The following is a 110,845-nucleotide window of genomic DNA, read 5'->3' as shown; positions in this document are numbered from 1 at the left end:
TGCGGTTTCGTAGACGCGGGTCAGTGCAAAGTGACCTGCCCCTGCGCCAAGGATCTTGCGGCTGGGGCCGTCTTCGGAGACCAGATAGAGCACGCCCGGCGTGATGGTCTCGGGTTTCAGCAGCTCCAGCGCCTCGGGCGGCATCAGGTTTTCGGTCATGCGGGTGGCGGCGGTGGGCGCCAGCGTGTTGACGCGGATGTTGTCGCGCGCGCCTTCCAGATGCAGCACGTTCATCAACCCCATGACACCGGCCTTGGCCGCGCCATAGTTGGACTGGCCAAAGTTGCCGTAAAGCCCCGAGGCCGAGGTGGTGACCACGATGCGCCCGTATTGCGCGGCGCGCATGTGCGGCCAGACCGCATGGCAACAATTGGCGGTGCCGATCAGGTGAACGTCAACAACCTTGCGGAAATCGTCCATCGTCATCTTGCCGAAGGTCTTGTCGCGCAGGATGCCCGCGTTGTTGATCAGAATGTCGATGCGGCCCCATTTTTCCATGGTCTTGGCGACCATGTCGTTGACCTGCTCCTCATTCGACACATCTGCGCCGTGGGCAATCGCCTCGCCGCCCATCGCCTCGATCTCGGCCACGACCTTTTGGGCTGCGTCCGATCCGGTGCTCGCACCATCGGTGCTGGCGCCCAGATCGTTCACCACGACCTTGGCCCCGCGCTCGGCCAGACCCAGCGCGTGACAACGGCCCAGGCCGACGCCTGCGCCTGTCACAATGGCAACGCGGTCATCAAAACGGATCATATCTCAGCCCTCCAGAGCAGCACGGAAAAGATTGGGGCCGGACATCACCTGAATGCCGCCCGACACCGGCAGGATTGCACCGGTGATATAGCTGCCGCCACGGCCGCACAGGAACTGCATACAGCCTGCGATGTCCTCCTCGCGGCCCACGCGGCCCAGTGGCACGTCGTCACCGACCTTGGAGCGGGTGGTTTCGTCTGCGGTGGCAAAGGCGGTCATGCGGCTGACAAATGGCCCGGGAGCCAGCGCGTTCACAGTGACGTGGTGGCTGGCCAATTCCTTGGCCATGATACGGGTGATCTGGTGCACCGCAGCCTTCGACGCGGCATAGCTGTAGGCCCCGTCGCCCAGAGGCGCATCGCCCATGACCGAGCCCACGTTGACCACACGCGCCGGATCATCGGCGTTGGACGAGGCGATCAGCATCGGCAGCAGCGATTGTGTCAGGCTGAACATGCCTGCGTTGTTGACGTTCATCACCTTGGCCCAGGCATCAAAGGGGAACTGCCCCATCGGCGCGCCCCAGCTGACGCCCGCGTTGTTCATCAGGATGTGAAGCTTGTCGGTGCGTTCCTGTACGGCCTTGGTCAGTGCTGCGACCCCTTCCTCGGTGCCGACATCGCCTGCGAAACCCTCGACACTGCCGGGGGCGTCCATCTGGTTCAGCTCATCCGCAACGGCAATACAGGCGTCGGCCTTGCGTGAGGCGATCAGCACATGTGCGCCAGCCTGCATCAGCCCGGTGGTTGCCATACGGCCAATGCCGGTGGCACCCCCGGTCACCAGTGTGACCTTACCCTTCAATGAAAACAGATCATTCGGTGTCATAGTTCTTCCTTTACCTTAAAAACCGCGCGCAGCGGCGACCTTTGCGGCGTGATAGCCGTAGTCGCCCAGCCACTCGGTTGCGACGCGGGCGCGCTTCATGAAAAAGCCCATGTCGAAATCATCGGTCATGCCGATCCCGCCGTGCATCTGCACGCCTTCGATCACGGCCAGCTTTGCGGTCTGTGTCGCGCGGGCCTTGGCCAGCGATACGGCCAGCGTGGCGTTGTCGGGATCCTCGTCCAGTTTGCGGCCAGCATGGCGCACAGCTGAAAGCGTGATTTCCGTTTCAGACCAAAGATGTGCAGCGCGATGTTGAAGTGCTTGAAAGCGGCCAATCTCAACGCCGAACTGTTTGCGCTCTTTCAGATAGCCGACCGTCATGGCAAAGGCTCCGGCACTAAGGCCCAGCATTTCGGCCGACAGCGCCGCCTGACCGGCTTCCAACGCCGGTTTCAGCACGGTCATGGCGTCATCGACCGATCCCAACACATCATCGCCCGTGGCTTGCACGTTATCAAAGGTCACCTGCGCCGCGTCGCGGGCATCGACCATGTTCTGGCCCGTGCGGGTGATCCCCTCGCGGTCGGCAGGCAGGTCGAACAGGGTCAGGCCGGCGTCTGTTTTTGCCAGAACCAGCAGACGGTCAGCATTGCTGCCGTCGACGACAAAGCCCTTGGTGCCGGACAGGCGAAACCCGTTGCCGTCGGCCTTGGCTTCAAGCTGCGTGGCATCGGGGTCATGTTTCGCCCCCTCGTCCACGGCCAACCCGTAAATCACGCTGCCATCCGCGATGGCAGCCAGGGCATCGCGTGCTCGATCCGTCGCCACCTGTCGCAGCGCCGTCGCGGCGATCACGGCGGTAGAGATAAAGGGAGAGGTTACCAAGGTCTTGCCCAGCTCGCCCGCCAGAACGGCCGCGGCGGCATGGCCCATGTCGGACCCGCCCGCATCCTCGGGGACCAGCACGCCGGTCCAACCCATCTGCGCCATCTCGGCCCACAGCTTTGCATCATGTGTCTGCCCCGCATCGCGCAGCTTGCGGAAATGCGACACGGGGGCCGCGCCGTCCAGAAAGCCGCGCGCGGCGTCTTGCAGCATGGTTTCGTCTTCGGTCAACAAAAGTGTGCTCATGCCGGCAGCCCCAATACACGACGGGAAATAATGGACAGCATCACCTCGGATGTGCCGCCTTCGATCGAGTTTGCCTTGGTGCGCAGCCAGTCGGCGGCAAGCCCGTCATGTTTGCCGTCCCAGATCAGCGCATCCGCACCGCCAGCGGACATCATCAGCTCGTGCCGCCGCTTGTTCAGTTCGGTGCCTGCGTATTTCAGCATGGCCGAGGCGTCGCCCACGCCGCCACCGCTTTCGGCCTGGTCCTTGTAGCGTTCCAGCGTCAGTGCCACGGCCAGCGCGTCAATCTCGCAGGCCATCGCTTCAGCGCGCAGCACGGGATCGGTCAGCCCGCCGTCTTGTTCGCTCAGCACCGCGCCCAGCGGCCTGCCACCCAACAGACCCTGCCCGCCACCCGAGATCATCTCGCGTTCGTGGGTCAACAGGTGTTTGGCCACGTCCCAGCCGCGGTTTTCGGTGCCGACCACATTGGCCTTGGGCACCCGCACGTCGTCAAAGAAGGTCTCGCAGAACGGCGACTTGCCCGAGATCAGGCGGATCGGCTTGGTGGTCACGCCGGGCGTTTCCATGTCGATCAGCAGGAACGTGATGCCCAGATGTTTCGGCGCGTCACGGTCGGTGCGCACCAGCGCAAAGATGCAATCGGCCTTGTCGGCGTAGGAGGTCCAGATTTTCTGGCCGTTGACGATATAGTGGTCACCGTCGCTCTCGGCCTTGGTCTGCACGCTTGCCAGATCCGATCCCGCTCCCGGTTCGGAATAGCCCTGACACCAGCGCACTTCGCCGCGCGCGATGGGCGGCAGGTATTGCAGTTTCTGTTCGTGCGAACCGAACGCGAGCAGCGCAGGCCCCAGCATCCAGATGCCAAAGCTTTGCAGCGGCACGCGTGCGCCCATCTTGCGCATTTCGTCCAGAAGGATCTTGTGGTGGGCGCGGTCCAAGCCTGCGCCGCCATATTCCACCGGCCAGGTTGGCACGGTCCAGCCCTTGGACGCCATCCGTTCCAGCCACAGCTTTTGCGCGTCGCTCTTGAATTTCCAGTTGCGTCCGCCCCAGACGATTGCATCCTCACCGGACGCGCCGTCGCGCATCTCTTGGGGGCAGTTCTCCTCCAGCCATGTCCGGACCTCCGCCCGGAATGCGTTCAGTGCGTCATCGCTCATGCTCATCCTCCCCGATGCAGCAGTGCCGTTACGTTCCGCAATGCAAAATTGCATTTCGCAATTGCGCTGACAAGGTGTGGCAGGCAGGATTGCGCATGACAAGATGCTGTGGCCAGTCGTGCCGTTGCGTCACAGATTATGGAGGGGAACCCGTTATGAAAGCAATGTTGAGCACCGCCGTGGGCGGACCGGAAACCTTGGAACTGACCGAAATGCCGGATCCAAAGCCCGCCAAGGGCGAGGTGCGGATTGCGGTCAAGGCGGCGGGTGTGAACTTTCCCGACACACTGATCATCCGCGACATGTATCAGATGAAGCCGGAACGCCCCTTTGCCCCCGGCGGTGAAGTGTCGGGCGTGGTCGAGGAACTGGGCGAAGGGGTTTCTGGCTTTGCGGTCGGCGACAAGGTGATCGCGATGACCGGTTTCGGTGGCTTTGCCACGCAGCTGTGCGCCCCTGCGGCGGCCTGTCTGAAAATGCCTGACGATATGCCGTTCGAAGATGCGGCCTGTCTGGTGCTGACCTATGGCACCTCGCACCACGCGCTGAAGGACCGCGCCAACATCCAGCCGGGCGAGACGCTGTTTATTCTGGGCGCTGCCGGCGGCGTTGGTGTTGCTGCGATCGAGCTTGGCAAGGCGGCAGGCGCGCGCGTGATTGCCGCTGTGTCTTCCGAGGAAAAGGCGCAGTTCTGCCGCGCGGTCGGCGCGGATGAAACGCTGGTCTACACCCGCGACATGGACAAGGACGCGCAGCGTGCGTTTTCCAAGGAAATCAAGGATCTGGTCGGCCCGAAAGGCATCGATGTGGCCTATGACGCCGTGGGCGGCAACTATGCCGAGCCGGTCATTCGCGCGATGGGCTGGGCCGGTCGCTTTCTCGTGGTGGGGTTCCCTGCCGGCATTCCCAAGATTCCGTTGAACCTGACCTTGCTGAAATCATGCCAGATCGTCGGCGTGTTCTGGGGCGCGTCGACCCGTCAGGACCCCAAGGGCCACATGGAAAACATGCAGGACCTGTTCACGCTCTACGCCGCGGGCAAGATCAAGCCGCGCATCGACGCCACGTTCCCGCTGCAAGAGGCGGGCAAGGCGCTGGAGTACATTCAGGACCGCAAGGTGCAGGGCAAGGTGGTGCTTAAGGTCGAATGACCTTTGAAATCAAAGGCCATCCAGATGCGATGTATCGTTGAACCCGCGAATGGTCATTCGGTCGCCTTGGATCACAAGGCGGCTGATCGACCCGTTCGCGGCCCCCAGAAAGGCAAAGGGTTCGGACCGCGTGGCCACGGCCAGCGCGGCCGCGATGACACCGCCGTGCACGAACACGGCAACCTGTTCGTCAATGTGATCGGCGGCAATGGCCATCAACCCGCGCGTCACCCGTTCAAAGAACGCATCGCGGGTTTCGGCATTTGGGATCAGGCCCCAGTCCTGCGCCTCCATCGCGCGACGGTAAACCGGATCGTTTGCAGCGGCCTTGACGCGGTACAGACCGCCGTCCCAGTCGCCCAGGTGCACCTCGTGCAGGTCGGGGTTTTGCTGCGGCGTCAGTCCCAGATGCTGCACCAGCGGTGCCGCCGTCTGTTGGGTGCGCGTCAGCTTGGTCACATAGATCGCGCTGATCGCGTTGTTCTTCAGCCGCGCACCCACACGCTCGGCCTGTTTGTGCCCTTGCGGATGCAGATGCGGATCGCCGTGCCCGTCGACCGTGTCGAAATGCACGCCCTCGCGTGCCGGCGCGCTTTCACCGTGACGGATCAACAGAAGGTCGGTGGACCCTTTGGGCGGCGCATAGACGGGCTGGCGGAATTCACGGGACATGACAAACCTTTCTCTTTTCACGTTTGATAAAAGGAACGCTGACAATGAACAACCGACAGATTGTCGTGCAAACGCTGCCCGACGGCACGTTGACCGAGGACAACTTTGCCCTGCAAGAGACGCCCATGCCCGCCGCAGGCGACGGCGAAGTGCTGTTGAAGACCATCCTGATGTCGATCGACGCTGCCAACCGCAGCTGGATGCAGGGCGCGACCTACCGCGATGCGGTCAAGGCGGGCGATGTGATGGCCACCTATTCGATCTGCGAAGTGGTCGAATCCAATTCTTCCCGCGTGGCGGTCGGAGACATTGTTGCCGCTGAATCGGTTTGGGCAGACTATGTTGTGCGCCCTGCCCACAAGGTGCAGAAGCTGCCAAAGGTCGACCAGCTAAGCCATCTGATCAGCGTGTTTGGCATAGCAGGCAAGACAGCCTTTCACGGGCTGGTCAGCGTCGGCAAACCGATGGCGGGCGAAACGATTGTCGTTTCTGCGGCGGCTGGATCGGTCGGCGGCTTTGTCGGTCAGATCGGCAAGGCCTTGGGTTGCCGCGTCGTGGGCATCGCCGGCGGGCCTGAGAAATGCAAATGGGTGGTGGACGAGTTGGGCTTTGACGCCTGCGTCGATTACCGCGAGGCAGGGCTGTTCAAGGCGCTGCGTGCGGAATGCCCTGTCGGCGTGGACGTCTATTTCGACAACGTCGGCGGCACCGTGCTGGAAACGGTATTGGCCTTGATGAACGACAAGGGCCGCATCGCTTGCTGTGGCGCCATCAGCCAGTATGACACCAAATCCCCCACCGGCCCGCGCAACCTGCCCGGTCTGGTCGTGGTCAAACGGCTGCGTATGGAAGGCTTTATCGTGATGGATTTTGCCGATGACGATGCCAAGGCCATCCGCGCCCTGCAAACATGGGTGCGCAGCGGTCAGGTCAAGGTGACAGAAGATGTGGTCGAAGGGCTGGAAAACGCACCCAAAGCGCTGATCGGCCTGCTGGCGGGCGACAACAAAGGCAAACGCATGGTGCGCGTCGCCGCCGACCCTGCGTGATTGCATAGATTTTTAGGGAGAAGAACATGACACCAATCGAAACAGAAGTAGCCCGTCTTGAGGGGCTGATCGGCCAGGAGGTCGGCACATCCAACTGGATCACCGTCGATCAGGCGATGATCGACAGTTTTGCCGAGACCACACAAGACCAGCAGTGGATCCACATTGATCCCGAACGTGCCGCCCGCGAAACACCCTTTGGCGGATCTATCGCCCACGGGTTTTTGACACTTAGCCTCGCCAGCCGCTTTGCCTATGACTGTTTTGCCATGGCCGATGGTCAGGTGATGGGCATCAACTATGGGTTCAACAAACTGCGGTTCCTGAACCCGGTCAAGGCTGGCGCGCGGGTGCGGGGGCGGTTTGTCATCAACTCGGTCAAGCAGCGCAACGCCACTGATTTGCTGCGTGAAACCGGCCTGACGATCGAGATCGAGGGCGAAGAAACCCCTGCCCTGATCGCCGAATGGCTGGGATTGGCAGTATTTGGCCCTGCAAACTGACAGACAAAGCGCCGCACTGCGCTGGACACCAAGGGCGCTGTGCGGCTAACTGTGCGTTGAATTTGCAAGAGAGATGGTATGACGTCGATTCTTGTCCTCAACGGACCAAACCTGAACCTGCTGGGCACGCGCCAGCCCGATGTTTACGGGCGCACGACGCTGAAAGATGTCGAGGAGATGTGCGTCGCGTGGGGTAAGGCCGTGGGGCTGGACGTGGTTTGCGCCCAGTCCAACCACGAGGGCGTGATGATCGACGCAATTCACGCCGCCAAAGGCACCCACGGGGGCATCGTGCTGAACGCCGGGGCCTATACCCACACCTCTGTTGCGCTGCGCGATGCGATTGCCTCGGTCGAAGTGCCGGTGGTCGAAGTACATCTGTCCAACATCCATGCCCGCGAGGCATTTCGCCATTACAGCCACATCGCCCCCGTGGCGCTCGGCCAGATTGCTGGATTTGGCGCGCAGGGCTATGATCTGGCGATACAGGTTCTGGCCAAACATCTGGAGTCTGCACGATGAGTGACGGTATGCGCGCCTATCTGCACGGGTTGTCCAATTGCCAGACCATGGAAGAACTGTGGGATGCCCATACCGACAAGATGGCCAGCTACGGGTTCGATCGTCTGATCTATGGGTTTACCCGCTATCGGTCCGGCAACAACCTGGGCGACCCCGAAGATTTCATCATTCTGACGAACCATGACAAATCCTATACCGACGTGTTCATGGGCGAGCAGCACTATGTCCATGCTCCCATGGTCAGTTGGGCGCTGAACAACGAAGGTGCGGGCAGCTGGCGCATTCTGGGCCAGATGGTCGAGACCCAAACCCTGACCCCTGCCGAAGCGCGGGTGATGGAATTTAACAAGAAGATGGGCGTCACCGTCGGCTACACCATCAGTTTCAAGTCGGTCTCGGCACGGTCCAAGGGCGCAATTGCCTTGACCGCACGCAAGGGCCTGACCCAGGACGAGATCGACGCGGTCTGGGCCGAACATGGCCGTGACATTCATTTGATGAACAATGTGGCCCACCTCAAGATTCTGACGCTGCCCTATGCCGGTCCCAATCGCGGCCTGACCAAGCGTCAGCGCGAGGCATTGGAATGGGTGGGTGACGGCAAGACCATGCAGGACATCGCCGTGCTGATGGGCCTGACCTCGGCCACCGTGGAAAAGCATCTGCGCCTGGCGCGCGAGGCGCTGGCGGTTGAAACCACTGCGCAGGCGGTGCTCAAGGCGGCCTTTGCCAACCAGATGTTCATTCTCGAAGCCTAGGGCCGAACAAGGCGCCGGCACCGTTGTGCTGCGCCCTTTCACAGAAATTTCGCGTAACATCTGCAAGAATCGTCACCCGTGACGCGACAGATTGTTCTTTCCCCTTCCCGAGCGGCGGCAATAATCTGACTATCGGGTAAGGATTACCTGACTTTCGTAAAGTAAGGTTAACCGTCAATATCAAGATGTTCCGTGAGTGGTGGCTTATGCCATTGGAGCAGCGGAAGGCATCCTCGCGATTTCGGGGCCCTGCCAACCGACCGGTCTTACCGGACCCCGGTCCCGGGACGTATAGTCAGTCTTCGGGATCGGAACCAAACCTCAGGGTCACGTCTCATCCCCGTGATCAAGACCCGGGGTCATTGGAACGGAGCCACTCCTGCCCGGGTGGCTCCGTTCGCTTTTAACTGTACCAGTTGCCCATTTTGACGATGGTCGCGTCGCCCACAGCGGCGGCAAAGGCCTCCGGGTCCTGTGTGCCACCGTCACGGCCACGGTAGTGGTAAGGATAGACATGGGTTGGCTTGAAGGCGGCCACGGCTTCGGCAGCCGCATCCGAATCCATTGTGAACGGCAGGTTCATGCAGACAAAGGCCAGATCAATATCGCTCAGCGCCTTCATCTCGCGCGTGCCTTCGGTGTCACCCGAGATATAGGTGCGAAAACCGTCGATTGTCAGCACATAGCCGTTGTCACGTCCTTCGGGGTGGAAGTTCTTGCGCTCTTCGGTGGTGTTATAGGCCGGAATGGCGTTGATAGACACATCGCCCGCCATCGCTTGCTCGCCATTGGCCAGCACGGTTGCCCGCCCGGCCAGATCTTCAGGCAGCAGGGCCGCAACCGCAGGATTGACCACCAGAACGGTGTTCTCGCCCATCAGGGCCGCCAGGGTTTCGGCATTGTAATGGTCACCGTGCTCATGGGTGACAAGGATCAGGTCGGCGGCAGGGAAATCTGCGTAATTTGCTGGATCTCCGATGGGATCATTATAGATCGTGCCCGCCGGTGTGGTCATCACGAACGACGCATGATCGACAGGGAAAACCGTGATGTCGCCAGTGTCGGTGGAAAATCTGTCCCCGGCATGGGCCGCAGCGCGTGCGGCATAGGGCAAAAAGGTGATGGCGGCAGCACTGCTGGCCAGAAAGGTTCTGCGCGGTATCATGGTCATTATCATCCCCGGTTGGTTGCTTTGCACTTAACCTAGTACGGTTGAACCATTCGCCCAGACCACAAATGCGTGAACGGCTCTTCATCTTGCCAGATAAACTCCGGGGGCGCGTCGCAGACGCGGGGGCAGCGCCCCAAAATGCAAACAGGGCACCCCAAGGGATGCCCTGCCTGTGTTCTCTGTCGTCGCTTACAAAAGCGCCGAAATCAGCTTTGGCCGACTTTGGCCACTTCGGCGGCAAAGTCTTCTTTGACCACTTCAATGCCTTCGCCCACTTCCAGACGCACGAAACCGGTGATTGTGGCACCCGCTTCTTTTGCGGCATCCGCAACGGTCAGGTCGGGGTTCACGACGAACTGCTGGTTCAGCAGGGTCACTTCCGACATGTATTTTTTCATACGGCCAACGATCATCTTTTCGATGACGGCGTCAGGCTTGCCGCTTTCGCGGGCGATGTCGATCTGAACCTGCTTTTCCTTCTCGACCACGGCGGGGTCAAGATCGGCTTCGCTCAACGAAGCAGGGTTCACAGCCGCGATGTGCATCGCAACCTGTTTGCCAAAGGCGTCGTCGCCACCGGTCATTGCGACCAGAACGCCGATTTTGCCCATGCCGGGTGCGGCTGCGTTGTGGACATAGGACACAACTGTGTCGCCAGTGATCGACTGCATGCGGCGCACCGACATGTTTTCACCGATTGTGGCGATCTTGTCGGTCACGATTTCGGCGACAGTCTTGCCACCCATCGGAGCCGCGTTCAGCGCGTCAACGGAATCGACGGTGATTGCCACGTCGGCAATGCCCGACACCATGCCCTGGAATTCGGCGTTCTTGCCGACAAAGTCGGTTTCCGAGTTCACTTCGACCGCGATACCCTTGTTGCCGTCAACCTTGACTGCAACCAGACCTTCGGCAGCGGTGCGGCCCGATTTCTTGGCCGCTTTGGCCAGACCTTTGGTGCGCAGCCAATCGACCGCTGCTTCCATGTCGCCATCGTTTTCGGTCAACGCCTTTTTGGCGTCCATCATGCCTGCGCCTGTGCTTTCGCGCAGTTCTTTGACCATAGATGCTGTAATTGCCATCTGTCGGGTCTCCTCAGATTTATTGCGGGTCGGCGGGGTTGCCCCCGCCGCTTTTTATCAAAACCATGTAACAGCCTTAGCTGTCGGCTTTGGCCTCTTCGGCTGCCGGTGCCGTTTCTTCTGCAACGGCTTCTTCAACGGGCGCTTCTTCCATCGCGCCGATGTCGACGCCGGCCGCACCCAGTTGGGCGCTCATGCCGTCGAGCGCTGCGCGGGCGGCCAGATCGCAATACAGCGTGATGGCGCGGGCCGCGTCGTCGTTGCCCGGAATGATATAATCAATGCCGTCAGGCGAGCAGTTGGTGTCAACCACGGCCACAACCGGGATGCCCAGCTTGTTGGCTTCGGCAATTGCCAGCGCTTCTTTTTTCACGTCGATGACGAAGATCAGGTCGGGACGGCCGCCCATTTCACGGATACCGCCCAGCGATGCTTCCAGTTTGAACTGGTCACGTTCCATGCCCAGACGTTCTTTTTTGGTGAAGCCTTCGAAACCCAGTTCCGACTGTTCGTCGATGGTTTTCAGACGCTGGATCGACTTGGACACGGTCTGCCAGTTGGTCAGCGTGCCGCCCAGCCAGCGGTGGTTCATGTAATACTGTGCGCATTTTTCTGCGGCATCTGCGATGGGCTGTGCGGCCTGACGCTTGGTGCCGACGAAGAGAATGCTGCCGCCTTTGGCGACGGTGTCACGGATGACTTGCAGCGCCTGGTCCAGCATTGGAACAGTTTGCGTCAGGTCCATGATGTGGATGCCGTTGCGTGCGCCGTAGATGAACGGGCCCATGCGGGGGTTCCAGCGCTGTGTCTGGTGACCAAAGTGTACGCCTGCTTCCAGCAGCTGGCGCATGGAGAACTCGGGAAGAGCCATGTCTTATTCCTTTTCCGGTTTTCGCCTTGGCGGGGTATCAGTGCGACTGCACCAACCGGCGGACATCCGGGGATTTCTCCCCCGGAAAGCCCAATCCCCACCTGCGGATTGAAGTGTCGCGCGTATAGGCCGGTTTTGCGCGGGGTGCAAGAGCGGTTTGCCCTTATTTTGCAGCCCCCGACGCGCACGCGATCTCCGCCAGCACATGCGCGTCGCGCACCGTGGCCTCGGCAGCAGCAGCCAACGATTTGCGATCGGCAAAATCGGCCACCTTCAACGGCGCGTGATATACCACGTCAACGCGTCCCTGACGGGCGGCGGCCAGTGTGGACAGCAGATGTGTGGCAAAATCCATATCCCCCCACCAGCCGTAAAACCGTGCATCCGCGCCTGCCGGTGCGTGGTAGATCACCGTGACGGGCTGCACTTGCAAGGTGTCCCGCAGTTCGGGCGCGAAAAACGCCTGAAACAGCGTCGGTTTGAACGGCAGCACCCGCAGGCCGTCGGTGCTGGTGCCTTCGGGGAAGAACAGCAGCCTGTGGCCGGCCAGCAGGCGGTCTTGGAACATCTGCGTCTGTTCGGCGGCGCGGCGCGGGTCACGCACGACAAAGACGGTGCCGGTGGCCCGCGCAAGCCAGCCGATCCCGGGCCAGTTCGCGACCTCGGATTTCGACACGAAATATATGCGTTTTGAGGCGTTCAGGACGAAAATATCCAGCCAAGAGGAATGGTTGGCCACCACCGCCCCCTGCCCGCGCATCGGCGTTCCGGTCACCTGCAACGGCAACCCCATCAGCCGCAGCGCCCCCTTGCACACGCCCACGGTGATGAAGGGCGTGACCGGGCGGCGCAGCCCGAACAATGGCCGCTCGATCAGCCGCACCATCAGCAGCACCGCGAGCCCGCCAAACACCAGCGCACCCACTGTCAGGCCGCGCACCACTACGCGCATCCAGTCACCAAACCCGAAGCGGCGTGGCGGTGGCACATTGCCGTCGTCCCAGATCATGCTCATGCCTTGTCCCGTGCGGTGTACAGGCGGCTTTGGCGGGTGTTCAGCTGTGCCGTGTCCATGACCAGACAGACATCGGTGGTGTTGAACGTGCGATCAATCCACGCGCCCTCGCCCACCACGCCGCCCAGCCGCAAATAGGCCTTGATCAGCGCAGGCACCTGCAACATCGCCGCACGCCGGTCCAGCGCGTCCTCGGAAATCAGGTTCATCGACTGGAAGGAGGCCGCTCGCGCACGCACGCGCACCCCGGGAGGCGCAAGATGCCGGTGGTGCAGCAACGACAGGGGGGCGGCCAGAGCCTGCGCGTCGGTGCCATGAAAACTGGCGGCGCCAAACAGGATGTCTATCTTGTGCTCGGCAACATAAGACGCCAGCGCTGACCACAGATAGTGCATTGCCATCCCGCCGCGGTAATCGGGATGCAGGCACGAACGTCCCAACTCCAACAGGTTGCGCCCCGAGTTGCGCAATGGCGTCAGGTCGTATTCGTCCTCGGAATAAAACTGCCCCGCTGCACGCGCCTGATCGCCGCGCAACATACGATACACGCCCACCACCTGGCCCCGCGTTTCGTCGTGCAGCAACAGATGGTCAAAGAACGGGTCAAAGCGGTCTTTCTCAAGCCCCGCATCGTGATCCACCAGCGCGCCACCGCCACCCAACTCGCGCACAAAGACGTCATAGCGCAGCCGCTGGGCCGCTTTCAGGTCGTCGGCATCACGTGCCATCGAAACCCTGAAGTGTGGCGCAGTCTCTCGGGCGGGGCGGGTCATGGGCATTGGGATCAGTCTGTTTTGGGTCCCTTCGCGCGGAGCCGCGCGGGATGGGCAGAAATTAACTCAAATCGGTTCTCAGGGGTATCTGTTAACGTTTCCGCAAGGATCATAGGCCATCAAAGACTGGTACCAAAGCAATACGCGTGCTGTCGATGACAACTTTACCTTGCTCACGAAAGTTGACAGTGACCCGCTTGGCGATGTTGCTTTGTACCTGACCCACTCCCCAGTCCGGGCAATCGGGATGGCGCACCAACATACCAGGAGCCAGAATGGCATTTAGATCTTCCATCTGTCACCCTTTACAGGAGGCCGCCCATGGGCACCAGTAACGTCAATCTGGCGGCCTTGTCTCAGACTTTCCGTGGCTCTTCTGCGAAGGTGGAGCCGGTGCCAGCCACCTTTTGGATCGCAGGCACCGGCGACGGGTGGATCGTCTGCGGCCAGGTCTTCGAGGACCGTAATCAAGTGAGATCGCCCGTCGTCTTCGCATGAGGCCTGAACGGATACGCAGCAGCTCACAGGCTCTGCACGACAAGCAAAGGACATGACGAAGATGATCAACGATACCATCGGCATCGACATCTCGAAAGCGCATCTTGACGCGCACCGGCTCAGCACCGCAACCCACGCCCGGTTCGACAATACCGCGACAGGCCTGCGCGCCTTCGAGCGCTGGTTGGGGCAGACAACGCCGGAGCGCGTGGTCTTCGAGCCCACCGGCCCCTACCACCGACGCCTCGAGAGCCATTTCTCAGGCCGCCTGCCGCTCGTCAAGGTGAACCCGCTGCAGGCCCGCCGCTTCGCGCAGGCCCACGGCACACGCGCTAAGACCGACGCGGTCGATGCCCGCATGCTCGCGCTCATGGGGCGCGCGCTGGAGCTGGTTCCGGACCAGCCAACCGACCCCAAACAGCGTGAAATCAAGGAGTTGCATGTCGCCCGCACCGGGCTGGTGCGGGATCGTACCGCGCTGATGAACCGCCTTGGCACGCAACAGCTCGACGTGACCCGCCGCCTGACCCGGGCACGCCTGCGTCAGGTCAACCACCAGATCGACAGGCTTAACGCCGAAATCGAACGGCGAAACCGCGATTGCCCGGAACGCGCCAGGGCAACCGGCATTCTCACCTCGATCCCCGGGATCGGTGCCATCACCGCACGGGCGCTGCTCAGCGAATGCCCCGAGATCGGCACTCTGGGGTCAAAGCAGATCGCGGCGCTCGCAGGTCTCGCGCCGATCACGTGTCAGTCCGGTCAGTGGAGCGGAAAGGCCCACATCCAGGGCGGGCGCAGGCTCCTGCGCGAGAGCCTGTTCATGCCCGCCCTCGTCGCCATGAAGCGAAACCCCGATCTGAGCCAGAAATACGATGCCCTCAGAGCCGCCGGAAAACCCCACAAGGTCGCGCTCGCCGTCCTCATGCGAAAACTCCTGATCCTCGCAAACACTCTCATAAGCGAAAACAGAGAATGGACACCAAAACACCCTTGACCAAGACGGATACTTGATTGGCAGCCGCATCTGTCACGATCTCATATCCCCCATTGGCGCGATCAACAATGGGCTGGAGCTGTTAGAGATGACCGGCAGCAACGACGGGCCGGAGATCCAGCTGATTTCTGAATCGGTCGGCAATGCCACGGCGCGCATCCGGTTCTTTCGCATCGCTTACGGGGCGGCAGGTGATCAGGAAATGGGCCGCGCCGAGATTGTCAGCGTGCTGCGCGATCTGATGGGCACTGGCCGTTTGACCGTGGCCTGGGGGCCAATGGACGAACAGCCGCGCGATGCGGTGCGCATGGCGTTTCTGGCGATTCAATGTCTGGAAACGGCAATGCCCTATGGGGGCCGGATCGAGGTAACCTGCGAACGCGAACGCTGGACCGTGCACGGGCGCGGCGAGAAGCTGAACGTCGATTCCGCGCTGTGGGAAGGGTTGGAAAGTGCGATCGTGCCGCAGGAAATACAGCCCGCGCATGTGCAATTTGCCCTGCTGCCCGCTGTTGTTGCGGACGCAGGGCGCAAGCTGTCGGTTGTCGGTCAGGGCACCGATATGACCCTTCGTTTCTAGGGTCCGACCCTAGATCTCTGCCTTAGGTCCGCGTCGTACCGTCACCGCGCACCAGATATTTGAAACTGGTCAACTGCTCGGCCCCCACGGGGCCGCGCGCGTGCATCTTGCCCGTGGCAATACCAATCTCGGCGCCCATGCCAAACTCGCCCCCGTCGGCAAACTGGGTCGAGGCATTGTGCATGATGATCGCAGAATCAAGCCGGGCCATGAAGCGGGCGGCAGCGGCCTCATCCTCGGTCAGGATGCATTCGGTGTGTTGCGATCCATAGGTCCGGATATGGTCGATGGCCGCGTCGATGTCATCGACCACGCGGGCGGCCATGATCATGTCCAGATATTCCCGGCCCCAGTCGTCGTCCTGCGCCTCGACCGTGCCGTCGATGGCCTTGAGCGTATCATCCACGCGCATTTCGACGCCGGCATCCATCAGCGCCTTGACCAGCCCCTGACCGATGGTCGACAGCACGTCGCGGTGGATCAGAAGACATTCCGCCGAACCGCAAATACCCGTGCGCCGCGTCTTGGCGTTCAGCACCACGCGCAGGGCTTTTTCGGGGTCGGCGTCCTTGTCTACATATATATGCACGATGCCTTCGAGGTGGGCGAAAACGGGCACGCGGGCCTCACGCTGGACCAGTCCCACAAGCCCCTTGCCGCCGCGGGGCACGATCACGTCGATCGTCCCCGTCATGGTCAGCATCTCGGACACGGCGGCGCGGTCGCGTGTGGGCACCAGCTGGATCGCATCCTCGGGCAGGTTTGCATCGCGCAGCCCCTTCATCAGGCAGGCGTGAATGGCTTGCGAGGAATGAAAACTTTCGGACCCGCCGCGCAGGATCACCGCATTGCCCGCCTTCAGGCACAGCGCGCCGGCATCTGAGGTGACATTGGGGCGCGATTCATAGATCACACCAATCACACCCAGCGGCGTGCGCACGCGGGTGATGTGCAGACCGTTGGGACGGTCCCATTCGGCCATGACCGCGCCGACAGGGTCGGCCTGTTCAGCAACGCTGCGCAAGCCGTCGACGATGCCCTGAATGCGGTCCTCGTCCAGCTTCAGACGGTCCATCATCGCAGGCGACAGGCCCTTGTCGCGGCCAAAGTCCATATCTTTGGCATTGGCAATCAGAATCGTTTCACGTTGCGCCCAGACGGCGCTGGCAGCGCTGACCAGGGCGGCATGTTTGCGCTCAGCCGAAGCAACGGCCAGTTCGGCAGCAGCAGCTTTGGCGCGCGCGCCAATGTCGGCCATCAGCGCGGGAATGTCAGCGAAATCTTTCATCGGTCTGGTCCTTGTGGTCTGCCTTGGCAAAGATTCTATGCCTCCGGCGGGGATATTTATAGCCAAAAGAAAGGCTAAACAGCCATGTCGTCGCGGTGGATCAGGGCGGCGCGGCCCGGATAGCCCAGCAGGGTTTCGATCTGGGCGCTGTGATGGCCCTTGATCCTGCGGGCCTCTTCGGCGGTATAGCGCGTGAGGCCAAGGCCGAGAACGTGGCCCGACGGATCAGCGATGGCCACCGGATCACCGCGTTTGAAATCGCCTGCGACGGCAGTGATACCTGCGGGCAGCAGGCTGTTGCCGTTTTCCAGCGCGCGGGTGGCGCCTGCGTCCAGTGTCAGTGTGCCGCGCGGTTTCATCGCCGCAATCCAGCGTTTGCGGGCGGTCTGCGGGTCGAGCGTGGCCGAGAACCATGTGACCGGCGCCCCGTTGTGCAGCCGGTGCAGCGGGCGCGGTTCGAATCCGTGGCAGATGGCCATGGCACAGCCTGCGGCAGTGGCGGTCCTGGCGGCCATCAGCTTGGTTTTCATCCCGCCCTTGCTGAGGCCCGAGCCCGCGTCGCCCGCCTGAGCTTCGATCTCGGCGGTGATCTCGTCGATCACCTCATAGCGGATGGCGGCAGGGTCATCGGCGGGGTTCGCGGAATAGAACCCATCCACATCCGACAGCAAAACCAACTGATCCGCGCCGATGGTGGCGGCGATCTGGGCGGCCAGGCGGTCGTTGTCGCCAAAGCGGATTTCGTCGGTGGCGACGGTGTCATTTTCATTGACGATGGGCAGCGCACCCAGCCCCAGCAGGGTTTCCAGCGTCGCGCGCGAGTTCAGATAGCGGCGACGGTCGCGGCTGTCTTCCAGCGTCATCAGGACCTGCGCCGTGGTGATGCCATGCACCGCCATCACGTCCTCGTAAGCGCGGGCCAAACGGATCTGGCCGACGGCGGCAGCAGCCTGGGATTGTTCCAGCGGCAGTTCTGTTGCGGGCAAGCCCAGCACACCGCGCCCCAGCGCGATCGAGCCGGAGGACACCAGCACCACCTGCGTGCCCTGCCCCTTCAGCCATTGCACATCCAGCGCAAGCGCGCGCAACCAATCCTCGCGCAGCGCACCGGTTGCGCGGTCCACCAGCAGGGCCGAGCCGATCTTGACGACCAGCCGTTTGGCATCGGTCAGGGTCGCCACTGTTCTTCCTCTTGGGGTTCCTGCTTGCGCAGGCGGTCATCGTCGATCTGTTTGCGCAGGGCACGCAGCACTTCTGTCACGCCGTCGCGGGCCACGCCCGACATCAGCATGACGGTGCCGCCACAGGCCTTTTGCAACGCGGCCTTGGCTGCATTGCGTTCATCATCGTCCAGCGCGTCGATCTTGTTCAGCACAGTCACGCGCGGCTTGTCCGCCAGATCGCCGCCATAGGCTTCAAGCTCGGTGATGATCGTCTTGTAGTCCTGCGCTACGGTGTCCGAGGTGCCATCGACCAGATGCAACAGAACCGCACAGCGTTCGACGTGGCCCAGAAACAGATCGCCCAGGCCCCGCCCTTCGGAGGCACCTTCGATCAGGCCGGGGATGTCGGCCACGACGAATTCGACATTGTCCACGCCGACGACGCCCAGGTTGGGGTGCAGCGTGGTGAACGGATAATCGGCAATCTTGGGGCGCGCGTTCGACGTGGCGGCCAGAAAGGTCGACTTGCCGGCATTGGGCAAGCCAAGCAGGCCCACGTCCGCAATCAGTTTCAGGCGCAGCCACAGCGTGCGTTCAACGCCGTCCTGCCCCGGATTGGCACGGCGCGGCGCCTGGTTGGTGGCGGATTTGAAATGCAGGTTGCCGAAACCACCGTTGCCGCCGCGTGCCAGTTTCACGCGCTGGCCTACCTCGGTCAGGTCGGCAACGACGGTTTCTTCGTCTTCGTCCAGAATCTCGGTGCCCACGGGCACGCGCAGGACGATGTCGTCACCGTCTTTGCCGGTGCGCTGGCGGCCCATGCCGGGCTGGCCGTTCTTGGCGAAAAAGTGCTGCTGATAGCGAAAGTCGATCAGCGTGTTCAGCCCGTCCACAGCCTCGGCCCAGACGGTGCCGCCGGTGCCGCCGTCACCGCCATCGGGACCGCCGTATTCGATATATTTTTCACGCCGGAACGACACACAGCCGCCCCCGCCCGCACCGGACCGGATATAGACCTTGCAGAGATCAAGAAATTTCATAGCGCGGTCCTAGCCTGTGCGGGCCCCTCGGGGCCCCGTTAGAGTTTGCGCGAATACGTCCAGGTGGGGACGGTCGCGTTGCGGGCAACAGAAAAACTTTCTGCCTCACCCAGATACTGAAAACCGCAGTGCGTCAACACCTTGGCAGAGGCAGCATTGTCCTGAAACACCACTGCAAAAAGGGCCTGATTGCCCATCGGATTGGCATCAACCAGTGCCTGCACCGCTTCCGATGCCAGACCTGTGTTCCAGAACGCCGGGGCCACCCAGTAGCCCAGTTCGGCCTGATTGCGGTCGATCTGCTGCATCGAGATCAGCCCCATCAGTTCCGACCCGCCCTCTTTGGTGCCATCAATGGCCCAGACGTCTTCTTCGCGGGTTGCCGACATGGCGCGGGTCACAAATGCCTCGGTCGTGCCGGGGGGCAGAGGGTGCGGAATAGAGGTGGTCATCGTGGCAACACGTTTGTCGGCGGCATACATTTCGATCAGCCCAAGGTCGGACTTGCGCAGCGGGCGCAGGTCGAACCGCTCGGTTTCGATCACCGGTTGTGTGGCCACTTTGGTCATTTCCATCGTCATGCTCCTCCTCGAACAGTCCGAATTTCGCCAACTGCACGTTGCGCGCAAAAGGTGTAGATCAGATAAGGTGCGACCGCGCGTTTTGCGAGGTCTGCCGTTGGGGCTGCCACATAAAAACCGTGGCGTTGTCTGGGTGAAACCGGCCCCTAATCAATTTGTATCAAATGAAAAAGGGACCGGCGGTGTCGCCGATCCCTTCAAGATTTTCTAACCTGTCAGGTTCGGCTTATTCTGCAGCTTCCGCTTGTGGCAGAACCGAAATAAACGTGCGGTTTTTCAGCCCTTTGTGAAAGGTCACAGCGCCATCGACAGTTGCAAAGATCGTGTGATCCTTGCCCATGCCGACGCCTGCGCCGGGCCAGAATTTGGTCCCGCGCTGACGCACGATGATGTTGCCGGGGATGGCAGCCTGGCCACCATAGAGTTTCACACCAAGACGACGACCCGCTGAGTCGCGGCCGTTGCGGGATGAACCACCTGCTTTTTTATGTGCCATTTGGTCTCTCCTTAGCCTTTGGTCATGTCTTTGGCCTGTTCGATCCAGCCTTCACGCTCGATCCGGCCTTTGAACGACAGTTTCTCGTCAATATCAGCTACGTCTGCTTCCGTCCATGCCGCGATTTGGGCAAAGGTGGTCACACCGGCTTCATGCAGTTTCTTCTCAAGCGCGGGGCCAACGCCCGACAGCTTCTTGAGATCGTCGGCGCCTTCGGCTGCCTTGGCTTTGGGGGCCTTGGCAGGAGCAGCTTCACCTGCATCAGCCTTGCGGGACTTTTCAGCCTGCGCGGTTTTCAGCTTGGCGTTTTGACCGACTGCGAAATCGGCTGTGTAACCAGCACCACCCACGGCGGCCATCACGCCCGACTTGTCAGCGCCCGAGGCGAGAATGTCGGTGATGCGCACCAGTGTCAGTTGCTGACGGTGGCCTTTGGTCCGCTTGCTCGAGTGTTTACGGCGGCGTTTGACGAAGTTGATGGTCTTGACGCCTTTGATGTGGTCGATGACTTCGGCTTGAACGCCGGCATCTGCAACCAAAGGAGCGCCGACCGTGGGCGTTTCGCCACCGATCATCATCACTTCGTTGAATTGAATTTTGTCACCTGCTTTTGCGGCCAGTTTTTCAACGCGGAGCGTGTCGCCCGATTGAACTTTGTACTGTTTGCCGCCGGTTTTGAGAACCGCGAACATATCGTTCTTCCTTACTCTACCGCGTCGTTTGGCACCGGAAGTCCCGGATTTCGTGCGATCTTCGCGCCACGGACTGCGCATCCCTTCGGGGATGTATATACATATGAAAGGCCCAAAGACCCCGTTCGAAGCCGCGCAATGCACCACACGCGGTCCAAAGTCAAGCGCTGTGAGCCCAGTTTTGTTACAGCTCCGAGCTGCCGTCCCCCAGCGCCCTGATGTTCAGGGCGACAACGCGCCCAAGCGCATAGCTGAGATCGCTGTAGACCGTTCCGAAGCCGTCGAAAAGGGCGGCGTTCAGTGCGCCCGCTTCGGGTGTCTTCAAAAAGGCCAGATAGGTTGCACGGTCGTCCGCATCCAGCGGCTGCACCAGCAGCAAAAGATAACCCATCAACCAGCTTTCGGTGTCTGTGCGCAATGCCTCTTCCTGCGACCAAACCTCGGATATGATCTGATCTTCGGTCATTTTATAGGCGCCACCGTCGACCAAAGCACGATAGAACTGATAGCTGGCGTTCAGCGCGGTGCTGACATTGCGTTCGATCAGGTCGCCGGTTTCGATGATCTCGCGCGCGACTTTCAGGCGTGGATCGTCCGAGCCCTGAAGGCTTTCAAAGGCACTGCGCGCGGCCGCTTCGCTGTCCTTGTCCATCATCGCGGTGCGCGCGGCCAGTTCCAGGCTGGTGATTTTCTGACCCAGATCGCTGCCCAGAAACAGATTTAGACGCGCCAAGATCGCAGGGTCGATTGCTTCGATCGCAGGGCGCGCATCTTCGGTCATGCGTGCGGCGTCATAGATACCGTCGATCTGGCTGTCCCACAGCCTGCCGCCGTGCCCGTCCAGCATATCGCTGTTCAGCGTTTCGGCATGACTCAACCCTTCGGCACGGGCCACCTGCATCTGTGCTTCCAGATTAATCAGACGAATGGTTTGATCCGCTTCGGGGCCAGCCTGTGCAGCACAGGCCAGCGCCAGCCACAGGGCAACAGCGAAACGCAGCATCTTCAAAGCTCCTGAGAGGGTTGCAAGTCGCGCATACGGGCGGCCAGGGCTTCATAGCGGTTGGCCATGATCTCGTATTGCACGGCATTCATCAAATCATAGACCTTGCGCATGTCCGGATCTTCCAGCGCCTTGGCATAGTCCAGCACTTCGTCATCGGAAAATGCCTGATAGGTATAGGCCGCACCGCTTAACGCGTTTTGCGATATCGACAGGCGCAGGGCGTCTTCATCCGCCCGCAGCGCTTCGCGCAGGTCCGGTTCCTCCATCTTCAGTTCGATCACCCCTGCCCCGGCGGCGGCCATCAGAAACCGCACCTGCACCTCCTGAATCGCCCGCACCGCGGTGCCTGCGCTGTCACTGGCGGCATTCATCCGTTTCAGCGCCTCCAGCCGTGGCGACCCGATGCGCATCAGCCCGTCAACAATGGCCTGCCCCGCCTCGGACTTGGTGTCGCTGTCATCGTCCATGTGACTGTCGTTTTCAGCCACCACCAGACGTTGGCCCAGATCGGTGTTGTAAAAGGCGATTGCGTGATCCAGCAGATCGTCGTCCAGCGTCTCGCCCAGAATATCCAGCGCCATGTCGTGCATGATGCCCGTGTCAAAGACGCTGTCGGCCATCACCGTCCACTGCGCGCCGAAATCATCGGTCTGTAGCCCCAGCATCGCCGGCGCCGAGCTGGCCGACAGGCGGATGCTGTCCAGCGCCACGTCGAATCCGGTCACTTCCAGAAACGTCTCTAACTGCGCGCGGTCGGCGGCCTGTGTGGTTGTGGCGGCCAGTGCAAGGGTAAATGTAAGGCAAAGCGAACGTGCGAGAGCAAACATGATGGTCCTTTCGGGTTTGCCCCAACCATATGGATTTTGCGTTCACGGGCAATTAAATATCCCGTCATCGGCAATCATGGGCAAAACCCTCTTGCCACCCCCGCCAAACCTTACTATTGGGTCCGAACCAGACCCCCGCGGAGAGGTGCCGGAGTGGTCGAACGGGGCGGTCTCGAAAACCGTTGAGCCTTCACGGGTTCCCAGGGTTCGAATCCCTGTCTCTCCGCCACTTACCATTTTCATACAGTTTCACTTGGTAGCGTTCAGCCCCTTACGGGGCTGTTTTTGTTGGTTTATCTGCATTCATTGTTACATTTGGCTTCTCTTCGATTAGACTCGTTTCTATTCATTGCTTGGTAGAAATCGTGGTACTTTTTGATGAGTAATCTTGGCGGAAAGCTGACTGGAAATCTTGTGCGGACCCTTGGTGCGGGCCGTCACGGAGATGGAAATGGTCTCTCCTGGCGGTCGATCCATCCGGTGCGCGACGCTGGATCGTGCGGGTAGGCCTTGTGCCGAATGAAGTCGTTCCCTAATGGGGATAGTTCATCCTGCGAAGACGCGGCAATACCTGTGGCCGGGGCGTCTTCACTGACGGCCCGGCCCTGCCGTTCAGTGATTGGTCTATCACCACAACCCAGCATATGAATATGAACGTTGCCCGGACCCCTCGCTCTCTTTACGTTCTCACCTATGCGAGTCGATCTTCGAGATATCTTTCCGCTCCGGCCCGCCCGCGTCCATGAGGTCTGCGGGCCTGTTGCGATGGGATTTGCGGCGATGTCGGTGGGGGATGGGGCGCTCTGGATCCGTGAGGGCTGGCTCGGCGACACGATCACGCCTCAGGGACTCCTGCGCTATCTTGATCCGACGCGGCTTCTTCTGGCGCGCCCTAAGGAGCAGATCGACGCGCTCGCCGTGGCCGAGGAGGCGCTGAAAGACGGTGCGCTCCCCTTTGTCGTCATTGAGATCACGCGCCCGTTGAACCTGCGCGAGGGGCGGCGGTTGCAACTCGCGGCCAAGGCAGGCGGCACGACCGGGCTTTGCATCATTCCCGAAGGCATGGGGTCAAACGCGGCCGAGACCCGTTGGCATGCCGCGCCGATCTTTGACACACACAGCGAAGACTCGACTCTGATGCGATGGGAAATTAAAAAGAACAAATCGGGAACGGTTGGGGCCTGGAATGTTCGATGGGATCAAAAAACGCGTCGTGTGCATGTGGTTTCCCCGGTTGGCGAGCGACCGGGTTCTGCGACTGCGCCCACTTGATGGCCCCTTCGCGATCACGCTCAAGTCGAACAACACCGAACGGATTTATTGCCTCAACGAGACCGCCGAACGGCTCGGCCTGACGCGCGGCACGAGCTTTGCCGATGCCCGCGCCTTTTGCCCCGACCTGATCAGCCAGCCCGCGCGCCCCGATCTCGACGCCCGCTTTCTCGCCACCCTGCGCCGCTGGGCGACGCACTATTGCCCTTGGGTTGGGCGCGATGGCACGGACGGGTTGGTGCTGGATGTCACCGGCTCAACCCACCTTTGGGGCGGAGAAGCTGAGATGCTGGCGGATATTCAGAGCCGTGCGAGACGCGCCGGGCTGACGCTCCGCCTGGGCTGTGCAGCGACCCGTGGTGCGGCTTGGGCCTTTGCCCATTTCGGCACAGGGACAGAGGCGCTCACCGATCTTCCAGTGGCCGCGCTGCGCCTTGAAGAGGCCACCGTCACCGCACTTCAACGTCTCGGCCTGCGCAGCATTGGCGATCTGACGGGGGCCGCCCGCGCACCCCTGGCCCGTCGGTTCGGCCCCGATCTTCTGCTGCGTCTCGATCAAGCCATGGGCCATATCCCCGAACCCGTCATGCCCGAGGTCGAGCCACCGCGCTTTGCGACCCGCATGAGCCTGCCTGAGCCAATCGGTTTGAAGGAAGATGTGATGGGGCTCACCGCGCGGCTTCTGACCCCGCTGTGTGACAAGCTTAACCGCCATGAAATGGGCGCGCGCCACCTTACGCTGACCCTGCGCCGGGTCGATCAGGGAAGCCAGCAGGTCGATCTGCGCCTCGCCGCGCCCATGCGCGATCCGCACCGCATCCTGCCGCTCTTCGAACGCGGCGTGGGCGAGGTGGACGCGGGCTTTGGCATCGACCAAATCCGGCTGGAGGCCATACAGGTCGAACCGCTCCCCGTGCAACAGATCGGCAACGTCCAAACCTCGCCTGATCAGCTCAACGACCTGATCACCCGCATCGGCACACGCATCGGATTGGAAAACATCCAACGCTTTCTCCCCGCCGACAGCCACATTCCGGAGCGTAGCTTTACCATCGCACCCGCCGCCTTCAGCATGCCCGACAGCGCGTGGTTCTGCCTGCGCCCGCGCCCGCTGCGCCTGTTTCCACCGGAACCGATAGCCGCTCAAGGCTCAGAGCCGCCCGCCCGCTTCCGATGGCGCAGCATGTCGCTCACCACCGGGCGCGCCATCGGCCCCGAACGCATCGCGGCGGAATGGTGGCTGTCGGATGACGCGTGGCGCTCCGGCGTGCGCGACTACTGGCGGATCGAGACCCGCGAAGGACGCCGCCTCTGGCTCTATCACACGCCGCAAAACCCCGGCTGGTTCGTGCAGGGGGAATTCGCATGAGCCTTCATTGCAGTCCAAATACTCATCCCCAGCCCGCCTCTTACGCCGAGCTTTGCGTCACTTCGAACTTTACCTTTCTCACAGGCGCTTCGCATCCCGAAGAACTGATCCTGCGCGCCGCCGAGCTGGGGGTGGAGGCCATCGCGATCACCGACCGCAACACGCTCGCCGGGGTGGTGCGGGCGTATTCGGCGCTCAAGACACTCCGCGAAGAGGCCGCCGAACAGCTTCGCGTGCGCTCTTCGCATCAGATCGATCCCTGTTCTCGGCAGGAATTCGGCTCCCCCGTCGACTTGCCATGCCCCGCCATGCCGAAACTGCCGAAGCTCGTCGTCGGCACCCGGCTTGTCCTGCGCGATTGCCCCGTCGAATGGCTGGCACTGCCCACGGACCGTGCCGCCTATCATCGGCTGTCGCGACTTTTGACCTTGGGCAAACGACGAGCGGAGAAGGCCGAATGCCATCTCGATCTGAGCGATCTGGAGGCGGGATGTCAGGGGATGATCCTCATTGCCCTGCCGCCAAAGGATCTCCCCTGTGCTCAACCGGCCCTTCAAAAGCTGCAACGCCGTTACCCCGGTCACGTCTTTCTCGGGGCCGCGCCGCGATATGACGGCTCCGATCAGGCGTGGTTCGACGCCTGTGCCGCGCTGGCGCTTCGGTGTTCGACCCCGATGGTGGCGGTCGGCGATGTATTGATGCATCACGGGCGGCGGCGCAGGCTCGCGGATGTGCTGACCTGTCTGCGCGAGGGGCTGACCATCGACCGGATCGGCACGAAAGCGCTGCCCAATGCCGAACGTCGCCTCAAGGGCGCCGCCGACATGGCGCGGCTCTATCGCAACCATCCGGCAGCGCTCAAACGCACGTTGGAGATCGCCGCGCGCTGTGGTTTCGATCTCTCGGAACTGAGTTATGAATATCCCGACGAGATGTCAGAGGGCGAGACACCTCAGACCCGGCTCGACCGACTGGCGCGCGAGGGGATAAAACGCCGCTATCCGCATGGCGTCTCGCAGCGTGTGCATGATCTGATAGAAAAGGAGTTAAATCTCGTCGGCGAGCTGCGGTACGCGCCCTATTTTCTCACCGTCCATGACATCGTTGGGGAGGCCCGCGCACGCGGAATTCTTTGCCAGGGGCGTGGTTCGGCGGCCAATTCCATCCTCTGTTATCTTCTGGGCATCACCGATGTGTCCCCCGACATGATCGGCATGGTGTTCGAGCGCTTCATTTCCCGCCATCGCGGCGAGCCCCCCGATATCGACGTGGATTTCGAACACGAACGCCGCGAGGAGGTGATCCAGTGGATCTATGAGAAATACGGTCGCCACCGCGCCGGACTTTGTGCGACCGTGATCCATTTCCGCACCCGCGCCGCCATTCGCGAGGTCGGCAAGGTCATGGGCCTGTCCCAAGACCTCACCGCGCGGCTCTCGGGCGACATTTGGGGGCTGACCAATTCGGGTGCGGATATGGAGCGGGCGAAAGAGCTGGGCCTCAATCCCAAGGACCGGCGGTTGGCGCAGACGATTGAACTGATCGGCGAGATCATCGGATTTCCGCGTCACCTGAGCCAGCATGTCGGTGGGTTCATCATCACGCGCGGGCGTCTCGACGAGCTTTGCCCCATCGAAAACGCCGCGATGGAAAACCGCACGGTGATCGAATGGGACAAGGACGATATCGACGCTTTGGGCATTCTCAAGGTCGATATTCTGAGCCTCGGGATGCTCACATGCCTGCGCAAAAGCTTCGATCTTTTGGACGCGCACGAGAAGACCCGGCTTACCCTCGACACCGTTCCGCAAGAGGACCGCGCGACCTATGATATGCTGCAACGCGCCGATGCGGTGGGGGTGTTTCAGGTCGAAAGCCGGGCGCAGATGAATTTCCTGCCGCGCATGCGCCCCGCGACCTTTTACGATCTGGTGATCGAGGTCGCCATCGTGCGCCCCGGCCCCATTCAGGGCGGGATGGTCAAACCCTATATCCGGCGGCGTCAGGGATTGGAGGCCCCCGAACCCTTTGGCCCCGCTCTCGAAGAGGTCACGCGCAAAACCCTCGGCGTGCCGCTGTTTCAAGAACAGGCGATGCAGATCGCTGTCGTTGGCGCTGGCTATTCAGCAGAGGAGGCCGACAAGCTGCGCCGCTCGCTGGCCTCCTTTCGGCGCATGGGCACCATCGGCGAGCACCGTGACCGGTTTGTGCGCGGTATGATGGAGAACGGATATTCCGAAGAGGTCGCCATGGCCTGTTTCGGCCAGATCGAAGGTTTCGCCGATTACGGTTTTCCCGAAAGCCACGCGGCGGCCTTTGCCATGCTGACCTATGTGTCGTCCTGGCTCAAATGCCACCACCCGGCGGTGTTTGCCTGTGCCTTGCTGAATTCCCAGCCGATGGGGTTTTACGCCCCCGCACAAATCGTGCGGGACCTGCGCGACCATGGTGTTGTGGTGCGGCCCGTCTGTGTGAACCATTCCAACTGGGACAACCTGTTGGAACGCCGCGCCGACGGGGCGCTGGCGCTCCGGCTCGGGTTTCGTCAGATCAAAGGCTTTCGCGAAGAGGACGCGGGCTGGATCACAGCGGCGCGCGGCAACGGTTACCAAGACCCAGAAAGCGTCTGGCTCCGGGCGGGCGTCACGCCCTCCGTGCTTGAACGACTGGCCGAGGCAGACGCGTTCATCGGCATGGGGCTGACCCGCCGCGACGCGCTATGGCAGGTGCGCGCGATCCGGGCCCCCAAACCGCTGCCGCTGTTCGCCGATCCGCTCGATGGCGAGGGCATTCGCGAGCCGGAGGTGATCCTGCCCAACATGCATCTGGGCGAGGAAGTGGTGGAGGATTACGTCGCTCTGCGCCTGACGCTCCGCGCTCATCCGATGGAACTTTTGCGCCCCTCACTCCCCGGCCTGACGCCGCATGACCGCCTGCCCGTCGCGCCCCTCATCCGCACCACGGTCTGCGGCCTCGTCATCACCCGGCAACGTCCCGGCACGGCCTCAGGCGTGATCTTCCTGACGCTCGAAGACGAAACCGGCGTCTCAAATGTGGTGGTCTGGCCCAAAGTCTACGACCGTTTCCGCCGCATTGTCATGGGAGGACGACTTGTGCGCGTCACCGGGCGGCTGGAGCGCGAAGGCATCGTCGTCCACCTCATCGCCGATCACATCGAAGACCTGTCGTACAAGCTCTCAGAGCTGGGTCACCCGCTCGACAACGCCATCGGCATCACCCAGCCCCAAGCCGACGACGCGCCTCGCCCGCCGCGCTACCCGCCGCGTGCCCGTCATCCGCGAGAACAGGCGAAGCGGTTGTTCCCGAGCCGGGATTTCCATTGAGAATGGGGATGTGGAAAGCGGCCCTTTGCGGATGAGGTGGCTGGCTCCTGCTCCACCGGCATCGAATGTGCCAAAGTGCAGTTGTCCAGACCCTTCTGTATCTCCGATCTGTTATTGTTCCCCCGTCAGCGACCTTGGCCGAGGTCACTGACGGGACGTTGTATGGCGTCAGAGCCTTGTGGCCCAAGTTGAACTGGGACCACGTTTGCTAGCGAGCCAGCACTGTCTCTCTTCATCCATCTCGAACAGTTGCTTGTGGCCAGCTTGGACCACGGATCAGAAGGAAGAGAACATGAACAGGATAACACGAGACGCAATCCTTGGCATAGATGTCAGCCGCGATTGGCTGGACATTCATTGCCTGCCAAGCAATCAGAGACTTCGATTGCCCAATTCCGAGGACGGGCATGCGCGCGTGGGCGCCCTGGCAAAGTCAGCCTGTGCGCTGGTTTGTTTTGAGGCCACAGGGGGGCAGGAATGGCGTCTGTGGTCGGCCCTCGACGTTGCAGGGGTCGCGACCAGGCAACTGCCGCCCGCGCAAATCAAAGCCTTTGCCGCCAGCCGGGGCACGCGGGCGAAAACGGATAGGATCGACGCGGAGCTTATCGCGCGGTTCATGGCCTTTCGGCCTGATGCAGGGCGGACCTTGCCGCATGAAAAGATACGTCTTCTCAGGGCTTTGGTGTCCAAGCGTGGTCAGCTCGTCGAAACACGCAAACGGCTTTTGGCGCAAATCAAGGCGCATGCGAAACTGGGTTCGGATGATCTGTTCGACGTCATGGATGGTGACCTGAAAGACCTACTGGATCGCCAGATTGCAGGACTTGAGGTCCGGATCGAACAGATCATCGCCTCAGAGGAAGGCCTTGCCACGACTGCTGCCATCTTGCGTTCAGTTCCCGGCATTGGCCCGGTCGCCAGCACGATGTTGATCGCTGAAATGCCGGAACTCGGCCAGATCACGGGCGAACAAGCCGCCGCGCTGACAGGCCTTGCGCCCATTGCCCATGACAGCGGCGCGATGCGGGGCAAGCGCGCTATCGGAGGCGGCCGGCGCCCGCTGCGACACGTTATGTTCCAGGCGGCGCTCGTCGCCAGTCACCACAATCCCGTCCTGAAGCCGTTCGCAGACCGCCTTCGCGAAGCCGGAAAACCACACAAAGTGATAATCACCGCCGTCGCAAGAAAGCTTGTGACAATCGTGAACGCCCTTTGCAAAAGTCGGCAGAAATGGACTACTCAACTCGCTTGAGAAATACAGTTGCTAGGAAAGGAGCGGCATCAAACCGTGACAGGTCCAGACCGAGGCTGCGCGGGAAACAAGCTGTGGTATAAATAGAGGTGCGCTAAATTATTGCACTAAAAATGCTCATTTTTTCAGTGCTTTACTTATCTTCTTGGCCCTGCTTTCTCTCCGCAAGAATTGCCACGGGACCAGACCCTAAGCCGCTGTCAGGAAAAGGTAATTATGAGCATCTTCTCGATAATTACTCGATGTCATCATGCAGAAGTTGAATGGCACTTGAATAAGTGCCATTTGATGGGTGCCGGGCAATACGGGCTGCGCTCACATATGACCGCCCACCCCAGGTGCGCGCGTCAGATTTCCTTCAGTTGGTTTATCCACTCTCCCATCTGCACGCTTTCACGATGTGTCAAAGCCCCTTCGGCAGCCTGACAACATCACTTCTTTTGGCCCCAAATATCCCGGGGGTCCGGGGGCTGGCCCCCGGATGAGATTTCAATCTCCACAACTTGCCAGACTGCCCCCCACTGTGCGTGCCAGACCCGGGGACTTTCGGCGGGAAAAGGTGATTTAGAAAAAAGCCTGCGCGTTCAAACCAAAGGTTACGGCGCCGATCACGTTACCCGTTGCCGGATCTGTCAGGCTCAGCGACACCTGTGCCTGATAGGTCTGCGTGCTTTCGTCCAGTTCAACCTCGCTGACATGCATGGCTTGCGGCCCGACGCCAAAGGTCTGCTGGAACTTGGCTTCGTCCCCTTGCCAATAATCCGAGGTCACCGAGCTTGCCGCGACATTCAACCCTTGCGCATCCATCACAAACATTTCGGTGATCAGCCCGCCCGCCTCTGCCACATGGTTCGTAAGATAGACCGACAGCGGATTGCCCATGACAGAAGAGATCAGCGGTGCGTCCACCTGCCCCACCTGTGCGCGCCAGTTTTTGTCCAGACCGTCAATTTCTTCCGCCGACAGGTCTGCGGTGCGCGCGTTCTGGCTGTTGATCGCGGCAATTACGGCATCGGATTGCAGCCATTCCGCCGCTTTTTCGGCGGCATAGTGCGACATGGCATCCCCCGCTTCGTCCGCGGCCAAAGGCGCGGCAAGCAAGCCCAGGGCACATGTCGCCGTCGTCAGGCATTTGATCATGGGAAGTCTCCTTTGATAAACTGTCCCGACGCTCGTAATATAATGAGGTGAATCCAGTGTTACCCAGGCTGCGCGGCGGCCGGAAAACTGGTTTCAATTGTATCTGTTTCCCCATTCGCGCCCCAATACCGCCGTACCGGTGCCACAAAATACGGGCACAGACGGTGCACACCCGAAAACCGCGCCGCATTGGCCCGGCGATAGCGAAGGACCCTGTGCATGACCTATGCGATTCAGCCCAAGATTCCCCGGCACCTCCGGCTGTTCGAGCTGATGCGTCAGGAAAATCGCGCAAAAACAACAGTTGCGCGGGTCAAAGGCTTTTCCATTCGCCAGATCAGCGCAGACGAGGCCGAGCAGATCAAAGCCATCGCCCGCCAGTCCTTCGCGCGCCGCAATTGACCGCAAACGCAGCGTTCAGCCGCGAAACCCGCTTGCGACCACAAATTTTTCCGAACTGTCCGACCGTGATGCAGGCGGCTTGATATTGGCGACCTTGTCAAAACGTTGCTTGAGCAGTTTTTGCAGATCGCCCTCGGCGCCCCCCGCCAGAACCTTGGCAACAAAGGTGCCGCCCTCTTCCAGCACATCAAAGGCGAAATAAGCCGCCGCTTCGCACAGCGCGATGATACGCAAGTGGTCGGTTTGCTTGTGTCCCGAGCTTGAGGCCGCCATGTCCGACATCACCACATCGGCCTTGCCACCCAGCCATTCCTTGACCTGAATGTCGGCGTCATCCGCCATGAAATCCAGCACATGCAACTCGCAGCCGGCGATGGGTTCCATTTCCTGCAGATCGACCCCCAGAATGGTCCCGACCTTCTTGCCCGAGCGTTCGTTCAGCGCATTGACCCGCTTGACCGCCACCTGACACCAGCCCCCCGGCGCGGCTCCCAGATCGACCACGCGCGCACCGGGCACAAGAAAGCGGTACTTGTCATCCAGCTCCATGATCTTGAACGCCGCGCGCCCGCGATAGCCTTCGGCCTGCGCGCGTTTGACGTAAGGGTCGTTCAACTGGCGCTGCAACCAGCGTGTCGAGCTCAGCGAACGCCCGCGCGCGGTCTTGACCTTGACGGTCAGCTCGCGCTGCCCGCGTCCAGAGGTGTTCTTGCCATCAGGTGTTTTTGCCACGGAAATCCGCCTTTCGTTGCCGACCAGATACGCGCTTGGACGCACCGCTTCAAGCGATGGTACACATTCCGCCTTCTCTGGTACAAGAAATCCTCGGGGGGAAGGCCGCAGGCCGGGGGGCAGACAGCCCCCTAAAGCACGCCTTCACCCAGCACACCGTCGGCGCTCATCTGGGCATATAGCAACCCTTCGCGCAGGCCACGGTCGGCCACGCTCAGCCGGTCTGTGGGCCAGCACCGCATCAGCGCCTGCAAGATGGCAGCGCCCGACATGATCAGCGCCTGCCGGTCCTGTCCGATGCGCGGATCGGCCCGCCGCCCGCCCGGCCCCATGTCCAGATAGCTGCGGATCACCTTGTCGATCTGCACCGACGACATGCGCAATCCGTCCACCCGCGTACGGTCATAGCGCTTTAGCCCCAGATGCGACGCCGCCACGGTCGTCACGGTGCCGGATGTCCCGACAATCTGGAACTTCTCGTGCACTTTGGTGTCGTGGTAGGGCGCAAAATCGGCAAGGTTTTCTTCAAAGAACCAACTCATCAGCGCAAAACGGGCGGCATCGTCCTCGACGTCGCTGAACTGGTCGCGCAGGGTCGCAACGCCCAGGGGCACGCTGATCCAGTCGACAACGCGCGCCTGCGCCACGTTCTTGACTGCGGCTGTATTGAAACCGCTGTGCAAGCGCATGATCGCTTGCGGGCGGTCGTGTTTGGGCACTTTGGAAATGTCGATCCAGACCAGTTCGGTCGAGCCGCCGCCGATGTCGACAACCAGCAGGTTCTGGGTCTTGCGGCTGACCAGCGGCGCGCAGGAAATCACCGCCAGACGGGCTTCTTCCTCGGGCTGGATGATTTCCAGACGCAGACCGGTTTCACGTTGCACCCGCTGGATGAATTCATGGGAATTGGTCGCGCGCCGACAGGCTTCCGTGGCGACCAGTTTCATCCGCCGCACCTTGTGCTGGCGCAGCTTTTGCTGGCAGATTCGCAATGCCTGGATGGTGCGCGCCATGGATCCGCGCGACAAACGCCCGGTGCGCTCCAGACCCGCGCCCAACTGGACGGATTTGGAGAAACTGTCGATCACCTGAAAGCCCGTCCCCTTGGGTTGAGCAATCAGCATGCGACAACTGTTCGTGCCCAGATCGAGCGCGGCATAAAGCTCACCTGATCCAGACTGAGGCACGGGGCTCAGAGCCGGTTGTTCGAGCGCGCCCGCACCTTTGGGACGCTTTGGCGCCATGGGATGCGCCTTTCATAACGAGTTGGGGAAACGATAGGCGTTTGCTGCATCCCGTGCAAGGCCGCCTTTGTGACATGGCGTGCATCGGAACCATGCATAATGATGATGAGCGCTTTGGGCCGCCCTGCCACTGGCCCTGCAATCCCGCATCGCATAGCAAAGGGTCGCTGACAGATTGCTTTCGGTCGAAAAACGCCACCGAGGATCTGGACGCGTGCCTTAGACAGGGCAAAATCGTGAACGGGGAATCAGAGATGCCTGATGTGACAATCGTATACTGGCGGGATATACCGGCGCAGGTAATCGTGGGCAAAGGCCGTCGCGGTTCCAAACGCCAGTTGCCGGAACGGTTCGAACAGGCCATCGACCGTGCAGCGATGAAGGTGAATGCCAAGGACGCCGACGCCTATCTGGCCGAATGGCGCAAGGCCCCTACCTACGAGATGGACGGCGACCCCGACCAGATCGCCGAAGCCGAGGCCACCCGGCTCGACACCGAATACGACACCGCGCGGATCAAGGCGCTGATCGACAACGAAGGCTGGGCCTGACCGCCCGTCCATTCCCTTTGTACAAGGTTCCCTGTCATGGCACTTCTCAGTTTCAAGAAATCTCCCGTAGGTCCTGTTGCGGGCTGCATCTCGCCCGAAGTCGAAGCCTTTATGCAAGGCTATTCGATTGAGGTGATGCCACGCACCGCCGAAAAGGTTGAAGATTTCCGCGCCCTGCTGCCCGCAGGGACCCGCGTTTATATTGCCCACATCGAAGGCACCCCGATCGAAGACATGGTGGCCACCGCCAAACGTCTGAATGCCGACGGCTTTCCGGTCATGCCCCATTTTCCCGCGCGTATCATCCACAACCGCACCATGCTGGAAGACTGGATTGCCCGCTATCAGGGTGAGGCAGACGTGAAACAGGCGCTGCTGCTGGCCGGTGGTGTGGCCACGCCGCACGGGGATTTCGACAGCTCGATGCAGCTGATGGAAACCGGTGCGTTCGACAAGGCGGGTTTCGAGCGCCTGCACGTTGCCGGCCACCCCGAGGGCAACAAGGACATCGACCCCGATGGCCGTGGTGTCAACGTCGCCGATGCGCTGCGCTGGAAACAGGATTTCTCGAACCGGACCGACGCCAAGATGGCGCTGGCCACCCAGTTCGCCTTTGAAGCGCAGCCGATCATCGATTGGGCCGACGGCATCAAGGCCGCAGGCATCGACTTGCCGGTTCACATCGGAATCGCGGGCCCTGCGAAATTGCAGACCATGATCAAATTTGCGGTTGCTTGTGGTGTTGGTGCGTCTTTGCGTGTGCTACAGCGTCGGGCCAAGGACGTGACCAAGCTGTTGCTGCCTTTCGAACCAACCGACGTGATTTCGCAACTGGCCGCGCACAAGGCAGCCAACCCCGACTTTAACGTCACCAACGTACATTTCTTCCCACTGGGCGGTATCAAGACCAACGCGCATTGGGCCATCGAAAACGGCGGCGCAGCTGCCCAACCGGCCAATTCCTGAAGGACCATAATCCATGACACGCACTATTGTTGAATCCAAAACCAAAACCGCGATCATCGGCTTTGACCAACCGTTCTGCGTGATCGGGGAACGTATCAACCCCACGGGCCGCAAGATCCTGGCCGAGGAGCTGGAGCGCGACGATTTCAGCCGTGTCGAAGCCGACGCGCTGGCGCAGGTTGCGGCAGGTGCGAACATTCTGGACGTGAACTCGGGTGCTGTGTTTTCCAACAAGATGGCCGAAGACCCCCGCTATGCGGACAACAACTTTGTCGAGCCGATGCTGATGAAGGCCCTGGTCGAGCGGGTTCAGGCGATTGTCGATGTGCCCCTGTGTATTGACAGCTCGGTGCCCGGTGCGTTGGAAAACGGTCTGGCCGCTGCCGAAGGCCGCCCGCTGCTGAACTCGGTCACCGGCGAGGAAGAGCGTCTGGAACTGGTTCTGCCGCTGGTCAAGAAATACAACGTGCCTGTTGTGGCAATCTCGAACGATGACACCGGCATTTCCGAAGACCCCGATGTGCGGTTCGAAGTGGCCAAGAAAATCGTTCAGCGGGCCGCCGATTTCGGCATTCCGGCGCATGACATCGTTGTCGACCCGCTGGTGATGCCGATTGGCGCGATGGCGACAGCGGGCTTGCAGGTCTTTACCCTTGTGCGCCGTCTGCGCGACGAATTGGGCGTGAACACCACTTGCGGTGCGTCCAACATCAGCTTTGGCCTGCCCAACCGTCACGGTATCAACAATGCCTTTCTGCCGATGGCAATGGCGGCCGGCATGACCAGCGCCATCATGAACCCTGTCGGCCTGCCGATTGGCGCGTCGAAAATTGCCGAGAAGCGTGCCGAAGCCGCCGCAGCCGGGATCATTGTACCCGACGAGATGGACGACGAGACTTTCGTTCAGATGTTCGGTCTGGGATCGACCCTGCCGCGTGCGGGCAAGGAAATGGAAGCCATTCGCGCCGCCAACTTCCTGACCGACAATGACCCCCATGGCACGGACTGGATCCGCTTTAACAAAGTGGCCCCCAAGGCAGGCCAGGAAGGCCGTGGCCGCGATGGCCGTTCGGGTGGGCGTCGCCGGCGCGGTTAAAGCACTCTGAATTCTACAGATTTGTCCCCGGTGTGTTCTGCGCACCGGGGTTTTTCGTCTTGGGCTGCCGCGTTGAAAAGCCGGTCAAAGCCCGTGGCATGACACGCGTTTTTGACCATCACACGACAGTTTGCGAACGACTGTCCGCATACATCCACACAGCGTAACCCGTTCTTAACGAAGCATCCGTTAGACAGATGAAACTGCTGACGAGGCTTGTGGAGACTGTGATGTTGCACCCCTTCCCCATTTCGAAAGGATTGCCGAATGGCTGATCCCATCGTGCTGCCACCGCGGCTGGATCTGTCCAGTGTGCCTGATGTTCTATCCGCGTTGAAATCGGCACCGGACACCGAGCCGTTGGTGTTGGATGCTGGCAACGTCATACATTTCGGCGCATTGGGCCTGCAAATGGTCATCGCCTTGACCAAGTCGATGGGGGATCGCGTTCAGTTGACCAACGTCACGGACAAGGGGCTGGAACAATTGCACTGGATGGGCATGACCCCCGAAAAAATCACCGAGGCCGCGCAATGACCCTGAAAATTCTTGCTGTAGATGACAGCCGTACAATGCGCGATATGATCCGGCTGGCGCTGGAACCTGCGGGATTTACCGTGACCACAGCCGACGACGGAGTGCACGGCGTCGAAGTGCTAAACGGCATCGCACCGGATGCGATCATCACCGACATCAACATGCCCCGCATGGACGGTTTCGGTTTTATTGATGCGGTGCGTGGTCAGGACAAACACCGCGCCACGCCCATTCTGGTGCTGACCACCGAAGCCGCACCCGAGCTAAAGGCGCGTGCCCGCACCGCCGGTGCAACGGGCTGGATCGTCAAACCGTTTGATCCCGCAAAACTGATCAAAGCACTGCAAATGGTTGCAGGATAGGAGACTGCACGATGTCCGCACCCGACCCTATGGCTGAAATCAAAGCCTCGTTCTTTATCGAATGCGAAGAGTTGCTGGAGTCTTTGCAAGACGGCCTTGAAACCATGTCCGAAGAGACAGGCGATCTTGAAACCATCAATATCGTCTTTCGCGCGGTCCATTCGATAAAAGGGGGGGCCGGCGCCTTTGGGCTGGAAGGGCTGGTGCGCTTTGCCCACCGTTATGAAACCGTGCTGGACGGGGTGCGCAGCAATACATTGGTGGCGGATAGCGAGGCGATCAAGCTGTTCTTTCGCGCCGCCGATCACCTGTCGGACCTGGTACGGGAATCACGAGATGAGGGTGTGCTGCCCGAGGCCGAAGGGGCTGCGATTTTGGCCGAACTGGACGCGCTGTTGGGCGATGCCGGAGTTGAAGAGGTCGCCGAGGCGGAGATTGATTTTCAACCCATGGGCCTCTCGCTGGATCTTGGCTTGCCGGAAATTCCCGCCATCGAACCCAAACAATTCGTCATCCATTTCGCCCCCGATGCCGAATTGTATGAGACAGGCAACGAACCTTTCATGATCCTGCGCGCGCTGGCAGAGCTTGGTCCCTGCGAAGTGACATGTGTCAGCACACAGGTGCCCCAACTGGCCGAGTTTGCGCCCGAAGCCGGTTATCTGTCTTGGAACATCGTACTGAGCGCAAATGTGCAAGAGGCTGAAATCAAATCTGTTTTCGAATTTGTCGAAGGTCTGTGTGTTCTTACCATCGACGCGCCAACGAAGGGGGAAGCTGAAACTGAAAATCCAGTATTCGATGCAATAGATCCTGTTCCCGAGCGCGCCTCCCTGCCCGATCCGGCCCCCGCACAGACCGTGATTGTTGATCCAGAGCCGTTGCTGCCAGAGGTGTCCAAGGAGCCAGACGTCTCCGCACCGACGAAAACCAAAACCCCACCTCAGACGCCTGCAAAATCGGTTGTACGCGTTGATCTGGACCGGATTGAGCGCTTGGTGAATCTGGTGGGCGAACTGGTGATCAATCAGGCCATGCTCTCACAAAGTCTTGAATCTGCAGGATTGTCACCCCATTCCGACGCAATGAACGGTCTTGAAGAGTTCCAGCGTTTGACCCGCGATATTCAAGACAGCGTGATGATGATCCGCGCCCAGCCGGTCAAATCCCTTTTCCAACGTATGTCGCGTATCATCCGCGAATGTTCCGCTGCTGTGCGCAAGGATGTGCGTCTCGTGACCGAGGGTGACACCACCGAAGTTGACAAAACGGTTATCGAACGTCTGGCCGATCCGCTGACGCACATGATCCGCAACGCTGTCGATCATGGTCTGGAAAGTACGGAAGAGCGCCGCGCAGCGGGCAAACCGGATCAGGGTATTGTAAAGTTGACAGCCGCACACCGGTCCGGTCGTGTGATCATCGAAGTTTCGGATGACGGCGGTGGCATTAACCGGCCGAGGGTCCAGCAGATTGCCACCGAAAAGGGGTTGATTGCCCCAGACGCGTCGCTTTCGGATGTCGAGATTGACAACCTCTTGTTCCTGCCCGGTTTTTCGACAGCCAAAGAAGTGTCCGATCTTTCGGGGCGCGGCGTCGGTATGGATGTGGTGCGCAATGCCATCCAATCTCTGGGTGGGCGGATCACCATTACGTCAACCCCGGGCGAGGGCACGACGTTTTCGATCTCGTTGCCGCTGACATTGGCGGTACTGGACGGAATGGTTGTGCAGGTGGCCGGCGAAACCATGGTGTTGCCGCTGAATCTGGTCATCGAGACATTGACGATCGACAATGAGAATCTGGAACAAACCCGCCCGGGCCTCAATGTAGTGCGCGTACGCGGCGAATTTGTCTCGCTTTTCGATCTGGGTGTCGAGCTGGGATATCGGTCTGCTCAGGAAAGCTATCTTGATGCCGTCGTTCTGTTGATCGTAACCGCGCCATTGGCACCGCCTGCCTGAGGCTGGGGCGATGATCTAAGAGACGTCGTTAAAGACGTCATTAGCGACGTCTCTTATGCGGGGTCTGGAATGCGTGGCGAAATTCTTGGGGCGGAGCGGCGACGCTTTTGGCATGACGACGACAAGCTTGAGATTGTCGGGTCGGTTGGGATTGCCGGGGCGAGCGTGACGCAGGTTGCGCAGCGCCATGAGATTAAGCGACAACAGATTTACGCGTGGCGACATGAACTGAAGAAAAAAGGCTTGTGGTCGCCCGATGCCGGGGCGCTTTTCTTGCCGTTGGACATGCCCGTGACTGCAGGGGTGCCGGTGGCGCAGGCACCGGTCGCTGAACTGCCGCCTCCAGTTGCTGTTGAATTGCGCCTGCGTGGCGGGCGCAGTTTGCATTTTGAAAGCACGGTCGATCCGGCTGCGCTGTCGGGCCTGATCCGCGCGGTGGAAGGGGCATGATCGGCCCGGGCACCGGTGTGCGTGTGTATCTGGCCTGCGGTGTCACGGATATGCGCAAGGGGATCGCAGGGCTGGCGGCGCTGACCCAGGACGTGTTGCGACAAAAGCCTACCAGTGGGGCGGTGTTTGCGTTTCGAGGCCGTCGGGGTGACCGGATCAAGCTTCTGTTCTGGGATGGGCAAGGGTTTTGCCTCTATTACAAGGTGCTCGAACGAGGCCGTTTCCCTTGGCCAAATGCCCAGGATGGGGCGATGCGGCTGACCTCGGCGCAGCTTGCGATGTTGTGGGAAGGGATCGACTGGCGGCGTCCCGATTGGGGTGCTCCGCCGGCGCGCGTGGGGTGATTGTGCGCTAGGATTCACGTTATTTATATGGCGTTTTAACCTGACTTTTGGTAGTCAGGCGCATGTCGAAACACGCCGAAAACCTCCCCGATGACCCCGCTGTGTTGAAGGCGATGATCGCGGCTTTGCAAGCGGAGAATGCCAAGATATCGGCTACGTTGCGGGTTCATGACCAGCTGGTTCAGGCGCTTCGCCTGCGGATCGCCAAGTTGCAGAAACTGGCCTTTGGCAAATCCTCGGAAAAGATCGAGCGCGAGATCGAACAGTTGGAACTGGCGCTGGAAGATTTATTGGTCGCGGTGGCTGAAGGCGATGAAGCCCCCATCGACGAAGGGCAGGATGAACCGTCACCAGACACTGCTGATGCGCCCGCTTTGCGCCGCCGACCACGGGTTTCGGATACGACCCCGCGCGAGCGTCGTGAACTGGACCCCGGCACCTGCTGCCCTGACTGCGGCGGCGACCTGCGCGTGGTAGGCGAGGATGTCAGCGAATTGCTGGACATGATCGCCGCCCAGATGAAGGTGATCCAGATCGCCCGGATCAAGAAATCCTGTCGCCGTTGTGAGCGGATGGTGCAGGAACCGGCCCCCAGCCGTCCGATCCCGGGCAGCATGGCAGGGCCGAACCTGCTCGCACATGTGCTGGTCTCGAAGTTTGACGACCACCTTCCGTTATATCGCCAACACGAGATCTTCGCGCGAATGGGGGCAGACATTCCCGAAAGCACGCTGGTAGGCTGGTGTGGCCGCGCCATGAAAACCCTGTCGCCGCTGATCGAGCGGATCGAGGCTGACATCATGGCCAGCGACCTGCTGCATGCGGACGACACACCCATCCGGGTGCTGGATCGCTCTTTGCGCGACAAGGGGCTTGGCAAAGGGGTTAAACAAGGCCGGATCTGGGCCTATGTGCGCGATCAACGCCCTTGGGCGGGGGCATCGCCACCGGGTGCTGTCTATCGCTTTGCGCCAGACTGGAAGGAAGAGCATGTTCTCGGCCATCTGGCCAACGCCCGCGGCATCCTTCAGGCTGACGGCTACAAGGGTTATGCCAAGCTCTATGAGCCTGACCCCGATGGCACGCGGCGTTTACGCGAGGCGGCCTGTTGGGCTCACCTGCGCCGAGACTTCCACGATTTTTGGGCCTCGACCAAGTCCGAGATCGCCCGCGAGGCACTCGACCGGATCGGCAAGTTCTACGATATTGAACGAGACATCAACGGTCAGCCCGCTGACGTCCGTTATGCGACGCGTCAAAAGCTCAGCCGCCCACAAGTCGAGGCCTTCTTTGTCTGGTCCGAACAACAGCTTCTGCGCATCCCGGGTAAAAGCGACCTGGCCAAAGCCTTCCGCTACGGCCTCAGTCGACAGGAGGCCTTCAGCCTATTTCTGACCGATGGACGTGTGGCCATCGACAACAACCCTGCTGAACGTGCCCTGCGACCGATTGGAATTGGACGTAAGAATTGGTTATTTGCAGGGGCAGATACCGGTGCGGAAACCTTGGCCCGCGCTATGACCATCATCGAAACGGCCAAGCTCAACGGCCTTGACCCGCTGGCCTATCTGGCTGACATCTTCGACCGTATCCACGATCACAAGATCAACCGGCTGGATGAACTGCTGCCGTGGAATTGGGTGCCGCTGGCAACTGCACAATCAAAGGCCGCCTGATGGCTGCGGTGACCCATGTTTGCACTATCGATTACGTCGCCAGAATGTTGGGTGAGGATGCCGAACTTCTTGAAGCGATCATCTACAACGACGACAACCTGACCTATGGAAACATCGTCAGCATCTACGTCGGACCCGACGAAACAATCACCGCACTGACCGATGACGGGATCGAAGAGTTGAAGGAAATGATCCGCGCCGCTCGCATCACCAACAAAACATGGCATGAGTTCCTTGATAACTTCGTGGATGACACCGATCTGGTGACACGCATCAAAGCTAAATCACTGCGGTAGCAATGGGGCGGTTACTGTTGATCGCTGACGAGGCTGGCAGTCGTGCGGCGCTGATCGTCGATGAAATTCAGGACCAGCGTCAGGTTGTTATCAAAGGTCTGGACGAAAGTTTTTACCGGGCCCCGGGGATCGCCGCGGCCACAATCCTCGGAGACGGACAGATCGCCCTGATCCTGGATCCTTCCGACATCATCGCACAGGCACAGGGCAGCACCATGGCCCCTGCCCCTAACCTGATGGAAATGACATCATGAGTGACATAAAATCCAGCACGCCCGTTGAACTCTTGACCTTTCGGTTGAGCGACCAGGAATATTCGCTCGACATCATGTGTGTCCGCGAAATCCGTGGCTGGACCCGTACCACCCCCCTGCCACATGCGCCCAGCTATATGAAGGGTGTCATTAACCTGCGTGGCACGGTGTTGCCTGTCATGGATCTGGCCGAACGGCTGGGTTTGCCACCCCGCGAGCATACGGACCGCAATGTTATCATAGTGGTCAAATTCGAGGAAACGATGACCGGCCTCTTGGTCGATGCAGTGTCGGATATCATTGCATTGACTTCAAGCGACCTGCAACCTCCGCCGGACGCTGCATCGGCCGGTGGCCCGGGTGTTATCAAAGCACTTACACTACTGGATGACCGGATGATCCGTGTTCTTGAGTTGTCCGAAATTGTGCCGACGCTACAAAGCGATGCAGCATGATGTTGCCTGAAGATGACACTGAGGTCGAGCTGTCGTTGGCAACCCTCGAAGCGCTTCATCAAGTGTCATACCACGCGGCGGGCCTGATCCTTGCCCCGGAAAAAGCGCGCATGGTGCAGTCGCGCCTGCGTTTCCGTCTGAGAGAGACGGGACTCACAACATTCGAAGCATATCTGGCGCTGGTTCGTTCGGATGCTGGCGCCAGTGAGCGGCGTATGATGATTTCGGCACTGACAACGAATGTGTCGCATTTTTTTCGTGAACCGCACCACTTTGAAATACTCGCGGATGAAATTTTGCCCTTGGCGCAATCACAGATTAAACGCGGCGGACGGTTCCGAATTTGGTCTGCAGGTTGTTCCAACGGACAAGAGGCATTTTCGATTGTGATGCATTTGCTGGACCGAGATCCCAGTTTGTTAAATGCAGATTTTCGCATTCTGGCCACAGATATTGATCCAAAGGTTATTTCTTTTGCGCGTGCAGCAATTTACCCGGATCGGATGATCGAAGGCATACCTGAGAACTTGCGAACGCGCTTTATGGAACCGACTTTAGTCAAGGGACAGCCGGCCCATAAAATGATCGATACGGTCCGGCACCTGATACGTTTCAAAGAACTGAACCTGATGAACGCCTGGCCCATGAGTCACGTTTTTGATGCCATTTTTTGTCGCAATGTCGTCATCTACTTTGATGGGCCAACGCAAGAGTCGCTTTGGCCGCGATTTCATGCTGCTTTGGCACCCCAAGGTCGGTTGTTCCTTGGTCACTCCGAACGGGTGGGCAATCCAGATGCTGTTGGCTTTGTTATCTCGGGACCGACGACATATTCCAAATCACAATCTCAGAAATCCAGCACATCAAGCACTTACGACAAACAGGGGAAAACAAATGGCTCTTCGTGACCAAATCCGGATCATGGTCGTCGACGATATGTCCACCAGCCGCGGTCTGATCACTCAGGCCTTGGACGGTTTTGGAATTCAGACGGTCTATACCTCAGATGATGGTGCCGCTGCATTGGTTCAGTTGCAACGCACTCCTGTCCATCTGGTAATTTCCGATTACAATATGCCCAATATGGATGGCTTGAATTTCTTGCATCACCTGCGCAGCCAGCCTGCGACACAGAAAATCGGCTTTATTCTGATCACCGGGCGCGCAGAGCAACAGATCATTGATCATGGCCGCAAGTTGGGTATGAACAATTACCTTAAAAAGCCGTTCGAACCCATTGACTTAAAACGGTGCATCGAAACTGTTGTAGGACCGCTATGAGCAATAATACCGTGGACATTCCATTGACCGTTCGCACAGGCGCGCATCTGGCTGAACTTGCCGCCCAAGTGCGGCAAGTCGAGCTGTTGATTGGTGCCCATTTCAAACATCTGGATATGACCGAAGCCGACTTTCTGACGGGAATGCAAAAGCTGGACTATTTGCACCAGTCGTTGATGGATATTTCAGAGCTGGTCAGACGGTTTCGCGAGCCAGAACTCAATAAGAGTTCTTTAGGTGACACAGTGCGTCTTGAAAGCACACGGCGTCTGATTGATGATCAAGCACATTCAAATGTTCAACATGGAAATGCGGGTGCATTGGATTTGTTCTGAGATTTTGTTGGTCTGAACCTGGGCTGCGCATTCGACCTGATGGGAAACATTAACCGCAGGTGTTAAACTGCCGGTCGTTTCGTTCAATACCGGAAGTCGAAGAAAGTGCGTTAGCGGTGTCCGAGCCACACATTGCTCGCGCCGGCGCGAGCAGCGAGGTGGTACCCATCTTATGATGGGAGTGCGTTTCGCAATGATGCTCAGACTGCTTTTCTCAGATCGCTCGGGGTTGAGGTTTTCGAGAGCGGGCACCGGCGATGGCCGGAGGCCGTAAAGGCGCAGGCCGTCGCGGAGTCTCTGGAACCGGGGGCAACCGTCAACGCCGTAGCTGGGCGTTACGGAGTGAAGCCGAACCAGCTTTCTGCGTGGCGATGTCTGGCCAAGCAGCGCAAGCTGGTCCCGCCCGCCGTCGGGATGGCGACTGAACCGACGACCTTCGCGCCGCTGGTGTTGTGCGATCCGGAACCTCCGCAAGCACCGGAACCTTCCCCGCAACCAAGTGGCAAACTGCGGCTGATCGTCGGGGACGTGGCGATCGACCTCGCCGCCGGCACCTCGGCAGCGCGGATTGGCGGTGGTGAATGGGGCTTTGTCTGCTGCCAAAGTGAAATAACCCTGGAAAATCTGAAAGTTAGCCAGGCAATTCCCCTATCTTTGAAAGGATACAAGAATGGCGTAACCACCCCATTGGCACCGCCTGCCTGACGGTGGGCGATGATCTAATATACATCTCGAAAGACGTCGGTCACGCCATGTCTTTTGCGGGGTCTGCGATGCGTAGTGAGATTCTTGGCCTGAAGCGGCGGCGATTCTGGCGCGTTGATGACAAGGTCCAGATTATCATGTCGGTTGGGGCGACGGTGACACAGGTGGCACAGTGCCCCGAGATTACGTGGCAGCAGCTTTATTCTTGGATGCATGACTTGAAGAAAAAGAGTCTGTGGTGGAGGCCTTTCTATCCTTTGGACATGCCCGTGACGGGAGGCGTGCCGTTGGTTTGAATGCCCGAGCGATCCAACAGCCCTGTCGGAGTTGCACCATAAACGCGTCTATTGGACTCCACAGCGCATTGGAACTGAACCTTCGGATCAAGATCAAACCACGCAAGCGATTGAAGCAGGATGTGCCGGACGCCTTGGCGCTGCCCGAGGGGCCATACATCACCCGATAGATGGGCCATGGCAGGTCAACACACGAAGACACAGATTTCCGCGCAGAAGGAAAAAGCCTTACTTCTGCGGTGTCGGCTATTTTCAGAACAACTCCAGATCATTACCCTCTTGATGCGCCGGAACTATTGGCTTGGGCTCGACAATGCGGTCGCTGGAAATCCGTTGCAGCACTCTGCCGGTCGCAGGCCAGAAGCGAACGTTGCGCGCATTTGTTCCGCCGAATGAATGTCCGTCGCAGACGATGCCTTCGCGGGCGAGGAATTCAAGCGTGAACTGGGCATTGGATTCACCAATGTCCGATAATCCATCAACCATGCGTGCGCCACCAAAGGCTTTGGCACGAAGCGATTCACGCCGTGCGCCAGCTTTGATCAGTTCATTGATCAAAACCTCCATCGCATTGACGCCAACAAGGTTGTCGGTCAGATCTGCGTCGCGGCGCACAGTAAGCAACATGTGGTTCATTCCCCCGACTTTTGCCTCAGGGTCCCAAAGGCAACATGCGACACAAGACCCGAGCAACGTTGTTATTACGACGTTCGGGTCAGTCGATGCAGCGTGCTGTCCTTGGGTAATATGCATACGGGTTTCGGTCATTGCATATCCCCCAACCTGTCGTCACGGGTCAATTTTGATCTCCTGCCGTGCAGATGCCTCATTTCGTCAACCCGCCTGCTTTGTTTTCAGGTCTTCGTGCACCGCAGCCTGCGGTGTTTCGAACAGTGCCAGTGTGTGCAGCAACGCTTCGGATCGCGTCAATAATGACTGACTTGCAGCCGTGGTTTGTTCAAACATTGCCACGTTTTCCTGTGTCGCTGCGTCGATACCGCTGAGCGTTTCGTTGATCCCCCCCAACCCGTCCGACTGTGACTTGCTGGAGCGGGCGATGGCATCGACCTGGTCGCTCATCTCGGTGACGGAATTGGCAATTTTTGTAAGTGCTGCGCCTGTCTGGCGAAATCTGTCGACACCATTGCGAACCTGATCACCGGATTGCGCAATCAGTCCGTTGATTTGCGAAGCCGCCTCGGCGCTGCGTTGGGCCAGTGCGCGTACTTCGGAGGCCACAACGGCAAAGCCGCGCCCCGCTTCCCCAGCACGCGCGGCTTCAACGCCCGCGTTCAGCGCCAGCAGATTGGTTTGAAAGGCAATATCGTCGATGACCGAGATAATATGGGCGATTTCCGAACTGGAATTCAGGATGGCTGTCATTGCCTCTTCGGCATCTGCAAGTGCTGCGGTGTTCTGCTCGGCTTCTGCACGGGTTTGGGCCACGATCTGACTGGCAGTGTCGGCGCTTTGCGCCGCGGTCTGAACACTTTCCGTCATGCGATCCAAAGCGCTGGCGGTTTCGCGCAATGCCCGTGCCTGGCTTTCTGCGCGCCCTGACAGGTTCGCCGAAGCGGCGGCAATGTCATCCGATCCCGCCCGCATAAGAACGCTGCTGTCCGACACTTCACGCAACGCAGCGCCCAGCTGGCGGGTTGCACGGTTGAAATCCTGTCGCAGCTGTTCGTATTCGGCACTGAACGGTTCGTTCAGGGTGACTGTCAGGTTGCCGTCGCGCAACTGGGCCATTGCCTTGCGCAATGTATCAACCACGCGTGCCTGTGCCACCTGCATATCCTGGCGTTTTGCTTCGGCAGATTGTAGTTCTGCGGCCGAACGGGTCACGTCATTGCCCAACAAGGCAAGCGTCAGAACGTTGCCCTCACGGTCGGATACCGGTGTCAGGCTGCCGTCCACAACGGTTTGCGTTCCGTCGGGGGCACAGAATGTCATCTGGCCCGACCAGCGATTGCCGCGCAACAGGTGCGACCACTCCAACCCTTCGGCGCTTTGGATCAAATCCTGCCATTGCGCACCGGCGCGTGCCTGTTTCACAGCTGCATCAAACAGGTCGTTGCTGCGCTCAAGTTGTCCGAGGGGGGAAAACTCTGCTTGCAACTGATGGCGTTCGATCGTGTCGAGCAATGCCGATTTTCGTCGGGTCTCGGTGATCAGAGTCCATTCGATGACCCAACCGTGATTTTCACCATTGCCCGTGCCTATTGCATTGATTTTGATCCCCAGATGTTCATTCCCGAGCGTCGCTTCCGCGGTCAGCGGAAACTGCTCAGACAGCTGTATATGATCCAGTGTCGTTTGCGGTATGAATGACAAATCGTTTAGGGGAATACCTATCAATGCGTTCGGGTCCAGATCCGGGCAGGCCGCGATAAATTCGACCTGCAAGCCCTGAAACAGACGTACAGCTGACGGTGTCATGCCCGCAATCGTGCCGTCCGTTTCAACGATCATCAACGCGGCCGAACTGGCCTCGAGCGCGGCATTCTTTACGGCGATGTCGCGGCGTGTTGCTTCGGCCTGTAGCAGGGACAGGCGGAATTCGTCCAGTGTTTGGGCGATTGCACCAATTTCGTCGCGGCGGGTTCTGACAGGTACGTCAACGTCATATGCACCGGTTCCGATTGTCGCCATACTGTCGCGTACCTGGGCCAGCGGGCGTACCATCGAACGTGCGACAAGCAGCCCGCATAATGCCAGGAAAAACATCCCGATAGCCCCCTGCTGGACCATGATTGTGCGCAGTTGGTTGGCAGTTGCGATCAAATCGACCAGCGGCGTTTGCGAGATGACCTGCCATGGCTGCCCCGCAACGTCGATTGTTTCATGCGAGACCAGCAATTCGGCATTGGGCGCGCCGCTGCGTTCCAATGATCTGTCGGCGTGCAGGCTGTTCGGATCGGCCAGGGGTGTATCCGCCCCCAACTTGACCTGTATGGTCTGGTCTGGCGCAATCAGATAGGTAACCGTGCCTGCCCCCAAGACTGCCGAACGGTTCAGAATGGTCGACAGCCGTTCATCACTTACCCGGTATGCGATTGCCCCGATGGGCGACCCGCCACCGTCCCGGACAACGCTGGCAAACATGGCAGACGATGCTGCGCCCGCCGGATAGGGTTGAAAGGGCAACAGAACCGCACTGCCCTCTGGCACAGCAATTGCTCGATCCAGCGCATCGCCGAGTGCTGATGGTGGTGTGACCTGAGCAAAGTCATCCAGTTTGAACACACTGTACAGAACACGACCGTCGCGATCCAAAAGATAGACGTCCTCGAACCCGTTCTTATGCGCGATGGACTGGAAAAATTCGTGATATTTCTTGTGATTGCGGGAATATGCCGATCTATCCTTGGGATATATCAGCGTATCCCGTTGCGTCGCTTCCGCCGGGTTTTGCACAATAAAAACGTCGCGCAGGTATGTGTCGGCGTCATCGCCCAAAGCGGCCCAGGCGCCATCAAACGAGCGTAAGGCATTGACCACATTCGGGCTGGTCGATTGAAATGCTATGTCCGAAAGCGCTGCGTCGAACCATTCGGAAACCTCCTGGCGCCGTGCTGCTGTTGCCAGCCTTATGCGATCCTCCCCTTCGGCGATCAACGCCGAGCGCGCCTCTCTGAAGGCGAAAACACCCATCAAAGTGGTCGCTGCAAGCCCCATCAAAACGATGGCCAAAGGCAATTTTACAGAAAGGCGCATGGTCTTTAGCATCCGATTTGTTGTTCACACGCAGACATTGGCGGCGATTGCCTGCCTCTTGCGGTTATGACGCGGATGGGTGAACAGTCACTTAACCCTATTTGCGGTTTCACAAAATTTCTAAGAGTTGCCCGTGCGCGGAAGGTTTGGCCAACCGGCTGCGACACTGCCCCGGACGAAATCGACCGTCCTGTTGCCATTCAGGTGTAACCGGCGCGGGGAAAGATGCGCTTTAAACGGGCAGAATTTTCGGGGGTGCCAAATTTTCGCTGCGCGTTGCATACTATCGTTGCAGAAACGGAAAATCCGTCCTAACATTTGATCAAATTAATCTGAATTGTCGTCTGCTGGATATGTATCACACTTAAAAAATTGGATATTTGCGTAAAATTGGTGATGCGGATCCGACTCTCGACCTCTCGGTTATGATCAAAACGGGCGCTACAGACCCGTAATACCCAAGGGAGACACTGCCTGTGACCGCAGCGATTAGTGCGCGCAATCTACGCAAAGTATACTCTGGATCGCCGGATGTCGTCGCGCTGGCCGACGCCAGTATCGACATTGTGCACAACGAATTTTTCACCCTTCTGGGGCCATCCGGGTGCGGCAAGACCACGTTGCTGCGCTTGATCGCAGGGTTTGAACATCCGACCTCTGGCAGCCTGACGATGCACGGTGCGGACCTGACGCACCAACCTCCCTACAAGCGGCCCGTGAACACAGTGTTTCAAAGCTATGCTTTGTTTCCGCATATGACGGTGGCGCAAAACATCGGCTTTGGCCTTGAGATGTTGGGAAAACCCAGGTCCGAAATCAAGCGGACCGTCGGCGAAATGATGGAACTGGTGAAGATGACCGAAATGGCCGACCGCCAGACGGGTCAGATTTCGGGTGGTCAACAGCAACGCGTGGCACTGGCCCGTGCGCTGGCCCCGCGCCCCAAGGTGCTGTTGCTGGACGAACCGCTCAGCGCACTGGATTTCAAGCTGCGCAAGGACATGCAGCTGGAATTGAAACGCTTGCAGATGGAAACCGGCATTACCTTTATCTTTGTCACCCACGATCAGGAAGAAGCGCTGACCATGTCTGATCGCATCGCGGTGATGAGTGCGGGCACCATCCGCCAGATCGGCGGGCCGCGTGAAATCTATGACCATCCGACCGAACGCTTTGTTGCCGATTTCATTGGCGATACCAACTTTGTCCCCGCCGAAGTCGCCGCAAACAACGGTACGGATGCGCAGGTCACCCTGTCGTCGGGCAAGACGGTCGTCGCCAAGATGCCCGAGGGTGAGGCCATGCAGGGCAAGGTCACGCTGGCTGTGCGCCCCGAACATGCCAGCATCGGCCCCGAGGCCGACGGGCTGTTGCCCGGCAGGCTGGCCGAGATCGTCTATTTCGGCACCGACACCCATTACCATGTGGCGCTGGATGACGGCACCGGATTTGTCGTGCGACGCCAGAACCGCCCCGACGAAGCGGCAGGCTTTACCACCGGCGACCGGATCGGCGTGCAGTTCGCACCCGGTGTTGGTCAGGTTCTGAGGGACTGAGCATGGCAGAGCTTGCACCCCCCGCACCGCGCACCGCCACCGAAGCGCAAAAACGTGCGTCGCGTGTGCGCTGGATGCTGTTGGCGCCGGCCTTGCTGGTGCTGCTGTTTGCAGCGTCGGGCCCGCTGCTGATCACGCTGATTTATTCGGTGCTGACGCCTGGTGACTATGGTGGCGTGGTCTGGCAGCCCTCGGGCGATGCATGGTTCAACGTGTTCATGCAGCGCGATATTTTTGATGACACGCTCAGCTGGTCCGATGCGCATTTGTCGATCTTCTGGCGGTCGGTCAAACTGTCACTGATGACCACCGTGGGCTGCATCATATTCGGCTTTCCCACCGCCTATTTCATCGCCACACGCCCCAAGAAACAGCGTGACCTGTGGATGTTGCTGATTATCATCCCGTTCTGGACCAACATTCTGATCCGCACCTTTGCGGTGGTAGAACTGATCCGCAACGAAGGCACGATCAACACCTTGCTGATGTGGACAGGCATTATAGACCAGCCGATCCAGATGCTGTTCACCGAATTCTCGATCCTTGTGGGCATGATCTATGTCTATCTGCCGCTGATGGTACTGCCACTGTATGCCTCGATGGAACGGCTGGATTTCTCTTTGGTTGAAGCGGGTTACGATCTGTATGCAACGCGCATGAAGGTGCTGGGACGCATCATCCTGCCGCTGGTCAAACCGGGAGTGATAGCCGGATCCATTCTGGTTTTCGTGCCCTCGCTTGGCGCCTATGTCACACCGCGGGTCATGGGCGGCGGCAACCAGTTGATGATCGGCAACCTGATCGAATTGCAATTCGGGCAGGGGCGCAACTGGCCATTGGGTGCGGCGCTGTCGATCACATTGCTGGCCATCGTGATGGTGGCGCTGATGGCCTATGTGCGCAGCGTCGGAAGCGAGGAGACGCATCATGGCTAAGCGCTTTGAAATTCAACGGATGCCGGGCTTTAGATCCATCGCGACAGTTACCTTTGTACTGCTGTATATGCCGATCATCCTGTTGGTGATCTATTCGTTCAATGCAGGCACCTCCATCGCCATCTGGGAAGGGTTCTCGTGGCGCTGGTATGTGTCCGCCTGGGCCAATGAACAGGTCCAGGAGGCCACGGTGCGCAGTCTGATAATCGCCTTCTGGGCGTCGGGCATTTCGACAACACTGGCGGTTCTGGCCGCCCTGGCCACCACCCGCACCCCACGGTTCAAAGGCCAGTCGGCGGTCTTTGCAATGATCAACCAACCGCTGATGGTCCCCGAGATTGTCACTGCCGTTGCGCTGCTGATTTTCTTTGCGATGATCAAGGTGGCCACGGGCTACACCGGTCTGATGTATCTGGTCATTGCGCACACCGCCTTTTGTATTCCTTTCGCCTATATGCCGATCCGCGCGCGTCTGACGGGGATGGATCTGGCGCTGGAACAGGCGGCGGCCGATCTCTATGCGCCGCCGTTTCGCGTCTTTACCCGCATCACCCTGCCCCAATTGTGGCCCGGTATCCTTGCGGGGGCGATGCTGGCCTTTGTGATCAGTCTGGATGACGTGGTGATTACAGAATTTGTGAAATCCGCCGGCCAGGATACGCTGCCCACCTATATGCTGGGGCAACTGCGCCGCATCGTAACGCCCGAGGTCAACGCGATCTCGACCGTCCTGCTGGGGATCTCGGTGACCATGGTTGTCGCCTTTACCGCGCTCAGCAAACTCAAGACCTGAACCATAATAACAACTGGGAGTCTGAAAATGAGAAAGACACTGACAAGCATTGCCGCCGTGATGGCGATCAGCAGTCCGGCTTTGGCCGATGGTGAGCTGAACATCTACAACTGGGGCAACTACACCAGCCCCGAAATGATCAAAAAGTTCGAAGCCGAGACCGGTATCAAGGTTACAATCACCGATTACGACAGCAACGACACAGCGCTGGCCAAGATCAAGGCCGGCGGTCACGGTTTTGATATTGTCGTGCCATCAGGGACTTATGTGCCGATCTTCATCCAGGAAGGTCTGCTGATGGAATCCAAGCCCAACGAGATGGAGAACTTCAAGAACATGGACCCGCAGTGGGTTGATGTCGAATTTGATCCGGGCCGCAACTATACCGTGCCATGGCAATGGGGCACCGTGGGGGTTACCGTGAACACCGCAGTTTATGGTGGAGACATCAACACCGCCGCCGTGATCTTTGATCCGCCCGAAGAGCTCAAGGGCAAGATCAACGTGGTGCCTGAAATGAACGACGTGATGGGCATGGCGATCCACTATGTCGGCGGCGAACAATGTACCGACGACAAGGAAACGCTGATGAAAGTCCGCGATGTTCTGCAAGCGGCCAAACCGTTCTGGGTGTCGATGGACTATGGTAACATCGAAAAATTCGCCAAGGGCGACCTGGCCGCCGGGGTGAACTGGAACGGCGCGTCATTCCGTTCGCGCGTTGACAATCCGGACATTGCATTCGGTTATCCGCAAGAAGGCTTTCCGGTCTGGATGGACAATGCGGCGATCCTGGCCGACGCGCAAAACGTCGATAACGCCAAGATCTTCCTGAACTTCATTATGGACCCTGAAAACGCAGCGATGCTGTCGTCGTTTGCCCGTTACGCCAACGGCATTGCAGGTTCAGAAGCGTTTTTGCCCGAAGACATGAAGACAGCACCCGAAGTGGTGGTTCCCGAAGAGCTGAAAGGCGCCGCCTATATCGCGCGCACCTGCCCGCCTTCGGCGTCCAAACTGTACACGGCGATCTGGACCGAACTTTTGAAATAAACCCGTTCGCGCGGCCCCTGATCAAGGGGGCCGCGTTTTTCCCTGACGAGGCACATATGACGGCAGATATCATCATTTTTAACGGCAAACTGATCACCTTTGATCCCGACGCCCCGCAGGCGCAAGCGCTGGCCATCGCCGATGGCCGGATCATTGCCGTTGGTGATGATGCGATGGTCAAGGGGCTTGGCGACGTGCAAACCCGCATGATCGACGCCAAGGGCGGCACCGTGTTGCCGGGCTTTATCGACAGCCATGTGCATCTGTTCGGCGGCTCGGTCGAACTGTCGCAGCTGAGCCTGTATGGCGTGCAGGGTCTGGACGGGATGCGTCAGGCGATTGTACCCTATGCCGCCGCCAACCCCGACGACACCTTGGTGTTCTGCGTGATGGCCGACTATGACATTCTTGGCACCGGCCACACGCTGACCCGTCACGATCTGGACACCATCCTGCCCGACCGCCCGCTGGCCATGTTTGCACCCGACCACCATACCGTCTGGGCCAACACGGCCGCGCTGAAGGCGGCAGGGCTGTTACAAGGTGGCGTCGTTGACGCCGGGTCGCAGATTGTTATGGGCGACGACGGTCTGGCCAGTGGCGAGTTGCTGGAACCGGGGGCCTACAGCCCCGTTCTGGCACTGACCCGCCACGCGGGCCGCGAAATGATGGGGCTGACCACAGGCAAGGATCCGGTGCCAGCGCCCACCCCTGCCCAACGTGAGATGGACAAGGATGTGATCGCGGCCGGGCTGAAACATTGCGCCGCCCAAGGCATCACCGGCCTGCATCTGATGGATGGCAATACCTATCAGCTGGAACTGCTGAGCGAGCTGGAAGCCGAAGGTCGCCTGCTGTGCCGCTGCGAAGTGCCCTTTCACATGAAAGGCACTGATCCGGTCGCGCGGATGTCCCGCGAAGCCCCGGAAATGCGGGCCCGCTATCAGGGCGACAAATTGCGTTGCAACCACGTGAAAATGTTCATCGACGGGGTGATCGAAAGCGGCACAGCGCTGATGCTGCGCCCCTACCCCGGTGACCTGGGCAAGGACGGCAATACCGGCGACGAAGTCTTTACCCAGGACCATTTCGTGGCCTGCGCCGTCGAGGCGGACCGCCTTGGGTTTCAGATCGCTGTGCACGCCATTGGCGACGCAGCTGTGCGGCGCACCATCGACGCCTACGCCGCAGCACAACAGGCCAACGGAGCGCGCGACAGCCGCCACCGGATCGAACACCTTGAAGTCATGCACACCGACGACATTCCGCGTCTGGCTGAACTGGGCATCGTGGCGTCGATCCAGCCCGGACACGCGCCGCGCGGCCATATCTTCCCGCCCTCGGGCGTGGGGCAATATCTGCACGACGACCAGATCGCCGGTGCCTATGCATGGCAGGACATCCGCAACACCGGCGCCAGGGTGATCTTCTCGACCGACTGGCCGGTGATCCAGATCGACGTGATGGACACCATCAAGGCCGCCATCGCCCCGCTGGATCTGGGTCCAAAATGGCGCGACCAGACGCAAAGCCTGACCGACACGCTGGCCAGCTATACCCGCGACAACGCCTGGGTCGAGTTCAACGAAGACCGCAAAGGCAAGCTGAAGGCCGGAATGATGGCCGACGTGACCATCCTCAGCCACGATGTAACCACGCTGGCCCCTGCACAGATCACGGATGCCTCGGCGCAGGTGACGATTTGCGACGGAAAGGTCACCTATTCGGCAAGATGAACGCATTGTTTGTGCACTGTATCCGGTAAGGTCAGCATATCCCCGCCGACACGCGCCTTAATCGACAGTTCGCGGTGTCGTGAGCCACACCTGACGCGAGTGGGGCAGCTTTTTCGCTGCTGCGCGCACATGCAGGAAGAATATAGATTTGCCAATATCTTACGCAGAAAACCGTACTGCATCTGGATGATGATCCAATAGAAGAAGAGCCTTGGGGACACCAAAGAAAGAGGGTTCCGTTCGAACCTGACGCAGAGTTAGCCCGCTGGCCAATGCAATGCGCACCGCGTCTTTGCGAAATTCATCCTCTCTTCCTGTGCCCATAGCTCGTCTCCTTTGCAGCATTAACGCCATCAAGGGAGCGGCATCAAACCGTGACAGGTCCAGTCCCTATCATTCGGTTTGCAAAGAACAAAATGTTCCAGGGGAGCAGTGAAACACTGAAGAGTGCTAACTTGATATTGAATGCGACTGTCAGGACAACACCGAGCCTGAGGGCAAGACTTACAGAGTTTGTAAGATCCATTCGGCGGCAGAGGGCAAAAGGACGTTCAGCGCAGCCTGAAATGCAGCGGTGATGGCAGGTGGGCTGTCATTCGTGGCATTTGCCACTTGTGCGAAGCTTTGCCTGCCGAGCACGCGCTGGTCACGGTCGTTCACCACGGTCAGGTCAATCTCGACATGTACGCGAACCTCACCACCGGGTGCCACGACGACCTCGAAAGCATCCATCCGCACAAGCAACGCGGCATCCGGCACCGGTCCGCCCTCACTGCGCCCCACATATCCGATCCGCCCCGTCCCCGCGATGCTGCGCACCAGCAGTGCTTGCATCACCAGCGGGGCCTCGTCGGCCCAGCGGGCGTCGGGCAGATAGGTGATCGTGGCGCCGTCGGACCTTACCATGATGCGATCCGTGGCCAGCGCCGCCGAGGCCTCCGGTCGGGCGATCAGCAGTTTGGCGGCACTGCGCGGTCCCGATGTCGATCCGGCAGCGGGGGCCAGGTCGTAGGTGTCCAATGGCTGTGCGGCCGTATTCAGCGAACCCAGCGCGCCGCACCCGCTAAGCAGGCTTGTCGCGCCCAGCAGGGCGATGCGTCGGGTCAGTATATTCGCTGTCATGGTGTCATCTCCGATATTCAGGAACGCGGTTGTCGAGCAGGAAACGGGCCGGATCACGCTCGATCCGCCGCACGAGGTTGTTCAGGGTCGTGACGAGGCCCCGCGCCTCTGCGCTCAGACGGGTCAGCTCTGGCAGGCCGGTCTGGGCGAAATTGCCAAGGCCCGGTGCCGTGGCAGCAACTGCCGCCTGTACCTGCCCCACCACGGTATCCGCCCGCGCGATCAGCGCGCGCAAGTCGGCGGTAATTGCGGGCACGTCGCGGGCCACGCCTTCGACCGCGACGCTGATCCTGTCCGAGGCGGTGCGGATGTCGCTCAGAACCGGAGCGAGATCGGTTTGCATCAGCCCGGTCGCGGCATCGAATGCCGTTTCGGCCGCCGTCAACGCCGTGTCCGTTCCGCTCAGCGTTTTGTCAATGCCATCAAGGCTGACCTGCGCCCGCTGCATCAACGCGGTCGCGGAGGCCAGCGCCGTTTCGGTCTGCGCCGCCATCGGATCCAAGCGCGCCGTCAGACCGGTTACATCCCCCGCAACCCGCTCCACCGCCTCTGTTGCCGTTGTCACGGCACGGCGGATGTCGGTCACTACGGCGGGCACATCGACCTGAACCACGCTTTCGAGCGAAGCAAGCGTTGTCCGAGCGCTCGCCAGCACGGCGCGGGCATCGGCGACCATCGCGGTCCCTTCCCCGGTCACCAGCGCGTCGAAACTGGTTGATGCCCCGGACACGGCGGCAAAGGCAGTGTCGGCTTCCCGAAGCGTTTTCTCCAACTCCGTCAACCGCGCGCTCAGCAGGCCTGCCGTGTCCCCGAACCCTTCAAGCGCGCTGCCGCCCTGCTGTTGGAGATCGGCAATAGCCGTGTCGGCGCGTGAAACAGCCTCGGACAGCTTTTCGAGGATCGGCGGGACCGTATCGCGCAACAGGATCTGCGCCGCATCGAACGTGTCCTCGACGTTCCGGATCGCGAGGCCGGAGGCCTTCAGCGTTGTATCGGCGGTGTCGAACGTGGTCTGGGCAGAGAGCAACGCCGCATCGGCCCGTTCCAGCGTGATCTGGACAGAGGCGCTGATGCTGTCCAGTTTGCCGGTGAAGATCGAGATTTGCGCCGTGGCCTCGCGGACAGTACCGCTGATCTCGGAAAAGTCGTTGAGCGCCTGATCCAGCCGCCCCGAGGATGTTTCAAGATTGCGCAATATGCCCGTCACGAGCGCTTGGTTTTCCGGGCTGGTCAGCCCTTGAAACTGGGCAAGCAGGTCGGTCGCCTGCGCCAGCAGATCGGGTGCGTCCTCAACCAGGGCCTGAACGGTGGACCGCTTGGAGCGGATCATCGGCAATGCCCCATCTTTTGCCGTCAGCAACGCCGCACCCGGGGTTCCGCCCGAGAGCGAAATATAGGCCACGCCGGTGACGCCCTGCGACTGGACCTGCGCGACCGTATTGCTGCGCACCGGCGTGCTGCTGTCGATCTCGACCGTCGCAAAGACCTTGGACGCGTCCTCTTCGTAGATGGCGAGGTCGATGACATTGCCGACCGAGATGCCGTTGAACAACACATCTCCCGAGGGGTCCAGCCCCGATACATCCTCGAACAGGATACCGTAGGTGATGTACTGCCGGTCGACCTGAACGCTGGCGAGCCAGATGAAGAACCCCAGTGTGCCGAGGATGGCGGCCAGTGTGAAGGCACCAATCAGGATGAAGTTGGCACGGGTCTCCATCAGTTTGCACCTGCCGTGGCCTGCGCTGCCCGCGCGCGGGGGCCGTGGAAATACTCCTGCACCCAAGGGTGATCGACCGCCAGCATGTCCTCAAGCGATCCCACCGCCAGCACGCGCTTGTCGGCCAGCACGGCGACGCGGTCGCAGATGGCATAAAGGCTGTCGAGGTCGTGGGTGACGAGAAAGACGGTCAGGCCAAGCGCCGCCTGCAACTGCTTGATGAGGATATCGAATGCCGCCGCGCCGATCGGATCCAGACCGGCGGTCGGCTCATCCAGAAAGACGATTTCGGGATCCAATGCGATGGCGCGTGCAAACCCCGCCCGCTTGCGCATGCCACCCGACAGCTCGGCGGGGTAGTTGGCAAGCGCGTTTTCCGGCAGGCCCACCATGCGCACCTTGATGCCCGCGAGCGTGGCGCGCAGGTCGTGCGGCATCTCCAGCTGCTCGCGCATCGGGGCTTCGACGTTCTGCTGCACGGTCAGCGATGAAAACAGCGCCCCGTCCTGAAACATCACGCCCCAACGGCGGCGCAGACGGCGATAATCGGCGTCGGGCGTGTCGCGCACGCTTTGGCCGAAAACCTCGATCTTGCCCGCGGCGGGCTTGAGCAGTCCCACGATAGCCCGCAACAGCACCGACTTGCCGGTGCCCGAGCCGCCCACGACCCCGATAATCTCGCCCCTGCGCACATCAAGGTCGAGGCCGTCGTGAACCGTATGCGCGCCGAAACGGGTGACGAGCCCCTGCACGCGGATGATGTGGTTGTCGGCGGTATCAGTCATCACACCCCCACGATGGCAAAGAAGATGGAGAACATGGCGTCCGCGACGATGACCATGAAAATCGACAGCACGACGGAAGTAGAGGTCAGCCGGCCCAGCGATTCCGCGTCGCCGCCGACGCGCAGACCCTCGAAGCAGCCGATGATCCCGATGATCAGCGCAAAGAAGGGCGCCTTGATCATGCCGACGCCAAAGTGCCAGACGTCCGTGTTGCTGACCAGCCGCGACTGGAAAACGGCAGGCGAGACTCCCAAGTCGATCCACGACATCACCGCGCCGCCGACCAGCCCGGCGATATCGGCGATGAAGCCAAGCGCGGGCAGCATAAACATCAGCGCCAGCACGCGCGGCACCACGAGGATCGTCACCGGGTCCAGCCCGATGGTGCGCATCGCATCAATCTCCTCGCGCATTTTCATCGATCCGATGGCGGCGGTAAAGGCTGACCCGGACCGCCCTGCCACAATGATTGCGGTCAGCAGAATGCCCAGTTCGCGCAGCACGGAAATCGCGATCAGATCGACGACAAACACCTCCGCCCCGAACTGGCGCAGCTGCGTGGCCCCCTGAAACGCCAGCACGACGCCGATCAGAAACGCCATCAGCGCAACGATGGGCACGGCATTCAGCCCGACTTCCTGACAATGATGCACCAGCGACGTCAGACGCAGGCGGCCTGGATGGATCACGATCCCCGCGAGGGTCGCAACGACCTGGCCGAGGAACGAGACCAGCGCAACCGCCTTGCGCGCGCCGCCCACGACCGTCCGCCCGAGGATCTCGAGGCGATCGGCCAGCGATGGTCGCAGCACTTCTACCGTGTCGGCGGGCGGCATGCTGTGGCGGACGGTTTCAATCAGCTGCGCCTGCGCCTCGCTCGCGCCTTCGAGGGTGGGAGTGCGCCCCGCCGTACTCAGGCGCGATTGCAGATCAACCACAAGCCACGCGCCGGCGGTGTCCATGCGGGTCAGGCCGCCGAGGTCGATCATCGTCGCCTCGCGGGCCTGATTGAACAGCCCGCTGCGGTCGATAGCGGCGACAGTGTCGATATGCAAAGCGCCCGTGACAATCAGCTTGGGACCGGTGCGGGTGGCGACGAATGTCCCGGCTGCGGCGAGGGTCGTGTTCATGCTGCCCGCCTTTCCATTGGGCGCACCCGTTCGTCGGCCTCAATCATAGGCCGCCCGGGGTCAATCCGCAGCGCCCGCAAGGCATTCAGGATCACGGCCACGTCGATGATCTCCTGCATCACCGCGCCCTGAACCGGCGTCAGATAGCCCAATGCCGCCGCGATCATGCCCGCGACCGACAGGCCGATGCCCGCAGCCACACTTTGCAGCGCGATGCGGCGCGCGCCCCGCGCGATAATCAGACCGGGAAGCAATCGCCCCAGATCATCGACCAGCAACACGACATCCGCCGCCTCGGCTGAAGCCGCAGCACCGCGTGCGCCCATGGCAACGCCAACATCCGCCGCTGCCAAAGCAGGTGCATCGTTCACGCCGTCGCCAACCATCATCACAGGCCCGGTTTTCCGTGCATCAACAACGATTTGCACCTTCCTGTCCGGCGTGAGATCAGCTTTGACGCCATCAAGACCCAAACCAAGCGTCAGGGCCTCTGCCACATCGTGGCGGTCACCCGTTGCAAGCACAATCCGGTCGATCCCGTTGCGGCGTAACGCCTGCAGCAGCGCAGGGATGCCGGGCCGCAGGGCATCTGCCATGACAAGATGGCCCGCCGCCCGGCCATCAACCGCGACGGCCACGATCACAGCGCCAGGTTCTTCCACCCCGGGGGCCTCTGGCCCCGTCTGCGCCGCGACAAAGCCTGTGCCGCCGACCAGCACATCGCGGTCCCCCACCCGGCCGGCAACGCCTTCGCCCGCTGTCTCGATCACGTCGGTCGGGACCGGCAGGGTTTGCCCGCGCGCGCGGGCGGCGGCCACGACCGCTTGGGCCACCGGATGCTGGGACGCCTGATCGAGGGAGGCGGCGAAATAGAGAACTTCGTCCTCGCTCAGCGCCCCCGTCCCCGTGATCGACACGATCCCCGGTCGCCCGTCCGTCAGCGTGCCGGTCTTGTCCACGATCAATGTCTTGATGCGCGCCATCGCCTCCAACGGCTTCGCGCCCTTGATCAGCACTCCGAAGCGCGCAGCGCGCGAAAGGCCCGCCACCAGAGCGACAGGAACAGCGAGGATCAACGGACAGGGCGTGGCGACAACCAGAACGGCGACGGCCCGGATCGGATCGCCGGTGAACCACCAGGCCGCGCCCGCCAGGGCGACCGTGACGGCCAGAAAAAGCAGCGCGTAGCGATCCGCCAGCCGCGCCATCGGAGCCTTCGAGCGCTGTGCGGTTTCCACCAGACGCACGATCCCGGAGTAGGTGCTGTCGGCGGCCCGCGCGGTCGCGCGCAGATCGAACGCCGCGCCCGCATTGGTCGACCCGCTCATCACCGCCATCCCGCGCGAGAGCCGCACCGGCAGCGCCTCTCCGGTCAGCGCCGACTGGTCCAGCATCGCCTGCATCGCCTCGACCGTGCCATCGACCGGCGCGACCTCTCCCTGCCGGATCAACAGCAGGTCACCCGCGTCGATCGCGTCCAGTGGGATCTCCTCGAGCTGCCCGTTCCGGTGCCGTGTCGCCGTGCGCGCCACGCGAGAGAGCAAATCGCGCATCTCGCGCCGGGCGCGGCCCTCGGCAAAACTTTCCAGAAAAGTACCGCCCGAATACATCAGCGCGACAACGGCGGCAGCGAGCGCTTCACCGACCAGAAGCGCCGCCGCCATCGACAGGGCTGCAACGATATCAAGCCCGACCTCGCCCTTCAAAAGGCTGCGGACGATCTCGATGCACAGCGCCGCCAGAACCGGCAGGACGCCCGCCACCCACGCCGCTGTGGCAAGCGCGGTCTGATCGGCGGCCCAGAGACCAAGGCCCGCCGCGAGGCCGACCGCGGCCATAGTCAATAAGGCGACCTTGAGAACATCCGATAGACAGCCAACGTGTCGTGACGAGGGTGTTGTCTTGAAGTTCATCTGCTCAGATCCGTTGCAGCGCGGCGCCGATGCGGCTGCGCAGGTCGGTTGGCAATGTCTGGATCACTTCGGTCAGCATCACCAGTTCCCGTCGTGCGCCATGCAGCTGGTCAACGAGCGAAATCACGATGCCGACGGTGCCCTCGTCAAGGTCGAGGTCCTGGGTCAGATCACAAAGCAGTTCCAGACGCGCGATGTCGACCTTGCGAAAGAACATGCCTTGTTCAGCGCTATGTGGACGCACGAGGTCGGCCTCGACATACCTGCCGAGCTGCTGCCGGGTCAGGCGGGTGACGGTCAGGATGACCTCGTCCTCTGTGAAAAGGTCGGTCATGCGGCGGCTCCTTTCTTCAAAGTGGCTTTGGTCTTGCGCCATGCCGTCAGCAGATCGCGCAGCGCGGGGTCAGGGTCCTTTGGCACGACGATCTTCAGCTCTACCCGCTGGTCACCCGCCGCCTTCCCCTTGCCCGCGACGCCGCGCCCGCGCAAACGCAGCACCCGGCCCGAGCTTGCGCCGGGCGGGATAGTCAATCCGACGGGGCCGTCGATGGTCGGTACAGTGACCTTGGCCCCCAGAATGGCGTCGTCAAAGGACACGGGCTGGGTTACGAGGATGTCGTCTCCCTCGCGGCGGAAATCCGGGTGATCCTGCACGGCCACGGTGATCAGCGCATCGCCCGCTGGTCCACCGCCAAAGCCGGACGATCCCTTGCCGCGCAACCGCAGCGTCTGTCCGTCCTGCGTGCCGCGCGGGATCTTCACCGCGAGGCTCGCGCCACCCTGCAGGGTGATTGCGGTCTGGGCACCGCGCACCGCATCCAGAAAAGGCACCTCCAACCGATAGCGCGCATCGGGTCCGGCAGTCCGGCCATTGCCCCCGCCAAAGTCAAACCCGCCTGCTCCTGTCGCCCGGTTGCGCAGGATTTCGGCGAAGATGTCACCGGGGTCCATGTCCTGCCCGAACCCGCGCCGCTGCTGATAGACGTTGTCCGGCGCATCGGCATAGTCGCGGTAATACTGACGCTGAGGGCGCTCTGCCCCCTGCGCGTCGATCTCGCCCGCGTCGTAGCGCGCACGCGTCTCAGGGGCTTTCAAAAGGTCATAGGCGGCAGACACCGCCTTGAACCGCGCCTCCGCTCCCTTGTCGTCGGGATGCAGGTCGGGATGGCTGGTCCGCACCAGCTTTCGATGCGCTCTCTTGATGTCGGCGGCACTGGCATCCTTTTTCAGGCCGAGGGTCGTGTAGGGATCGGTGCTCATTCATGGGGCCTTTTGCATGCGTCGGACGGACTTCGACCGGTGGGCCACCAGCGGCTGAATACCCTTTCCCACGGGGCGGTAAGCGCTGTCCCTGATCCAGATCAATGCGAAGAGGGCAAATTCGCGTCAAGCATTTTAAGGGACCGGCGGATCAATCAAGGCGGGAAATCGCATCTTTTGGCGCTGATCGACTGCCCAATCCATGACGGAAACGAGAAAGCGAGCGGGTCATGCCAGAGAAAGACACCGATCAAGACAAATCGACGCGGCCATCCCGAGACCCAGAGGCAGATCGTTCTTAGCCGCAGCCTCACGAAGGCCATGCTGCGTCTTCGCGAAAGCCGGCACCGGCAAAGGCCGATGAGACGAGCGACGATCTTTTCAACGACATACCGGTCTGAACGTCACCCGTTCGAGACGAAGATCACCGTCCAACACCGGCACCACGGATGCAGGACCGGAACAGGGCTTGGTTCCCGTGGGTGTCGCACGCTTTCGATCTCGCTTTTCGGGGGCCGACAGGTTGCACGCGGACAGATGGGTGTCACGCAGTCTCAGACCCGAACCGCCTCCGCCGCGTGCTCGGTTGTTTTTCCATCGAATGTCTCTTCCGAGGCATCCGCTTCGGCCTTGGTTGCTTGCACCAACCCGTCGCGGTGGTGCGCTGGCCCGTAGATCGTGTACAGCTTCAGCGGCGCGTGTCCGGTGCAGATCACGTTGTGATGCGCCCCTGCGGGAACGATCACGCCATCCCCCGCGCCGACCTTGTGCGGCACGCCGTCGATAACGATGCGCCCCTTGCCATCCTCGACGCGAAAGAACTGATCCGTGTCCGCGTGGATTTCTCCCCCCAGTTCCTGACCGGGGGCCACAGACATAAGCACCAGTTGCAGATGGGCACCTGAATACAGCACGCGACGGAAGTCGGTGTTGTCGTCCGTCAATTCCTCGATGTTGCCGATGTAGCCGTTCATTATCGCCTCCAGATGAAAATGTCGGGCCTGTGCCCTTTTCATCAGTGTGACTCCATTTTGATGTGTTGGCGCTGACACAGATCAATGCGCGGGTCCGTGCTCCAACGTAAACGGGTGTCATGACAAAGGCCGAAGCACCCGCCGCCGACCCGAAGCGCGATCAGACCAACATCGCCGCGGACGGAATCGTTCATGCCGTACGGGGCGCGGTTGTCGATGTCGTCTTCGCGGATGCTGACCTGCCGCACCTTGATACAGCGTTGCTCGTACAGTGGGACCGGCCCACCCCGCTGGTCCTTGAAGTCCACAGCCACCTTAACCCGACGACCCTGCGCGCCGTCGCGTTTCAATCGACTGCCGGACTGGCCCGCGGCGTTGCGGTGCGGGCGTTGCGCGCGGCGGTCAAGGTGCCGGTCGGCGATGCGGTACTGGGGCGGTTGCTGGATGTCGTGGGCAACGTGCAGGACAAGGGCGCGCCCCTGCCCGACGACGTGACGCGACGCTCGATCCATGCCACCCCGCCGGCGCTTCAGGAACAGACCCGCACGACGGAAGTCTTCGAGACCGGCATCAAGGTGATCGACCTGCTGACCCCGATGGCGCAAGGCGGCAAGGCTGCGATGTTCGGCGGTGCGGGCGTGGGCAAGACCGTGCTTGTGATGGAACTGATCCGCGCCATGGTCGAGAAATACGCAGGCATCTCCGTCTTCGCGGGCGTCGGCGAACGGTCCCGCGAAGGTCACGAACTGCTGACGGAGATGCAGGCCTCCGGCGTGCTGGAGCGCACGGTGCTGGTTTACGGCCAGATGAACGAACCACCGGGCGCGCGCTGGCGTGCGCCACTGACGGCGTTGACGATCTCGGAATATTTCCGCGATACCAAGCACAAGAACGTGCTGCTCCTGATGGATAACGTCTTTCGTTTCGTCCAGGCCGGTGCCGAGGTTTCCAGCCTTCTGGGCCGCCTGCCCTCCCGCGTGGGCTATCAGCCTACATTGGCGACCGAGGTGGCGGGGCTGCAAGAGCGGATTGCCTCCGTCGCAGGCTCCGCGGTGACAGCGATTCAGGCAGTCTATGTCCCGGCAGACGATTTCACCGACCCGGCCGTAACGACAATTTCCAGCCACATGGACTGCGTGATCGTGCTGTCGCGCGCGCAGGCGGCTGAAGGGTTCTATCCGGCGATAGATCCGCTGGCATCGTCCTCGATGCTGCTCGACCCGCTGGTGGTGGGAGAGGACCATTACAAGACCGCCGAAGCGGTCCGGCAGGCGCTCGCGCGGTTCCGTGAGCTGACCGACATCATTTCATTGCTGGGGGTGGAAGAGCTCGGCGCCGCCGACCGCGTGATCGTGAAGCGCGCGCGGCGTTTGCAGCGGTTTCTGACCCAGCCGTTCATGGTGACAGAGGCGTTCACCGGAACGCCGGGGCAAAGCGTGTCGCTTGCCGATACGCTGGCGGGCTGTCGCGGCATTCTGGACGGCCAAGCGGACGACTGGGCCGAAAGCTCTCTCTACATGGTCGGTACGCTGGAGGATGCGCGCAGGAAGGAAGCTGCTGCACAGGTCCCCGACGCCCGCGCCTGTTCAGGAGGACGCCGCATGAACCTGCGCATCGTCACCCCCTTGTGCGTCGTGGTGGACGCACAGATCGACGCCCTGCGCGCGGAGGATGCCAGCGGCAGCTTCGGCATCCTATCGGACCACGCGCCCTTCCTGACGGCGCTTACGGTCTGCATCGTCAGTTGGAAGGACGATGCAACAGAACATTTCTGCGCAGTCCGCGGCGGCATGCTGAGCGTCATCGGTAACACCGTGTCCATCGCCACCCGCGAGGCTGTTACGGGCAACGATCTGGCCACGCTCGACAGTGAGGTGCTGCAACGCTTTCAGACCGACGCGGACGCCGAAAAGGTCGATCGCAACGAGACGGTGCAACTGCAACTGAACGCGATCCGGCAGATGGTCACCCGCCTGCATGGCGGCGCGGATACGGGGGCATTCCGCTGGTGGCACGGCCCGAGGATGACCCGCTGATCACCGAAGCCCGCCTGCGCCGCGCGCGCCGCGACAAGTGGCTGCGCGAGGGCGACATGTCCGTGGGCCGCAGGCTCGCACAGATCGGCGTTCTCGGTTGGATTTTCGTCGTCCCCACACTTGGCGGCATGTTTCTTGGCCGCTGGCTGGACGGGCATTTCGGCGCGGGCATCTTCTGGACCGCACCCTGCCTGGTGCTGGGCCTATGCCTTGGCGGCTGGACAGCATGGAACTGGATGAACGCGAAATGATGGATTTTTCCGCCTTGCCCCCGGCCCTGCTGCTGGCCGCCTGCTTTGTCGGCGGGCTGGTCATCGGGTACGGCTATTTCCGCGCGCTGCGCGCGACAACCGACCTGATCCTGCACGCGGGCAAGCCGCTGATGGCGCTGGCCCTCACGTTGGGGCGGATGTCGCTGCTGGCGACCGCCCTCTTCATCGCTGTACTGGCGGGCGGCGCGGCCCTTCTCGCGGCCTTTGCGGGCGTGCTCTGCGCCAAGGCGCTGATGTTCTACCGGCTACGGCGGGAAGCTCCATGAACTCGCCGCTCGAGTCCGTTGCCCTCTTCCATCTCGGCCCCGTGTCGATCACACAGGCCATCCTGACCACCTGGGCGATCATGGTCGTTTTGGTAGCGGGGTCATACCTTCTAACCCGCCGCCTTACCCTGATCCCGGGCAAGCGGCAGGCAGCACTTGAGCTGATCGTGATCACGTTGGACACACAGATCCGCGAAACGACAGGTGCCGCCCCCGCGCCCTATCGCAGCTTCATCGGCACGCTCTTCGTCTTCATTCTGGTGTCGAACTGGTCTTCACTCATCCCCGGCGTGGAGCCGCCCACAGCCAAGCTGGAAACCGACGCGGCGCTGGCCGTTCTCGTGTTTCTGTCGGTCATCTGGTTCGGCGTGCGCGGCGCGGGGGTCGGCGGCTACCTCAAATCCTTCGCCGCCCCCAACATCGCGATGATCCCGCTGAACATGCTCGAAAGCATCACCCGTGTCTTTTCCATGTTCGTGCGCCTTTTCGGCAACGTGATGAGCGGCGTCTTTGTCGTCGGCATCGTCGCCTCGCTTGCCGGGCTTCTCGTGCCGATCCCGCTCATGGCGCTCGACCTGCTCACGGGGCTGGTCCAGGCCTACATCTTCGCGGTGCTCGCGATGGTCTTCATCTCGGCCACGGTCGACGACGGTCAGCCCGAAGCATCCCTTCCCCTTCAGAACAAGGATTCCTGATGGAATACGTCCAAATCGTCAGCATAATCTGCGCGACTATCGCTGTCGCCTTCGGCTCCATCGGCCCCGCGCTGGCGGAAGGCCGCGCCGTGGCCGCCGCAATGGAGGCCATCGCGCGCCAGCCCGAGGCCGCGAATACGATCTCGCGCACGCTTTTCGTCGGCCTCGCGATGATCGAGACGACGGCGATCTACTGCCTTGTGATCGCGCTGCTGCTTCTGTTCGCCAACCCGATGCTGGGTTGAGCACATGACAATCGACTTCTGGGGACTGGGGTTGCAGGCGATCAACGTTCTGGTTCTTGTCTGGCTTCTGTCGCGCGTGTTCTGGCGGCCCGTCGCCGCGGCGATCGCGACGCGTCAGACGGCGGCCACGGCGGTGACGGACGCCGCGGCGGCGACGCAGGCCAAGGCCGACGCGGCGCTGGCGGAGGTCACAAAGGCGCGCGATGCGATCTCGGCGGAACGCGCAGCGGCGCTGGATGCGGCGAAGACCGAAGTGGAAGCAACCGCCAAGGCCGCGCAGACTGAAGCGCAGACCAAGGCCGACGCCCTTCTCGCCGCCGCGAAGACCACGGCAGCCCAAGATGCCGAAACGGCGCAGGCTGACAACGCTGCAAAGGCCACCGAGCTGGCACTCATGATCGCCGCCCGTTTGCTGAAACGGCTCGACAGTCCAAAGGTGCAGGCCGCATTTTTGGCACAGCTCGTCGAGACGATCTCGCAGATGCCGGAGGCCGACCGCGCGTCGCTGGTCGACGCGCCGAAAGGCATTGAAGTGGTCAGCCCCGTCGATCCGGGCGATCAGAAGGCCGCCATCGAAAAGGCCGTGCGCAAAGCGCTTGGCGGCGTCCCCGAGTTGCGCTTCGTCACCGATCCGGCGCTGATTGCGGGGCTGGAACTGCGCAGTCCGCATTTCGTGTTGCACAACAGCTGGCAGGCAGATCTCGACGTGGTGCGGAAGGCGGTCAAGGATGCCGCGTGACTGGGTCGCCTCGGCGCAAAGCGCGCTGGAGGGCACTACCCTCGGCCCCCGCGCGGAGCATCGCGGGCGCGTCGAGGAGATAGGTGACGGCGTCGCGATGATCTCGGGCCTGCGCGACGTGCGTCTGGACGAGGTGCTGCGCTTTGCAGGCGGCCAGACCGGGTTTGCGCGGGTGCTGGACCCCGACCGGATCGGCTGTGTCCTGTTGGACGGCACGACAAAGGTCGAGGCGGGTGATGCGGTGTTTGGCACCGGAGAGGTGATAAACGTCCCCGTGGGCGAGGCGCTGCTAGGCCGGATCGTGGACCCGCTGGGCCGCCCGCTTGATGGCAAGGGGCCGGTTCTGGCCCAGTCGCATCTGCCCATCGAGCGGCCCGCGCCCTCCATCATCGAACGCGACCTTGTGACAGAGCCGGTCCAGACCGGGGTTGTCGTGGTCGACACGCTCTTTGCTCTGGGGCGCGGTCAGCGCGAGTTGATCGTGGGCGATCATTCGACGGGCAAGACGACGCTGGCCATCGACGTACTCATCGCCCAAGCCGCCAGCGACATGATCTGCATCTACGTGGCCGTGGGACAGAAGACCTCGTCCGTGCGCCGCGCCATTGATGCGCTGCAACGGCATGGCAACTTCGCCCGCTGCATCGTCGTCGTTGCCGGCGCGTCCGAGGCACCGGGTTTGCAGTGGATTGCGCCTTACGCGGGCATGTCGATGGCTGAATATTTCCGCGACAAGGGGCAGCACGCGCTGATCGTCTTCGATGATCTGTCAAAACACGCCGCCACCCATCGGGAAATCGCCCTGCTCACCCGTCAGTCGCCGGGGCGCGAGGCCTATCCGGGCGACGTCTTCTATATCCACGCGCGTCTGCTGGAACGTGCGTCCAAGCTCTCAAACGATCGCGGCGGCGGCTCGCTGACCGCTTTGCCCATCGCCGAGACGGTGGCGGGGAACCTGTCGGCCTATATTCCGACCAACCTGATCTCGATCACCGACGGGCAAATCGTGCTGGACGCGGCGCTGTTCCATCAAGGGCAGTAACCTGCGGTGGACGTCGGCCTGTCCGTCAGCCGTGTGGGCGGCAAGACGCAGGCGCCGGTGCTGCGCAAGGCGGCAGGCACGCTACGGCTGGACTATGCGCAGTTTCTGGAATTGGAAGTCTTCACCCGTTTCGGCGGCATGCCCGATGGCCGCGTGCGCGATCAGTTGACGCGGGGGGCGCGGATCAGGGAGGCGCTGCGGCAAGGCCAGCATGTGCCGCTCCGGCTGGCCGACGAGGTGGCGCTGATGCTTGCCGTGCAGGCCGGGCTGCTGGACGCGCTGCCGGTTGGCGCTGTGACAGCGTTCCGCGCGGCACTGCCCGCAGCGCTGGACCGGGATGCGGCAGATTTGCTCAGGGGACTGACCGACACAGGCACGCTCGAGGACAAGGCGCGCACGGACCTGCTGGCGGTGCTGGCCACGCTGGCCAAGTCCCTTGGCGACACCAAGACCCTGGCATGACCGAGCGCCTCGCCGACATCAGCGTGCGCATTGACGGTATCCGGCAACTCGGCGCGGTCGTGAACGCGATGAAGGGCATCGCCGCCGCCCGTGCGCACGTCGCGCGTGCGCAAGTCGGGGCGGTGGACAGCTACGCTGCGACCATCGCCGCGGCGATGGCGCAGGTGCTGCCGAAGGTTACCGCGCCGGACAATGACAACGGCAAGACCGGCCTGTTGCTCTTCGGGGCCGAGCAAGGCTTCGCCGGTGCCTTCAGCGAAAGGGTGCTCGACAGCATCGGCGACACCGCTCCGGCGCAGCTCTTTCTTGTCGGCACGCGGGGGCTTTCCGTTGCCGCCTCCCGCGGGGTCACGCCCCACTGGACGGCGCCCCTGCCCTCGCACACGCCCGGCATCCCCAAGCTGGCCGACAGGATCACGACAGCAATCTATCGCGCTGTCGCAGAGAAACGCATCGACAGCCTCGACGTGGTTTTCACCAGTTGGGCTTCGGGCCGTCCGGGTTTGTTGCGTGAACGGCTTTTCCCGATCGACTTCACCGAACTTCCCGCGACAACGGGTGACCGCCCCCTGATGCAACTGCCTGAGGAGGCGCTGATCGCAGCGCTCGGGCAGGAGTACTTCAACGCGCAAGTCTGCAAGGCCGCACTGCACGCCTTCGCCGCCGAAAACGAAGCGCGGATGGAGGCGATGACGGCGGCGGGCAGCCAGATCGCCCGTGAACTGGAGACATTCGAGGCGACGCTGCGCCGCGTCCGGCAAGAGGCGATCACGGCGGAGATCATCGAACTGGGCACCGGCACCTCGTCTGCGCGCTGACCATCGCGCCACGCATGATTTGCCGAAACACTGACCCAGATCAATGCCGCGCTGCGGCGCAATTGCTATGGCTTGGGCAAAGACCCCGCGCTTTGCAGGGCCGAATGAAAGGTGACGGCATGCCCGACCAACTCAAGCTGCTCACATCCCAGGTCATCTCGCCAGAGATCACGAAGGCTGAACCGCCGGACACTGCTGCCGAGGCCCTTGACCGCATGACCCATGCAGGTCTGGCGCAGGCGACCGCGGGCCTGTCGCCGTCCGTTCTGGGCGAGGCCTGGACCGACTGGGTCGTGCATCTGGCAAGCTCCCCCGGCAAGCAGATGCAACTGCGCGAACAGGCGATGCGCGACACTCAGGCGTTTCTGGCGGCGTGGCTCGGGCTGCGTCCCGAGGACGCCGGTCCCGATGACCTTCCCGACCGCCGGTATGCAGACGCGGCATGGCAACAGTGGCCCTTCAACGTCTGGAGTGCGGCACATCAGCGGTCCTGGCGTTGGTGGCAGGATGCCGTCACGGGCGTTCACGGCATGACGCCCGAACACGAGAACCTGATGGCATTCGTCGCGGGCATGATTTCGGACAGCACCGCGCCGTCCAATTTCGCGCTTACCAACCCGGAGGTGATTGCCGCAACCCGTGCGGAGAGCGGCGAAAACCTGATGCGCGGTGCCCGCAACCTTGCCGAAGACATCATGCGCCGCACCGGCAAGGCGCCGGACGGACCTCAGCCCTTCGAGGTCGGACGCAATCTGGCCACCACCCCCGGCAAGGTTGTGTTCCGCAATGATCTTATCGAGTTGATCCAGTACGCGCCCACCACTGCAGAGGTCCGCCCCGAGCCGATCCTGATCGTGCCGGCGTGGATCATGAAATACTACATCCTGGACCTTTCGGCGCAAAATTCGCTCGTCAGGTTCCTCGTGGCGCAGGGCTTCACCGTCTTCATGGTGTCGTGGAAAAACCCGGACGCTGACGACCGTGATCTGAGCATGGAGGACTACCGCGAAAGTGGCGTGATGGCAGCGCTCGACGCCGCGCTGGCGATCACGCAGGCACCGAAGCTGCACGCGGTCGGCTATTGTCTGGGCGGCACGCTGTTGTCCATCGCAGCGGCGGCGATGGGGCGGGACGATGACGCGCGCCTTGCCACTGTTACGCTGCTCGCCGCGCAGGTGGATTTTACCGAAGCCGGTCCTCTGCGGCTCTTCATCAATGACAGCGAGGTCACGCTGATCGAGGATATGATGGCCGAGAAAGGGTATCTCTCATCGGACCAGATGGCCGGGGCCTTTGCCTTGTTACGTGCGCGCGACCTGATCTGGGGGGCTGCGATTTCAAACTATCTGCTGGGGGCGCGCGGCGATGCCTTCGATCTGATGGCGTGGAACGCGGACGCGACGCGGATGCCTGCCCGGATGCATTCGGAATACCTGCGCAAGCTGTTTCTCAACAACGATCTGGCAGAGGGTCGATACTACGTGGGCGGCAAGGCCATCGCCATGGCGGACATCCGTGCGCCGATTTTCGCGGTGGGCACCGAGGACGATCACGTCGCACCGTGGCGTTCGGTCTACAAGATGCACCTGTTTGCCGACACCGACGTGACCTTCGTGCTGACAAGCGGCGGGCATAACGCTGGCATCGTATCCGAGCCGGGCCATCACGGTCGGCATTTCCGGATCGCGGAGACGGCGGCGACGGCGGCCTATAAAGACCCGGACGACTGGCTGGCGGACAACGTCGCTTCGGATGGGTCCTGGTGGGAGGCCTTTGCAGGCTGGCTGGGAAAGCGGTCTGGGGAACCGGTGCCGCCGCCGCAGATGGGTGCCCACTCCGGAGCGAACAAGGCGGTCTGCGACGCCCCCGGCACCTATGTGATGCAACGATGAGCGCGCTGGATGGCAAGGTCGCGCTGGTCGTCGGGGTCGCCAACGAACATTCCATCGCGACAGGCTGCGCGCAGGCCTTTGTCGATGCCGGGGCCGAGGTCGCGCTGACCTATGTGAACGCGCGCGCAAAACCTTTTGTCCAGCCCGTGGCCGATGCTGTGGGCGCAAAACTTCTGCTGCCGCTCGACGTCGAGGCTGATGGCGAAATGGAAGCGGTGTTTGCCGCCGTGCAGAAGAAATGGGGGCGGCTCGATATCCTCGTACATTCCATTGCGTTTTGCCCGGCGGCGGATCTGCACGGGCGGGTGGTGGATTGCTCGGCCAAAGGGTTCGCCCGCGCCATGGACATCTCGGTGCATTCGCTGATCCGTATGGCGCGGCTGGCAGAGCCAATGATGACGCAAGGCGGCACGATCCTGACGATGACCTATTATGGCGGCGAGAAGGTCGTGGATCATTACAACGTCATGGGCCCGGTGAAGGCGGCGCTGGAAGGAACCTTGCGCGCGCTTGCCGTCGAACTCGGACCGAAGCGCATACGGGTCAACGCCCTCTCGCCGGGGCCGCTGCAAACGCGGGCGGGGTCCGGCATCGCGCATTTCGATGCCCTGATCGACGCGGCCCGTGAACGCGCACCAGAGCACATCGCCCTGACCATCGAGGATGTCGGCAAAGTCGCGGTAATGCTTGCCAGCGATGCCGCGCGCGGCGTGTCAGGCGAGATCACTCATATTGACGGAGGCCTTCATGTCCGCGCCTGAACCGACGACGATGCAATTCATAGAGAACAAAACCTACGACGACATCGCAGTGGGCGATCACGCCGGGTTGACGCGCACGCTGACCGCGCGGGACATCAGCCTTTTCGCCGTGATGTCGGGCGACGTGAACCCGGCGCATGTGGATGCGGATTACGCCAAGGACGACATGTTTCACCACGTCATCGCCCATGGCATGTGGGGCGGTGCGCTGATCTCGACCGTGCTGGGAACCGAGCTGCCGGGACCGGGTACGGTCTTTCTCGACCAAAGCCTGAAGTTCGAAGCCCCCGTGGCGCTTGGCGATACCGTGACCGTGCGCGTCGAAGTGACCAAGAAGCAGGCCAAGGGGCGGTTGCTGCTGGCCTGCACCTGTCGAAACCAGCACGGCACGATGGTCATCGAAGGGGTCGCAAAGGTCATCGCCCCGCGCGACAAGGTGCGTCGCCGCCGCGTGCTGCTGCCAACGGTTCGGCTGCACGCACCCGGTGCGCACTACGCGCGACTGATCGCGGCGACGGCACCAATGGCACCGATCCGGACGGCAGTTGTCCATCCCTGCGATGCGCTGTCGCTGACAGCTGCACTGGATGCAGCGGACAAGGGCATGATCACGCCGGTGCTGGTCGGACCCAGAGCCAAGGTTCAGGCGGCGGCACAGGCGGCTGGGCGCAGCCTCGACACCTATCGGTTCATTGACGCCCCACACAGTCATGCGGCCGCCGCCGCATCGGTTGCCCTCGTGCGCGATGGGACTGTCGCAGCACTGATGAAGGGTGCGCTGCACACGGACGAGCTGATGGAGGCGATACTTGATCCAATGCTCGGGCTGCGCACCGAACGGCGGCTAAGTCATGTCTATGTGCTCGACGTGCCGACCTATTCCAAGCCACTGCTGATCACGGATGCCGCGATCAATGTGGCCCCTGATCTGAACGCAAAGCGGGACATCGTGCAGAACGCCATCGACCTCGCCCATGCCGTTGGCATCGCAATCCCCAAGGTCGCGATCCTGTCGGCGGTCGAGACGGTGACACCCCGCATGTCCTCCACCGTCGATGCCGCAGCCCTGTGCAAGATGGCCGACAGGGGTCAAATCACAGGCGGGATACTCGATGGGCCGCTGGCCTTCGACAACGCGATCTCTGAAGCCGCCGCGACTGCCAAGGGGATCGTGTCGCGGGTCGCAGGGTGCGCCGACATCCTTGTCGCACCGGACCTGGAGTCCGCCAACATGATGGCCAAGCAGCTGATCTACCTCGCCGATGCCGACGCGGCCGGGATCGTGCTGGGCGCGCGTGTGCCGATCATCCTGACAAGCCGGGCGGACAGTGCCGCGTCACGACTGGCCTCTTGCGCGCTGGCACAGTTGTTCATCAATCGCCCCTCGCCCGCCGCGCCATGACAGATGCGATCCTCGTGCTGAACGCGGGGTCCTCCAGTCTCAAGTTCGCGGTCTATCCGGCGGAGGCGGGTGACGCGATCCTGAAGGGCAAGGTTGCCGGGATCGGCACTGACCCGGTCTTTTCCGCGACCGACGCGCAGGGGCTTTCGTTGTTGCTGGCGGGTCCGCGTATTCCCAAGAACGCGTCGGACCGCGACGATCTGATCCCCTCATTGCTGGCGTGGCTCTCAGCGCAGCGCCCTGACATCACTTTCACAGCGGCAGGGCACCGCGTCGTCCACGGTGGCCTGCACCAGACAGGCCCCGCGCGGATCACCCACAAGCTACTGGCGGACCTCAAGGCTCTCGTCCCGCTCGCGCCCATGCACCAGCCTCACAGCCTTGCCGCGATCGGATGTGTGGCATTGGCCCTGCCTGACCTGCCACAGATCGCCTGCTTTGATACAGCCTTTCACCGCACCATGCCCCGGCTGGCACAGCTTTTCGCCCTGCCCCGTGAAATGACCGACGATGGTGTCCTCAGATATGGTTTCCATGGTTTGTCCTACGACTATATCTCAGGCTGCTTGCCGCACCATCTTGGCAACAAGGCGAAAGGCCGCGTGATAGTCGCCCATCTGGGCAGCGGGGCCAGCATGTGCGCGCTCAAGAACCACCAAAGCGTTGCGACCAGCATGGGGTTCACAGCACTTGACGGTCTGATGATGGGACGGCGCAGTGGCGCGCTGGACCCCGGCGTGGTGCTGTACCTGATGCAGGAAAAGGGCATGTGCGCGGCTGACATCACTACTTTGCTCTATGAGCAATCCGGCCTTCTGGGCGTGTCGGGCATCAGCAGCGACATGAAGGTTCTGGAGACGAGCACCGCGCCCGAGGCAGAGGAGGCGATAGACCTGTTCTGCGCCCGTGCCGCCGGTGAACTGGCATCACTTGCCACGTCTTTGGGCGGGCTGGATGCCATCGTGTTCACAGCCGGAATCGGCGAGAGTTCCGCCCGCGTCCGCAGCGGCATCTGCGACCGGCTGGGCTGGATGGGTGTGGCGCTCGATACGTCCGCGAACACCCGGAATGCCACCCGGATCAGCGCGATCAGCTCGGATATCGACGTGCTTGTCATCCCCACCGATGAAGAGGTCGTCGTCGCAGAGGCGACCCGCACCCTCACAGGCAAAACGCCCTGACCGCCCGACCGGAGCAACGCATTCCAGCGACGCTGGACTGATCTGTGTCAGCACCCCCGGCCTTCGACCGGAGTATGGGTAGATCATCGGCCAGAACGCTGTCCGGCGGACTATGACGTATCCCCCTTCAAAGTGAGAATGGTTCCCGACATGGCAAAGGGCAGACCCCAACTCAGCCGCGATCCGGCCTTCGAGCGGTTTCTTGGCGCAGCGGTGGGTGACGATGAACACGGAACGCCCGTATCCGTCCTGTCGATGATGGTGCGGCTTGACGTGGATCCGTGGGACGAGGCGACCGAGTTGTCGACCATGAACGATGCACCGGCGATGAAGCGTCTCGAAGCGCTGATGGTTCGGTTCCAGGACGTTACCCTTGCGGCCCCCGACCGCAGCAAGATCGCCCGGACGCTGCTCGCCGCCTTGCCCCACAGAGAAAAGGCGGAAGCGACGGCAGTCTCATCCGAACAGGCGCAGTTTGCAACACTCCACCCTGGCGCGCCGGTTTTCTGGTTCATTGCCGCGATCTTGATCGTCGGCTGGGTCGCCATGCTGGCACGAGGGGGCTGAAATGGTTCAAGGTTTGCAGACCGCCTCGACGATCGAAGCGCAATTATGGGATACGGAAGAACGCTTTTGGACCGAAGGGGCCGACAGCGCCCGCCACATGACCGCCAAGAACGCGGTTTTCGTCTTCCCCTACCCGATAGGGATTTTGAGCGGCACCGATATCTTCCGCGAAGCGCATGTCGCGCAGCGTTGGCGTTCGATCCGGATGAGCGAGACCTATTGCGCCGTCGAAGGTGACGTCGCCGTGCTGGCCTACCGCGTGTCCGCCGAGCGCGCCGACGCGCCGATTTACGAGGCGCTCTGTACCTCCACCTACCTCAGGGACAACGACCACTGGCTCCGCCTCAACCACCAGCAGCAGAACGTTCGCTGACGCCCGACGCCACACGCATAAATGCCCGGACGCCTAAACGCGTCGGCTGTATCAGGACACAATCATGCCCCCATCGCCGCCCGCACCAACAAAGGAAACCAGCCGCTTCCGCTTTCCTTCGGCTTACACGATCCTCTTCGCGCTGATCATCATCGTGGCCGCGCTGACATGGATCATCCCGGCGGGGCAATACGAGCGTGTCGCCTCCCAAGTGCTGGGCAAGGACGTTCCCGTTGCCGGGACCTATGCGCCAATGGACGCAAACCCGCAGGGTTTTTCTGACATTGTGCTCGCCCCCATCGCGGGCTTCTACGACCCCTCCAGCTATACCGCCAACGCCATCGACGTGGCGCTTTTCGTGCTGATGATCGGCGGGTTCATCGGTGTTGTGACGGCGACGGGGGCCATCGACGCAGGCATCAAGCGGGCGATGACGCGGCTTAAGGGCCGCGAGAAATGGATGATCCCGATCCTCATGGGCCTGTTTGCTTTGGGCGGCACGACGGAAGGCATGGCGGAAGAGACGCTGGCGTTCTACGTCCTGCTGACCCCGGTCATGATCGCGGCAGGCTATGACGCACTGACGGCAGTGGCGGTGATCCTGCTGGGTGCAGGCGTCGGCGTGCTCGGCTCTACCGTCAATGCGTTTTCCACCGTCATCGCGTCAAACGCGGCGGGGGTGCCGTTTACCGACGGGCTGGTGCTGCGCGTGGTCTTGCTGGCGCTGACCTTCGCCGCGACGGTCGCCTACGTCATGCGCTACGCCGCACGGGTCAAGGCGGACCCCTCGCGCAGCCTCGTCTTCGACCGCAAGGAACAGAACGAGAAGCACTTCGGCATGGCCACTGAGGCGGCCGCGACGACCTTTACCGGCCTGCACAAGATCGTCCTGCTGCTGTTCGGCGCGACCTTCGCGGTGATGATCTGGGGCGTGTCGCTGGGCGGCTGGTGGATGGCCGAGATGAGCGGGCTGTTCCTGTTCGCAGGCATCGGCATCGGGCTGATCGGACGGCTGGGCGAGAAGGGTCTGGTCGACGCCTTCGTCGGCGGGGCGCGCGACCTGCTGGGTGTGGCGCTGATCATCGGGCTGGCGCGCGGCATCGTCGTCATTATGGACGCGGGCCACATGACGGACACGATCCTGCACTGGGCCGAAGGCACGGTAGCAGGGCTGAACAGCGTCGTCTTCATCAACGTGATGTACTGGATTGAGGTGGCGCTGTCGTTCTTCGTGCCCTCTACGTCCGGTCTCGCGGTGCTTTCCATGCCGATCCTCGCACCCGTCGCCGATTTCGCGGGCGTGGCGCGGCACCTTGTCGTGACCGCCTTCCAGTCGGCGGAGGGCGTCGTGAACCTTGTCACCCCGACTTCGGCCGTTGTCATGGGGGGCCTCGCGATCGCGCGTGTTCCCTATGAACGCTGGCTGCGCTTCTTCTGGCCCGTCCTTCTGGGCCTCACCATCATCATCATGGCCATCCTCAGCATCGGCGTGTTTCTGGGAGGAACCCCCACATGACCCCCGACAAACCCCTGACCTACGGCGTCCATTCCGAGACCGGCAAACTGCGCCGCGTCCTCGTTCACAAACCCGGCGCCGCCATGGCGCGGCTGACGCCGGCCAACTGCGCGGAGTTGCTTTTCGACGACGTGATCTGGGTCAAGCAGGCGCGGATCGAGCACATGACCTTCGTCGATGCCATGCGCAATCGCGGGGTCGAGGTGGTGTTCCTGCGTCAGCTGCTGGCCGAGACGATGGCCGACCCGGAGGCCCGCCGCTGGCTGCTGGAGGCGCGCATCAATGACAATACGGTGGGGATCGGTCTGGCCGAGGATCTGCTGGCGCACCTGATGGAAGTCAACGGCGATCTGCTCTCCACCATCCTGATCGGGGGCATGAGCAAGGCCGAACTGCCGGTCACCGCAAGTGGCGTCTTGGCCGCGATGCTGGAGCCTTCGGATTTCATCCTGCCGCCCCTGCCCAACCACATCTTCACCCGCGACACGACCTGCTGGATTTACGGCGGCGTTACGCTGAACCCGATGCACTGGCCCGCCCGGCGGCTGGAGACGCTGAACCTCGCCGCGATCTACCGGTTTCACCCCGATTTCAAGGACGCGGGGTTCGCGACGTGGTGGGGCGACCCGATGCAGGACCACGGCCCTGCAACGGTCGAAGGCGGCGACGTCATGCCCATCGGCAACGGTTGCGTGCTGATCGGCATGGGCGAACGCACCACGCCGCAGGCCGTGGGCCAGATCGCGCGTGGGCTTTTCGCCGGCGGCGGGGCCACTCGCGTCATCGCCTGCCAGTTCCCGCGTGCCCGCGGCTCGATGCACCTTGAAACGGTCTTCACGCTTTGTGACCGGGACCTTGCCACCGTGTTTGCCGAGGTGACGGACGCCATCCGCTGCACCAGCCTGCGCCCCGGCGACAATGGGGCGATCATGGCCGAGACCGAAACCAAGCCCTTCCTTGACGTCGTGGCAGACGCTCTCGCTCTCAAAACTCTGCGCACCGTTCCCACAGGCGGCGACGCCTACGAAAGCGCGCGCGAGCAGTGGGACGACGCCAACAACCTGCTCTGCCTCGAACCCGGCGTCGTCGTCGGCTACGAGCGCAACGTCTATTCCAACACCCTGCTGCGCAAGGCGGGTGTCGAAGTCATCACGATCCCCGGATCGGAACTCGGACGCGGACGGGGCGGGTCGCATTGCATGACCTGCCCGCTGATCCGCGACGCCATTTAAGGAATACACGATGCCACAGAACCTGCGCGGACGCAGCTTTATCAAGCTGCTCGATTTCACACCGGCGCAAATCCGGCACCTGTTGCAACTTGCGGGCAGCCTCAAGATGGCAAAGGCAGGCGGATATGAAAGGCCGATGCCCGAAGGCAAGAACATCGCCCTGATCTTCGAGAAGGACAGCACCCGCACCCGCAGCGGGTTTGAGGTCGCCGCCTACGATCAAGGCGCGCATGTCACGTATCTGGGTCCGTCAGGCAGCCATATCGGGCACAAGGAAACCATGAAGGATACCGCGCGCGTGCTGGGGCGTTTCTATGACGGGATCGAATATCGCGGCTTTGGCCAGCAGGATGCCGAGGTGCTGGCGGAATTCTCCGGCGTGCCGGTCTTCAACGGGCTGGCCGATGACTTCCACCCGACGCAGGTTCTGGCTGATTTCATGACCATGCGCGAATACACCCACAAGCACCTTTCGGACATCTCGTTCTGCTTCATGGGCGATGCGGGCAACAACACCGGTGCCTCTTTGCTGGTGGGTGCTGCGCTAATTGGCATGGATATAAGGCTTTGCGGGCCGCAAAGCTGCTGGCCGGATGCGGCGCTCGTCACCCGCTGCCGCACCATCGCGGAAAGCTCGGGCGCGCGGATCACATTGACAGAGAAGCACGCGGAAGGCCTCAAAGGTGCCGATTTCATCTATACCGACGTCTGGGTGTCGATGGGCGAACCCGATAGCGTCTGGGAAGACCGCATCGCCCTGCTGTCGCCCTACCGGGTCACCACCAAACTGATGGAGATGACGGGCAATCCGCACACCAAATTCCTGCATTGCCTGCCCGCCTTCCACAACCGCGACACCGAAGTGGGCGAGCAGACATTCCAGAAATTCGGCATCGACTGCATGGAAGTGACGGAGGAGGTGTTTGAATCCCCCGCCTCCGTCGTCTTCGATCAGGCGGAAAACCGGATGCACACGATCAAGGCGGTCCTCGTCGCCACGATGGGGTCCTAGGATGCGCGTGGTCGTGGCCCTCGGCGGCAATGCCCTGTTGCGGCGCGGGGAGCCGATGACAGCGGAGGCGCAGCGCACCAATGTGCGGATCGCGGCCAAGGCCATCGCCGACCTCGCCCGCGACCACCAGATCGTGGTGGCGCATGGCAACGGCCCGCAGGTCGGTCTGCTGGCGTTGCAGGGCATGGCATATGACCCGGCCCGGCCGTGGCCCCTCGATGTGCTGGGTGCAGAGACAGAAGGTATGATCGGCTACCTGATCGAACAGGAGTTGATGAATGCCCTGCCCGAGGATGCGCATTGCACCACCTTGCTGAGCCGGGTGGAGGTCGACGCGAACGATCCCGCCTTTGACAGCCCGAGCAAGCCCATCGGCCCGGTCTATTCCAAAGCCGAGGCCGATCAGGCCGTGGCGGATCATGGCTGGTCGATGGTTGCAGAGCAGAAGGGGCAGATGCGCCGCGTGGTGCCGTCGCCCCTGCCCCAGCGGATCCTGGGGATCGACGCGATCCGCCTGCTGCTTGACGCAGGTCACTGCGTGGTCTGTGCGGGGGGCGGTGGCATTCCAGTCAGGCGCAATGCGCAGGGCGATATGGAAGGCGTCGAGGCCGTCATCGACAAGGATCGAACGGCGGCACTACTCGCGTTAGAACTGAAGGCGGATGCCTTGCTGCTGCTGACCGATGTCGTTGCCGTCTTTCGCGACTGGGGCACCGACGCCCAGCTTGCCATCGGCAGGACGACGCCCTCGACCCTCCTTGCGCTGGACCTCGCGGCAGGGTCGATGGGGCCGAAGGTCGAAGCCGCCACCACATTCGTCAAAGCCAGCGGCAAGATCGCGGGCATTGGTCAGTTGTCAGATGCACGCGCCATCCTCGAAGGCTTTGCCGGGACGCGTGTCCTGCCCGAACCGGCCAATCTCCGCCCAAGGGCAGCGTCCCACGGGAAAACCTCCGGCTTCACCGGCGCAGACCAACCTACATCAGTATGGATGGATGACGGCGGTGCGATAGCTTGAGCAGTTCACCGATCCTCGGTGAACACACGCCTCGCACACGTCGATCGACCATTCAAATCAAGGTCAAGTTCCCGTGCGCGGACGTCCTCAAAAGGACAATCAAATGACTTCCGATAACAAATCGACCAACACAGCCGACAAGATGAAATCCGTCAAAGCCGCTTGGGACAAGGCCCCTTCCGGCCCCAAGAAAGATGCGGCGAAAAAGCATTACGACGCTGCTGAAAAGGCGAACACCGCCAAGAACGACGCCGAGACCAACAAGGAACTGGACGCGGCCAAGCACGCGCTGGCCTGATCTGACCATGCGGCTGCGGGGCGACAAACGCCTCGCGGTCGCGCTTCCGGACGCCTGGTCAAAGTCGGAGGACCCGGACCTTCCAGAAGCGTCCCGTCGCGCGGCCCGATCATCCCGCCGACATCACAAGATAAGCCTCACGTCAAAAGCGGGTCGGCGTGATCGAGGTAGCTTGGATCGAAATCCGCAAAAGCGGTGAGGCCGTCGTAGTTAATGAACGTCACATGGCCATCGCGAAATGTCAGAAGATCGGCCTCCCGCAAGAGCCTCAGGACGCGGTTGACGTGAACCGCGCTCAATCCCAGTGCATCTGCCATCAGGTATTGGGTCAGCGGACAGTCGTACCCCGCCTTGCTGCCCTGGCCAATCAAAGCCAGCCGCGCCCCAAGCTCGAGCAGGAAATGCGCCAGCCGCTCTGCCGCATTGCGCCGCCCTACTCCGACCAGATGTTCCACCACCATCGCCTCGTCCCGTGACGCGGCCCAGAAGATTGCCAGTGCAAGCCGTGGTGTCTGCGCGAAAGCTTCCAGCAGATCGGCCTTGAGAACCTCGGTCACCTCGATGTCCGTGACCGGTTCTATGCTGTGATCCGAGATGTGTAGAAGCACGCTGCGCAACCCCAGAAAATCGCCCGGCACCTGGAAATCGACGATCTGCCGCTGCCCGTCGGCCAGTTCCTTGTAGGAACAGGCCCAGCCCGACATGAGGATATAGGCCGCCTGATCGGACTGGCCCTGATGGACCAGATCGCGCCCAGCAACGAAGGTGCGACGCCGTTTGCGCAGGCCTTCGAGAACGTCAATCTCGGCCCCGGACAGGGCGACGAACGCACTCAACTTGCGGACGAGAGGAAGGGTGGCGATGATAAAGCTCCTTTTGAACGACGTGAAATCTTTATATGGCAATCCAGATGATCGGCTGATCTGGATCAGCCCATCGGCAAACATTGTTTGAAAAGCTGTTGGAACCGGGCCGCGGATATTCCGCGCCATACGGAACACCTTGAAAGGCCGATTAAACGTGTCTGATCATAACACACATTCCGGGATGGCGGCGCTGTCCATTTGCGAGTCGCTAATGCTGGCGCTGAATGACGCGCATATTCTGCCGGAGGCTGAAATCCTGGGTGTTCTCAAGGACGCCGCCGAAGTTCACGAGAACATCAAGGAAACGGATGCCCAATTCGGAGATCATCAAGCGGTCGCCGTCCTGATCAGAAAGATCATCGCCGGGGGAAATTCGGTCCGTCGGGGTCCGTTGTCGTGACAAGGGGATCATGAATTATGCGTGGTGCATAATCTGCGTGCGGTCCAGCTGCACGTGGGTCAGGCTCTGATGCACAAATCCTGTGAGGGGATTCATCGCGTGAATCCAGCAAGGTAGCTGGGTTGTATGAGCAAACCGACACCAAAGACCTACAAGACCAGGAACTGGTCGGCCTCCGGTGCCATGTCTCAGCCAGCTGCATTCAGTTTGGCGACCTCAGCTTCAAGCACGGCAATCCGTGCGTCGCGCGCCGCGAGGGCAGCGGCAACATCTGCAGCATCGAACCGCTGCGGAATATGCTGGGGACAGTTCGCGTCCCAGGCCGAGACCGTGAACAGGATCACCTGCTCGGCGCGCGCCTTGTTGTCGGCGGGCATGAGTTCCGCGACCAGCCTGTCATCCCCCTCGATGACTTTCGCCGTTCCCCAAATCTTGATCCGGCGCCGGTTGGCGTAGTCGATCAGGAACAGGTAGGCCTTGGGATTGTCCACAAGATTTCCCGTGGTGATGAATTGCCGGTTGCCGACATAGTCAACAAAGCCAATCGTCTGAAGGTCGATCACCTTCAGGAAGCCGGCGGGACCGCCACGATGCTGGATATAAGGCTGCCCTTCCGCGTTGGCAGTTGCCAGAAACACGCTGGTTTGCCCTTCGATGAACGCTTTGATGTCGGGCGTTATGTCCGTGCGCCAGCCCCCCGCCTGTTCCTGCTGGGCATAAGCCCGACGTGAACCCTTGCGGGTTTGGATGTCTTTCACCGTCTTGGTGAAAGCGACGTCGCTGGAATAGAAATTGTCCATTCGATCCTCACTATAGCCCGAGATCGTTGAGGCCGGGGTGGTCGTCGGGGCGGCGTCCCAAGGGCCAGTGGAATTTGCGGTCGTCTTCATGGATCGGGTGTTCGTTGATGCTGGCATGGCGGGCCGCCATCAATCCATCCTCGGCGAATTCCCAGTTTTCATTGCCATAGGCCCGAAACCATTGTGCGCTGTCATTGTGGTATTCATACGCATAGCGCACGGCGATGCGATTACCGGACACGGCCCAGAGCTCCTTGATCAGGCGATAGTCTAGTTCCCGCGCCCATTTGCGGGCGAGAAAAGCCTCGATTTCAGCGCGCCCGACCGCAAATTCCGCGCGATTGCGCCAGCGGCTGTCCGGCGTGTAGGCCAGCGCCACTTTGGCCGGTTCGCGAGAGTTCCAGCCATCCTCGGCCAGCCGGACTTTTTCTCTGGCGCTGTCTTTGTTGTAGGGAGGGAAAGGGGGGCGACTCATTGATGTGTCCTTTCAGTTACGGGCTTCAAAGGCGCGTGGCCGGGGAAGCGGTCCGGCCACCGCGCTTCGATTATGCCGCGAGTTCGTCGGCATTCACCGTTGGGAAATCGATCTCGGTCTGTGCAACCTCGTTCAGGTAATTGGTCCAGGTGTTCAGCGCGACATGCTGCACGATCTCGATAATCTGGGCATCGTCATAGCCGGCATCGCGCACCGCGTGCAGATCATCGGCACTGATGTGGCCGCGTGCGCTGACCAATTTCGCGGCAAAGCGCACGGCGGCGTCGGCCTTGGGATCGTTCGAACGGCCGGCACGGTTGGCCGCGACTTCGGCCTCGTCCAGCTTGGCGAGATTCGTGCCAAGATAGGTGTGTGCGGAAAGGCAGTAGTTGCAGCCGTTGATCTGTGCCACTGCCAGGGCGACGCGTTCGCGGGTCGCGGCTGGCAGGTGCCCTTTTCCGAGGGCACCGGACAAGCTGAGATAGCCTTCCAGGGCGGCCGGGCTGACGCTGGCAAGGCGGAACAGATTGGGGACAGACCCCAGCTGTTTTTCAACCGCTTGCAACAACGGTCGCGCGGCCTCGGGTGCGCCTGCGATGGTGGCGGGATAGGTAATACGGGACATTTGAAAGCCTCCTTGGGTTATGGCCAGTCATTCTGGTCGAGCCAAAGATATTGCCTGGTATAGTTCGGGATAATACCGTATTTTCAGCAATCATAATCTCATTTTTTGGGAGGATAACATGGACCGGCTTGACGCGATGTCCATTCTCCTTGCGGTCGTGGAGACAGGAAATCTGTCGGCTGCCGGAAGACAGCTCGGTGTGCCCCTCTCGACCGTTAGCCGCAAGGTTTCCGACCTCGAAGCGCATCTCGGTGCGCGCCTGCTGATCCGGTCAACACGCAACGTCAGCCTGACCGAGACTGGCAAAGCCTATGTGGTTGCAACCCGGCGCATCCTCGAAGACCTCGCCGAGGCAGAGCGGGCGGCGGCTGGCGAATATACGGTTGTGAAAGGGGAGCTGGTGATCACCGCGCCCATTGTGTTCGGACGCCTGCACATTCTGCCGATCGTCACGGACTTCCTGCAGGCCTATCCGGAAACGGATGTGAAGCTGGTCCTTGCCGACAGGCTTTTGCACCTTGCGGACGAACACGTCGATCTGGCCCTGCGCATCGCGACTCTGCCTGACAGCAGCGATGTCGCTGTGAAAGTCGGAGCAATTCGTCGTGTGGTCTGCGCAAGCCCCGGCTATGTGGAAAGGCGGGGGCATCCGCAAAATCCGGCGGAGCTTGTTGGCCATGATATCGTGACCTTCTCGGCCCTAGCCCTATCCGAGGCCTGGACCTTTGGAAAGGGAGCTGCGGCCCTGCCCGCCACACCCCGCTCGCGCCTGACAGTCAATACGGCAGAGGCCGCAATCGATGCAGCCATCGCCGGCGTGGGCTTGACGCGCGTGTTTTCCTATCAGATCGCAGACGCCATCCGTGCAGGACGACTTGTGACTGTCCTCGACGATCACGCTCCCGATCCTGTGCCTGTCAGCCTGGTTTATCGCGGTCAGGAAATGCTGCCCCGGAAGCTTCGGGCCTTCATCAATTTCGCGACCCCGCGCCTCAAGGCTGCTCTTTAGGGCTGCATGAGCGGCGTTTCTATGCTCAAAGCCGCGTTCGATCCGCCGATTAGACGTTCGGTCACGCCAACCAATAGGGTAGCACTCTCCTGAGTGCTGGGCAGGCAGTTGGATTTCGGTTCCATTTGCTTATGGCGGCGCAAACGCGTCACGGCCCGAAACGTTCAGCATCATGATCCCGCCCCCCAACGTGACCGGGGCCTTGCATGTCGGACACGCCTTTAACAACACGCTGCAGGACATCCTGATCCGCTGGCACCGCATGCGGGGCTTTGACACCCTGTGGCAGCCCGGTCAGGACCACTCGGGCATCGCGACCCAGTTGCAGGTCGAGAAAATGCTCGCCGCGACAGGCCAGCCCACACGCCGTGAATTGGGCCGTGAGGCCTTTCTCGAAAAGGTCTGGGAATGGAAGGGCCAGTATGGCGGCACGATTTTCGAGCAGCTCAAACGGCTCGGCGCGTCCTGCGACTGGGACCGAAACGCCTTTACCATGGCTGGGGCCGAGGGCGATCCGCGCACGGGTCACGAAAACTCGCCCAACTTCCACGACGCGGTCATCAAGGTCTTCGTCGACATGTTCAAGCCCGCCGAACAAACCTCATTTTCGCTGCTACGGGTTGCGGGGCTGGCAGCAGAGGCAGGCCTGCCTGATGGCGTCCTGAACGTGCTTCCCGGACGGGGCGAAGTCACGGGGCGGGCCATTGGTCTGCATCCCGATATCGACTGCGTCAGTTTTACCGGCTCTGGTGAAGTCGGACGGTATTTCCTGAGCTATTCGGCGCAGTCCAATCTCAAGAAGATCGTTCTGGAATGCGGCGGCAAGAGCCCCGCCATTGTCATGCCCGACGCCGCCGACCTTGATCATGTCACGCAAGAGATCGCCACCGGGATCCTGTTCTGTCAGGGCGAAAACTGCTCGGCCGGGTCGCGGCTGATCATCCATGAAAGCCTGAAGGACGAGGTCATCGCGCGGCTCAAACCCGTGTTCGACACATGGACCATCGGCGACCCGAGGCCCCGGATCGCGATACCGAGCGGCCCGGTGCGGCTGGCTACGGCCGCCATCGCGTTGGCGACCGCTTCCAGCGCAGGGGCCGCAGCGACGGCCAGTTGGTTCGACAGCCCGCGCCAGATCAGGCCAAGCCGGGAGATCGCATCGTTCGTCCGCTCGATCTGCTCAGCATCCTGCTCGGAAACAACCACACCAAAGGCCAGAACATCCTCCGTCGCCTGTCGCAACGTCGCGGTGTCGATCCGGCTCATGGCGATGGAGCCTTCACGGCATAGGGTGCAGTCAGGGTGATGGTGTTGCCGGGCTGGACGTAGTTCTTCATTGCGGGATCCTTTGCAAAAGGGAACAGGCAGCCCGATTGGACCGCCCGTCAGAGGTACGTTGTCAGGGATGGCCCGGTTATGCGCCCGGGTTCTTATAGAGACCGCGCCAGTCGATGGCTTTGGCACCGAAGTCGAGGCGGCACTTGATCTCAACCCCGTCGACGTCGAACCCGTTGCGCGTCTCGATATACGCGCCCTGCTGGCCCTCGAGGTAGGCGTATTCGATGGTGTCGATCTGGTTCGGGCTGGCTGCCAGATACCAGGCGGTCTCGCTGGCAGCATCGAGCCGGGGCTCGCTGATCGGCGCGAGGGTCCGGATCGATTGCGGTACGACGTTGGAGGTTGCGGCGGGCACGAGATTTTGGGCGACCATCTGCTCAGCTTTCAGTTCCAGCGATGCGGGCACGATCAGGAAGGCGGGCCGGACGTTCAGCACCGTCTTCTTGTCGAGGCCTGTCTGCTTGGCCATGGCAGCGCGGGCCGCACCAACCGCCTCGACCGCCAGCGCCGCCCCGGTTCCCGCGAGGTTCTTGTGGGTGGTGTGGAACAGAGCGTTGCCGTCAGCCATCGCCGGGTTGGCGGTGATGATCCCCCAGACCACGTCCGACTCGAGCTGCGCGATGGAGTTGCCATACATCGCCGGGATCCGGGTGTCCGACCAGATACTGAGCCGCTAGACCGATTGGCGGCACCGACAGAACACCCAAGCCGCTGCCTTGCAGCTAAACGGCATCAACCCCCGCATGGTTTTTGGAGAACGAACGCTGCTTGCTACGCAGTCCATCGTCAGCAGCTGTGCCGGTTTCACCTGTGTATACGTACAAAAGAGAAACCGCTTGGTCCTCGTCGCAAAGGACAGGAAGGTTCCACAAAGAGAGCGCTGATCTCAGTTCGATCCATGCCGCATTCCTTAGGAAAACGGGCAGCGAACCTACCCCAGAAATCCGTCTGTTTACGCTGGCATCCCGAGCAACGCGCCTACCGCGTGTTCTGGCTATGTTACCATCGATGTCGTTCGGAACGCCCGTTTGGGTTTTGGCGGGGTTCAGAAGCAGGTCATTGAAAAGTCATGGCAAAAATGGACCGGATCGGAACGGTCGAGGTTCGCCCAAACTGAGACTGAGGGCCATTCTTAGCCCAGCTTCGGCCCGGCAGCACGTCTATGAGGTTCGGCCCGTTCAGGCAAACCCCTTTGATAACACGGAAAAATCCGTGCCCGTCGGGGCGCTGACACTGGTTCGCAATGGGGATAATGGCGGAGCGACAGGGATTCGAACCCTGGAGACGGTCTCCCGCCTACACACTTTCCAGGCGTGCGCCTTCGACCACTCGGCCACCGCTCCGTTCGGGCGACATAGCGTGGGACAGCAAGGCTTTGCAAGAGGCAATCGGCCCTGATTGTCAGTTGTCGAGGTGAATGTGGATCCGGCGGCTCATCCGGCCCTTTTTCTCGATCTTGCCCAGACGCAACTGGCCGATTTCGCCAGTGCGCGCCACATGGGTGCCCTCGCAGGGCTGCAAGTCGATCGGTGCAGCCGCATCACCGATACGGACCAATCGCACTGGTCCGGCGCCGCGCAGAGGTTTGACGGTCAGGGATTTGATCAGCCCGTGGATGTCGCCCAACTCTTCCGCGCTCATCCAGATATCCGACACCTGCGCGTCTTCCATGACATAGGCGTTCAGCGTGGCTTCGATTTCCGCACGGTCTTCGGGAGAGTCTGGCATGGCGAAATCCAGTCGTCCGTGCGTTGCGCTGATCGACATGCCGGAGACGTCAAAGGGCACAACCGCTGACAGAAGGTGCAACGCAGTGTGTACGCGCATGTGGCGGTGGCGGCGGTCCCAATCCAGCGACTGGACAACATAGGTGCCGACCGAGGGCAATGGTTGCGGCTCGGCTGGCACCAGCGCGATCTGATTGTCATGGGACCTGAGCGTGGTGGCGATGGGCATGCGCAGCCCGTCCCATTCCAATGTACCGCTGTCGCCGGGCTGGCCGCCACATGTGGGATAAAACACCGTTGCATCCAGTACGATACCGCCTTCGGGGGTGTGGGCAATGACGCGCGCATCGGCGTCGCGCAGATAGGCGTCCTCGCGATACAGCAAACGGGTCATCAGGCGCGGTCCGGTGCGTCTGGGGTGTCTGCGTCGGAATCGACATCTGCAACCGCTTCGTCGGGCTGCCCCTTGGGCACAGGTTCTGCAGCTGTTGCGACATGGGTTGACCCCGATGCCGTACGCGCGCCCTGTAACACTTCGGGATTGCGCAGCCAGATGTCGCGCTGGGCAAAGGGAATTTCGATCTTCTCTTCAGCGAACTTGGCGGCAATCTGGTGGTTCATGTCGTTGCGCACCGACAGCAACCAGTTCACATCCCGCAGGATCGCGCGAATTTCAAAATCCAGTGAATCTGCGCCGAAGCCCATGAAAACCACATTGGGTGCAGGGTTTTCCAGCACCATCGGGTGATCTTTGGCAATTGCGCGCAGGATGCCGTCAACACGCATGGTGTCAGTTCCATAGGCCACACCCACCTTCAAGATCAGCCGGCCCACCGTGTTACCACGGGTATAGTTGGTCACCGTACCGCTGACCAGATCGGCATTGGGTACGATCACATCGGTACGATCAAAGGTTTCGATCCGTGTCGAGCGCACCGAGATGTCCCGCACATAGCCTTGCTGGCCGCCGACCTCGATCCAGTCGCCTTCCGAGATCGGGCGTTCGATCAACAGGATGATGCCTGAAACAAAGTTGCTGACGATGTTTTGCAGGCCGAAACCAATCCCCAACGACAGCGCACCGGCGATAAAGGCCAGCGACGACAAATCAATCCCCGCCGAAGTGATCGCCACAAGTGCCGCAAGAAAGATACCGATGTACCCAACACCCGACACCATTGCGACCTGCCCGCCCGGATCGATTTTGGTTTTGGGCAAAACAGAGGTTTTCAACGTGCCTTGCAACATGCGGGTCAGGAACAGGCCGATGAAGAAAACAACTGTCAGCGTCAACAGCGTGCTGGGCGACAGAGTCATGTCGCCGAATGCAACGCCCGCCCGTGCCCGTGCCCACAATTCGGTCAGATCGGTTACGCGCGCCCCCCAGATCAGCGCAAACAAGGGCAATGAGGCCAGCAGCAGAAAGAACCCGATCAGCGTCGGCATCAGGCCTTCGTTGCCTGTGGGCGTCTTCGAGAAGAACGCATAGGCGTCGTTCACGGCCTCTTGCAGCAATGCGATGGTGGCAAACAATGCCAGCGAAAGGATCGCCGGATATATCAGCCTTTCCGCACCGGTGACGTAACCGGCGGCTGCGAGCAGCGGGGCAAAAATGGCCACCAGCTTGGCCGCCCTGCCAAGCAGCGACACCAGACTGTTGCGATAGGCGTTCTCTTCCGTCAGAGAGCTGCCGCCGCGGGTCGCATCATGGTTGCGCAGCAACTGCCCCACCCGAAAGGTCAGGATGCTGGCCAGAACGATCAGCGGAAAGGACAGGACATTCTGGCTTTCCACCGGAAAGCGGTCGAACCGAGTCATGCTGAGAACCAGCAGATTTGCCGCAAGAACAAACCCCAGGAGCATCGAGTAAAACCGCCCCTCGGTGCGGTTTATCTCGGGCAACCCAAGCGGGCTGTTGACCGCCTCGGAAGCAGGAAACATCCGGCTGCCGATCCAGCGGGCAAAAAAGATGCAGATGCCGACTGCCGGCAACAGGCGCAGGATCAGTTCACCGCGCGGGCCATACAACTGGGTTGCACCCAGCGCGAGGATCAGCGCGTATACGCCCAGCAGCGGAAAAAAGATCTGGCCCAGCGACACGACGAATCCTGCAAAACCGCTGTTGTTCTGCGACTCGCGGCGCGCGATGTGCACCGCAAGCTGTTCGCTCCAACTGCGTGAGCGCGCCAAAAGCACGACCGCCAGAACCACCAGCACCAGAACCAGTGGCAGGTTGTCCCTGGCTTCTCCACGACGGGAGGGTGTTGACCAGGCTTGATAGGTGCCGCTCCAGACCGCGTGAACCGATTGGCCCAGCAGGCTGAGTGCGTCGCCCCACAGGGCCGGATTGAGCGGCGTCGGTCCACGGTTCAGCAATTCGTCGGCCTGCCGGGTGCGCAGGATCGCATCAATTTCGGAAATGATACCGTTGGCGCGGCTAAACGCTTCTTCTGCGGTCCGGCGCGGAGTGGTCAGCCGTTCGAGCTGTTCGTTCAACTCGGTGCGGCGACTGGCAATTTCGGGCGCTTCGGCTGCGGCGTCGTCGGCGGGCGGCGCGCCCAAGGCAGCCACCTGTTCGCGCAGCGTTGCCAGACGACTGTCATTTGTTGAAAGCTGCGTCTGAAACTGGCTGCGCCACTCAACGATCTGGGCGCGCAATGTGGTCAGCGCACTGTCAGAAGCCTTGGCAGCTTCAACCGCCTGTTCCGCGCGCTTGGCGACGGTTTCCCATTCTGAATAGTCCGGCGCATTGGCCCCGGTCTCTTGCGCCCAGGCCGGCGACACGGCAGCCGAAGACGCCAGCGCTAGAAACAACGCTGTCAAAAGAATGGAAAAAATACGCATTATCAGTCCTCGAAAACGCCGGGGATGCTTGAAGGCGCCTCGGTCATCCAGTCGGCAACAGGCAGCCCTTTTTCACGCAGGAAATCAGGGTTGAACAACTTCGACTGGTAGCGTGTACCATAGTCACACAGAATTGTCACAATGGTGTGCCCCGGCCCCATTTCACGCGCCAGGCGGATGGCACCGGCCACGTTGATGCCCGACGAACCGCCCAGACACAAACCTTCGTGTTCCAGCAGGTCAAAGACCACCGGCAGCGCCTCGTCGTCGTGGATGTTCCACGAGAAATCGGGCGTGAACCCTTCGAGGTTCTTGGTGATACGCACCTGACCGATGCCCTCGTTGATCGAAGAGCCGTCCGTGACCGTCAGGTCGCCGTGGTCGTAAAAGTTATAGAGCGCCGCGCCATCAGGATCGGCCAGACCAATCTTGACGCCCTTGGGCTGCAAGAATTCGGCCACCCCTGCCAGCGTCCCACCCGACCCTACGGCCGCCACGAAACCGTCGACTTTGCCACCGGTCTGTTCCCAAATCTCGGGACCGGTGGTTTCGACATGGGCCTGACGGTTGGCGACGTTGTCAAACTGGTTGGCCCAGATTGCGCCGTTCGGCTCGGTCTTTGCCAGTTCGGCTGCCAGCCGGCCCGAATAGCGTACAAAGTTGTTGGGGTTGCGATATGGCGCGGCGGGAACCTGAATCAACTCAGCGCCCGCCAGACGCAGCATGTCTTTCTTTTCCTGGCTCTGTGTTTCAGGAATCACGATAACCGTGCGAAAGCCCATCGACGCGCCCACCAGCGCCAGACCGATGCCTGTGTTGCCGGCGGTGCCTTCGACAATGGTGCCACCGGGGCGCAGGTCGCCCCGTGCGATGGCATCGCGAATGATATACAGCGCTGCACGGTCCTTGACCGACTGACCCGGGTTCATGAACTCGGCCTTGCCCAGAATGGTACAGCCGGTTTCCTCGCTGGCCTGACGCAGCTTGATCAGCGGCGTGTTTCCAATGGCCTCGGCCAGATCGTTTGCAATACGCATGGCGGTGTTCCTCGTGCGATGTCTTTGATTGGATGTAACCCTGCGCGCGCGCGACCTCAAGCGGACTTGCGCAGACAATCACGCTGACGTGCCAGCCAAAGTGCTGCCAGCACCAGCGGCGCGTTGGCCGCCTGCATGTCCTCGACCATCTGCATCAGGGTGTCAAAACTCAGGATATGGGTGCGAATGTCTTCGCCCTCTTCGACGATGCCTGACAGACCTGCTGCTGTGTCCGGCAAGTCGGCGATCCCGACGTAGATATAGTGAAACTCCGTCGCATTTCCGGGTGAGGCATAGGTTTCTGCCACCGGCAAAAGCTGCGATAGGGTCAGGTCTGCCTCTTCCAGCGTTTCACGGTATGCGGCTTGTTCCGGGGTTTCGCCTGCATCAATGCCGCCGGCAATGGGTTCCAGTTGCCACAGGCTGCGGTCCCCGCGCCCGAGCGGACCCATGCGGATCTGTTCAACCAGCATCACGCGGTCGCGCACCGGATCATAGGGCAGGACAATGGCCGCATCCGAAGCAACAAAAACGGCCCGCAACAGTGTTTCCGACATCTTCCCCGAAAACCGCTCGTGGCGCAGTGTTATCTCGTCCAGCGCGTAGAAGTTCGCGTAAACCCTTGTTCGATCTAGTATTTCAACGGTCCCGCTGCGGGTCAGTGCGCCGTGCTTTGACTGAGCGGCGTTCACCTGGGCCAATGCGCGCGCGCGGATCATCGGGAACATACGCGCCACTTCGGCGGCGTCGCGTTGTCCGAAATACCCCATCACCTCTCGCGCAGCGATCACCGACAGTTCGGCCCATCGGTCCTCCCACTCTGCCAAAGACCATGGCCCGTCGACAGACAGGTCCGTTTCAGCGGCAAAATAGACCCGCGCGCCCTGCCCGTTTGCCAGCACCATATCGCGCAGATCGAAATCGAATCCGCCCTCGTAATAATCCAGTCGCGCTATTTGGCTGTCGCGCAGACCGCGCACCAGAATGCCGCTGGCGCGCGCGCCTTTTTGGGGCACAATAACCGGATACAAGCCCCCGGAAACCGCCAGAACCATATGATCCGGCAGCGTCGTTTCGACAAAATCCAGATCTGTTGCGGGTGCGCCCAACACAACCTCAAGCAACGGCAAATGCCGCAACGAGCCATAGAAAAACAAGGAATTCATCAGGTCAGCGCCACTTCCGCCAGGCAACTTCGGTTGCCAGTCCGGCCAGAACGCCACCGGCAATCAGCGTGCCGATCACCACCGGCACCAGCATGATCAGGCCATATTCGGCACCGATTTCAAAAATCGCGACAATGGCCTCGAACGGGCCGTCATATCGGTTGCGCATGGCAAGCCGCACCATTTCGTTGGCGCCTTGAATGAACAACCCCCACAAGACAAACACCAGCATACCGGTGAGACCGTTGTTGATGGCCGATACAACCCCGCGCCCCGCGCGCGGGCCCATAACGGTCCAACCCACAACGGCGCCCAAAATGATGTTTACATAGAGAAAGTAACCGAAGTCCGTGCTTTCGGGCATCAGGGGCACAATCTGGCCCGAAACGATAAAGGCCACAATGGCCAGACAAATGGCGGCTACCAGCCGTGCTGCGTCGGGCATCCATGCCCCCCGATTGGCCCGCGGTCGTGCAGGTCTTGTGCCGGACCGCGTCTAAACGGGCCGTTTGATGGTGATCTGTGTCACATCGCAGTTGGCACTTTCAAAGGTCGCAGCACAAGAGGTCAGGTAAAAATTCCACATCCGGCGAAACCGGTCGTCAAAGCCCATTGCGGCAATCTGGTCCCAGCGTTCGTTGAATGTATCGTGCCAGCGGCGCAGGCTGATCGAATAGCTGGGGCCGAACTCGATTGACCTCTCAATGCTCAGCCCCGCCTTGACCACTTGCGCGCGCAGCGCCTTGGGGCTGGGCAACATGCCGCCCGGAAAGATGTATTTCTGGATGAAATCCACACCACGTTTGTACACGTCCCAGCGGCGGTCCTGCACGGTGATGATCTGCAAGGTGGCATTCTTACCCGGTTTCAAACGGTCGCGAACGGTGTTGAAATAGGCGGGCCAGTATTGCTCGCCCACGGCCTCGAACATCTCGATGCTGGCGATGCCGTCGTAGCTGCCCTTTTCATCACGATAGTCTTGCAACTTGAAGTCCACCATATCGGAAAGTCCAGCATTTTCAATGCGGTCGCGGGCATACTTGAACTGTTGTTCACTGATGGTCAGACCCGTCACGCGAATGCCGCGCTCTTTGGCGGCATATTCGGCAAAGCCCCCCCAGCCACAGCCGATTTCCAGAATATGATCGCCGGGCTGTGCGCCCATCTGGTCGATCATGCTGGCATATTTGGCAATCTGCGCAGCCTCGTGGCTTTCCTGCCCGGTTTTGAACAGCGCCGAGGAATAGGTCATCGTGTCGTCCAGCCACAGGCCATAGAATTCATTACCCAGATCATAGTGATAGCTGATGTTCTTGCGCGCCTGCGTGCGGTTGTTGCGTTGCAGCCAGAACCGGAACCGTTCGGCAAAGCGCACCAGCCCCATGCCCGGAAAGCCGTCGTAAATGCTGTCATTGTCCGCATGCACCAGATCCATGAACGCCTGCAAATCGGGGGTTGACCACCATTCGTCCAGATAGGCATCGCAGAACCCCAGATCGCCCTCGCGGATCAAACGTCCAAACAAGTCGTTGTTGTGAATGCGCAATTCAGCAACAGGACCGGGATTCTTCCCCTCTGCACGAAAGATCCGCCCGTCGGGCAGGACAAAGTCGACGCGCCCGTTGTTCATGCCCTGGGTCATGGCAAAGACGCGTGCGAAATATCGGGGAAGATCGGTTTGGCCGTCGGTCGTGGTCAGGATCATGTGCGTGTCCATGTCGGTTGCTCACCGCGCCTTTCTGGCGCGTTATTCTTTATACGTTAAGATTTGTGTTTTAGTTTCAAAAGTCCCGATTTTCATAGGCTTCCAGTGCGCGGTGACGGCCCTGGTCGACCGGCACCACCGGATCGGGATAGGCATCATCGGGCGACAGCCCCCAGTGTCGGGGCATCGCGTCGAAGAACGACAACGCATCGGAATGCGGGTTGGCGCGACCTTCAGCGATCCATCGGCTGCTATATTGCCTGTTTTTGTCGAATTTGTCCAACTGCGTGACAGGGTTGAACACGCGGAAATAGGGCGTGGCGTCTGGCCCCGACCCTGCGGACCATTGCCAACCCATTGCATTGCTGGCGGGATCCCAATCGATCAGGCAATCTTCGAACCAGTCCAGCCCGATACGCCAGTGGGTCAACAGGTGTTTGGTCAGATAACTGGCCACAATCATGCGCCCGCGGTTGTGCATACGGCCCGTGACGTAAAGCTCGCGCATGGCCGCATCGACAAAGGGAATGCCGGTGCGCCCCTTTTTCCACGCCCAGACCTCTGCGGCGCGCGCATCTTCCTGCCACGGGAAGGCGTCCCAGTCTTCGCGCCAGTTGTCGGTCAGAATGCGCGGCGTGTGGTGCATCAGGTGATAAGCAAACTCGCGCCAGACCAGCTCTTTCAGAAAGGTTTCAGCGCCCTGTTTACCCTCGTGCCGTGCGCGCAGGCCCGCATGCCAGCACTGGTGCGGAGAGATTTCTCCAAGGGACAGGTTTTCGCTAAGGTTCGAGGTGCCGTCTGCACCAGGTATGTCGCGCAAGGCTTTGTAATCTTGTATAATATGCGCTATGAAGTGAGCCAGCCGCGATTGCGCCGCGCCCTCGCCCAATTGCACAAACGGACGCACCACCTGTGCGCCACGGTTCATCGCGGCGCCCATATCCCAATCGTCCAGAACGTCACTGCCGGGCCATGTCTCGGGGGCTGGAATGGTTGCAGGTGCGGACAGTGGCGCGTCGACGGCACGCGATTTCACATTGTTCCAGAACGGCGTAAAAACCCTGTAACATCCACCGCTTCCGGTTTCGACGGTCCAGGGTTCGAACATCAGGTGTCCGCCAAAAGATTTCGCCGCGATACTGTCGGCTTTCAGCGCTTCTTTCACCTTGGTATCGCGCGCAACACTGGCAGGATCATAGAGCCGAGACCAGAAAACAGCATCCGCGCCCGTTTCGCGCACCAGATCGCGCAGAACCTCCAGCGCCGCGCCGCGCCGCAGGATCAGGCGGCTGCCCTTTTGCTCCAGCGTCTTGGCCAATGCGCCGACACCCAAGCCCAGACGCCACTTGGGCGCGGCCCCCAATGCGCCGCTCAGGTCGTCGTGAATGAACACTGCAATCACCGGTCCACCGCGCTTGCAGGCGGCACTTAGCGCGGCATGGTCGCTGGTCCGCAGGTCGCGACGATACCACAGGATTGTTGGTAAACTGTTGGTCATGCCCCGTTTTCCCCCGATAGCCGTTTCAGGGCAAACTAGCCCGTTCCGGTCGGGGTCAAGAATTTACAGCACCGCATCCAGCGCCGTCAGCGCCTGATCTATTTCGGCCTGTGTCGTGTAATGGGTGAATGACAGCCGCAACACGCCCTGAGCGGGGTCGATCCCCATCGCCTCCAACGCGCGCACCGCATAGAAATCATCGCCCGCGGTCATGATGCCATGTTCGGCCAAAGCCTGCGCCACAGGTTTGGCTGCGCGCCCCATATCCAGTGCCACGGTCGGTGCGCGTGTGGCTGCATCGGTCGGACCAAGAATGCGCAGATCGTTGCGCCCTCGCAATCCGTCCAGCAGGTGTTGCAGCAGCTTGGTTTCATGGTCCCGCATCACGTCATGGACGCCACGCACATCGGTCTTGTGATGTGTGGCGAACGCATCCAGATAATCGGCCATGCCCGCACAGGCCGCCACCTGAGCATGATCCGGCCCTGCGGGCGTGAAGCGTTTGTACAGACTGCCAGCGTTGAAATAATGCCCCTGATTGGGCAAAAGCTCCCCCAACGCGCGACGGATCACCATCACCCCCTGGTGCGGCCCATAGGTTTTATAGGCCGAGAACAAATAGATATCGGGACCCAGATCACCGATGTCGGCAAAGCCGTGCGGTGCATAAGACACGCCGTCGACGCAGACAAAAGCCCCCGCAGCATGGGCGGCGGCGGTGATTTCCACCACCGGATTGACCTCGCCCACCACGTTCGAGCAATGGGGAAAGCAGACCAGACGCACACGTTCATCCAGCAACGCCTCAAGCTTGTCGATCTCCAGCGTTCCGCTGTCCGGGTTGATCTGCCATTCGCGCACGTCGATGCCACGCTCGGCCAGCCTGCGCCACGGGCCGCTGTTGGCCTCGTGGTCCTGATTGGTCACTATGATCGCTTCGCCCGGCTCCAGCATCTGGCCAAAGGCTTGCGCCAGCACATAGGTGTTTTGCGTGGTCGAGGGGCCAAAGCAAAGCTCGTCGGTTTCGACGCCCAGAATGGCGGCCAGACGGCTGCGCGCCTCGTCCATTTCCGCGCCGCCCAGACGGCTTGCTTCAAAGGTGCCATAGGGCTGCACCTTGCGTTCGGTATAAAACCGCGTCAGCCGGTCGATCACCGGCTGGCACGTATAGCTGCCGCCAGCGTTTTCAAAAAACGCCTGCCCTTGCAATGCGGGTTGCGAAAAGGCGGGGAATTGGGCGCGGACCCAGTCTGTGTCGAGTGTCATGCGCACAGGGTGGTTTTGTCGACAGGAAAGGTCAAGACGGGAACAGCGCTGTGACGCGGCGGTTTTGTGGTGGTTCACCAGACAGACATTCAGCGCGCAATTGGGCTATGCCCCGGTTTCGCGCAAAAGAAGGGCCGCCCGACAGGACGGCCCTTCTTTGATCCGTTGGCAAAGCTTAGCGCATGTTGGCGCGTTCACTTTGCAATCCGCGGAAGATGCACCAACACATGACCAGCAGCACCAGTGTGAACAGCAAGCCCGTCGAGATGACCATGGATTGCAACGCTGCAAGGCCACCGCCCAGCAACAGAGCAATCGCAACCGCACCTTCGAACACACACCAGAACACCCGCTGGGGCACCGGCGCGTCAACCTTGCCGCCTGCCGTGATCGTGTCGATCACAAGGCTGCCCGAGTCAGACGAGGTCACAAAGAACACCACCACCAGCACGATGCCGATGAACGATGTGATCGACGCCAAAGGCAGTTCGCCCAGCATACGGAACAGCTGCAACGGAAGTTCGGCATCTTGTGCACCGGTGAAGCCGTCGTTCAGAACCTGATGGATCGCGGTGCCACCAAAGATCGACATCCACAGGACGCAGACCAGCGACGGGATCAGCAGAACGCAAACGATGAATTCACGCACGGTCCGGCCCCGGCTGACGCGGGCGATAAACATGCCGACGAAAGGTGACCAGCTGATCCACCACGCCCAATAGAACGCGGTCCAGCCTTGCGAAAAGTTCACGTCTTCACGACCGAACGGATTTGCCAAAGCGGGCAGATACTCGACATAGGCCACCAGGCTGTCCCAGAAGAACGTAATCAGGAAGACAGTTGGCCCAACGATCAACGTGAACACGGCCAGCAACGCAGCCAGCCCCATGTTGATCTCGCTCAGCACTTTCACACCGCCATCAAGGCCGCGCAGCACCGATACCAAGGCAATCGCGGTGATGATGATGATCAGCACAATTTGCGAGGTTTCGCCAACCGGCACGCCAAACAGTTCATTCAGACCCGCGTTGGCCTGCGTCGCACCAAGACCCAGCGATGTCGCCAGACCAAACAGCGTCGCAAAAACCGCGATGATGTCGATCAGGTGCCCGGGCCAGCCCCAGACCCGATCGCCCAGAAGCGGATAGAATGCCGAACGGATCGTCAGCGGCAAACCCTTGTTATAGGTGAACAAGGCCAGCGCCAGCGCCACGATTGCGTAGATCGCCCAAGGGTGCAAACCCCAGTGATAGATCGTTGCAGCCATGCCCAGCTGAACCGCTGCGGCCTGGTCTCCGCCTGCCGCGCCCAAAGGTGCCCAATCGGTACGCACCCCGTTTTCCGCAGCTGTTCCGCCAAAGGAGGACGAGAAATGTGAAAGCGGTTCAGACACGCCATAGAACATCAAGCCGATGCCCATGCCGGCCGCGAACAGCATCGCAAACCAACCCATATAGGTATAATCAGGCGCCGCTTCGGCCCCGCCCAATCTGACCGAGCCAAACGGTGTGACAATCAGCAACAGTGCAAAAATAACCACAATGTCGGCCGATCCAATCAGGAACCAGTCAAAGTTGTGGGTTGTGAAGCTGAACATCGCGCTGAACACCGAGGATGCCTGTTCCGGCATCAATAGTGTGTAAAGAACAAAGATCACCACAGCCGCGCCGGAAATGGCAAATACGGGGTTGTGAATATCCAGACCGAAAGGTCCGATCTGGGTTTCGATATTATCTTGTCCGATCTCGTAATCGGTGTCGATGACATCGGCAGCACCATCTGGTGATGGTATGCCTTGGTTGTCGTTTTCTGACATTTACTGTGCCCTCCAAGTGTGCCGGGTCATATGGCTGGCTTGGCGCCACATACCCGTTTTTTCTTTCGACTTAGGAGTTAAATCATAACTCCCACCCCCTTTGTAGCAACACGTTGCTTCAATAAATGACGCTTGACACGTCACTTTTGGGACAGGCGCGTCATTATTGGCCGACAGTCAGTGCCGCGCTGACCGCTTTTGCATGGGCGGCGATGGTTTCCATATCACCCATTTTCCCCGGCGGACGCAGGGCGGTTCCCGTATGCCGGGGCAGGATGTGAAAGTGCAAATGAAACACTTCCTGCCCGCCTGCGGCCTCGTTGAACTGCTGCAAAGTGATGCCATCTGCGTCAAAAGCCGTCATCGCCGCATTGGCCACCTTGTTCACCGTCTTCATACAGGCGGCCAGTTGCGCAGGGCTTGCATCCAGCATGTTGCGGCACGGCGTTTTCGGTATCACCAGACAATGACCGTCGGCGCGCGGCATGATGTCCATGAAGCACAGCGTGTCGTCGTCTTCATAGACCGTCACATTGGGGATTTCGCCGCGCAGGATCTTGGCAAAGATATTCTGATCGTCGTAGCTCATGCGTTCACATCCACCACGACGCGGCCCTTGACCTGACCATTCAGAATATCGGCACCCAGTTTCGGCAGGTCCGACAGGGTTGCGGGTTGCACCATGGCTTCCAGCTTGTCCATCGGCAGGTCCTTGGCAATGCGTTTCCATGCCCGGACGCGGTTGTCATAGGGCTGCATCACTGAATCGATCCCCAGCAGGTTCACACCACGCAGCAGGAAGGGAATGACCGTCGCCGGCAATGCAGCACCACCCGCCAGACCGACGGCGGCCACGCTGGCCCCGTATTCCATCTGCCCCAGCACACGCGCCAGCATCGCACCGCCCACGGCGTCCACACAGCCGCCCCATGTCTCGCCTTCCAGCGGGCGCTTGACCGTTTCGTTGATTTCCTCACGCGCCACAATCTGCGTGGCCCCCAGGGATGTCAGATAGTCCGCAGTCTCGGGCCGTCCGGTCACACCGGCCACCTGATAACCAAGGTTGGCCAGAATGGCCGTCGCAACCGAACCAACGCCGCCCGCTGCTCCGGTGACCAGCACCGGGCCTTTCTTGATCCCGTGATCTTCCAGCGCCATCACCGCCAACATCGCGGTGAAACCGGCCGTGCCCACCGCCATCGCCTGACGCGTGTCCAGCCCATCGGGCAGCGGAACCAGCCAATCGGCCTTGACCCGCGCCTTTTGTGAATAACCGCCCCAATGGGCCTCGCCCACGCGCCAGCCGGTCAGCACGACCTTGTCGCCGGGCTTGTATCGCGCGTCTTGCGAGCTTTCGACAGTCCCGGCAAAATCAATCCCCGGCACATGCGGATAGTTCCGCACCAGACCGCCGCCCGGGCCGATGCACAGTCCGTCCTTGTAGTTCACCGTCGAAAATTCGACCGCCACCACAACATCTCCGTTTGGCAGATCGTCCAGGCCAAGCTGCGTCACCGCCGCAGAAGTCTTGCCGTCCTCGTCTTTGTTCACAACCAATGCGTCAAACATACCGCTCTGTCCTTCCCGAAGGCCCTTTGCCTTCTCTGGTTCAAAAATATCCCGGGGTGCACGAGGGGCTGGCCCCTCGGTCCCGAACTCTCAGCGCAAACGCAGGCTTATGGTCCCGCGTTCCGCTTTCCGTTGATCACGTCCCAACGTCGTCCATAAACACCAGATCACTGACCGGGGCCGCCTGCCCGGCTGCGGTCAGCATGGCATGCACCTGACCACGATGGTGGGTCTGGTGGTTGAAGAAATGTGCGACGCACAGCCACATGGGCCGCGTCAACATCGCGTCGTGCCCGCCCGAATACCAAGACAGGTCACCGGCCAGATCCACATTGCGCAGGTTTGCCGCCCAGATTTTCATCCGGCCGTCCACCTGGAACCGCTCGGCGTTCCACGCGGCGATGGTCGGCGTATGTTTTGTGGTGTCTCCGCGCGCGGGCGCGTCAACATCCGCGCCAAAGCGGCTGAGCCACATCCGGTCGCCCCACAGCAGATGGTTCAACGTCCCAAGGATCGAGCCGAAGAACGCACCGCGATCCAGCTCAAGCGCGTCGCGGTCCATTTTGGTCACGATTCCGGTAAGCTGGGTGTTCTGCCACGCATTATAGCGCGCCATCGTCGTTACATAGTTTTTGTCGATCACCCCGACGCCCCTCCGGTCGAACGGGCGCGTTTCTGGCACCCTGAATCAGCGTGCCGCGAAATTGCCAGACATGCCAGCCCAAGACAAAGAGAAACGCGCAAACAGCTCTTTGACCCCACGTTGCAGGTCGCCTGAGCCTGCGCGAACATGCAAACCGCAAAACGGCCCTTGCCCTTCTGCCTGACAGGATCATCTTGGCAATCACCCAACATCAGATCGAAAGCCCCCGGTATGGTCGACATTCTCAACGTGATCGCTGCCCTTGTCACGGTGGTTTTCGGACTGTTCGGGTTCATTGCCCCGCGCTATACCGCCAACACTCTGGATCTGGCGCCGACCAACAGTACGATGGGCCTCAGCGAAATGCGGGCCTCGGTCGGTGGGTTGTTCGTGGTGTCGGGCCTCGCGGCACTTTGCTTGGATGCGCCGCTGGCCTACGCGATGGTTGGGTTTGCCTATGCGGGGGCCGCTGCGGGTCGGGTTGTGTCGTTGTTTTTGGACAAACCACCCATGAAAAAACTGCTTGTCTTCGGCGGGATCGAAGCGGCACTGGCGCTGTGGTTGATTGCCGCCAACCTTGATTGATCTAGCTATTTGCAAGTGAAAACAATATGCTGGGATGCAATTCTAATGCACCACATCACCCGCTGATTTCTCGCCACCCCCCTTGCAAGACACAACATGCCGCCCTATATTCAAAGTGTCCTTCGGGACTATGGACATAAACGCGCTCGTAATACGCGGATCGGACCCGGGGGCGGTACCCGGCGTCTCCACCAAACATCCTTCATTTGGGGATCATGGGGACGAAACAGGATCGACGAACGTCTAAAAGGGTTTGCTTTGTTTCGGCTGTCTGCCACCGTTATCGGCGAAAACTGTACAATTGCAAATGACAATCGTGCTCCGATGGCAGTTGCAGCGTAAGCTGTAACCAACATCGAAACTTAAGTCCTTGCGCCTAGCAGTGTAAGGCGGGGTTCGCAGGCACCTGGCAACAGAAGCCTGCACTTTCCTCCCCCTGCAAATATTTTCCCATCATCGTTGCGCGACGGTTTCACCTGTTGGCCGCTGTTGACAGCGCCCTGTCCGCTGGCCACAGATTGCGCCAGACGGGCGTTCTTTGCCCCAGCGCAAGGAGTGTTGCGGTGTCCTGTTCGAACCCTCCAGGCTATGTGTCGATGACCCGCGTGTTCGGACGCATCGGCCTGCTGAGTTTCGGCGGCCCCGCGGCACAGATCGCCCTGATGCATTCCGAACTGGTCGAGCGCCACAAATGGCTGAGCGAACAGGATTACCTGCGCGCGCTGTCGCTGTGCATGTTGCTTCCCGGCCCCGAGGCGATGCAACTGGCCACCTATGCAGGCTGGCGGTTGCGCGGGGTCGCGGGGGGCCTGCTGGGCGGGCTGCTGTTCGTGGTGCCGGGGGCTGCGGTGATCATGGCGCTGGCAATGGGCTATGTCTATTTCGGCGCGCTGCCTTTGGTGCAGGCTGCTTTTGTCGGCATCAAGGCGGCGGTGATCGTTGTGGTGGTTCAGGCGCTGCTGCGGGTCAGCCGCAAAGCGCTGCAAACGCCGTCGGCCTGGGCACTGGCAGGTCTGGCCTTTGTCGGGTTGTTTGTCTTTGGCCTGCCCTATCCTCTTTTGATCCTTGGCGCCGGCCTGTTTGGGGCCTGGCGCGCGAAAGATGTCGCAGCGCAGCCAATGCCTGCTCCTACAACCAGCACCCCCATCAGAACCATTGCGATCTGGGGCCTGCTTTGGGCTGCGCCGCTGGCGCTGGTCTGGGCGTTGGATCACACATTCCTTTTGCAGCTTGGCCTGTTCTTTTCCAAACTGGCGGTGGTCACCTTTGGCGGGGCCTACGCCGTTCTGGCCTATATGACGCAAACCGTGGTGCAGGATTTCGGCTGGATCGACACAGGTCAGATGATCGACGCGCTTGGGCTGGCCGAGACCACGCCGGGGCCGCTGATTCTGGTGACCGAGTTCGTGGCGCTGCTGGCGGGCTTTGCCCACGGCGGGCCGGGTATGGCGATTCTGGCCGGGGGGCTGGCGCTGTGGGTGACGTTTACCCCCTGTTTTCTGTGGATTTTCCTTGCCGGTCCTTATCTGGACGCCCTGTCAGCCCGCCCCAGACTGGCCGCAGCATTGCAAGCGATCACCGCCGCAGTGGTTGGCGTGATTCTGAACCTGTCGGTCTGGTTTGCGCTGCATGTGTTGTTCAAAACCCTGCACACCAAGGGCGCGATGCCCCTGCCCGATCTTGCGACGCTGGATCTGACGGCCCTGATGCTGACCGCGCTGGCTGCCGTTTTTTTGCTGTGGATGCGTCTGGCCCTGCCGGCAACGCTGGCGGTCACTGCGATTGCCGGTCTTCTGGCGGGCGCAATTGTCGGATAATACTGGACACCCCTTTCGCTTGGTCGCAAAACTTATATGATCGACCACAACGAAAATCAGAGGGTTAAGAGACACGCGCATGGGCCGCAATATTGACTATGGCAATCTGATGCATGACGCCATGCGTGGCTTGATCCGCAAGGTCTTGCAAGATGTGGCAGACAACGGTCTACCCGGTGCGCATCATTTCTTTATCACCTTTGACACCAGCCATCCCGATGCGGAACTGGCCGATTGGCTGTCCGACCGTTACCCCGGCGAAATGACCGTGGTGATGCAACACTGGTACGACAAGCTGGAAGTGACCGACGACGGGTTCTCGATCACTCTGAATTTCGGTGACGCGCCCGAGCCGCTGTATATCCCCTATGACGCGATCAAGACCTTTGTTGATCCTTCCGTGGAATTCGGTCTGCGTTTTGAAAGCCAGGACGCCACCGAAGGCGACGATCTGGTGGTACCGACAGCAGAAGACGAAAAACACGAGGTTGTGCCCTCTCCGGTCGTGCACACAGATCACACAGATGCCAAGAAAGAACCGGGCAAGAAAGACGCCGACGTGGTGTCGCTGGACAGTTTCCGCAAACATTAGAGGATTTCAGCGCCCAGAGCGTCAAGACGCCAGATCCGAATTCCGATACGTCTGCCCATGCCTTTGCGCTTCTGGCCTGTCGAAAGTCTGAAACCATGTCGCAAGCTCCCAAACTGGCCGCCTTGGCTGTTGTGATCCGTGCAGATCATGTTCTGCTGGTCCAACGCAAAAACGAACCCGACGCAGGACTATGGGGATTTCCAGGCGGGCATGTCGAGCTGGGAGAAACCGCGCTGGCAGCTGCTGCGCGCGAGTTGCATGAAGAGACAGGGGTGACTGCCCATCCGCTGCGCTATCTCAAGAACATTGACGTGATTACAACCGGCACAGACGGGGCCGTGCGCTTTCACTTTCTGCTGGCCGCAGTGCTTTGTGACTATGTCGTCGGCGATCCGGTTGCCAACGACGACGCAAGTGCGGCGGAATGGGTGCCAGTGCGAGACATCCTGGGCAACCAGCGCGCCTGTAGCGCCCATGTGGATGACGTTATTCGCGCCGCAACACGGTGCTGACCGTGCGCAGCGGCACACCATTGCGCAGGCGCTGAAATTTCAACCGCAGCCCGTCATCGACCAATGTCCGGTCGAATTGCTGAATTTCATATCCGCCCTCATCGGTGATAAACAGAGAATAGACCGACAGCGTATCGTTCTTCAGCTTAGCCCAGACATAGGGTTCGCCCTGCATGGGGTCCAGTTGCACGTCATGTCCGAACACGTTGCGCCCCATGGCTGCGGAAAAGATTCCTGCGCGCTCACTGGCCACAAAACGAATGACATAGGATTTTGATTTCGCGGTTCCATCGGCACGGGTGCGGGTCGAGGTCCAACTGACGGTAAAGCCTTTTGCGTTCTTGCCTATCTCCACGCTCATGTCGCGCGGCTGCACGGTTCCATCCGCCGACAGGACATCGGCAGAGCCTGTGTAGGTGCCGATGAACGGGGTGATATCCGCGCGCGCCGGCATAGCAAATGCCATCAGGACAACAAGGGTCAGCGCTACCATCGAATGCACCTGTGGCACGATCCGTAGTCGGTTGGCAGCGATGGCTCGCGTCATGTGGTGTCCTCTCGGGTCGGTGTCGCGCACATTCCAGCGCCTTCATTCTCTCTATATAGGCCCGCTGACGCACGCTGCCAGAGCGAAAGCGGCGATCACCGTCTGCGCAGGGCAAGTTTGCCGTGATACCACAAATGCTGCGCAAGTCTGGCGCTAACACAGCCATTGTTCAATTGCGCCAACGCTGTCGGGGCGGTACACCCTGCGTGACATTTCACCAGACCGGAGCCTATTCATGTCCCAAACCCGCACCGAAACCGACAGCTTCGGCCCTCTTGAAGTCCCTTCGGACAAATATTGGGGCGCGCAGACGCAACGCTCGATCATGAATTTTCCCATCGGCTGGGAAAAACAGCCCGTCGCCATCGTGCGCGCGCTGGGCGTGATCAAGAAAGCCTGCGCGGCGGTGAATCTGGAATTCGGAGATCTGGATGCAGATCTGGCACCGGCCATCGACCAGGCGGCGCAGGAAGTGATCGACGGCAAGTTCGACGACAACTTTCCGTTGGTCGTCTGGCAGACCGGGTCAGGCACGCAATCGAACATGAATGCGAACGAGGTCATCTCGAACCGCGCGATCGAGATCATGGGCGGCGCGATGGGGTCAAAGACCCCAGTTCACCCCAACGATCACTGCAACATGGGCCAGTCGTCGAACGACACGTTCCCCACCGCGATGCATGTGGCCATCGGCATGGTCGCGCGTGACACGCTGCTGCCGGGCCTGCGCAAGCTGCACGCCGCCCTTGCCGCCAAGTCGGACGAATTCAAGGACATCATCAAGATCGGCCGCACCCACACGCAGGATGCAACACCGCTGACGCTGGGCCAGGAATTCGGCGGCTATGCGCATCAGGTCGCCAAGGGCATCGCGCGCGTCGAGGCCTGTCTGCCGGACATCTACGAACTGGCCCAGGGCGGCACAGCCGTCGGCACCGGCCTGAACACCCGCAAGGGCTTTGCCGAGAAGGTCGCGGCAGAAATCGCTGGGATCACCGGACTGCCCTTTGTCACCGCGCCCAACAAGTTCGAGGCACTGGCCGCCCATGACGCGATGGTCATGTTCTCGGGTGCGCTGAAAACCGTTGCCGCTTCGCTGTTCAAGATCGCCAACGACATGCGCCTGCTGGGCTCGGGTCCGCGTTCGGGACTGGGCGAGCTGATCCTGCCCGAAAACGAGCCTGGGTCGTCGATCATGCCCGGCAAGGTGAACCCGACGCAGGCCGAGGCGCTGACGATGGTCTGCGCGCATGTAATGGGCAATGACGCCGCCGTCGGCTTTGCCGGCAGCCAAGGTCATTTCGAGCTGAACGTTTATAACCCGATGATGAGCTATAACGTGATCCAGTCCATGCAATTGCTGGGCGACGCGGCGGGCAGCTTTACCGACAACATGGTCGTCGGCACCCAAGCCAATGTCGAGCGGATCGACAAGCTGATGAAGGAGTCGCTGATGCTGGTCACGGCGCTCGCCCCCACCATCGGCTATGACAACGCCACCAAGGTCGCCAAGACCGCGCACAAGAACGGCACGACGCTGAAAGAAGAGGCGATTGCGCTGGGCTTTGTCGACGCGGAAACCTTTGACCGTGTGGTGCGCCCCGAAGACATGATCGGGCCGAAGTAAGCCTGTGGTCACGCCGGTAAACCTGAACAAGGCCCGCAAGGCCAAAGCCCGCGCCACCAAATCCGCGCGGGCAGATGAAAATGCGGTGAAATTCGGGCGCACCAAGGCGCAGAAAGACAGCGCGCGCAAAGAGGCCGACAGGGCCGTGCGCGCGCTGGACAACCACAAACGCGAGTCATGAGCGGGCGGCCCGTCAAACGGTCGCTGACCCTGCACGGGCACCGCACGTCGGTATCACTGGAAGAGGCGTTCTGGCGGGCGTTCCGCGATATTGCCGCGACGCGGGGCCAGCCGATCAATGCGCTGGCGGCCGAGATTGACGATGCACGCGACCCGGATGTGGGGCTTGCCTCGTCGATACGCCTCTTTGTCTTCCACGAATTAACCGGACGTTAACCACGGTCTGCTGATCTGGCAAAATGTCAGAGTTTCACCCCCACGGCCCCTTTAGCCCCGACCGATACGTGCTGGAAATTTTCAGCACGCAGGCGGCCCGTCGCGGCGCGGTCATCCGCCGAAAAATCCGCGACATCGAACGATACGTGGGCCGCGATGCGTTTCTGCGTGAAGTGCAGCGACGCGGCTATCATGCGATCGAGAACGCGGGTCAGTTCATCGTCTTTTGCAACAACGAACCGATCCGCGTCCTGTTTTGACGGTTTTTCAGACTGAAAAACCGAAAGGAAAATAGCGCGCTATTTTCCCTTTCTTCAGATCGACGCGCGGTAGATCTTGTCGATGTTGGTGCCCAGTGCCGTGTTGAATTCGGCATCGGACATCGCGCGCTGCAATCCTTCGGTCAGTGCACGGCTGAAACTGGCGATCATCTTGGTATTCTGGCTCAACTTCTCGCAAGCCACATCGGTGCTGTACCCGCCCGACAGCGCCACAACCCGCACGACGCGCGCATGATCCGCCAGATCATCGTAAAGCCCTGCCACGTTCGGAATGGTCAGTTTCAACATCACGTTGTCGCTGTCCCCCAAGGTGTCCAGATGCTTCAGGATCGCCGCCTTCAGCATGTCCTCGGCTTCGGCCTTGCTCTCTGAATGGATATTCACCTCGGGCTCGATGATCGGCACCAGACCGGCCGCGATAACCTGACGCGCCACTTCGAACTGCTGCGCCACGACCTTTTCGATACCGCCCGCATTGGCTGTGTTGATGACTGAACGTTCCTTGGTCCCGTAAATGCCCGCTTTGGCCGCCGCTTGCAGTGTCGCGTCCAGCGTCGGCATCGGCTTCATCATCTGCACGCCGTCCGCCTCGTCCTCCAAGCCTTTGTCGATCTTCAGAAAGGGCACCACATTGCAGTTTTCCCACAGATAGTCAGGCACTTTTTTGCCGTCGATGCTTTCGCCCATGGTGCGTTCAAACAGAATTGCGCCGATCACCTTCTTGCCGGTGAAATCATCGGCCAGAATGATCCGCTCGCGCATCTTCTGGATTTCGTCGAACATTGCCTCTTCGCTGTCATAGTCGTTGGAATCCACGCCATACAGCCCCAACGCTTTCGGCGTCGAACCGCCAGATTGGTCCAGCGCGGCGATAAAACCAGCGCCTGTGTTCATTTGTACATGTTGGTCTGATGTCTTGGACATGGAAATCTCCGAAATTCATTTGATTCTTTGGACGGTGTTAACCCATCTGGGCGCGGCTTAGAATGTGATAGCGCAAACAGAATGTCAGCGGCGGGTCAGTATCAGCGCAATACCCCCCTGCGAGCGCACAGTCAGGTGCGCGACCGGCACCGGTGGCGGTGCATCGGTCAGCGTGACACGAAAATCCCGCAGGATGCGCGACAGGATCAGCGGCCCTTCCACCATGGCAAAGCCCGCACCGGTGCACACACGCGCACCTGCAGAAAAAGGCATATAGGCATTGCGCGCGCAGGTCTTGCCATTCTCGGTGTGCCAGCGGTCAGGGTCGAAGTCATCGGGCCGGTCCCACAGCCGTTCGTGCCGGTGCAGGTGCCAGGGGCTGAGCACAAGCTGGCTGCCCCTGGGCACATCGCGGTCGCGGAACTGTTCGGGGCATGCGGCCTCGCGCACCATCATCGGCACGGGCGGGTACAGGCGCAGGGTTTCGCGAAACACGTCCCGCGACAGGCGCAGTTTGGACATAACGGCGAAATCGGCGCGTTCCAGCACCTGTGCCTCGGCGGCCAGCCGGTCCTGCCATTCGGGATACAGCGCCATCAGGTACAGCGCCCAAGCCAGCGCCGAAGCGCTGGTTTCATGGCCTGCAAGGAAGAAGATCGCCACTTGGTCGACCATTTCTTCGGTGTCAAAGGTCTCGCCGGTTTGCGGATCGGCGGTGGTCATGATCTTGGTCGCCAGATCGTCGGGGGCCGTCCCTGCCGTGATCGCCGCCATCCGGTCACGGGTCAGTCGTGTGATCAGATCGCGGATGCGCGTCGCACTGGCACGCGTGGATTTGCGGTGCAGACGCGGCATCCAGCGCGGCAGCGGTATGAAAGCCGCCAGATTCAGGATCGGCTGGCCGCGCTGGTAGCGGCGGAACTCGTCAAAGACCTCTGTGGCGACTTCGTGTTCGATGGGGATCGAAAACAGCGTGCGAAAGATCACGTCGGCGGCGGCGTGACTGGTCTCGGCCTCGATCTCGACCACTTGCCCTGCGCGCTTGTCCAAACGCGTGGCCGCAGCCTCGGCGGCGTCCCACATGGCGGCGAATGTATCGCGCAGCCGGCCGCCCTCAAACGCGGGGTCGATGATGCGGCGCTGGCGTTTCCATGTTTCGCCATTGGTCAGGAACACCGAATTGCCCAAGAGCGGGCGCAACCCTTCGCTGATGCGGTCGGACTTGGGGAAATCATCGGGGCGTTCTTTCAGCACCAGATCAACCAGATCGGGCTGGTTTAACAGATAGGACCGGAAGAAGGGCGTGCGAAATTCAGCCATCCA

General features: G+C 61.0%; 115 protein-coding genes, 2 tRNA genes, 1 other RNA gene and 5 pseudogenes (2 of these 123 cut by a window edge). 69 read left to right on the top strand and 54 right to left on the bottom strand.

Annotated elements, in window-relative coordinates; translation table 11 throughout:
- The 4 genes in view from DSM107133_RS10060 to DSM107133_RS10045 are tightly spaced (at most 15 nt apart) and all read right to left on the bottom strand, a layout consistent with a single transcriptional unit that may run on beyond the window.
- Positions 1-756, bottom strand: the 5' portion of a protein-coding gene (locus DSM107133_RS10060; protein WP_114292012.1) for an SDR family NAD(P)-dependent oxidoreductase. Its footprint begins 162 nt before the window's first position; the window shows 756 of its 918 coding nt (coding positions 1-756); the start codon lies at positions 754-756; its stop codon lies off the left edge, out of view.
- 3 nt (positions 757-759) lie between these two features.
- Complete coding sequence (locus DSM107133_RS10055; RefSeq protein ID WP_114292013.1) at positions 760-1,584, bottom strand: SDR family NAD(P)-dependent oxidoreductase; 825 nt, start codon at positions 1,582-1,584, stop codon at positions 760-762.
- 15 nt (positions 1,585-1,599) lie between these two features.
- Positions 1,600-2,715, bottom strand: a complete 1,116-nt coding sequence (locus DSM107133_RS10050) for an acyl-CoA dehydrogenase family protein (protein ID WP_205387751.1) — start codon at positions 2,713-2,715, stop codon at positions 1,600-1,602.
- Positions 2,712-3,884 (bottom strand): acyl-CoA dehydrogenase family protein, encoded by a 1,173-nt coding sequence (locus DSM107133_RS10045; protein ID WP_205387752.1) that lies wholly within the window; start codon positions 3,882-3,884, stop codon positions 2,712-2,714. The genes DSM107133_RS10050 and DSM107133_RS10045 overlap by 4 nt, the downstream gene beginning before the upstream one ends.
- A 149-nt stretch (positions 3,885-4,033) precedes the next feature.
- Here DSM107133_RS10045 and DSM107133_RS10040 point away from each other — a divergent pair, with 149 nt between their 5' ends.
- On the top strand, positions 4,034-5,029 hold the full coding sequence (locus DSM107133_RS10040; protein ID WP_114292015.1) for an NADPH:quinone oxidoreductase family protein: 996 nt from the start codon (positions 4,034-4,036) through the stop codon (positions 5,027-5,029).
- Positions 5,030-5,038: 9 nt separating this feature from the next.
- Here the strand turns inward: DSM107133_RS10040 and DSM107133_RS10035 are convergent, their stop codons facing one another.
- A complete protein-coding gene (locus DSM107133_RS10035; protein ID WP_114292016.1) occupies positions 5,039-5,701 on the bottom strand; it encodes a histidine phosphatase family protein in 663 nt (220 codons plus the stop codon).
- A gap of 44 nt (positions 5,702-5,745) precedes the next feature.
- On the opposite strand from DSM107133_RS10035, the gene DSM107133_RS10030 reads away from it, so the two are divergent.
- The 4 genes from DSM107133_RS10030 (at position 5,746) to DSM107133_RS10015 (ending at position 8,533) form a co-directional block, all read left to right on the top strand.
- On the top strand, positions 5,746-6,750 hold the full coding sequence (locus tag DSM107133_RS10030; protein WP_114292017.1) for an NADP-dependent oxidoreductase: 1,005 nt from the start codon (positions 5,746-5,748) through the stop codon (positions 6,748-6,750).
- 26 nt (positions 6,751-6,776) lie between these two features.
- A complete protein-coding gene (locus tag DSM107133_RS10025; protein ID WP_114292018.1) occupies positions 6,777-7,253 on the top strand; it encodes a MaoC family dehydratase in 477 nt (158 codons plus the stop codon).
- 78 nt (positions 7,254-7,331) lie between these two features.
- Positions 7,332-7,775 (top strand): type II 3-dehydroquinate dehydratase, encoded by a 444-nt coding sequence (gene aroQ / locus DSM107133_RS10020; protein WP_114292019.1) that lies wholly within the window; start codon positions 7,332-7,334, stop codon positions 7,773-7,775.
- Positions 7,772-8,533 carry a LuxR family transcriptional regulator gene (locus DSM107133_RS10015; RefSeq protein ID WP_240310391.1) on the top strand — a complete coding sequence of 254 codons (762 nt, stop codon included), beginning with the start codon at positions 7,772-7,774 and terminating at the stop codon, positions 8,531-8,533. Before aroQ ends, DSM107133_RS10015 begins: the two co-directional genes overlap by 4 nt.
- Before the next feature lie 403 nt (positions 8,534-8,936).
- Here the strand turns inward: DSM107133_RS10015 and DSM107133_RS10010 are convergent, their stop codons facing one another.
- From DSM107133_RS10010 to DSM107133_RS09985, 6 genes are all read right to left on the bottom strand, one after another.
- Positions 8,937-9,698 carry an MBL fold metallo-hydrolase gene (locus DSM107133_RS10010; RefSeq protein WP_114292031.1) on the bottom strand — a complete coding sequence of 254 codons (762 nt, stop codon included), beginning with the start codon at positions 9,696-9,698 and terminating at the stop codon, positions 8,937-8,939.
- A gap of 212 nt (positions 9,699-9,910) precedes the next feature.
- Positions 9,911-10,786, bottom strand: a complete 876-nt coding sequence (gene tsf, locus DSM107133_RS10005; RefSeq protein ID WP_114292021.1) for a translation elongation factor Ts — start codon at positions 10,784-10,786, stop codon at positions 9,911-9,913.
- A gap of 76 nt (positions 10,787-10,862) precedes the next feature.
- The gene (gene rpsB, locus DSM107133_RS10000; RefSeq protein ID WP_114292022.1) at positions 10,863-11,657 is read right to left on the bottom strand and encodes a 30S ribosomal protein S2; all 795 of its coding nucleotides are present in this window, start codon (positions 11,655-11,657) and stop codon (positions 10,863-10,865) included.
- 163 nt (positions 11,658-11,820) lie between these two features.
- Positions 11,821-12,672, bottom strand: a complete 852-nt coding sequence (locus tag DSM107133_RS09995) for a lysophospholipid acyltransferase family protein (RefSeq protein ID WP_114292023.1) — start codon at positions 12,670-12,672, stop codon at positions 11,821-11,823.
- Positions 12,669-13,400, bottom strand: coding sequence for a GNAT family N-acyltransferase (locus tag DSM107133_RS09990; protein ID WP_114292024.1), 732 nt, complete (start codon positions 13,398-13,400; stop codon positions 12,669-12,671). The genes DSM107133_RS09995 and DSM107133_RS09990 overlap by 4 nt, the downstream gene beginning before the upstream one ends.
- A 154-nt stretch (positions 13,401-13,554) precedes the next feature.
- Positions 13,555-13,740: a DUF3553 domain-containing protein gene (locus DSM107133_RS09985; protein ID WP_114292025.1), complete on the bottom strand. Its 186-nt coding sequence runs from the start codon at positions 13,738-13,740 to the stop codon at positions 13,555-13,557.
- Positions 13,741-13,766: 26 nt separating this feature from the next.
- Here DSM107133_RS09985 and DSM107133_RS09980 point away from each other — a divergent pair, with 26 nt between their 5' ends.
- The 3 genes from DSM107133_RS09980 to DSM107133_RS09970 are packed head-to-tail and all read left to right on the top strand — an operon-like array spanning position 13,767 to position 15,520.
- The gene (locus DSM107133_RS09980; protein WP_243253543.1) at positions 13,767-13,943 is read left to right on the top strand and encodes a hypothetical protein; all 177 of its coding nucleotides are present in this window, start codon (positions 13,767-13,769) and stop codon (positions 13,941-13,943) included.
- 52 nt (positions 13,944-13,995) lie between these two features.
- Complete coding sequence (locus DSM107133_RS09975; protein WP_243253541.1) at positions 13,996-14,940, top strand: IS110 family transposase; 945 nt, start codon at positions 13,996-13,998, stop codon at positions 14,938-14,940.
- A gap of 13 nt (positions 14,941-14,953) precedes the next feature.
- Positions 14,954-15,520 (top strand): histidine phosphotransferase family protein, encoded by a 567-nt coding sequence (locus DSM107133_RS09970; protein ID WP_240310341.1) that lies wholly within the window; start codon positions 14,954-14,956, stop codon positions 15,518-15,520.
- 22 nt (positions 15,521-15,542) lie between these two features.
- Here the strand turns inward: DSM107133_RS09970 and DSM107133_RS09965 are convergent, their stop codons facing one another.
- The 8 genes from DSM107133_RS09965 to DSM107133_RS09930 all read right to left on the bottom strand — a co-directional run bounded on the left by DSM107133_RS09965 (position 15,543) and on the right by DSM107133_RS09930 (position 22,613).
- Entirely contained in the window at positions 15,543-16,808 is a 1,266-nt protein-coding gene (locus tag DSM107133_RS09965; protein ID WP_114291591.1) for a glutamate-5-semialdehyde dehydrogenase, read from the bottom strand.
- A 74-nt stretch (positions 16,809-16,882) separates the two neighbouring features.
- Positions 16,883-17,989, bottom strand: coding sequence for a glutamate 5-kinase (gene proB, locus DSM107133_RS09960; RefSeq protein WP_114291592.1), 1,107 nt, complete (start codon positions 17,987-17,989; stop codon positions 16,883-16,885).
- On the bottom strand, positions 17,977-19,011 hold the full coding sequence (gene obgE / locus DSM107133_RS09955) for a GTPase ObgE (protein WP_114291593.1): 1,035 nt from the start codon (positions 19,009-19,011) through the stop codon (positions 17,977-17,979). Before obgE ends, proB begins: the two co-directional genes overlap by 13 nt.
- A gap of 38 nt (positions 19,012-19,049) precedes the next feature.
- The gene (locus DSM107133_RS09950) at positions 19,050-19,586 is read right to left on the bottom strand and encodes a GNAT family N-acetyltransferase (protein ID WP_114291594.1); all 537 of its coding nucleotides are present in this window, start codon (positions 19,584-19,586) and stop codon (positions 19,050-19,052) included.
- Positions 19,587-19,818: 232 nt separating this feature from the next.
- Positions 19,819-20,088 (bottom strand): 50S ribosomal protein L27, encoded by a 270-nt coding sequence (gene rpmA / locus DSM107133_RS09945; protein ID WP_028956508.1) that lies wholly within the window; start codon positions 20,086-20,088, stop codon positions 19,819-19,821.
- A gap of 11 nt (positions 20,089-20,099) precedes the next feature.
- Positions 20,100-20,780, bottom strand: a complete 681-nt coding sequence (locus DSM107133_RS09940) for a 50S ribosomal protein L21 (protein WP_114291595.1) — start codon at positions 20,778-20,780, stop codon at positions 20,100-20,102.
- Positions 20,781-20,964: 184 nt separating this feature from the next.
- The gene (locus DSM107133_RS09935; protein ID WP_114291596.1) at positions 20,965-21,783 is read right to left on the bottom strand and encodes a DUF2059 domain-containing protein; all 819 of its coding nucleotides are present in this window, start codon (positions 21,781-21,783) and stop codon (positions 20,965-20,967) included.
- 2 nt (positions 21,784-21,785) lie between these two features.
- Positions 21,786-22,613: a DUF2059 domain-containing protein gene (locus DSM107133_RS09930; RefSeq protein ID WP_114291597.1), complete on the bottom strand. Its 828-nt coding sequence runs from the start codon at positions 22,611-22,613 to the stop codon at positions 21,786-21,788.
- A gap of 139 nt (positions 22,614-22,752) precedes the next feature.
- On the opposite strand from DSM107133_RS09930, the gene DSM107133_RS09925 reads away from it, so the two are divergent.
- From DSM107133_RS09925 to DSM107133_RS09905, 5 genes are all read left to right on the top strand, one after another.
- Positions 22,753-22,842, top strand: a tRNA-Ser gene (locus tag DSM107133_RS09925).
- Between the two features lie 464 nt (positions 22,843-23,306).
- Complete coding sequence (locus DSM107133_RS09920) at positions 23,307-23,885, top strand: hypothetical protein (RefSeq protein ID WP_114291598.1); 579 nt, start codon at positions 23,307-23,309, stop codon at positions 23,883-23,885.
- Positions 23,800-25,254, top strand: a complete 1,455-nt coding sequence (locus tag DSM107133_RS09915) for a DNA polymerase Y family protein (RefSeq protein ID WP_205387731.1) — start codon at positions 23,800-23,802, stop codon at positions 25,252-25,254. The genes DSM107133_RS09920 and DSM107133_RS09915 overlap by 86 nt, the downstream gene beginning before the upstream one ends.
- Positions 25,251-28,598, top strand: a complete 3,348-nt coding sequence (locus DSM107133_RS09910; RefSeq protein ID WP_114291600.1) for an error-prone DNA polymerase — start codon at positions 25,251-25,253, stop codon at positions 28,596-28,598. Before DSM107133_RS09915 ends, DSM107133_RS09910 begins: the two co-directional genes overlap by 4 nt.
- 292 nt (positions 28,599-28,890) lie before the next feature.
- Positions 28,891-29,850 carry an IS110 family transposase gene (locus tag DSM107133_RS09905; RefSeq protein ID WP_243253540.1) on the top strand — a complete coding sequence of 320 codons (960 nt, stop codon included), beginning with the start codon at positions 28,891-28,893 and terminating at the stop codon, positions 29,848-29,850.
- Positions 29,851-30,414: 564 nt separating this feature from the next.
- On the opposite strand, the gene DSM107133_RS09900 is transcribed toward DSM107133_RS09905, so the two are convergent.
- Positions 30,415-30,990, bottom strand: a complete 576-nt coding sequence (locus DSM107133_RS09900; protein WP_114293179.1) for a hypothetical protein — start codon at positions 30,988-30,990, stop codon at positions 30,415-30,417.
- 219 nt (positions 30,991-31,209) lie between these two features.
- Between DSM107133_RS09900 and DSM107133_RS09895 the strand changes: the two genes are divergently transcribed.
- Positions 31,210-31,392 carry a hypothetical protein gene (locus tag DSM107133_RS09895; protein ID WP_114293180.1) on the top strand — a complete coding sequence of 61 codons (183 nt, stop codon included), beginning with the start codon at positions 31,210-31,212 and terminating at the stop codon, positions 31,390-31,392.
- A gap of 15 nt (positions 31,393-31,407) precedes the next feature.
- Here the strand turns inward: DSM107133_RS09895 and DSM107133_RS09890 are convergent, their stop codons facing one another.
- Entirely contained in the window at positions 31,408-32,124 is a 717-nt protein-coding gene (locus tag DSM107133_RS09890) for an RlmE family RNA methyltransferase (protein WP_114293181.1), read from the bottom strand.
- A gap of 131 nt (positions 32,125-32,255) precedes the next feature.
- The gene (locus DSM107133_RS09885; RefSeq protein ID WP_114293182.1) at positions 32,256-33,368 is read right to left on the bottom strand and encodes a Ppx/GppA phosphatase family protein; all 1,113 of its coding nucleotides are present in this window, start codon (positions 33,366-33,368) and stop codon (positions 32,256-32,258) included.
- Between the two features lie 254 nt (positions 33,369-33,622).
- On the opposite strand from DSM107133_RS09885, the gene DSM107133_RS09880 reads away from it, so the two are divergent.
- The 16 genes and pseudogenes from DSM107133_RS09880 to DSM107133_RS09805 all read left to right on the top strand — a co-directional run.
- Positions 33,623-33,919 (top strand): virulence factor, encoded by a 297-nt coding sequence (locus tag DSM107133_RS09880; RefSeq protein WP_114293188.1) that lies wholly within the window; start codon positions 33,623-33,625, stop codon positions 33,917-33,919.
- A 36-nt stretch (positions 33,920-33,955) separates the two neighbouring features.
- On the top strand, positions 33,956-34,885 hold the full coding sequence (locus DSM107133_RS09875; RefSeq protein ID WP_114293183.1) for a methylenetetrahydrofolate reductase: 930 nt from the start codon (positions 33,956-33,958) through the stop codon (positions 34,883-34,885).
- 13 nt (positions 34,886-34,898) lie between these two features.
- Complete coding sequence (locus DSM107133_RS09870; RefSeq protein WP_114293184.1) at positions 34,899-35,981, top strand: methyltetrahydrofolate cobalamin methyltransferase; 1,083 nt, start codon at positions 34,899-34,901, stop codon at positions 35,979-35,981.
- 267 nt (positions 35,982-36,248) lie between these two features.
- The gene (locus DSM107133_RS09865) at positions 36,249-36,518 is read left to right on the top strand and encodes an STAS domain-containing protein (RefSeq protein ID WP_114293185.1); all 270 of its coding nucleotides are present in this window, start codon (positions 36,249-36,251) and stop codon (positions 36,516-36,518) included.
- Positions 36,515-36,880, top strand: a complete 366-nt coding sequence (locus DSM107133_RS09860; protein WP_114293186.1) for a response regulator — start codon at positions 36,515-36,517, stop codon at positions 36,878-36,880. Before DSM107133_RS09865 ends, DSM107133_RS09860 begins: the two co-directional genes overlap by 4 nt.
- An 11-nt stretch (positions 36,881-36,891) precedes the next feature.
- Positions 36,892-38,844: a chemotaxis protein CheA gene (locus DSM107133_RS09855; protein ID WP_240310496.1), complete on the top strand. Its 1,953-nt coding sequence runs from the start codon at positions 36,892-36,894 to the stop codon at positions 38,842-38,844.
- Positions 38,845-38,913: 69 nt separating this feature from the next.
- Positions 38,914-39,294 carry a transposase gene (locus DSM107133_RS09850; protein WP_114293543.1) on the top strand — a complete coding sequence of 127 codons (381 nt, stop codon included), beginning with the start codon at positions 38,914-38,916 and terminating at the stop codon, positions 39,292-39,294.
- On the top strand, positions 39,291-39,638 hold the full coding sequence (gene tnpB / locus DSM107133_RS09845; protein WP_108693086.1) for an IS66 family insertion sequence element accessory protein TnpB: 348 nt from the start codon (positions 39,291-39,293) through the stop codon (positions 39,636-39,638). Before DSM107133_RS09850 ends, tnpB begins: the two co-directional genes overlap by 4 nt.
- A gap of 62 nt (positions 39,639-39,700) precedes the next feature.
- A complete protein-coding gene (locus DSM107133_RS09840; RefSeq protein ID WP_114293542.1) occupies positions 39,701-41,314 on the top strand; it encodes an IS66 family transposase in 1,614 nt (537 codons plus the stop codon).
- Positions 41,314-41,610, top strand: coding sequence for a hypothetical protein (locus DSM107133_RS09835; protein WP_114293541.1), 297 nt, complete (start codon positions 41,314-41,316; stop codon positions 41,608-41,610). The genes DSM107133_RS09840 and DSM107133_RS09835 overlap by 1 nt, the downstream gene beginning before the upstream one ends.
- 2 nt (positions 41,611-41,612) lie before the next feature.
- A complete protein-coding gene (locus DSM107133_RS09830) occupies positions 41,613-41,864 on the top strand; it encodes a chemotaxis protein CheW (protein ID WP_243253539.1) in 252 nt (83 codons plus the stop codon).
- Entirely contained in the window at positions 41,861-42,319 is a 459-nt protein-coding gene (locus DSM107133_RS09825; RefSeq protein WP_114292649.1) for a chemotaxis protein CheW, read from the top strand. The genes DSM107133_RS09830 and DSM107133_RS09825 overlap by 4 nt, the downstream gene beginning before the upstream one ends.
- Positions 42,316-43,227 (top strand): protein-glutamate O-methyltransferase CheR, encoded by a 912-nt coding sequence (locus tag DSM107133_RS09820; RefSeq protein ID WP_240310456.1) that lies wholly within the window; start codon positions 42,316-42,318, stop codon positions 43,225-43,227. Before DSM107133_RS09825 ends, DSM107133_RS09820 begins: the two co-directional genes overlap by 4 nt.
- The gene (locus DSM107133_RS09815; RefSeq protein WP_114292648.1) at positions 43,214-43,600 is read left to right on the top strand and encodes a response regulator; all 387 of its coding nucleotides are present in this window, start codon (positions 43,214-43,216) and stop codon (positions 43,598-43,600) included. The genes DSM107133_RS09820 and DSM107133_RS09815 overlap by 14 nt, the downstream gene beginning before the upstream one ends.
- Positions 43,597-43,935, top strand: coding sequence for a hypothetical protein (locus DSM107133_RS09810; RefSeq protein WP_114292647.1), 339 nt, complete (start codon positions 43,597-43,599; stop codon positions 43,933-43,935). Before DSM107133_RS09815 ends, DSM107133_RS09810 begins: the two co-directional genes overlap by 4 nt.
- Before the next feature lie 285 nt (positions 43,936-44,220).
- Positions 44,221-44,313: pseudogene (locus DSM107133_RS09805) on the top strand (transposase); the annotation flags it as partial.
- Between the two features lie 875 nt (positions 44,314-45,188).
- On the opposite strand, the gene DSM107133_RS09800 reads toward DSM107133_RS09805, so the two are convergent.
- Together DSM107133_RS09800 and DSM107133_RS24995 are read right to left on the bottom strand one after the other, a co-directional pair.
- Positions 45,189-45,563, bottom strand: a complete 375-nt coding sequence (locus DSM107133_RS09800; RefSeq protein WP_240310455.1) for a chemotaxis protein CheD — start codon at positions 45,561-45,563, stop codon at positions 45,189-45,191.
- Positions 45,564-45,770: 207 nt separating this feature from the next.
- A complete protein-coding gene (locus DSM107133_RS24995; RefSeq protein ID WP_205387776.1) occupies positions 45,771-48,590 on the bottom strand; it encodes a methyl-accepting chemotaxis protein in 2,820 nt (939 codons plus the stop codon).
- Positions 48,591-49,129: 539 nt separating this feature from the next.
- On the opposite strand from DSM107133_RS24995, the gene DSM107133_RS09785 reads away from it, so the two are divergent.
- From DSM107133_RS09785 to DSM107133_RS09765, 5 genes are read left to right on the top strand one after another with little or no spacing between them, the layout of a single operon-like run.
- On the top strand, positions 49,130-50,209 hold the full coding sequence (locus DSM107133_RS09785) for an ABC transporter ATP-binding protein (RefSeq protein WP_114292643.1): 1,080 nt from the start codon (positions 49,130-49,132) through the stop codon (positions 50,207-50,209).
- A 2-nt stretch (positions 50,210-50,211) separates the two neighbouring features.
- Positions 50,212-51,144, top strand: coding sequence for an ABC transporter permease (locus DSM107133_RS09780; RefSeq protein ID WP_114292642.1), 933 nt, complete (start codon positions 50,212-50,214; stop codon positions 51,142-51,144).
- Positions 51,137-51,937, top strand: a complete 801-nt coding sequence (locus DSM107133_RS09775) for an ABC transporter permease (RefSeq protein WP_114292641.1) — start codon at positions 51,137-51,139, stop codon at positions 51,935-51,937. The genes DSM107133_RS09780 and DSM107133_RS09775 overlap by 8 nt, the downstream gene beginning before the upstream one ends.
- A 27-nt stretch (positions 51,938-51,964) precedes the next feature.
- The gene (locus tag DSM107133_RS09770; RefSeq protein ID WP_114292640.1) at positions 51,965-52,990 is read left to right on the top strand and encodes an extracellular solute-binding protein; all 1,026 of its coding nucleotides are present in this window, start codon (positions 51,965-51,967) and stop codon (positions 52,988-52,990) included.
- Between the two features lie 56 nt (positions 52,991-53,046).
- Positions 53,047-54,726, top strand: a complete 1,680-nt coding sequence (locus DSM107133_RS09765; RefSeq protein WP_114292639.1) for an amidohydrolase — start codon at positions 53,047-53,049, stop codon at positions 54,724-54,726.
- A 504-nt stretch (positions 54,727-55,230) separates the two neighbouring features.
- Here the strand turns inward: DSM107133_RS09765 and DSM107133_RS09760 are convergent.
- The 8 genes from DSM107133_RS09760 to DSM107133_RS09725 all read right to left on the bottom strand — a co-directional run bounded on the left by DSM107133_RS09760 (position 55,231) and on the right by DSM107133_RS09725 (position 63,630).
- Entirely contained in the window at positions 55,231-55,848 is a 618-nt protein-coding gene (locus DSM107133_RS09760) for an ABC-type transport auxiliary lipoprotein family protein (protein WP_114292638.1), read from the bottom strand.
- A 4-nt stretch (positions 55,849-55,852) separates the two neighbouring features.
- Positions 55,853-57,568: an MlaD family protein gene (locus DSM107133_RS09755; RefSeq protein ID WP_114292637.1), complete on the bottom strand. Its 1,716-nt coding sequence runs from the start codon at positions 57,566-57,568 to the stop codon at positions 55,853-55,855.
- A complete protein-coding gene (locus tag DSM107133_RS09750; protein ID WP_114292636.1) occupies positions 57,568-58,353 on the bottom strand; it encodes an ABC transporter ATP-binding protein in 786 nt (261 codons plus the stop codon). The genes DSM107133_RS09755 and DSM107133_RS09750 overlap by 1 nt, the downstream gene beginning before the upstream one ends.
- Positions 58,353-59,483 (bottom strand): MlaE family lipid ABC transporter permease subunit, encoded by a 1,131-nt coding sequence (locus tag DSM107133_RS09745; protein ID WP_114292635.1) that lies wholly within the window; start codon positions 59,481-59,483, stop codon positions 58,353-58,355. Before DSM107133_RS09745 ends, DSM107133_RS09750 begins: the two co-directional genes overlap by 1 nt.
- A complete protein-coding gene (locus DSM107133_RS09740) occupies positions 59,480-61,321 on the bottom strand; it encodes a heavy metal translocating P-type ATPase (protein WP_240310459.1) in 1,842 nt (613 codons plus the stop codon). The genes DSM107133_RS09745 and DSM107133_RS09740 overlap by 4 nt, the downstream gene beginning before the upstream one ends.
- Positions 61,322-61,400: 79 nt before the next feature.
- On the bottom strand, positions 61,401-61,730 hold the full coding sequence (locus DSM107133_RS09735; RefSeq protein WP_114292633.1) for a chaperone modulator CbpM: 330 nt from the start codon (positions 61,728-61,730) through the stop codon (positions 61,401-61,403).
- The gene (locus tag DSM107133_RS09730) at positions 61,727-62,656 is read right to left on the bottom strand and encodes a DnaJ C-terminal domain-containing protein (protein WP_114292632.1); all 930 of its coding nucleotides are present in this window, start codon (positions 62,654-62,656) and stop codon (positions 61,727-61,729) included. The genes DSM107133_RS09735 and DSM107133_RS09730 overlap by 4 nt, the downstream gene beginning before the upstream one ends.
- A gap of 554 nt (positions 62,657-63,210) precedes the next feature.
- The gene (locus DSM107133_RS09725; RefSeq protein ID WP_114292658.1) at positions 63,211-63,630 is read right to left on the bottom strand and encodes a cupin domain-containing protein; all 420 of its coding nucleotides are present in this window, start codon (positions 63,628-63,630) and stop codon (positions 63,211-63,213) included.
- Positions 63,631-63,749: 119 nt separating this feature from the next.
- Here DSM107133_RS09725 and atpD point away from each other — a divergent pair.
- The 21 genes and pseudogenes from atpD to DSM107133_RS09620 form a co-directional block, all read left to right on the top strand.
- A pseudogene (gene atpD, locus DSM107133_RS09720) lies at positions 63,750-65,195 on the top strand (F0F1 ATP synthase subunit beta); the annotation flags it as partial.
- Positions 65,196-65,231: 36 nt separating this feature from the next.
- Positions 65,232-65,666, top strand: a complete 435-nt coding sequence (locus DSM107133_RS09715) for a F0F1 ATP synthase subunit epsilon (protein WP_240310458.1) — start codon at positions 65,232-65,234, stop codon at positions 65,664-65,666.
- Entirely contained in the window at positions 65,639-65,917 is a 279-nt protein-coding gene (locus DSM107133_RS09710; RefSeq protein WP_240310454.1) for an AtpZ/AtpI family protein, read from the top strand. The genes DSM107133_RS09715 and DSM107133_RS09710 overlap by 28 nt, the downstream gene beginning before the upstream one ends.
- Complete coding sequence (locus tag DSM107133_RS09705; protein WP_114292630.1) at positions 65,872-66,204, top strand: ATP synthase subunit I; 333 nt, start codon at positions 65,872-65,874, stop codon at positions 66,202-66,204. The genes DSM107133_RS09710 and DSM107133_RS09705 overlap by 46 nt, the downstream gene beginning before the upstream one ends.
- A complete protein-coding gene (locus DSM107133_RS09700; RefSeq protein ID WP_114292629.1) occupies positions 66,201-66,899 on the top strand; it encodes a F0F1 ATP synthase subunit A in 699 nt (232 codons plus the stop codon). The genes DSM107133_RS09705 and DSM107133_RS09700 overlap by 4 nt, the downstream gene beginning before the upstream one ends.
- Positions 66,899-67,144, top strand: a complete 246-nt coding sequence (locus DSM107133_RS09695) for a F0F1 ATP synthase subunit C (protein WP_114292628.1) — start codon at positions 66,899-66,901, stop codon at positions 67,142-67,144. Before DSM107133_RS09700 ends, DSM107133_RS09695 begins: the two co-directional genes overlap by 1 nt.
- Positions 67,145-67,148: 4 nt before the next feature.
- Entirely contained in the window at positions 67,149-67,883 is a 735-nt protein-coding gene (locus DSM107133_RS09690) for an ATPase (protein WP_114292627.1), read from the top strand.
- Positions 67,873-68,925, top strand: a complete 1,053-nt coding sequence (locus tag DSM107133_RS09685) for a F0F1 ATP synthase subunit alpha (protein WP_240310453.1) — start codon at positions 67,873-67,875, stop codon at positions 68,923-68,925. Before DSM107133_RS09690 ends, DSM107133_RS09685 begins: the two co-directional genes overlap by 11 nt.
- Before the next feature lie 6 nt (positions 68,926-68,931).
- On the top strand, positions 68,932-69,387 hold the full coding sequence (locus DSM107133_RS09680) for a hypothetical protein (protein WP_240310452.1): 456 nt from the start codon (positions 68,932-68,934) through the stop codon (positions 69,385-69,387).
- Positions 69,384-70,205 carry a F0F1 ATP synthase subunit gamma gene (locus tag DSM107133_RS09675; RefSeq protein WP_114292626.1) on the top strand — a complete coding sequence of 274 codons (822 nt, stop codon included), beginning with the start codon at positions 69,384-69,386 and terminating at the stop codon, positions 70,203-70,205. The genes DSM107133_RS09680 and DSM107133_RS09675 overlap by 4 nt, the downstream gene beginning before the upstream one ends.
- 119 nt (positions 70,206-70,324) lie before the next feature.
- Entirely contained in the window at positions 70,325-72,097 is a 1,773-nt protein-coding gene (locus tag DSM107133_RS09670) for an alpha/beta fold hydrolase (protein WP_205387775.1), read from the top strand.
- Positions 72,094-72,858: an enoyl-ACP reductase FabI gene (fabI, locus tag DSM107133_RS09665; RefSeq protein ID WP_114292624.1), complete on the top strand. Its 765-nt coding sequence runs from the start codon at positions 72,094-72,096 to the stop codon at positions 72,856-72,858. Before DSM107133_RS09670 ends, fabI begins: the two co-directional genes overlap by 4 nt.
- Positions 72,845-74,260 carry a bifunctional enoyl-CoA hydratase/phosphate acetyltransferase gene (locus DSM107133_RS09660; RefSeq protein WP_240310451.1) on the top strand — a complete coding sequence of 472 codons (1,416 nt, stop codon included), beginning with the start codon at positions 72,845-72,847 and terminating at the stop codon, positions 74,258-74,260. The genes fabI and DSM107133_RS09660 overlap by 14 nt, the downstream gene beginning before the upstream one ends.
- Entirely contained in the window at positions 74,257-75,441 is a 1,185-nt protein-coding gene (locus DSM107133_RS09655) for an acetate/propionate family kinase (protein WP_114292623.1), read from the top strand. The genes DSM107133_RS09660 and DSM107133_RS09655 overlap by 4 nt, the downstream gene beginning before the upstream one ends.
- Before the next feature lie 150 nt (positions 75,442-75,591).
- Positions 75,592-76,008 carry a hypothetical protein gene (locus DSM107133_RS09650; RefSeq protein WP_114292622.1) on the top strand — a complete coding sequence of 139 codons (417 nt, stop codon included), beginning with the start codon at positions 75,592-75,594 and terminating at the stop codon, positions 76,006-76,008.
- A 1-nt stretch (position 76,009) separates the two neighbouring features.
- Positions 76,010-76,381: a DUF4440 domain-containing protein gene (locus DSM107133_RS09645; RefSeq protein WP_114292621.1), complete on the top strand. Its 372-nt coding sequence runs from the start codon at positions 76,010-76,012 to the stop codon at positions 76,379-76,381.
- A 64-nt stretch (positions 76,382-76,445) separates the two neighbouring features.
- The gene (locus DSM107133_RS09640; protein WP_114292620.1) at positions 76,446-77,897 is read left to right on the top strand and encodes a YfcC family protein; all 1,452 of its coding nucleotides are present in this window, start codon (positions 76,446-76,448) and stop codon (positions 77,895-77,897) included.
- Positions 77,894-79,129 (top strand): arginine deiminase, encoded by a 1,236-nt coding sequence (locus tag DSM107133_RS09635; protein WP_114292619.1) that lies wholly within the window; start codon positions 77,894-77,896, stop codon positions 79,127-79,129. The genes DSM107133_RS09640 and DSM107133_RS09635 overlap by 4 nt, the downstream gene beginning before the upstream one ends.
- Before the next feature lie 10 nt (positions 79,130-79,139).
- Positions 79,140-80,141, top strand: coding sequence for an ornithine carbamoyltransferase (gene argF / locus DSM107133_RS09630; RefSeq protein ID WP_114292618.1), 1,002 nt, complete (start codon positions 79,140-79,142; stop codon positions 80,139-80,141).
- A gap of 1 nt (position 80,142) precedes the next feature.
- Positions 80,143-81,159 (top strand): carbamate kinase, encoded by a 1,017-nt coding sequence (gene arcC / locus DSM107133_RS09625; protein WP_114292617.1) that lies wholly within the window; start codon positions 80,143-80,145, stop codon positions 81,157-81,159.
- Positions 81,160-81,262: 103 nt separating this feature from the next.
- A complete protein-coding gene (locus DSM107133_RS09620; protein WP_114292616.1) occupies positions 81,263-81,457 on the top strand; it encodes a hypothetical protein in 195 nt (64 codons plus the stop codon).
- Positions 81,458-81,594: 137 nt separating this feature from the next.
- Here the strand turns inward: DSM107133_RS09620 and DSM107133_RS09615 are convergent, their stop codons facing one another.
- Positions 81,595-82,323: a Crp/Fnr family transcriptional regulator gene (locus DSM107133_RS09615; protein ID WP_240310457.1), complete on the bottom strand. Its 729-nt coding sequence runs from the start codon at positions 82,321-82,323 to the stop codon at positions 81,595-81,597.
- 181 nt (positions 82,324-82,504) lie between these two features.
- Here DSM107133_RS09615 and DSM107133_RS09610 point away from each other — a divergent pair, with 181 nt between their 5' ends.
- The gene (locus DSM107133_RS09610) at positions 82,505-82,723 is read left to right on the top strand and encodes a hypothetical protein (RefSeq protein ID WP_114292615.1); all 219 of its coding nucleotides are present in this window, start codon (positions 82,505-82,507) and stop codon (positions 82,721-82,723) included.
- Positions 82,724-82,911: 188 nt separating this feature from the next.
- Here DSM107133_RS09610 and DSM107133_RS09605 read toward each other — a convergent pair whose 3' ends face one another.
- The 3 genes from DSM107133_RS09605 to DSM107133_RS09595 form a co-directional block, all read right to left on the bottom strand.
- A complete protein-coding gene (locus DSM107133_RS09605) occupies positions 82,912-83,613 on the bottom strand; it encodes a pyridoxamine 5'-phosphate oxidase family protein (RefSeq protein WP_243253537.1) in 702 nt (233 codons plus the stop codon).
- The gene (locus DSM107133_RS09600) at positions 83,534-83,998 is read right to left on the bottom strand and encodes a nuclear transport factor 2 family protein (RefSeq protein ID WP_114292613.1); all 465 of its coding nucleotides are present in this window, start codon (positions 83,996-83,998) and stop codon (positions 83,534-83,536) included. The genes DSM107133_RS09605 and DSM107133_RS09600 overlap by 80 nt, the downstream gene beginning before the upstream one ends.
- A gap of 70 nt (positions 83,999-84,068) precedes the next feature.
- Complete coding sequence (locus DSM107133_RS09595; RefSeq protein ID WP_114292612.1) at positions 84,069-84,623, bottom strand: carboxymuconolactone decarboxylase family protein; 555 nt, start codon at positions 84,621-84,623, stop codon at positions 84,069-84,071.
- Positions 84,624-84,741: 118 nt separating this feature from the next.
- Here DSM107133_RS09595 and DSM107133_RS09590 point away from each other — a divergent pair, with 118 nt between their 5' ends.
- The 3 genes and pseudogenes from DSM107133_RS09590 to DSM107133_RS09580 all read left to right on the top strand — a co-directional run.
- The gene (locus DSM107133_RS09590) at positions 84,742-85,632 is read left to right on the top strand and encodes a LysR family transcriptional regulator (protein ID WP_114292611.1); all 891 of its coding nucleotides are present in this window, start codon (positions 84,742-84,744) and stop codon (positions 85,630-85,632) included.
- 136 nt (positions 85,633-85,768) lie between these two features.
- Positions 85,769-86,215 (top strand): annotated as a pseudogene (locus DSM107133_RS09585) (class I tRNA ligase family protein); the annotation flags it as partial.
- Positions 86,210-86,620 (top strand): annotated as a pseudogene (locus tag DSM107133_RS09580) (aldehyde dehydrogenase family protein); the annotation flags it as partial. The pseudogenes DSM107133_RS09585 and DSM107133_RS09580, both read left to right, overlap by 6 nt.
- 32 nt (positions 86,621-86,652) lie before the next feature.
- On the opposite strand, the pseudogene DSM107133_RS09575 reads toward DSM107133_RS09580, so the two are convergent.
- The 15 genes and pseudogenes from DSM107133_RS09575 to DSM107133_RS09505 form a co-directional block, all read right to left on the bottom strand.
- A pseudogene (locus DSM107133_RS09575) lies at positions 86,653-86,913 on the bottom strand (phage tail tape measure protein); the annotation flags it as partial.
- Positions 86,914-87,046: 133 nt separating this feature from the next.
- Positions 87,047-87,607, bottom strand: a complete 561-nt coding sequence (locus DSM107133_RS09570; protein WP_240310450.1) for a Mu-like prophage major head subunit gpT family protein — start codon at positions 87,605-87,607, stop codon at positions 87,047-87,049.
- Positions 87,608-88,223: 616 nt separating this feature from the next.
- Positions 88,224-88,313 (bottom strand) — tRNA-Ser (locus tag DSM107133_RS09565).
- Between the two features lie 58 nt (positions 88,314-88,371).
- Positions 88,372-89,091, bottom strand: a complete 720-nt coding sequence (locus tag DSM107133_RS09560; RefSeq protein WP_114292609.1) for an alanyl-tRNA editing protein — start codon at positions 89,089-89,091, stop codon at positions 88,372-88,374.
- On the bottom strand, positions 89,091-91,541 hold the full coding sequence (locus tag DSM107133_RS09555; protein WP_114292608.1) for a DUF3772 domain-containing protein: 2,451 nt from the start codon (positions 91,539-91,541) through the stop codon (positions 89,091-89,093). The genes DSM107133_RS09560 and DSM107133_RS09555 overlap by 1 nt, the downstream gene beginning before the upstream one ends.
- 2 nt (positions 91,542-91,543) lie before the next feature.
- On the bottom strand, positions 91,544-92,578 hold the full coding sequence (locus DSM107133_RS09550; protein ID WP_114292607.1) for a cysteine synthase A: 1,035 nt from the start codon (positions 92,576-92,578) through the stop codon (positions 91,544-91,546).
- A 56-nt stretch (positions 92,579-92,634) separates the two neighbouring features.
- Complete coding sequence (locus DSM107133_RS09545) at positions 92,635-93,744, bottom strand: NUDIX domain-containing protein (RefSeq protein ID WP_114292606.1); 1,110 nt, start codon at positions 93,742-93,744, stop codon at positions 92,635-92,637.
- 4 nt (positions 93,745-93,748) lie between these two features.
- The gene (locus DSM107133_RS09540) at positions 93,749-94,189 is read right to left on the bottom strand and encodes a TrgA family protein (protein WP_114292605.1); all 441 of its coding nucleotides are present in this window, start codon (positions 94,187-94,189) and stop codon (positions 93,749-93,751) included.
- 51 nt (positions 94,190-94,240) lie between these two features.
- Positions 94,241-95,449, bottom strand: coding sequence for a cyclopropane-fatty-acyl-phospholipid synthase family protein (locus tag DSM107133_RS09535; RefSeq protein ID WP_114292653.1), 1,209 nt, complete (start codon positions 95,447-95,449; stop codon positions 94,241-94,243).
- A 76-nt stretch (positions 95,450-95,525) separates the two neighbouring features.
- The gene (locus DSM107133_RS09530) at positions 95,526-96,947 is read right to left on the bottom strand and encodes a deoxyribodipyrimidine photo-lyase (protein ID WP_114292604.1); all 1,422 of its coding nucleotides are present in this window, start codon (positions 96,945-96,947) and stop codon (positions 95,526-95,528) included.
- Between the two features lie 63 nt (positions 96,948-97,010).
- Positions 97,011-98,213, bottom strand: a complete 1,203-nt coding sequence (locus DSM107133_RS09525; RefSeq protein ID WP_114292603.1) for an aminotransferase class V-fold PLP-dependent enzyme — start codon at positions 98,211-98,213, stop codon at positions 97,011-97,013.
- Between the two features lie 175 nt (positions 98,214-98,388).
- On the bottom strand, positions 98,389-100,029 hold the full coding sequence (locus DSM107133_RS09520; protein WP_114292602.1) for a BCCT family transporter: 1,641 nt from the start codon (positions 100,027-100,029) through the stop codon (positions 98,389-98,391).
- A gap of 163 nt (positions 100,030-100,192) precedes the next feature.
- A complete protein-coding gene (locus DSM107133_RS09515; protein WP_114292601.1) occupies positions 100,193-100,618 on the bottom strand; it encodes an HIT family protein in 426 nt (141 codons plus the stop codon).
- On the bottom strand, positions 100,615-101,598 hold the full coding sequence (gene acuI / locus DSM107133_RS09510; RefSeq protein ID WP_114292600.1) for an acryloyl-CoA reductase: 984 nt from the start codon (positions 101,596-101,598) through the stop codon (positions 100,615-100,617). Before acuI ends, DSM107133_RS09515 begins: the two co-directional genes overlap by 4 nt.
- A 136-nt stretch (positions 101,599-101,734) precedes the next feature.
- Complete coding sequence (locus DSM107133_RS09505; protein ID WP_114292599.1) at positions 101,735-102,241, bottom strand: DinB family protein; 507 nt, start codon at positions 102,239-102,241, stop codon at positions 101,735-101,737.
- 231 nt (positions 102,242-102,472) lie between these two features.
- On the opposite strand from DSM107133_RS09505, the gene DSM107133_RS09500 reads away from it, so the two are divergent.
- The 5 genes from DSM107133_RS09500 to DSM107133_RS09480 all read left to right on the top strand — a co-directional run bounded on the left by DSM107133_RS09500 (position 102,473) and on the right by DSM107133_RS09480 (position 105,747).
- Positions 102,473-102,826 carry a DUF4345 family protein gene (locus DSM107133_RS09500; RefSeq protein WP_114292598.1) on the top strand — a complete coding sequence of 118 codons (354 nt, stop codon included), beginning with the start codon at positions 102,473-102,475 and terminating at the stop codon, positions 102,824-102,826.
- 78 nt (positions 102,827-102,904) lie between these two features.
- Positions 102,905-103,253, top strand: a transfer-messenger RNA (tmRNA) gene (gene ssrA / locus DSM107133_RS09495).
- A 169-nt stretch (positions 103,254-103,422) separates the two neighbouring features.
- Positions 103,423-104,643, top strand: a complete 1,221-nt coding sequence (chrA, locus tag DSM107133_RS09490) for a chromate efflux transporter (RefSeq protein ID WP_114292597.1) — start codon at positions 103,423-103,425, stop codon at positions 104,641-104,643.
- A 79-nt stretch (positions 104,644-104,722) separates the two neighbouring features.
- Positions 104,723-105,235: a ClpXP protease specificity-enhancing factor SspB gene (locus tag DSM107133_RS09485; RefSeq protein WP_114292596.1), complete on the top strand. Its 513-nt coding sequence runs from the start codon at positions 104,723-104,725 to the stop codon at positions 105,233-105,235.
- 95 nt (positions 105,236-105,330) lie between these two features.
- The gene (locus tag DSM107133_RS09480; RefSeq protein ID WP_114292595.1) at positions 105,331-105,747 is read left to right on the top strand and encodes an NUDIX hydrolase; all 417 of its coding nucleotides are present in this window, start codon (positions 105,331-105,333) and stop codon (positions 105,745-105,747) included.
- Here DSM107133_RS09480 and DSM107133_RS09475 read toward each other — a convergent pair.
- Positions 105,722-106,294, bottom strand: a complete 573-nt coding sequence (locus DSM107133_RS09475; protein WP_240310449.1) for a hypothetical protein — start codon at positions 106,292-106,294, stop codon at positions 105,722-105,724. The genes DSM107133_RS09480 and DSM107133_RS09475 overlap by 26 nt on opposite strands.
- 235 nt (positions 106,295-106,529) lie before the next feature.
- Here DSM107133_RS09475 and fumC point away from each other — a divergent pair, with 235 nt between their 5' ends.
- The 4 genes from fumC to DSM107133_RS09455 all read left to right on the top strand — a co-directional run bounded on the left by fumC (position 106,530) and on the right by DSM107133_RS09455 (position 108,577).
- Positions 106,530-107,921, top strand: a complete 1,392-nt coding sequence (gene fumC / locus DSM107133_RS09470; RefSeq protein ID WP_114292594.1) for a class II fumarate hydratase — start codon at positions 106,530-106,532, stop codon at positions 107,919-107,921.
- Positions 107,922-107,925: 4 nt separating this feature from the next.
- On the top strand, positions 107,926-108,102 hold the full coding sequence (locus tag DSM107133_RS09465; RefSeq protein WP_114292593.1) for a DUF4169 family protein: 177 nt from the start codon (positions 107,926-107,928) through the stop codon (positions 108,100-108,102).
- A complete protein-coding gene (locus tag DSM107133_RS09460) occupies positions 108,099-108,317 on the top strand; it encodes a ribbon-helix-helix domain-containing protein (RefSeq protein WP_114292592.1) in 219 nt (72 codons plus the stop codon). Before DSM107133_RS09465 ends, DSM107133_RS09460 begins: the two co-directional genes overlap by 4 nt.
- A gap of 68 nt (positions 108,318-108,385) precedes the next feature.
- The gene (locus tag DSM107133_RS09455; RefSeq protein ID WP_345889584.1) at positions 108,386-108,577 is read left to right on the top strand and encodes a hypothetical protein; all 192 of its coding nucleotides are present in this window, start codon (positions 108,386-108,388) and stop codon (positions 108,575-108,577) included.
- A gap of 54 nt (positions 108,578-108,631) precedes the next feature.
- Here the strand turns inward: DSM107133_RS09455 and DSM107133_RS09450 are convergent, their stop codons facing one another.
- Positions 108,632-109,522 carry a fructose bisphosphate aldolase gene (locus tag DSM107133_RS09450; RefSeq protein ID WP_114292591.1) on the bottom strand — a complete coding sequence of 297 codons (891 nt, stop codon included), beginning with the start codon at positions 109,520-109,522 and terminating at the stop codon, positions 108,632-108,634.
- A gap of 84 nt (positions 109,523-109,606) precedes the next feature.
- Positions 109,607-110,845, bottom strand: the 3' portion of a protein-coding gene (locus DSM107133_RS09445; protein WP_114292590.1) for a cytochrome P450. The gene runs 114 nt beyond the window's last position; only the last 1,239 of its 1,353 coding nucleotides appear in the window; its start codon lies off the right edge, out of view; the stop codon is at positions 109,607-109,609.

Source organism: Pseudosulfitobacter sp. DSM 107133 (assembly GCF_022788695.1).
Taxonomy (GTDB): Bacteria; Pseudomonadota; Alphaproteobacteria; order Rhodobacterales; family Rhodobacteraceae; genus Pseudosulfitobacter.
The sequence above is the reverse complement of the archived record's forward strand: the minus strand, read 5'-3'. Positions and strand labels throughout refer to the sequence as shown.

What these genes read in the sequence shown, in the direction of transcription:
- aroQ (WP_114292019.1), top strand. Translation starts at nt 7,332, where the DNA reads ATGACGTCGATTCTTGTCCTCAACGGACCAAACCTGAACCTGCTGGGC.
- DSM107133_RS09500 (WP_114292598.1), top strand. Translation starts at nt 102,473, where the DNA reads ATGGTCGACATTCTCAACGTGATCGCTGCCCTTGTCACGGTGGTTTTC.
- DSM107133_RS09985 (WP_114292025.1), bottom strand. Translation starts at nt 13,740, where the DNA reads ATGGAAGATCTAAATGCCATTCTGGCTCCTGGTATGTTGGTGCGCCAT.
- DSM107133_RS09700 (WP_114292629.1), top strand. Translation starts at nt 66,201, where the DNA reads ATGAACTCGCCGCTCGAGTCCGTTGCCCTCTTCCATCTCGGCCCCGTG.
- DSM107133_RS09900 (WP_114293179.1), bottom strand. Translation starts at nt 30,990, where the DNA reads ATGATCAAATGCCTGACGACGGCGACATGTGCCCTGGGCTTGCTTGCC.
- DSM107133_RS09745 (WP_114292635.1), bottom strand. Translation starts at nt 59,483, where the DNA reads ATGAACACGACCCTCGCCGCAGCCGGGACATTCGTCGCCACCCGCACC.
- DSM107133_RS09650 (WP_114292622.1), top strand. Translation starts at nt 75,592, where the DNA reads ATGGCAAAGGGCAGACCCCAACTCAGCCGCGATCCGGCCTTCGAGCGG.
- DSM107133_RS09595 (WP_114292612.1), bottom strand. Translation starts at nt 84,623, where the DNA reads ATGTCCCGTATTACCTATCCCGCCACCATCGCAGGCGCACCCGAGGCC.
- DSM107133_RS09645 (WP_114292621.1), top strand. Translation starts at nt 76,010, where the DNA reads ATGGTTCAAGGTTTGCAGACCGCCTCGACGATCGAAGCGCAATTATGG.
- DSM107133_RS09760 (WP_114292638.1), bottom strand. Translation starts at nt 55,848, where the DNA reads ATGACAGCGAATATACTGACCCGACGCATCGCCCTGCTGGGCGCGACA.
- DSM107133_RS09530 (WP_114292604.1), bottom strand. Translation starts at nt 96,947, where the DNA reads ATGACCAACAGTTTACCAACAATCCTGTGGTATCGTCGCGACCTGCGG.
- DSM107133_RS09670 (WP_205387775.1), top strand. Translation starts at nt 70,325, where the DNA reads ATGCCCGACCAACTCAAGCTGCTCACATCCCAGGTCATCTCGCCAGAG.
- DSM107133_RS09725 (WP_114292658.1), bottom strand. Translation starts at nt 63,630, where the DNA reads ATGAACGGCTACATCGGCAACATCGAGGAATTGACGGACGACAACACC.
- DSM107133_RS09695 (WP_114292628.1), top strand. Translation starts at nt 66,899, where the DNA reads ATGGAATACGTCCAAATCGTCAGCATAATCTGCGCGACTATCGCTGTC.
- DSM107133_RS09880 (WP_114293188.1), top strand. Translation starts at nt 33,623, where the DNA reads ATGCCTGATGTGACAATCGTATACTGGCGGGATATACCGGCGCAGGTA.
- DSM107133_RS09590 (WP_114292611.1), top strand. Translation starts at nt 84,742, where the DNA reads ATGGACCGGCTTGACGCGATGTCCATTCTCCTTGCGGTCGTGGAGACA.
- DSM107133_RS09865 (WP_114293185.1), top strand. Translation starts at nt 36,249, where the DNA reads ATGGCTGATCCCATCGTGCTGCCACCGCGGCTGGATCTGTCCAGTGTG.
- tnpB (WP_108693086.1), top strand. Translation starts at nt 39,291, where the DNA reads ATGATCGGCCCGGGCACCGGTGTGCGTGTGTATCTGGCCTGCGGTGTC.
- DSM107133_RS09450 (WP_114292591.1), bottom strand. Translation starts at nt 109,522, where the DNA reads ATGTCCAAGACATCAGACCAACATGTACAAATGAACACAGGCGCTGGT.
- DSM107133_RS09610 (WP_114292615.1), top strand. Translation starts at nt 82,505, where the DNA reads ATGGCGGCGCTGTCCATTTGCGAGTCGCTAATGCTGGCGCTGAATGAC.
- DSM107133_RS09825 (WP_114292649.1), top strand. Translation starts at nt 41,861, where the DNA reads ATGAGTGACATAAAATCCAGCACGCCCGTTGAACTCTTGACCTTTCGG.
- DSM107133_RS09555 (WP_114292608.1), bottom strand. Translation starts at nt 91,541, where the DNA reads ATGCGTATTTTTTCCATTCTTTTGACAGCGTTGTTTCTAGCGCTGGCG.
- DSM107133_RS10010 (WP_114292031.1), bottom strand. Translation starts at nt 9,698, where the DNA reads ATGATACCGCGCAGAACCTTTCTGGCCAGCAGTGCTGCCGCCATCACC.
- DSM107133_RS10045 (WP_205387752.1), bottom strand. Translation starts at nt 3,884, where the DNA reads ATGAGCATGAGCGATGACGCACTGAACGCATTCCGGGCGGAGGTCCGG.
- DSM107133_RS09800 (WP_240310455.1), bottom strand. Translation starts at nt 45,563, where the DNA reads ATGTTGCTTACTGTGCGCCGCGACGCAGATCTGACCGACAACCTTGTT.
- tsf (WP_114292021.1), bottom strand. Translation starts at nt 10,786, where the DNA reads ATGGCAATTACAGCATCTATGGTCAAAGAACTGCGCGAAAGCACAGGC.
- DSM107133_RS09775 (WP_114292641.1), top strand. Translation starts at nt 51,137, where the DNA reads ATGGCTAAGCGCTTTGAAATTCAACGGATGCCGGGCTTTAGATCCATC.
- DSM107133_RS09535 (WP_114292653.1), bottom strand. Translation starts at nt 95,449, where the DNA reads ATGATCCTGACCACGACCGACGGCCAAACCGATCTTCCCCGATATTTC.
- DSM107133_RS09705 (WP_114292630.1), top strand. Translation starts at nt 65,872, where the DNA reads ATGCCTTGGCGGCTGGACAGCATGGAACTGGATGAACGCGAAATGATG.
- DSM107133_RS10030 (WP_114292017.1), top strand. Translation starts at nt 5,746, where the DNA reads ATGAACAACCGACAGATTGTCGTGCAAACGCTGCCCGACGGCACGTTG.
- DSM107133_RS09690 (WP_114292627.1), top strand. Translation starts at nt 67,149, where the DNA reads ATGACAATCGACTTCTGGGGACTGGGGTTGCAGGCGATCAACGTTCTG.
- DSM107133_RS09910 (WP_114291600.1), top strand. Translation starts at nt 25,251, where the DNA reads ATGAGCCTTCATTGCAGTCCAAATACTCATCCCCAGCCCGCCTCTTAC.
- DSM107133_RS09990 (WP_114292024.1), bottom strand. Translation starts at nt 13,400, where the DNA reads ATGGCACGTGATGCCGACGACCTGAAAGCGGCCCAGCGGCTGCGCTAT.
- DSM107133_RS09840 (WP_114293542.1), top strand. Translation starts at nt 39,701, where the DNA reads ATGTCGAAACACGCCGAAAACCTCCCCGATGACCCCGCTGTGTTGAAG.
- rpsB (WP_114292022.1), bottom strand. Translation starts at nt 11,657, where the DNA reads ATGGCTCTTCCCGAGTTCTCCATGCGCCAGCTGCTGGAAGCAGGCGTA.
- DSM107133_RS09895 (WP_114293180.1), top strand. Translation starts at nt 31,210, where the DNA reads ATGACCTATGCGATTCAGCCCAAGATTCCCCGGCACCTCCGGCTGTTC.
- DSM107133_RS09600 (WP_114292613.1), bottom strand. Translation starts at nt 83,998, where the DNA reads ATGAGTCGCCCCCCTTTCCCTCCCTACAACAAAGACAGCGCCAGAGAA.
- DSM107133_RS09750 (WP_114292636.1), bottom strand. Translation starts at nt 58,353, where the DNA reads ATGACTGATACCGCCGACAACCACATCATCCGCGTGCAGGGGCTCGTC.
- DSM107133_RS09605 (WP_243253537.1), bottom strand. Translation starts at nt 83,613, where the DNA reads ATGAAGACGACCGCAAATTCCACTGGCCCTTGGGACGCCGCCCCGACG.
- DSM107133_RS09780 (WP_114292642.1), top strand. Translation starts at nt 50,212, where the DNA reads ATGGCAGAGCTTGCACCCCCCGCACCGCGCACCGCCACCGAAGCGCAA.
- DSM107133_RS09525 (WP_114292603.1), bottom strand. Translation starts at nt 98,213, where the DNA reads ATGACACTCGACACAGACTGGGTCCGCGCCCAATTCCCCGCCTTTTCG.
- DSM107133_RS09765 (WP_114292639.1), top strand. Translation starts at nt 53,047, where the DNA reads ATGACGGCAGATATCATCATTTTTAACGGCAAACTGATCACCTTTGAT.
- DSM107133_RS09950 (WP_114291594.1), bottom strand. Translation starts at nt 19,586, where the DNA reads ATGGAAATGACCAAAGTGGCCACACAACCGGTGATCGAAACCGAGCGG.
- DSM107133_RS09655 (WP_114292623.1), top strand. Translation starts at nt 74,257, where the DNA reads ATGACAGATGCGATCCTCGTGCTGAACGCGGGGTCCTCCAGTCTCAAG.
- DSM107133_RS09830 (WP_243253539.1), top strand. Translation starts at nt 41,613, where the DNA reads ATGGGGCGGTTACTGTTGATCGCTGACGAGGCTGGCAGTCGTGCGGCG.
- obgE (WP_114291593.1), bottom strand. Translation starts at nt 19,011, where the DNA reads ATGAAATTTCTTGATCTCTGCAAGGTCTATATCCGGTCCGGTGCGGGC.
- DSM107133_RS10050 (WP_205387751.1), bottom strand. Translation starts at nt 2,715, where the DNA reads ATGAGCACACTTTTGTTGACCGAAGACGAAACCATGCTGCAAGACGCC.
- DSM107133_RS24995 (WP_205387776.1), bottom strand. Translation starts at nt 48,590, where the DNA reads ATGGGTGTTTTCGCCTTCAGAGAGGCGCGCTCGGCGTTGATCGCCGAA.
- DSM107133_RS09835 (WP_114293541.1), top strand. Translation starts at nt 41,314, where the DNA reads ATGGCTGCGGTGACCCATGTTTGCACTATCGATTACGTCGCCAGAATG.
- DSM107133_RS09560 (WP_114292609.1), bottom strand. Translation starts at nt 89,091, where the DNA reads ATGACCCGTTTGCTGTATCGCGAGGACGCCTATCTGCGCGACGCCGAT.
- DSM107133_RS09755 (WP_114292637.1), bottom strand. Translation starts at nt 57,568, where the DNA reads ATGGAGACCCGTGCCAACTTCATCCTGATTGGTGCCTTCACACTGGCC.
- DSM107133_RS09875 (WP_114293183.1), top strand. Translation starts at nt 33,956, where the DNA reads ATGGCACTTCTCAGTTTCAAGAAATCTCCCGTAGGTCCTGTTGCGGGC.
- DSM107133_RS09920 (WP_114291598.1), top strand. Translation starts at nt 23,307, where the DNA reads ATGCGAGTCGATCTTCGAGATATCTTTCCGCTCCGGCCCGCCCGCGTC.
- DSM107133_RS09520 (WP_114292602.1), bottom strand. Translation starts at nt 100,029, where the DNA reads ATGTCAGAAAACGACAACCAAGGCATACCATCACCAGATGGTGCTGCC.
- DSM107133_RS09995 (WP_114292023.1), bottom strand. Translation starts at nt 12,672, where the DNA reads ATGAGCATGATCTGGGACGACGGCAATGTGCCACCGCCACGCCGCTTC.
- DSM107133_RS10040 (WP_114292015.1), top strand. Translation starts at nt 4,034, where the DNA reads ATGAAAGCAATGTTGAGCACCGCCGTGGGCGGACCGGAAACCTTGGAA.
- DSM107133_RS09475 (WP_240310449.1), bottom strand. Translation starts at nt 106,294, where the DNA reads ATGACGCGAGCCATCGCTGCCAACCGACTACGGATCGTGCCACAGGTG.
- DSM107133_RS09815 (WP_114292648.1), top strand. Translation starts at nt 43,214, where the DNA reads ATGGCTCTTCGTGACCAAATCCGGATCATGGTCGTCGACGATATGTCC.
- DSM107133_RS09480 (WP_114292595.1), top strand. Translation starts at nt 105,331, where the DNA reads ATGTCGCAAGCTCCCAAACTGGCCGCCTTGGCTGTTGTGATCCGTGCA.
- DSM107133_RS09850 (WP_114293543.1), top strand. Translation starts at nt 38,914, where the DNA reads ATGCGTGGCGAAATTCTTGGGGCGGAGCGGCGACGCTTTTGGCATGAC.
- chrA (WP_114292597.1), top strand. Translation starts at nt 103,423, where the DNA reads ATGACCCGCGTGTTCGGACGCATCGGCCTGCTGAGTTTCGGCGGCCCC.
- DSM107133_RS09965 (WP_114291591.1), bottom strand. Translation starts at nt 16,808, where the DNA reads ATGAAAGATTTCGCTGACATTCCCGCGCTGATGGCCGACATTGGCGCG.
- DSM107133_RS10055 (WP_114292013.1), bottom strand. Translation starts at nt 1,584, where the DNA reads ATGACACCGAATGATCTGTTTTCATTGAAGGGTAAGGTCACACTGGTG.
- DSM107133_RS10015 (WP_240310391.1), top strand. Translation starts at nt 7,772, where the DNA reads ATGAGTGACGGTATGCGCGCCTATCTGCACGGGTTGTCCAATTGCCAG.
- DSM107133_RS09930 (WP_114291597.1), bottom strand. Translation starts at nt 22,613, where the DNA reads ATGTTTGCTCTCGCACGTTCGCTTTGCCTTACATTTACCCTTGCACTG.
- DSM107133_RS09820 (WP_240310456.1), top strand. Translation starts at nt 42,316, where the DNA reads ATGATGTTGCCTGAAGATGACACTGAGGTCGAGCTGTCGTTGGCAACC.
- DSM107133_RS09740 (WP_240310459.1), bottom strand. Translation starts at nt 61,321, where the DNA reads ATGGCCGCGGTCGGCCTCGCGGCGGGCCTTGGTCTCTGGGCCGCCGAT.
- DSM107133_RS09620 (WP_114292616.1), top strand. Translation starts at nt 81,263, where the DNA reads ATGACTTCCGATAACAAATCGACCAACACAGCCGACAAGATGAAATCC.
- arcC (WP_114292617.1), top strand. Translation starts at nt 80,143, where the DNA reads ATGCGCGTGGTCGTGGCCCTCGGCGGCAATGCCCTGTTGCGGCGCGGG.
- acuI (WP_114292600.1), bottom strand. Translation starts at nt 101,598, where the DNA reads ATGTTTGACGCATTGGTTGTGAACAAAGACGAGGACGGCAAGACTTCT.
- fumC (WP_114292594.1), top strand. Translation starts at nt 106,530, where the DNA reads ATGTCCCAAACCCGCACCGAAACCGACAGCTTCGGCCCTCTTGAAGTC.
- DSM107133_RS09685 (WP_240310453.1), top strand. Translation starts at nt 67,873, where the DNA reads ATGCCGCGTGACTGGGTCGCCTCGGCGCAAAGCGCGCTGGAGGGCACT.
- DSM107133_RS09885 (WP_114293182.1), bottom strand. Translation starts at nt 33,368, where the DNA reads ATGGCGCCAAAGCGTCCCAAAGGTGCGGGCGCGCTCGAACAACCGGCT.
- DSM107133_RS09870 (WP_114293184.1), top strand. Translation starts at nt 34,899, where the DNA reads ATGACACGCACTATTGTTGAATCCAAAACCAAAACCGCGATCATCGGC.
- DSM107133_RS09570 (WP_240310450.1), bottom strand. Translation starts at nt 87,607, where the DNA reads ATGTATGGCAACTCCATCGCGCAGCTCGAGTCGGACGTGGTCTGGGGG.
- DSM107133_RS09715 (WP_240310458.1), top strand. Translation starts at nt 65,232, where the DNA reads ATGAACCTGCGCATCGTCACCCCCTTGTGCGTCGTGGTGGACGCACAG.
- DSM107133_RS09675 (WP_114292626.1), top strand. Translation starts at nt 69,384, where the DNA reads ATGACCGAGCGCCTCGCCGACATCAGCGTGCGCATTGACGGTATCCGG.
- DSM107133_RS09550 (WP_114292607.1), bottom strand. Translation starts at nt 92,578, where the DNA reads ATGCGTATTGCAAACGATCTGGCCGAGGCCATTGGAAACACGCCGCTG.
- DSM107133_RS09905 (WP_243253540.1), top strand. Translation starts at nt 28,891, where the DNA reads ATGAACAGGATAACACGAGACGCAATCCTTGGCATAGATGTCAGCCGC.
- argF (WP_114292618.1), top strand. Translation starts at nt 79,140, where the DNA reads ATGCCACAGAACCTGCGCGGACGCAGCTTTATCAAGCTGCTCGATTTC.
- DSM107133_RS09635 (WP_114292619.1), top strand. Translation starts at nt 77,894, where the DNA reads ATGACCCCCGACAAACCCCTGACCTACGGCGTCCATTCCGAGACCGGC.
- DSM107133_RS09735 (WP_114292633.1), bottom strand. Translation starts at nt 61,730, where the DNA reads ATGACCGACCTTTTCACAGAGGACGAGGTCATCCTGACCGTCACCCGC.
- DSM107133_RS09640 (WP_114292620.1), top strand. Translation starts at nt 76,446, where the DNA reads ATGCCCCCATCGCCGCCCGCACCAACAAAGGAAACCAGCCGCTTCCGC.
- DSM107133_RS09515 (WP_114292601.1), bottom strand. Translation starts at nt 100,618, where the DNA reads ATGAGCTACGACGATCAGAATATCTTTGCCAAGATCCTGCGCGGCGAA.
- DSM107133_RS09810 (WP_114292647.1), top strand. Translation starts at nt 43,597, where the DNA reads ATGAGCAATAATACCGTGGACATTCCATTGACCGTTCGCACAGGCGCG.
- DSM107133_RS09660 (WP_240310451.1), top strand. Translation starts at nt 72,845, where the DNA reads ATGTCCGCGCCTGAACCGACGACGATGCAATTCATAGAGAACAAAACC.
- DSM107133_RS09980 (WP_243253543.1), top strand. Translation starts at nt 13,767, where the DNA reads ATGGGCACCAGTAACGTCAATCTGGCGGCCTTGTCTCAGACTTTCCGT.
- DSM107133_RS10035 (WP_114292016.1), bottom strand. Translation starts at nt 5,701, where the DNA reads ATGTCCCGTGAATTCCGCCAGCCCGTCTATGCGCCGCCCAAAGGGTCC.
- DSM107133_RS09855 (WP_240310496.1), top strand. Translation starts at nt 36,892, where the DNA reads ATGTCCGCACCCGACCCTATGGCTGAAATCAAAGCCTCGTTCTTTATC.
- DSM107133_RS09940 (WP_114291595.1), bottom strand. Translation starts at nt 20,780, where the DNA reads ATGTTCGCGGTTCTCAAAACCGGCGGCAAACAGTACAAAGTTCAATCG.
- DSM107133_RS09540 (WP_114292605.1), bottom strand. Translation starts at nt 94,189, where the DNA reads ATGCCCGACGCAGCACGGCTGGTAGCCGCCATTTGTCTGGCCATTGTG.
- DSM107133_RS09915 (WP_205387731.1), top strand. Translation starts at nt 23,800, where the DNA reads ATGTTCGATGGGATCAAAAAACGCGTCGTGTGCATGTGGTTTCCCCGG.
- DSM107133_RS09770 (WP_114292640.1), top strand. Translation starts at nt 51,965, where the DNA reads ATGAGAAAGACACTGACAAGCATTGCCGCCGTGATGGCGATCAGCAGT.
- DSM107133_RS09485 (WP_114292596.1), top strand. Translation starts at nt 104,723, where the DNA reads ATGGGCCGCAATATTGACTATGGCAATCTGATGCATGACGCCATGCGT.
- DSM107133_RS09975 (WP_243253541.1), top strand. Translation starts at nt 13,996, where the DNA reads ATGACGAAGATGATCAACGATACCATCGGCATCGACATCTCGAAAGCG.
- DSM107133_RS09860 (WP_114293186.1), top strand. Translation starts at nt 36,515, where the DNA reads ATGACCCTGAAAATTCTTGCTGTAGATGACAGCCGTACAATGCGCGAT.
- DSM107133_RS09545 (WP_114292606.1), bottom strand. Translation starts at nt 93,744, where the DNA reads ATGAATTCCTTGTTTTTCTATGGCTCGTTGCGGCATTTGCCGTTGCTT.
- fabI (WP_114292624.1), top strand. Translation starts at nt 72,094, where the DNA reads ATGAGCGCGCTGGATGGCAAGGTCGCGCTGGTCGTCGGGGTCGCCAAC.
- DSM107133_RS09935 (WP_114291596.1), bottom strand. Translation starts at nt 21,783, where the DNA reads ATGCTGCGTTTCGCTGTTGCCCTGTGGCTGGCGCTGGCCTGTGCTGCA.
- DSM107133_RS09460 (WP_114292592.1), top strand. Translation starts at nt 108,099, where the DNA reads ATGAGCGGGCGGCCCGTCAAACGGTCGCTGACCCTGCACGGGCACCGC.
- rpmA (WP_028956508.1), bottom strand. Translation starts at nt 20,088, where the DNA reads ATGGCACATAAAAAAGCAGGTGGTTCATCCCGCAACGGCCGCGACTCA.
- DSM107133_RS09730 (WP_114292632.1), bottom strand. Translation starts at nt 62,656, where the DNA reads ATGAGCACCGATCCCTACACGACCCTCGGCCTGAAAAAGGATGCCAGT.
- DSM107133_RS10025 (WP_114292018.1), top strand. Translation starts at nt 6,777, where the DNA reads ATGACACCAATCGAAACAGAAGTAGCCCGTCTTGAGGGGCTGATCGGC.